Genomic DNA, 113,288 nt, shown 5'->3' on the forward strand with positions numbered 1-113,288 from the left:
CAGTGGTCTTTCGAGGCGGCGTCGTCTTGGCCGCGATCATGCTCTGGCTGGCATGACTTCAGAGACACGCCCTAGCTCCGGCCCCACCGTCGTACGTCTCCTCGAGCGGTGGCCCAGCCACCTTCCCGCGCCAAGGAACGTGGCTCCGCCACCGCTCGTACGCCAGCCTCCGCGAGCGGTGCGTGAGGCGGACTCCATACGCCGGAAAGCCGCTTCGGCCACCGCCGGACGCGACGACACGACCGGCGCGTCGGCCGGGCGGTGCGTGAGGCGGAATGCGGACGGCCGGAAGCCGCCTCACGCACCGCTCTGCGGAACTACTGCGTGAGCAGCCCGAGGTAGGTCTCGATGTCCTCGACGGGTGCCGAGCCGTAGACCAGCACCGCCTCGTCGCCGACCTCGGTCGAGAAGCCGTGGTCTCCGCCGTCGTCCGACCAGGTCTGCCAGGTGTCGGTGATCTCGGACGGCACGGTCGCGTCGTCGCCGGCCTCGGCCTTCTCGTCGACGTACAGCTCGACGAGCGCGTCGACCGAGGTGTCCTGCTGGCGGATCCCGACGAAGTCGCCCTCGTCGGTGAGGACGCCGAGCCCCCACCGCGGGTCGTCGCCTGCCTTGAGCTCGACGCTCGTCGCCGTCCACCCGGCCGGCAGCTCGCGCGGGCGTACGACCTCCAGGCCGGCCTGGTCGGCGAGCTCGACGCTCTCCTGCCACTCGACGGGCTGCGGGGTGTCGTCGGTGTCGGTGCGGAACAGGCCGCGCCAGGCGACGAACGCGATGACGAACAGCACCGTGACGATGAGCGCCCCGGTCATCCCGCCGAAGGAGCGGGTGTACCTGCTCGGTCGTCCTTGCCCACTCACGCGGTCCATCCTCCCAGCCGCCCCCAGCCGCTGTAACGCCGGGTTAGTTGCTGTACCCACCCCCGAGGAACCTGGTGGGTACAAGCACTAACCCGGCGTTACAGCGGGACAGGCCAACACGCGGCGAACCCGCAGGAGCGGACGCTGCAGCGCGATCTTTCCGCACATGCGGCATACTTCCCGCGTGATCACCTATCGAATCGCGGAAGCGGCCGAGATCCTGGCCGTCAGCGACGACACCGTCCGCCGCTGGGTGGAGACGGGACGGATCCCGTCCCAGCGCACCGAGGGCCGCGCGACGGTCACCGGCGCGGACCTTGCGGAGCTGGCCGAGCACCTCGCCGAGTCGGGCGAGGTCGCCGACCGCGACCGTACGCGCGCCAGCTCGGTGAGCGCGCGCAACCGGATGAGCGGGATCGTCACCCGGGTCAAGCGCGACACCGTGATGGCCCAGGTGGAGATGATCTGCGGTCCCTACCGCGTCGTGTCGCTGATGAGCAGCGACGCCGCGGACGAGCTCGGCCTCGAGCCGGGCGTACGCGCCATCGCCAGCGTCAAGTCCACCAACGTGGTCGTGGAGGTCCAGAAGTGAGGCGCACCCTGTCCACCCTGTCCCTTCTCCTGCTCATCCCCCTCGCCGCCTGCGGGGCCGGCGACGAGGGGGATGACGCCACCGCCACCGACGGCGACCAGGCCGAGCTCACCGTCCTCGCCGCCGCGTCCCTGACCGACGTCTTCGAGGAGCTGGCCACCGGCTTCGAGGACGAGCACGACGCGACGGTGACCTTCTCCTTCGGGTCCAGCACCGACCTGGCCGAGCAGGTCGCCGACGGCGCACCGGGCGACGTCCTCGCCACGGCAGACTCCACGTCGATGGGGATCGCGGAGGACGCGGGGGTGACCGGCGAGGTCGAGACCTTCGCAACCAACGTCCTCACGATCGCGGTCCCGAAGGGCAACCCCGCGGGCATCACGTCGCTGGACGACCTCGAGGGCACGACGTGGGTGCGGTGCGCCGACGAGGTGCCGTGCGGCAAGGTCGCCGTGGCGGTCCTCGGTGACGCAGGCATCACCGCCGAGCCGGCCAGCCTCGAGGAGGACGTACGCGCCACGCTGGACAAGGTCGTCTCGGGCGAGGCCGATGCGGGCCTGGTGTACGCGACCGATGCCGTGGCGGCCGGCGACGACGTCGAGGCCGTCGAGATCCCGGATGCCGAGGCGAACCTCACGTCCTACTACGCCACGGCGCTGGAGCAGTCCGAGAACGCCGACCTTGCAGCAGACTGGCTCGCGTGGGTGACGTCGGAGGAGGGCCAGGCGATCCTGGAGGACGCCGGCTTCGGCAACCCGTGAGAGACCGGCCCGGACGCGATCGGCTGGGGCGGCCACCCGCCCTGCTGATGGTGCCCGCGGCCCTCGCCGCGCTGCTCCTGCTCGTCCCGCTCGTCGCGATGGTCGCCAGCACCAGCTGGACGGACCTGCCCGGCCACCTCACGTCGCGGGTCGCGCTCGACGCGCTCCGGCTCTCGCTGGTCACCTCGACGATCGCGATCGTCTTCTGCCTCCTCCTGGGCCTGCCGCTGGCCTGGCTGCTCGCGCGGGTGGACTTCCGCGGGCGGGGTGCGTTGCGGGCGCTGGTGACGGTGCCGCTGGTGCTTCCGCCGGTCGTGGCGGGCGTGGCCCTGCGCAGCGCCTTCGGCCGCACCGGCGTCATCGGCGAACCGCTGCTCGACTGGACCGGCTTCGCGTTCCCCTTCACGACGTACGGCGTGGTGCTGGCGCACGTCTTCGTCTCGATGCCCTTCGTCGTGATCGCCATCGAGGGCGCGCTGCGCTCGGCCGACCCGAGGTACGACGAGGCCGCCGCGACGCTCGGCGCGACCCGCTGGACGACCTTCCGGCGGGTCACCGTGCCGCTGGCGATGCCCGGCGTGATCGCCGGGACCGTGCTGGGCTGGGCCCGTTCGCTGGGCGAGTTGGGCGCGACGATCACCTTCAACGGCAACTACCCCGGCACCACCCAGACGATGCCGACGCTCATCTACGTCGCGCGCCAGTCCGACCAGGATGCGGCGCTGTCACTGTCGCTGGTGATGCTGGTCGTCTCGATCGGCGTCCTCGCCGCCCTGCGCGACCACTGGCTCGGTACGCCGTGAACGCGACCGGGACCAAGAAGCTCGTCGCCGACCTCCGGGTCGCCGACCGGGTGCACGCGGCCTTCACCGCCGAGCCCGGCGAGGTGCTGGCCGTCATCGGCCCCAACGGCGCCGGGAAGAGCAGCCTGCTGCACGCCCTGGCCGGGTTGGTGGACGTCGACGGCTCCGCCGTGCTCGGCGGCATCGACATGCTCCGCACCCCGGTCCGCGAGCGACGGGTCGGGCTGGTCTTCCAGGGCCAGCTGCTCTTCCCGCACCTCAGTGCGCTGGACAACGTCGCCTTCGGCCGGCGCGCGCGTGGCGAGGGCAGGCAGGCCGCGGAGGCGGTGGCGCGCGACTGGTTGGAGCGGTTCGGGATCGCCGAGCTGGCCGGTCGCAAGCCGCGCGAGCTCTCCGGCGGGCAAGCGCAACGCGTCGCGATCGCGCGCGCGCTCGCCACGGACCCCGACGTGCTGCTGCTCGACGAGCCCTTCACGGGTCTCGACGTGTCCGTGCAGATGGCATTGCGCCTCGAGCTCGGCCGGCACCTGCGCGACTTCCCGGGCATCGCGCTGCTCGTCACGCACGACGCGATCGACGCGCTCACCCTGTCCGACCGGGTGCTGGTCCTCGACGACGGACGGGTGGCGCAGGTCGGCCCGCCGGCGGAGGTCGCCGCGGAGCCCCGTACGCGCCACGTCGCCCGGCTCGTCGGTCTCAACCTCGTGCCCGACGGTGACGACCTGATCGCCTTCACGCCGGACGCCGTGACCGTGTCGCTCCACGAGCCGGAGGGCTCGTCGCGGCTGCGCTGGCAGGGGCCGATCGCGACCGTGGCCCCGCACGGAGACGCCGTACGCCTGATGGTGCACGCCTCGCCCGACCTGCTCGCCGACCTCACCCCGGCCGCCGCCGCCGAGCTCGGCCTGGTGCCCGGCAAGGAGGTCTGGCTCTCGGCCAAGGCGACCGCCGTGAGCCGCTACGGAGCACGCGAAGGGGCCGCGCCGACCGGTCGCTAGCGGTGGTTAACCTGTGCGCCATGAGCACCAGCGACCTCAAGCCCGACCGCAACCTCGCCCTCGAGCTGGTGCGGGTCACCGAGGCCGCGGCCATGGCCGCGGGCCGCTGGGTGGGCCGTGGTGACAAGAACGACGCGGACGGCGTCGCGGTCCACGCGATGCGCGTGATGATCTCCTCGGTCGCCATGCGCGGCACGGTCGTCATCGGCGAGGGCGAGAAGGACAACGCCCCGATGCTGTTCAACGGCGAGGAGGTCGGCGACGGCTCCGGTCCGGAGTGCGACGTCGCGGTCGACCCCATCGACGGCACCACCCTGACCGCCAAGGGCATGAACAACGCGATCGCCGTGCTGGCCGTCTCGCCGCGCGGCACGATGTACGACCCCAGTGCGGTGTTCTACATGGACAAGCTGGTCACCGGGCCCGAGGCGGCCGACCACGTCGACATCCGCCTGCCGGTGAAGGAGAACATCGCCAGAGTCGCCAAGGCCAAGGGCCTCTCGATCCACGACGTCACGGTCGTGCTGCTCGACCGGCCGCGCCACGCGCGACTGGTGGAGGAGATCCGGGCGACCGGCGCGCGGATCAAGTACATCACCGACGGCGACGTCGCCGGCGCGATCATGGCGGCCCGTCCGGACACCGGCATCGACCTGATGCTCGGCGTCGGCGGCACCCCCGAGGGCATCATCGCCGCGTGCGCGATGAAGTGCATCGGCGGCAAGATCCAGGGTCGGCTCTGGCCCCAGGACGACGACGAGCGCCAGCGCGCTCTCGACGCCGGCCACAACCTGGACGCCGACTTCGTGCTCGGCACCGACGACCTGGTCACCGGCGACGACGCGTTCTTCGTGGCCACCGGCATCACCGACGGCGAGCTCATGCGGGGCGTGCGCTACCGCGGCGACGGCGCGACGACGCACTCGCTGGTGATGCGCTCGCGCAGCGGGACGGTCCGCTCGATCACCGCGGAGCACCGGCTCTCGAAGCTAAGCGATGTCTCCACGCTCGACTTCGACCACTGACGCGACGACGACCGGCCGCAGAGCGGCCGACACGGCGGCGATGACGGTGGGGTCGAACGCCATGCCCACGTGGGACGAGCGCACCTCCACCGCACGGGCCACCGGGTCGATGCACGCCCGCCAGTCGACGATGCCGTCGCGCCGGGAGTAGATCGCGGTGAAGTCGACGCCGGGAGGCAGCTCGGCCCGGGCCTGGGCAAAGCTCTCCTGGGCGCAGTGCCCGGCCACGCAGTCCTCCGCCATCAGGTTGCGCATGCCCGCGCGGTTGAGGCGTACGAGCAGGTCCACGCTGCGGGTCAGCGACCTGTGGTGGGCACCCGGCGCGAGCATCGGACTGCCCATCGTCACGATCCCGGCGACGAGGTCGGGACGCCGCGCGGCGACGCCACGGGCGAGCATCCCGCCGAGGCTGTGCCCGACGATGCGCACCCGCGAGCCGCGGCGCTGGGTGATCTCCTCGAGCCGCTCCTCGAGCTGGGCGGCGGCGGCCAGGGTGCACCCGACGTTGGCGCGGATGTCGGCGCGATAGGTGCGGAAGCCCTCGTGGCGCAGCGACCTGCTCATCGGTCCCAACGACGAGTCGCCCGCAAGGAACCCGGGCACGAGCAGGACCGGCTCGGTCATCCGCGCGGGTCGCGAGCCATAGGGCGTACGCCGTCGCGCACCGCGCGAGCCGAAGGCCTGCACGGCGTAGCGACCGGCCTCCGTGACGACCGATCCCTCGCGCAGCACGGCCGACACCGAGGGCTGGGAAAAGCCCTCAGGGGTGAGGAAATCGGCCACTGTGCGCTGGGTCACAGTCATCGAACCTAGCCCAGACCCCCCATGGAAAGGGGGACATCCCTCACTTTGCGTTCTCCTCGGGCCACTCGTCGTGTTCACTGGAGGCATGCCTACCCCTCGTCGCGACACCACCGAGGCGCCCGTCGTCTCCGACGAGCTGGTCGCGCCCATCGGCAACGCGGTCGAGCTCTGCTACCAGACGTTCGGCGATCCCGGCGGCCAGCCGCTCCTGCTCGTCATGGGCCTCGGCGGCCCGATGACGTGGTGGGACAACGAGTTCTGCGAGCTGCTCGCCGCCGAGGGCTTCTACGTCGTCCGCTACGACAACCGCGACACCGGTCGCTCCAGCCGGATCCGGGCCCGCGTCAAGCGGAACCAGCTCGTGCGCGCCTTCGGCGGCCGCAAGGTGAAGGCGCCGTACTCGATGTCCGACCTCGCCGGTGACGCCGTGGCGCTCATGGACCACCTCGGGATCGAGTCCGCGCACGTCGCTGGCATCTCGATGGGCGGAATGATCGCCCAGACCGTGGCCGTCGAGCACCCCAAGCGGGTCCGGTCGCTGACGAGCATCATGTCGACGACCGGCCGGCGCACCGTCGGGTGGCAGGACCCGCGCCTGATCCCGGCCCTCATCGCCCCGCGCAAGCCGGGCCGCGAGTCGTACATCACCACCAGCGTGGCCTTCTGGGACGTCATCGGCTCACCCGGCTATCCCGCCGACCGCGACCGGCTCACCGAGCGCGCCGGCGAGACCTTCGACCGCGGCTACAGCGCGAGCGGCGTGATGCGCCAGATGATGGCGATCCTGCAGCAGCCCGACCGCACCCACCGGCTGCGCAGCCTCCGCGTCCCGGCGCTGGTCGTGCACGGGATGGCGGACAAGATGGTCCACGTCAGCGGTGGCCGGTCCACCGCCGCCGCGATCCCCGGCGCCGAGCTGGTGCTGGTCGACGGAATGGGCCACGACCTGCCCCCCGCCCTCTTCGAGACGTTCGTCGAGGCGATCGCGCGCACGGCCGACCGGGCCGGCTGAGGGTGTCGCGATCCCCGGTTAACCGGGGAAACTGGAGCTTCCAGTGCGAAGTTTCGGGGGTGAGGCTTCAGTTTCCCCGGGTACCCGGGGAAACTGACCGGACCCGGCTGAGGTCCCTACGCGGGGTGCGCGCCGGCTGACGGCTCGGCGGTGAAGAGCGACGGCTGCGCGAAACCCGCGTCGGCGAAGGCACGGCGTACGGCGTCGCCGGCGGCCTCGACGTCGCGCGCGGGCATCAGCCCGATCACGCAGCCGCCGAACCCCCCGCCGGTCATCCGCGCCCCGAGGGCGCCGGCCGAGTGCAGCGCGTCGACGGCGGTGTCGACCTCGGGCACGGTGATGCGGAAGTCGTCGCGCATCGAGGCGTGGGAGGCGCTCAGCGCGGGTCCGATGTCGAAGAGCCGGCCCTCGTCGAGCAGCCGCGCCACCTCGAGGACCCGTTCGTCCTCGGTCACCACGTGCCGGACGTAGCGCTGCAGCTCGTCGTCGTCGAGCCGGTCGAGGGCATCGGCGAGGTCGTCGGCCGTCACGTCGCGGAGGGCCGGGACGCCGAGGCGACGGGCGGCCTCCTCGCAGCCGCGGCGGCGGGCGCCGTACTCGCCGTCGCTGTGGCGGTGCGGCGCCTTCGTGTCGGCCACGAGCACGGTCAGCTCGCTGCCGGCGAGGTCGAGCGGCACCGCTCGGGTGTCGTGGCTGCGCATGTCGCAGAGCAGGACGTGGCCCACCTGGCCGCGCAAGCTCACCAGCTGGTCCATCCCGCCGGTCGGCGCACCCACGGCGTCGTTCTCGACGTCGCGGGTCAGGGCGAAGATCGCGTCGTCGTCGAGGTCGAGCCCGAGGTGGTCGTCCACCGCGCGAACGACGGAGCAGACGAGCGCGGCCGACGACGAGAGGCCGGCCCCCGTCGGCACGTCGGAGTCCACCGTGATCGCGAGCGGGGGCACGTCGATCCCCCGGTCGGTGAGCAGCCAGAGCGCTCCCAGCACGTAGCGCGTCCACTCCGGCGCATCGTCGGCACCGGCCAGCCCCGACCGGCGTACGACGACGGGCTCGGACTCCTGCGCCGACTGCACTGTCCAGCCGTCGGAGGCCGGCAGCACCGTCGCCGTGCAGCCCACGGAGAGCGCGAACGGCAGCACGAAACCGTCGTTGTAGTCGGTGTGCTCACCGATGAGGTTGATGCGTCCGGGGGCGAACCACTGCGTCACGTCGTGAGGCCTGTCTTCTCGGGAGCGGATTCGTGGAGCCACACCGCGGCGTAGGGATCGAGCCGGATCGCGCCCTCGTGCATCGAGGGCGCACTGCCGCTGATCGCGTCGCGCAGGCCGTCGGTGTGCAGCCCGAGCCAGTGCAGGACGTCGGCCTCGACCCACGCCTCCTCGCCGGTGACGTTGTAGGCCGCGAGCAGCGGCCCGGTCGGGTGGCGGCGTACGACGAGCAGCACGCGCGGGTCGCGCGGGTCCCACACCTCGGTGGGTGATGCGGCGTGCAGGTGCGGCAGCGAGCGGCGTACGTCGAGCAGGTGCTGCAGGCCCGACGTGATCCCGCGCGGGTCCTGTGTGCCGTCGACGACGTCCCACGGCATCCGCGGCCGGTGCACCCAGCGGTTGTCGTCGGCGTGCGCCGGGTCGTCGGCCCAGCCGGGGTCGTTGAGCAGCCCGAGCTCGTCGCCCATCCAGATGACCGGCAACCCGCCGAAGCCGAGCACGATCGCGTGGGCCAGCAGGATGCGTGCGGTCGCCTGCGGGTCGCCCGCCTCGAGCCCGGCGAGCGAGGCCAGTGACCCGGAGATGCGCCGGTCGCCGGTCGCCTCGTTGCGCTGGAAGACCAGCCCGCGCGCCCACGAACCGGGATAGGCGCCGGAGTACCAGTCGGACAGGAAGCGTCGGTGGGCCCACGGGTCCATGCCGACGGCGTGGGCGTCCTCGTCCGCGATGGCCCACCCGATGTCGTCGTGGCACCGCACGTACGTCGTCCACGCGGTGGTCGACGGCGGTTGCGGCACCTGCTGCAGCGCGCGGGCGGTGAGGCGCGTGTCGCCGGAGGCGAGCATCGACCAGACCTGCACCATCAGCCCGTTGTGGTAGGCGAGGTCGCTCACCCGACCCGCGTGCTCGCCGACGCCCAGGTAGGCCGGCAGGTCCGACGGGCCGACGATCGCCTCGGCCTTGAACAGCACGGCCGGCGCGGCGATGCGGGCGACCGTACGCAACGCGCGGGTCAGCTCGTGCACTTCGGGCTCGTTCTGGCAGACCGTGCCGAGCCGCTTCCAGATGAAGGCGATGGCGTCGAGCCGGAAGACCTCGACCCCGACGTTGGCCAGCGCGAGGATGATCTCGGCGTACTCGCACAGCACGGCGGGGTTCGACCAGTTGACGTCCCACTGGTAGTCGTTGAACGTCGTCCAGACCCAGCCCGCGAGCTCGTCGTCCCAGGTGAAGCTGCCCGGCGCGAAGTCGGGGAAGACCTCCGGAAGTGTCGCCTCGTAGGCGTCGGGCAGCTCGCGGTCGTCGAAGACGTGGAAGTAGCCGCGAAGCTCGGCGTCGCCTGCGCGCGCCGCGGCAGCCCACCCGTGCTCGCGCGCCACGTGGTTGAGCACCAGGTCCAGGCACAGGCTGATGCCCTCGCCGCGCAACGTCGTGGCGAGCGCCCGCAGGTCGTCGACGTCGCCGAGGTCGGGACGCACCGACCGGTAGTCCTGGACCGCGTAGCCGCCGTCGTTGGGACCCGAACGGGGCGTCAGCAACGGCATCAGGTGCAGGTAGGTGACGCCGAGGTCGCGCAGGTAGGGAACGCGCTCCTCGACCCCGCGCAGGGTGCCGGCGAACCGGTCGGCGTACGCCGCGTAGCCGAGCATCGACGACCGCTGGAACCAGTCGGGCTCCCGCAGCCGCCGCTCGTCGAGCTCGCGCAACCCGCCTGCGCGCTCGGCGTGGGCGGCGCGCGCGATCTCTGCCAGCCGGTCGGCCACGGCGGGCGCGGCGTCGGCACCGTAGACCCGTACGAGGGTGCCGAGCAGGTCGGGGGTCCACTCCTCGAGCCTGGTCTCGAAGCCGGCGTCGGAAGGGATCACGCCAGCCAGTATGTCGGGCGCGGGGACCCCCGTCACCGACATCTGGCCCTACGCTGGCGCGTCGTGAGCACTGATCGGCACGACCGCCCCCGCGACCACTTCACGCCGCGGCGCGGCTGGCTCAACGATCCCAACGGCCTGATCCACCACGCCGGCGAGTGGCACCTGTTCTTCCAGCACTGGCCGGATGCGCTCGTGCACGGCCCGATGTCCTGGGGGCACGCCGTGAGCACCGACCTGCTCGACTGGACGGAGCTCCCGGTGGCGCTGCCGGCGACGGAGGCCGAGCACATGTGGTCGGGCAGCGTCGTCCACGACGGCGCCAACACCTCCGGCCTCGGCACCGACGATGAGGGTCCGCTGGTCGCCCTCTACACCAGCTTCGACCCGGTCGGGCTCGGCCAGGCCCAGTCCCTCGTCTGGAGCACGGACGACGGCAGCACCTGGACGCCGTACGCGGACAACCCGGTCCTCGACATCGGCGCCACCGCCTTCCGCGACCCCAAGGTCCTGCGCCACGGTGACGGGTGGCTGATGGTCCTCGTGCTCGCGGACGAGCGCACCGTCGAGCTCTACCGGTCGCCCGACCTGCTCCGCTGGGAGCACGCCTCGAGCTTCGGCCCTGCAGGGTCGGTCGAGGGCGTGTGGGAGTGCCCGGACCTGCTCCGGGTTCCGGTCGAGGGGACGCACGAGTCGGCAGTGGTGCTGCTCGTGAGCGTGCTCGGCGGCGCCCCGGCGGGCGGATCGGGCATGCAGTACTTCGTCGGTGAGCTGCACGACGCCGAGTTCCGGCCGACGCAGGACGCGCAGTGGTTGGACCACGGCGCCGACTTCTACGCCGCCGTCTCCTACTTCGCAGCGCCCGGCCCCGGACCCGTCGTGCAGGGCTGGATGAGCAACTGGCTGTACGCCAACGACGTGCCTGCCACCGACTTCCGCGGCTCGATGACGTTGGCGCGACGCCTGTCCCTGAGGCAGCGCGACGGCCGCCTCGTGCTCGTCCAGCGCCCGGTCGTCCGCCCCGGAGAGGTCGTACACGCAGTGGCCGACGAGGAGCTCGCCGGCACCGTGATGCTTCCCGTCGCTGCGCGGTCGTGCCGCGTCGTCGCAGAGGTGGACCCCGGGACGGCCGACCGGGTCGGGCTGCACGTCAGGGTCGGAGCCGCAGAGCGCACCACAATCGTGGTGGACGTCCGCGCCGGAACGGTCGCGATCGACCGGACCCGGTCGGGCGCGGTCGACTTCCACGCCGACTTCCCGGCCCTGCACACCGCTCCCCTGTCGGGTGACGGCGTGGTGCGGCTCGAGGTCGTCGTGGACGAGTCGTCGGTGGAGGTGTTCGTCGGTGACGGCGAGGTCGTCCTCACCGACCAGGTCTTTCCCGGTGCCGGGAGCGACGGTCTGGCGGTCTTCGCCGAGGGCGGCACCGCGGTGCTGCGCCGCCTCACCATCCACGCCTGACGACATGACGAGGCCCCGGGAGCGTTGCGCTCCCGGGGCCTCGACGGTCGTCGATCAGTCCGAGAGGCGCTCCCCGGTCTCGGTGTCGAACACGTGCACGTGCTGCGGGTCGGTCGTGACGTAGAGCGTCTCGCCCTTCTGCGGGTGGTGCCGACCGGCGATGCGGACGATCACGTTGGAGGGCGCGCCCTCCACGTCGCAGGTGCCGTAGACGAAGCTGTCGGCGCCGAGCTCCTCCACCACGGTCACGCGGACGGGGAGGCCGCCCTCCTCCGCGGTGACGAGGCGCCAGTTCTCCGGGCGCACGCCGACGGTGACCCTGCCCTTCATCTTCTTCTCGGCAGTCGGGTCGACCGGCACGGTGAACTTGTCGAGCCGGACGTCGCCGTGCTCGTCGGCCACGCCCTCGAGCAGGTTCATCTGCGGCGAGCCGATGAAGCCGGCGACGAAGAGGTTGGCAGGCTTGTCGTAGAGCTTAAGCGGGGTGTCGACCTGCTGGAGGATGCCCAGCTTCATGACCGCCACGCGGTCACCCATCGTCATGGCCTCGACCTGGTCGTGCGTGACGTAGACCGTGGTGACGCCGAGGTCCTGCTGGAGCTTGGCGATGTCCGTGCGGGTCGCCACACGCATCTTGGCATCGAGGTTGGACAGCGGCTCGTCCATGCAGAACACCTGCGGGTTGCGGACGATGGCGCGGCCCATGGCCACGCGCTGGCGCTGGCCGCCGGAGAGGGCCTTCGGCTTGCGCTGCAGGAACTCGGTGAGCTGGAGGATCTCGGCGGCCTTGGCCACTCGCTCCTTCTGCTCGGCCTTCGGCACCTTGGCCATCTTGAGCGAGAACGCCATGTTCTCCTCGACGGACATGTGCGGGTACAGCGCGTAGTTCTGGAACACCATCGCGATGTCGCGGTCCTTGGGCGGGACGTTGGTGACGTCACGGTCCCCGATGAAGATCTTGCCGTCGTTGACCTCCTCCAGCCCTGCGAGCATCCGCAGGGTGGTGGACTTGCCGCAACCGGACGGTCCGACGAGGACCATGAATTCGCCGTCCTTGATGTCCAGGCTGATGCCCGGTACTGCTGGCTCGTCGGCCCCGGGATACCACCGCTGGGCCTTCTCGAACGTGACTGTTGCCATGACTTTTCTCCTTCACCGGCAGGTACGTGCCGGACGATCCGTAGTGAAGTGACTCGGGTCACACTAGGGCCGGGTGGAGTGCGCGGCAATGCATCGCCCGCGGCGTCTCACCTCGGGCGCACCGATCCTCCGTGCCGGACGGTCATCGGCACGGACACGGTGCCGCCCGGGTCCTCGGGGTCGAGCAGGCGGCGTACGGCGAGCGCGCCGAGGTCCGCGAACGGCAGCTCGACAGTGGTGGCCGCCGGCCGCAGCCAATCGGCCAGCGACGACCCGTCGAACGACACCAGGCTCACGTCCTCGGGAACCCGTAGCCCGGCCTCGGCGAGGGCCTGGTAGACGCCCATGGCGAGGCGGTCGTTCATGCAGATCAGGCCGGCAGCACGACCACCGCCCGCCAGCCACTGACTGGCGGCCTCGAAACCGTCAGGCACCGACCAGTCGCACGCGACGTGGTCGGCGACCTCGATCCCTCGAGTGGCGAGCTCGGCGCGGATGCCGGCCATCCGCCGCGGCCCGGCCGTCGCGTCCAGGGCCGGGTCCTCGCCGACCACCACGACGTCCTCGATGCCGGCAGCGAGCAGGACCGCGGCGGCTGCCCGGCCACCGCCCTCGTCGTCCGGCACGACCGAGGCAAGCTGCTCGCGCGGGTCCTCGCAGTTGAGCAGGACCGAGCGCACGCCGCGCAGGCCGCGCGGAAGCTGGATGGCGCGTGCGGTGCGGGTGGCATAGACCACCCCGTCGACGTCGCGCTCGAGCATCTCCTCGATCAGCAGCCGCTCCAGGTCGGGGTCGCCGCCGCTCTCGCCCATCACCACGAGGTGGTCGAGCTCGCGCGCCGCGACGCTCGCGCCGGTCAGCATGCTGCTGCCGTACTGCTCGCCGGCGATCTGGTCGGAGATCAGCCCCACCGTCGCGGTCCGCTGGGTGCGCAGGCTGCGCGCGCTGCGGTTGGGGCGGTAGCCGAGGTCGGCCACCGCCGCCTGGACCTTGGCCACCGTGGCAGAGGCGATCCGCATCTCGTCCGCGCGACCGTTGAGGATGTAGGACGCCGTCGTGCGTGACACCCCCGCACTCGTGGCGACGTCACGCAGCGTGGCGCTCCTGCGTCGCGTCATGCCGCCTCCACGGGGGTGAGTGGTGCCATCGATCGTGGCGCCGTTCCGCTGCGTTACCGAACTGGGTCTTGACACTTTTTCGCGTAGCAAGCATATTGCTGACACGATTCAGCATGTGGTGTCTATCACATCGCGCGGTCGTAGAACCAGTACCGGATCCCGGCACCCGGTGCACCCAACTGAAGGGAACAACCCCATGCTCCAGCGTGGAACGCGGCGCAAGATGGCGGCCACCGCGGCCGCCGCAACGCTCGCCCTCACGGCTGCCGCTTGCGGCGGCGACGACAGCTCCGGAAGCGATGACGGCGGCGCCGTCACGATCTGGATGAGCCTCGACGCGACAGTCGTCGAAGGCCTCCAGAAGCAGATCGACATCGCGGCCAAGGAAGCCGGGATCGAGGTCAAGATCGAACGCGTCGACGGCATCGACAAGCTCATCAAGACCAAGATCCAGGCCGGCGACACCCCCGACATCGCCCTGCTCCCGCAGCCCGGCGTCGTCGCTTCCGTGGTGGAGCTCGGCGCAGCGTTCCCCCTCGACGACGTGCTCGACACCGCGTCCCTCGAGGAGACCATGGTGGCCGGTGCCCTCGACGCGGGCAAGGTCGACGACGAGCTCTACGGCCTGCTGGTCTCGATGAACGTCAAGTCGCTCATCTTCTACCCCAAGAAGGCCTTCGAGGAGGCGGGCTACGCCCCGCCCGAGTCCCTTGACGAGCTGACCGAGCTGGCCGACCAGATCAAGTCCGACGGCGGCACACCGTGGTGCCTGACCATGGAGTCCGGCGACGCGACCGGCTGGGTCGCCACCGACTGGATGGAGGACCTCGTCATGCGCTACGGCGGGGTCGACGCCTACAACGACTGGGTCACCCACGACCTGCCGTTCACCGACCCCGTGGTGAAGGAGGCGGCCGCGTACTTCGAGGACGTCGCCCTGACCGAGGGCAACGTCCTGGGTGGGCAGCGTTCCATCACCGCGACGCCGTTCACCGAAGCCGCCAAGCCGATGTTCGACGAGGGCAAGCCGGGGTGCTGGCTGCTCAAGCAGGGCTCGTTCTTCACCGGCCCGGACTTCCTTCCCGAGGACGTCTACGCCAACCTCGACGACGAGCTCGGCGTCACGGCCTTCCCGCCCGTCGAGGCCGGTGGCGAGAACCCCGTCATGGGCGGCGGCGACCTCGCCGTGCTCATGAACGACTCCGAGGACGCCAAGACCGCGATGAACCTGTTGGCCACCGCCGACATCGGCAACGACGCGGCCCCGGTCTCCTCGTTCCTCTCCCCGCACACCGATTTCGACACCTCGCTCTACCCGAACGAGACGTCCAAGTCGATCGCCCAGGTGGCCTACGACTCCACCGCGTTCCTCTTCGACGGTTCCGACTCGATGCCCGCCGAGGTGGGCGCCGGGTCGTTCTGGAAGGAGATGACCGCGTGGCTCAACGGTGACGAGGACATCGACACCGCCCTGCAGAACATCGACGACAGCTGGCCGTCGAGCTGATCCTTGTCCGACCCCCGCCTGCGGGGCCCGCGTGACGCGAGCCCCGCAGGCTTCCCGGCTTCCTGCAGGAAGGTCCCCGCATGCTCGAGAAGACACTGACGGCCCTCATCACCGTCCTGGCCGGCATCGGCGCCGCGCTGCTCCTCTACTGGGTGCTCAACAAGATCTCCGAGCTCTTGCCCGAGAAGTACGAGGAACGGCTCAAGCCGTGGTTCTACATCCTGCCGGCCTACCTGGCGATCGCGATCTTCGTGATCTACCCGGCCGTGCAGACGTTCATCTACAGCTTCAAGACGAAGGTCGGCTTCCCGGCCGAGACCTGGACAGGGCTCGACAACTACTCCAACCTCCTCTCCAGCGACGCGTTCCGGCAGACGCTGCTCAACACGCTTCTGTGGATCCTCTTCGTCCCCGTGACCGTCGTCATCCTCGGCCTCCTGGTGGCGCTGCTCGCCGACCGGCTCGCTACCCGCGGTGAGAACGCGGTCAAGACGCTCATCTTCATGCCGATGGCCATCTCCATGGTCGGCGCCGCCACGGTCTGGGGGCTGGTCTACGACTACCGCCCGCCGGGGCGCCCTCAGGTCGGCATCCTCAACGGCATCGTCGACGCCCTCGGTGGCGACCCGATCGCCTGGTTGCAGGAGAACACGCTCCACTTCAACAGCTTCCTGCTGATGGTGATGCTGCTCTGGATGAACGTCGGCTTCGCGATGGTGCTGCTGTCCGCGGCCGTCAAGGGCGTGCCGACCGAGACGCTGGAGGCGGCCCGGATCGACGGCGCCGGCGAGCGCCAGGTCTACTTCCGCGTGGTGCTGCCGCAGATCAAGGGCACGATCGTGACGGTCTTCATCACCGTCCTGATCGGCGTGATGAAGGTCTTCGACATCGTGTTCGTGATGACCAACGGAAACTTCAACACCAACATCATCGGCAACGAGTTCTACCTGCAGTTCTTCAACAACAACAACCAGGGCGCTGCTGCCGCCATCGCGGTCATGCTGATGCTCGCGGTGATCCCGATCATGATCTACCAGGTCCGCACCTTCCGGGCCGAGGAGGCAGGACGATGACGACCAGCGCAACGCCGCCGGTGGCCGAGGCCGCTCCGGAGCCGCCTCGCGTTCAGAAGCGCAAGGAGAGCAAGGAGGGCGGCGCGACCGGCGGTGCTGGGTGGTTCACCTACGCCGCTCTCGGGTTCATCGTGCTCCTGTGGGTCCTGCCCACCATCGGCATCCTGCTCACGTCGTTCCGGTCTCGCGATGACGCGGCGTCAGGCGGGTGGTGGGAGTTGTTCCTGAAACCGTCCGGCTTCGCCGACATGACCTTCGAGAACTACCAGAAGGCGATCCAGGGCACCAACCTCGGCGAGGGCTTCGTCAACAGCCTCGCGATCGCCCTGCCGGCGACGTTCATCCCGATCCTGGTTGCCGCGTTCGCCGCCTATGCGTTCGCGTTCATGAAGTTCCCGGGTCGCGACGTGCTGTTCGTGGTGATCGTCGGCATGCTGGTGGTGCCCAGCTTCGTCTCGTTCGTCCCGATGCTCAAGATCTACCGCGACCTCGGGATTGGCGGCACCTTTCCGGCCGTGTGGCTGTTCCACCTCGGGTTCGGCATGTCCCTGGCCATCTTCATGATCCGCAACTACATGGCGACCCTGCCCATGACCATCATCGAGTCGGCCAAGATCGACGGGGCGAGCCACTTCCAGACGTTCTTCCGGCTGGTCCTGCCGATGTCTGTGCCGGTGCTGGCGTCGTTCGCGATCTTCCAGTTCCTCTGGGTCTGGAACGACCTGCTCGTGGCGCTGGTGTTCCTCGGGCCGGGCGACAAGGCGCCGATGACGGTCTCCATCTCGCAACTGCTGGGTCAGCAGGGGCAGAACCAGGAGCTCGTCACCGCATCCGGCATGTTCTCGATGCTCCTTCCGCTCATCGTGTTCCTGTCCCTGCAGCGGTTCTTCGTCCGCGGCCTGACGGCAGGAGCGGTCAAGGGCTGACGACACGTACGCCGCCCGGCGCGTGTCGCCGGGCGGCGTACGTGCGTCCTGACGCGCAACCGACATGACCAGCCGAGACGAGCAGGAAGCGATCAATGCTCTTCCCTTCCCGAAGCCTCGACGGGTCACCGCAGCTGACCCTTGAGCTCGACCCCAGGGCCAGCGGTGACCTCCTCCCGCGGATCCTGTGGGCGGGCGTCACGACGTCCGCGACGGCCGCACCGGGTGGCTACCCCTCGACGTTCCGCGGGCCGGGAGTGCCGCTGCTCGGCGAGCACGCCCACGAGCTGTTCACCCGGCCGCACCTCATCGGGCACCGGGTGGACGCCCCGGGCTCCGACGCGGCCTGGTCGACCCGCTTCACGGTCGACGAGGTGAGTGAGTCCGACGAACGACTGGTGGTGCGCGCCACTGACGCCGCGGCCGGGCTCGAGCTGACCGCCGAGCTCGAGGCACTGCCCGGTGGGCTGCTGCGGGCCCGCCACACCCTCACCAGCACCGGGACCGGCAGCTATCACCTGGCCGCGCTCGACGTCGTCCTCCCGGCAGCCGACGACCTGGTCGAGCTGCTCGACTTCACCGGGCGCCACGAGGGCGAGCGCACCCCGCAGCGGCACGCGATCACCGACGGGCTCTGGGTGCGCGAGGGCCGCGAGGGGCGCCCGGGCCTCGGCGGCGCCACCCTCGCCGTGCTCGGCACGGCCGGCTTCGGCACCCGCACCGGCACGGTCCTCGGCGCGCACGTCGCGTGGAGCGGCAACAGCTCCTTCCGGGTCGAGCGGTCCCCCGACCTCGGCACGACCCTCGGCGGCGGCGAGCTGCTGCAGCCCGGCGAGGTGGTGCTCGAGCAGGGCGACGACTACGCGACGCCGTGGGTCGTCTTCGGCGCCTCGGAGGAGGGACTCGACGGGTTGGCGTCGGCGTTCCACACGTACGAGCGCTCGTGGCCCGCGCACCCGCAGCACCAGCCAGTGGTGCTCAACGTGTGGGAGGCCGTGTGGTTCGACCACGACCTGCCGCGACTGCGCGAGATCGCCGACCGCGCGGCCCGCGTCGGCATCGAGCGGTTCGTGCTGGACGACGGCTGGTTCCACGGCCGCCGCGACGACACCGCCGGGCTGGGCGACTGGTGGGTCGACCACGAGGTGTGGCCCGAGGGCCTGACGCCGATCGCCGAGCACGTGCGCTCCCTCGGCATGCAGTTCGGGCTGTGGTTCGAGCCCGAGATGGTCAACCCCGACTCCGAGCTCTACCGCGCCCACCCCGACTGGATCCTGGCGACGGGCGCGCGGGTGCCGCAGCTGCATCGCAGCCAGCTCGTCCTCGACCTGTCGCGGCCGGAGGTGTGGCAGCACGTCCACGACCACGTCCACCAGGTGCTCGAGTCGGCACCGGTCGACTACGTCAAGTGGGACCACAACCGTGAGCTGCTCGACGCCGGGAGTGCCGTCCGCGGCGGGGCGTCCGCGGCGCGTGACCAGACCCACGCGTTCTACCGGATGCTCGACTCGTTGCGCGAGCTACACCCCGACATCGACTGGGAGTCCTGCGCGTCCGGCGGCGGCCGGATCGACCTGGGCGTGCTCGAGCGCACCCAGCGGGTGTGGACCTCCGACATGACCGACGCGCTCGCCCGCCAGCACATCCAGCGGTGGACCGCCCAGCTCGTCGCGCCGGAGTACCTCGGCGCCCACGTGAGCTCGCCGGTCGCCCACCAGACCGGTCGCACGCTGCCGCTCGACTTCCGGGCGGCGACCGCGATGTTCGGTGCCTTCGGCGTCGAGTGGGACCTCAGCACGGCCTCGGAGGACGAGCTGTCGGCGCTGGCCGCGTGGGTCGAGCTGCACAAGCAGTTCCGCCCCCTGCTGCACTCCGGACGGCTCGTACGCCCGGAGTCGTCGGACCCCGCGGTGCTGCTCCACGGCGTCGTGTCGGCCGACGGCGACCAGGCCCTCCTCGCCCACGTGCAGATGGACGAGTCGGCGAGCAACCGCGGCACGACGGTGCGCGTGCCCGGCCTCGTGCCCGACGCGTCGTACGCGCTGCGGTGGGTCGGCCCCGTCGACCGCAGGGCGACGAGCCGGTCCGTCGAGCTGTCGCGCGGCGGCCCGACCGAGGAGGTCGAGGTGCTGGGCGCGGTGCTCGGCACCCGCGGCTACTGGATCCCGCGCCGGCGCCCGGAGACGGTCACCCTCGTGCACGTCGAGCAGCTCGGCTGACAAGGTAGGACGATGGCTCTCACGATGGACGGCAACGACGACTGGTGGCGCACCGCGGTGGTCTACCAGGTCTACCCGCGCAGCTTCGCCGACTCCGACGGCGACGGCATCGGGGACCTGCGCGGACTGATCGACTGCCTCGACCACCTCGAGCTGCTCGGCGTGGACGTCGTGTGGCTGTCGCCGGTCTACCGGTCGCCGCAGGACGACGCCGGCTACGACATCAGCGACTACCAGGACATCGGCCCGACCTTCGGCACGCTGGCTGACATCGACGACCTGGTGGCGGCGCTGCACGCGCGCGGCATGCGGCTGATGATGGACCTCGTCGTCAACCACACCAGCGACGAGCACGCGTGGTTCGAGGAGTCCCGGTCCTCGCCCGACAACCCGAAGCGGGACTGGTACTGGTGGCTGCCGCCGCGCGAGGGCATGGCCGGCGGTACGCCCGGCGCCGAGCCGAACGACTGGGCGAGCGTCTTCTCGGGATCCGCCTGGGAGTACGACGAGGCGAGCGGCGAGTACTACCTGCACGTGTTCTCCCGGAAGCAGCCCGACCTCAACTGGGAGAACCCCGTTGTCCGCGAGGCGATCTACTCGATGATGCGCTGGTGGCTCGACCGCGGGGTCGACGGGTTCCGGATGGACGTCATCAACCTGATCTCCAAGGACCCGGCGCTGCCCGACGGGATCGTCAACGGACCCCGCGTCCACGAGTTCCTCGCCGAGATGCACCGCGAGGTGCTGGCCGGACGCGACCGCAAGATCCTCACCGTCGGCGAGATGCCGGGCACGACTGTCGAGCAGGCGCGGCTCTTCACCGACCCCGACCGGGCCGAGGTGGACATGGTCTTCACCTTCGAGCACGTCGGCATCGACCACGCGGAGACCAAGTGGGACCTGATCCCGTTCCGGCTGCCCGCCCTCAAGGCCGTGCTCGGCCGCTGGCAGGCAGGCCTCGCGGACGTCGGCTGGAACTCGCTCTACTGGAACAACCACGACCAGCCCCGCGCAGTCTCCCGCTTCGGTGACGACGGCCCCTGGCGCGTCCGCTCGGCGAAGCTGCTCGGCACCGTGCTGCACCTGCACCGCGGGACGCCGTACGTCTACCAGGGCGAGGAGCTCGGGATGACGAACCACCCGTTCGGCGGCATCGACGAGTTCCGCGACATCGAGTCGTTGAACCACTACGCCCAGGCTGTCGGTCTCGGCGCCGACCCCGAGCACGTGCTCGCGTCACTGCGCTCGCGCGGCCGCGACAACGCCCGTACGCCTGTGCAGTGGGACGACTCCCCGCACGCCGGCTTCACCACCGGCGACCCGTGGCTGCCCGTGGACCCGCACCACCCGGAGGTCAACGCCGCGGCCGCGATCGCCGACGAGCACTCGGTGTTCCACCACTACCGGCGACTGATCGAGCTCCGGCACACCGTGCCGGTCGTGGCGCACGGCGACTTCACGATGCTGCTGCCCGACGACGAGGTGGTCTACGCGTTCACGCGCTCCCTCGACGACGTCGAGCTCCTGGTCCTCGCCAACTTCTCCGGGGAGCCGGTGCAGCCCGACCTCGATCTCGCAGACTGGGCCGACGCGGAGGTCCTCCTGGACAACGTCGAGCCCACGAACGACGACGGGTGGTCGGGCCGGCTCGAGCCGTGGCAGGCGCTGGTCCTGCGGCGCTGACCGGCCTGCGTCAGTAGGTGCCGATGAACTTCTTCGGCGTGCCCGGCGCGGGCTGGCGCTGCACCGTCACCGAGCCCATCATCGCCATGCCACGCACGCGGATCGTCGGTGAGTCCGGGCCGATCTCGGCGGGCACCTTGTCCTTGCCGTGGCCGAACTCGCCCATGATCGGAGTTCCGTCGATCACCACGTTGAGGTGGGCGGGCACGATGATCTTGACCTCGCCCATGATCGTGCTGGCGTTGATCTGCGTGTCGTGCGACGACAGCTGGGCCTGACGGAGGTCGATCACGACCGACCCCATCAGGGCGAACGCGCTGTGGTGCTCGGGCACCGCCCAGACGCCCTGCCGCTTGCACTCGCCCATGATCGCGGTCGACGAGGCGTGGGCAGAGGTCGGCAACCCGGTCGGCGTACGCCGGGCGGGCGCGGCCGCCGGCAGCGGGTGCGCGGGCAGGTGGAGGTCGGCGGTGATGGGCACCAGGTCGGCGTACGTCTTCGCGCCCCACGCCAGCTCGAGGCGCTCGTCGAGCTCCTCCAGGTCGATGCGGCCCTCGCCGGCGGCCTCGCGGAGCACCTCGGCCACCTTCTGGCGGTCGTTGTCCGAGATCCGCAGCAGCGACGGGTCAGGTGGCCGGTTCTCGATCTCCCCCATGCGGCTCAGGATAGCGAGGACCGACCCCCGGCATCCGTGACGCCCGTCAGCACGCCCGCTCGACCTCCGCCGACGCCAGCACCCGCGACACGGCCAGCGCCGCCTGGCGGCCGGCCCGCGAGGCACCGATCGTGCTCGCCGACGGGCCGTAGCCCACCAGCTGCACGCGCGGGTCGACGACCGACGTCGTCGCCCCCTGCACGTTGCCGCGGACGCCCTCGAGCGCGATCCCGCCCTCGGTGGTGCGCAGCCCGAGCGGGGCGAGGTGGTCGACCGCGGGTCGGAAGCCGGTGGCCTGAGAGCGGCGACCTGTCCGCGAGCGCCAGCGAGCCGACAGGGCGCCGAATCGAGCGCTTGAACGGCAGCCGGGCCGCTTCCTGCTCCTGGGGGCGCAGCGCGAGCCCCGTCACGCTGACCACGGACGCCGGCGGGAGCCCGCGGCGTACGCGCTCCTCGACCGCGGTCACGGCGGCCAGACCGGCGGAGGCGTCGAACTCCTCGCGCCAGACCGGCGGCCGACGGGTGACCCACAGGGTGTCGGTCACGGGCGCGAGCTCGCCGAGGAACTGCACGGCCGAGGCGCCACCGCCCACGACGAGGACCCGCAGGCCGCGGAAGTGCGCGGCACCGGGGTAGTGCGCGGTGTGCACCTGCTCCCCCTCGAACGATGCGATGCCGGGGTAGAACGGCACGAACGGACGCGTCCACGTGCCCGTCGCGTTGACGAGCGTGCGCGTGTGCCATGTGCGTTCGCCGGTCCGGACGACCAGGAGGTCGCCGTCGTTCTCGACCCGGTCGACCCGCACCGGTCGTACGACGGGCAGGTCGTGGCATCGCTCGTAGTCGTCGAAGTAGTCGGGGACGACGACATTCGCGGCGAGCGCCGAACGCTCGGGCGCGGTCGACCCCGGCAGGTCGGCGACACCGTGCACGTCGGCCATGCCCAGCGACGCCCATCGGTGCTGCCAGGCGCCGCCGGGGCGCGGGTTGGCGCCGAGCACGACGTGGTCGATCCCGCGCTGGCGCAGGAAGTACGACGCGGCGAGTCCGGCCTGAGAGCGGGGACCTGTCCGCGAGCGCCAGCGGGCCGACAGGGCCCCGAATCGAGCGCTTGAACACCAACCCAGTGCGTCCATGCTGTGTCGGTGCGTCTATGCCCGTGACCACAGACGTGGCAGCCTCGACCACATGGACATCGCCACTCGCGCCACCACCCTGCTCGAGCTCCACCACACCGGGACCACGCTGGTCCTGCCCAACGTCTGGGACGCTTGGTCCGCCCGCGCCGTCGCGGACGCCGGATTCGCCGCCCTCAGCATCGGCAGCCACCCCCTGGCCGACTCACGCGGCCAGGGCGATAACGAGGACATGACGCTCGACGACGCCCTCGACGGCGTACGCCGCATCTGCTCCGCCGTGCCCGACGTGCCGGTGACCGCCGACATGGAGGCCGGCTACGGCGCGGATCCTGCCGAGCTGGTCGAGCGCCTGCTCGAGGCCGGAGCCGTCGGGCTCAACATCGAGGACACCGTGCACTCCGAGGGCGGTCGGCTGCGCTCGGTGGCCGAGCACGCCGAGTACATCGGCGGGTTGCGTCAGGCGTCGGACGCTGCCGGCGTCGACCTCGTGGTGAACGCCCGCACGGACGCGTTCATCAAGAAGGACCTGTTCGAGGACCCGGTCGCCGAGGCGATCACCCGGCTGCTCGCATGCGAGGAAGCAGGTGCGCGCTGCACCTATCCCGTCGGCGCCCCCGACGCTGAGTCGCTCCAGCGCCTGCTCGACGCCCTCTCCGGACCGGTCAACGTGATCGCCAACCCGCGCAAGGGCTCGGCCGCCGGCTCGCTGGAGGACCTGCAGTCCATGGGCGTGCACCGGGTGACGTTCGGCCCGCTGCTCCAGAAGGAGCTCGCGCCGGACCTGGCCGCGCTGGTCGCGCCCTGGAAGTAGGTCTTCGTCACGCCACCTGTCGAGCGGTGGTCCAGCCACAGTCCGCGCGCCAGGAGCGTGGCTCCATCACCGCCGACCGGCGTGTCGCCGTACGGCGCGCACCGGGCGGTGGTCCAGCCACAGTCTGCAGCCGCGAAAGGTGGCTCCATCACCGCTCGTGGCCGACGATGGCGGGGCTCAGCCGGCGACGACGAGCACGGCGGTCGGCGCCACCTCGAGGCGTACGGCGTCTCCGGGCTGGAGCCGCAGCGCGTCCGAGCTGGCGAGCTGGGCGATCACGTCCGTCCCGTCGGCGAGGGTGCAGGTGACCCGCGACAGCGGTCCCAGGAACTGGACGGTCGTGACCCGGGCCTGACCGGCCTCGTCGGCGACGACCGACACGCACTCGGGGCGGACGAGGGCGGTGCCCGACCCCGTGGCCGACCCGGGCAGCACCGGGACGTTCTGGCCCAGGACCGAGGCCACATCGCCCTGGACCTCGGCCGGCAACCGGTTGCTCAGTCCGACGAACTCGCCGACGAACCGGCTGGCGGGGGCGGAGTAGAGGTCAGCGGGCGGCGCCAGCTGCTCGAGGTGGCCGGCGTTCATGACGCCAACCCGGTCGGCGACGGCGAGCGCCTCCTCTTGGTCGTGCGTGACGAACAGCGTCGTGGTGCCGACCTCGATCTGGACTCGCCGGATCTCGTCACGCAGCTGGACGCGCACCTTGGCGTCGAGCGCCGACAGCGGCTCGTCGAGGAGCAGGACCGACGGCTCGATCGCGAGCGCCCTGGCGAGCGCGACCCGCTGCTGCTGGCCGCCGGAGAGCTGGTGGGCGTAGCGGTCGGCGTGCTCGCCGAGCCCGACGAGGTCGAGCATGTCCCCCGCGCGCGTACGGCGGGCGGCACCGTCCTTGCGCCGGAGCTTGAGGCCGAAGGCGACGTTGTCGATGACGGTCATGTGCGGGAACAGGCTGTAGGCCTGGAACACCATCCCCATGTCGCGCTTGTTGGCCGACACCCTGGTCAGGTCCTTGCCGCCGACCTCGACGCGGCCGGACGTGGGCTGGTCGAGCCCCGCGAGGATGCGCAGCGCCGTGGTCTTGCCGCAGCCGGAAGGGCCCAGCAACGCCACCAGCTCGCCCGGTGCGAGGTGCAGGGTGAGGCCGTCGAGGGCGCGCACCTGGCCGTAGACGCGGGTCAGGTCGGTGAGCTCGACGGCGAGCCCGGCCTCGGGTCGTGCCTGGGTGTGGGTCATTCCTTCTGTCCTCCGACGTCGGGCGCCTGGTTGCGGTTGAAGAACGAGAGCCCGAGGAGCAGCAGCGAGATGACCACGATCGAGGCGAAGCCGCCCGCGATCGCCGTCGAGGTCTCGGACTTGTAGATGGCGGCGAGGGCGACCGGCATCGTGTCGTAGTGCAGGAGCGAGGCGAACACGTACTCGCCGAGCACCAGGGCGATCGTGATGAAGGCCGCACCGAGTACGCCGCTGACGATGTTGGGCAGCACGATCCGGGTGATCACGGTCAGCCAGTTGGCCCCCAGCGAGCGGGCCGCCTCCGCGAGCGTCGCCACATCGATGGCCGAGAGCGCCGAGTCGATGGACCGGTAGGAGTAGGGCAGCACCAGCACGACGTACGCGAAGGCGAGCACCTGCGGGGAGTCGCCCAGCAGGTAGTTGACCCAGGTGTAGACGTTGGAGATGCCGACCACGATCACCAGCGGCGGCACGGTCAGCGGGAGCAGGCACAGGAACTCCACGAGCCGGCTCAGCCCGGGCGTGCGGAGCCGGACCCAGATCATCGTCGGCACCAGCAGCACGACCATCAGGACGACGGTGAGCACCGCGAGCAGGAGCGAGGAGATGATCGCGCTCCGCAGGTCCTCGTTGCGGACGAGCTCGGCGTAGTAGTGGAACGTGATGGTGCCCTTGAGCGGACCCTTGCCCTGCACGCTGAAGTTGGCCATCGAGATCAGCGGCAGGAAGAAGTAGAGCGCGAACAGGCCGAGCAGCACGGCCCGGACGATGCGGAACCCGCCCCCGGCCTTCATCGCAGCCACTTCGACGTACGACGGAGCAGGAGGGCGTAGAGGGCCATGACGATCGCGACGACGACGATCATCTCGAGGGCGAGCGCGAAGCCGAGGTTCTGCTGACCGAGCAGGACCTCACTGGTGAGCGCCGAGCGGATGAGCAGGGGCACGATCGGGTTGCCCTGACTGACCAGCACGGCCGCGGTGGCGTACGCCGCGAACGCGTTGGCGAACAGCAGCAGCACCGAGCCCAGGAAGGCAGGCGTCAGGAGCGGGATCCCGACCATCCGCCAGTACTGGAGGTTGGTGGCGCCGAGGTTGACGGCCGCCTCCTTGAGCTGCGGCCGGAGCCCCTCGAGCGCCGGGGTGAACACGATCACCATGAGGGGCACCTGGAAGTAGGTGTAGACGACGATCAGGCCCTTGAGCCCGTAGAGCCAGCCGGCGCCGTAGATGTCGATCCCCGGTCCGGAGCGCAGGACCTCGGTGAGGAGCCCGGAGAAGCCGAGCAGCGAGATCCAGGCGAACGCGAGCGTCACTCCGCCGAACTGCGCGAGCACGCCCGCGATCGACAGCGTCGTACGCCGGACGATGCTGCGCGGCCCGAGCGAGACGATCAGGTAGGCCAGCACGGCGCCGAGGACGCCGCCCAGCAGTGCGGTGGTCGCTGACAGCAGGATGCTCTTGCGGAGCGTGTCGATCGCCGCCGACGACGTCAGGGCCTCGATGTTGCCCATCGTGAAGGCGCCGGTGTCGCCGTCCTGGAACGCCCCGATGATCACCGTGATCGTCGGGACGAGGAGGAAGACGGTGAGAAATCCGAAGAACGGCAGCAGGGCGAGGTACCGGCCGACGGAGATCCGCCGGCCGGTGCCTGCCTCTGCAGGAGCGGTGGTGCTCAGCTGATGACCTTCGACCAGTTGTCGGCGAGGTACTCGCCCGCAGTGACCGTCTGGTCGTCGGTCGGGATGACGGGCTCGCCGCCCACCTCGGGCAGGGCGCCCCACAGGTCGGCGTCGATGGTGCCGGCCTCGGCCATCGCGTCACCGCGGACCGGACGAGCACCACCCTTCAGCCAGAGGTTCTGGCCCTCGTCGCTGTAGAGGAACTCCTGCCACAGGCGAGCGGCGGCCGGGTGCGGGGCGTCGGCGTTGATGGCCTGGAAGTAGTAGCCCGCGACCACCGCCTCCTCGGGGACGACCGTCTTCCACGTGTCGACGTTGGCCGCGGCAGCCGCGCCCAGGTAGTCCCAGTCGATGACGACAGGGGTCGCGCCGGACTCGATCGTGCCGGAGTCGGGGTCGACAGGCAGGAAGTTGCCGGCCTTCTTCAGGTCGCTGAAGAAGTCCACGCCCGGTGCGATGTCGTCGGCGGAGCCGCCGTTGGCGATCGCGGCCATCATCACGCCGCTGAACGCGGCGCCGGCCTGGGTCGGGTCACCGTTGAGCGCCACAGCGCCCTTGAACTCCGGTCCGAGCAGGTCCTGGAGAGAGGTCACGTCGGGCACCTTGGCCGAGTCGTAGCCGATGGACATGTAGCCGCCGTAGTCGTTGACCCAGGCGCCGTCGGCGTCCTTGAACTCGGTGGGGATGTCGTCCCACGTCTCCACCTGGTAGGGCGCGAACATGTCGGTGTTGGCCAGGGCGACCGACTGGCCGAGGTCGAAGACGTCGGGAGCCTTGTCAGTGCCGGCGAGGTCGTTGGCGGCGTTGATCTCGTCCTGCGACGCACCGTCCGGCTGGTCGGAGTTGACCTTGATGTCGTACTTCTCCTCGAAGGTGGAGATCATCTCGCCGTAGTTGGCCCAGTCCGGCGGGAGGGCGATGACGTTCAGCTCCCCTTCGTCCTGGGCGGCCTTGATCAGGTCGTCCATGCTGCCGAAGTCCTCGGCCGACGTCGCGGTCGCCGCGTCGACACCGCTCTCCGTCGTGGTGTCGGCCTCCTTCTCGGGCGCGGCACAACCGGCCGCCGCTGCGAGGGTCGCCAGGACGGCGAGGGACGCGAGTGTCTTGCGGGTTTTCACTGGACCTCCACTAGGTGCACTTGTCCGAGATCGGCAAGGTGTGCCGGGCGGAGCCTCCTCGGTCCCGTCGGATCGGAGGCTACTCCCGAATGGCCGTTGAGCGGCAGACCCGTGAACGGCCGGTACAGCAACGTGATGCGTCGTTGCGTATCGCGCTACTGGAGCGTGGCCGAATCGCTACCCCGGAATCCCTTCCTCGGCCGCGCACCCCGCGTTACGCTGCCGCCGCGCCCGAGGTTCGCCGGCGCCCGAAGGCCCCGGACGGGCCGACCTGCGGGGGTCTTGTCGATGCGGCTGCTGCTCTTCCTCATCCCATTCGTGCTCGGCGTCTACTGCCTGGTCGAGGCCATCTCCAGCCGTGACGGCGAGGTGCGCAACCTCTCGAAGGTCTGGTGGATCCTGCTGATCCTCTTCTTCCCGTTCGTGGGCTCGGTCGCCTGGCTGGCCGCCGGTCGACCCGTACGCACCCCGCGTCGCAACGGCCCGCACGAGCGGAGCGCCGGCGAGTTCCCGGAGTACGACCGTCCCGGCCGCTTCGCGGCTGCCGACCCGGCGGCGGACGAGGCGTTCCTCAAGAAGGTGCGCGAGCGTGCGGAGGAACAGCGGCGCAAGGCACGGGAGCAGAAGCAGCGCGAGCTCGAGGGTGATTCAGGCGAGGAAGCGGACCCCGCGTAACATCAGCAGCCGTGAGCGCCGCTGAGTTCCACTACTCCGACATCCTCCCGACCGCCGGTTCCAACGGCGCCGAGGAGACCCCCTACCGGCTGATCACCACCGAGGGTGTCTCGACCGTCGACGTCGGTGGGCGGACCTTCCTCCAGGTGGAGCCCGAGGCGATCCGACGGCTCACCGAGGAGGCGATGCACGACATCAGCCACTACCTCCGGCCCGGCCACCTCGCCCAGCTCCGCAAGATCATCGACGACCCCGAGGCCTCCGGCAACGACCGCTTCGTCGCGCTCGACCTGCTCAAGAACGTCAACATCTCCGCCGGCGGCGTGCTCCCGATGTGCCAGGACACCGGCACCGCGATCGTGATGGGCAAGAAGTCGGAGGGCGTGCTCACCGGCGCCGACGACGGTGAGGCGATCAGCCGCGGCGTGTACGACGCGTACACCCGGCTCAACCTCCGCTACTCCCAGCTCGCGCCGCTGACGACGTTCGAGGAGAAGAACACCGGCACCAACCTGCCGGCCCAGATCGAGCTCTACTCCACGCCCGCGAAGGACGTCCCGGAGTACAAGTTCCTCTTCATGGCCAAGGGCGGCGGCTCGGCCAACAAGTCGTTCCTCTTCCAGGAGACCAAGGCGGTGCTCAACCCGACGCGGCTGATGGAGTTCCTCGACGAGAAGATCCGCTCCCTCGGCACCGCCGCGTGCCCGCCGTACCACCTCGCCGTCGTCATCGGCGGCACGAGTGCGGAGTTCGCGCTCAAGACCGCCAAGTACGCGTCCGCGCACTACCTCGACGACCTGCCGACCGAGGGCTCGATGGCCGCGCACGGCATCCGCGACGTCGAGCTGGAGGAGAAGGTCTTCGAGCTCACGCAGTCCTTCGGGATCGGCGCACAGTTCGGCGGCAAGTACTTCTGCCACGACGTACGCGTCGTCCGGCTCCCCCGACACGGCGCGTCGTGCCCGGTGGCGATCGCCGTGTCGTGCTCGGCCGACCGCCAGGCGCTGGGCAAGATCACGACGGAGGGTGTCTTCCTCGAGCAGCTCGAGACCGACCCGGCGCACTACATGCCCACCGACGGCGTCTCCGACGACATCTCCGGCGGCGAGGTCGTGCAGGTCGACCTCAACCAGCCGATGGCCGACATCCTCGCGGAGCTCTCGAAGCACCCCGTGAAGACCCGGCTCTCGCTGACCGGCCCGCTCGTCGTGGCGCGCGACATCGCGCACGCCAAGATCAAGGAGCGGCTCGACGCGGGCGAGGAGATGCCGGCGTACCTCAAGGACCACCCCGTCTACTACGCCGGCCCGGCCAAGACGCCGACCGGCATGGCGTCCGGCTCCTTCGGCCCGACGACCGCGGGCCGGATGGACTCGTACGTCGAGCAGTTCCAGGCCGCCGGCGGCTCGATGGTGATGCTCGCCAAGGGCAACCGCTCCAAGGTCGTCACCGAGGCATGCAACGCCCACGGCGGCTTCTACCTCGGCTCCATCGGCGGCCCCGCCGCCCGCCTCGCGCAGGACTGCATCCGGTCCGTGTCCGTGCTCGAGTACGAGGAGCTCGGCATGGAGGCGGTCTGGAAGATCGAGGTCGAGGACTTCCCCGCCTTCATCGTCGTCGACGACAAGGGCAACGACTTCTTCACCGACCCGTCGGGCGCCGTGACCGTCCCGCTGAGTTCTCTCCTGGGGGCCGGCATCCGGGTCCGCTCCGCGGAGTAGCCCTCGTCGGGACGTGCTACGAAGCGGCGGTCCCGTCCGCCGCATCGTCACACGTCCTGCCCAAGGGGCAACCCCGATCGCGGAGCGCTCGCTCGATCTGGGCGAAGAAGTCGTCGGCCGCCACCCTCAGCCCGAGCAGCGGGAGGCGGAGGACCACGCTGTTGTCGAGGGTCACGTCGTTGTGACGCAGGGCGTCCTGGACGACGTTCGTCGCCCACGAGTGCTGGATGCCGTCGATCTCGACGACCACTCCCCACTCCTCCCAGCAGACGTCGAGGTAGTACGTCCCGTCCTTGCCCCGGCGTACGACCTGGCGTGAGGGCTTCGGCAGCCCGCGCTTGCGGCACTCTGCGGCGAACTCCGCCTCGCTGATGGACCGCACCCCGTCGAGGAGGTCTAGGACCGCGGCGTGCAACAGCCTGCGGCGCTTGTCACGGTGGACCGAGAGGAGCGACTGGCCGATCCGTTCGGCCGTCGTGAGCCGTTGCTGGACCGCCATCGTGATGAGCAGAACAGCCTGCTTGTCCGATTTCGCCCACAGGGCTGCGTGCACCGCGGCGACGTCGGGCCTGGCTCGCGGCACACCGGAGGGCACGACGACGCGCGGGTCGTACCTCCTGGTCCGTACGACCAGCAGGCCCGGTGCCGACCTGGCGCGCGACGCCATCGGGACGCTCACTCGCACCGCGTCCCAGGTGAAGCCGGTCAGGCCCTCGGCGATGAGGGCGGAAGCACCATCGAGATAGGCCTGCGGCCCGCCTTCCAGCACCGCCGCCCACTGCGCTCCGATGTCACTGAGCGGGCCGGTGTGCACCGCGACGACCTGGCTGTGGACTCGTCGCCACCGTCGCGCGGACACCTGCGCGCGCACCTGGTGACGGGTGACTCCGTGGTCGCGCAGCTGCATCAGGCTGATGACTCCGCCCTGCTCAGCGGCCTTGGCACCTGCCCGGTCGATGCGGCGGGCCCGGAGCGCACGTGGCTCGAGGGAGTCGTCCATCCACCGATGGTCCGCACCACGGGCCGTGGCCACCAGAGCGTCGTACGCACCTGTGGAGAGCCGGTTCGCCGGACGTGCTGCGAAGCGGCGGCCTGGACCGCCGGATCGTCACACGTCCGGGGCCGCAGGTCAGGTCAGGTCGCGGAGCGTGGCGAGCACGTCGGGCCAGTGGGCGACGAGGGTGGCGAGGTGGGTGGTGCGGGGGCGTACGACGACCTCGACGTCGGCGAACCCGGCGAGCAGGTCGGCGGCAGCTCCGGCTCCGGTCCGGTCGTCGTCCTCGCCGAACCACGCCCGTACGGCGCACCGCACCTCGGCAGGCGCGTGCTGCCACGGGCGGTGGAAGAGGGCGGCGTCGCGGAGGTAGCCATCGGGTACGGCGAGGGCCTCGCGCACCGACGCAGCGACCGCCGCCGGGCCGAGGGCCGCGACGAGGGCGGCATCGGCCGGAGGGAGCATCGGCAGCCAGCGCGCGGTCAAGGCGTCGTCGTCCGGGTCGGAGGGGTCGACGCCGGCGCGCCAGGCGAGGAACTCCGGCGCCATCTCGGCCACCAGCTCGTCCACCGGCTCGGTGCGCGAGCCCGGCGGTTGGGTCGCGACCAGCCCGAGCACGGCCACCCGGTCGGGGTGCCGGGCAGCGCACGCGACGGCGTACGCCCCGCCCACCGACATGCCGAGCACCGCGAACCGCTCGTGACCGAGCCCGGTCGCGACCTCCGCGAGGTCGTCGGCGACGGTGCCGTGGGTGCTGGCATGGGCGGTGGAGCGGCCGTAGCCCGGGCGGTTCACGCAGAGCAGTCGTACGCCGGCCGCGCGGGCGGCGTCGTGCCCGGTCATCGCGACGTGGCGGGTGTCCGGGCAGCCGTGGAGCACGGCCACCAGCGGTCCGTCGGGATCGCCGCCGGTCCAGCCCTGCAGCACCCGCCCGTCGGCCGACGGCCAGTGCACGGTCAGGAGGCCGTCGCGAGACGGTCGGCCAGCGCCGACGCTGCGGCGCCCGCCAGGTGGCCGAGGTGCTCCGCGCCGTCGACCAGGTCCTGGTGTGCGCCACCGAGCAGCACGGTCGTGAACGGCGTCAGCGCCTCGACCGCCTCGCGCACAGCGGGAAGGTCCTCGACGAGCGGTGCAGCGAGCACGACGGCCGCGGGTGCGATGAGGCGTACGGCGCCGACCCACGCCTCGAGCGGCAGGTCGCCGCCGAGATAGGTGACGGACACGCCCCGCGAGCGGAGCACGCTGGAGAAGGCAAGGACGCCGAGCTCGTGCCGGGCACCGCGCGGGAGTCCGGCGACCACCCGCGTTCCGCCATGCGACGTGGGCGCCAGGGACTGGAACGCCGTTGCGAGCCTGCGGTGCACGGCGGCGGACACGAAGTGCTCCCCGGCCACCGACACCTCGCCTCGCTGCCACGCCGTGCCGAGGTGCGCCAGCGACGGCAGCAGCCACTCGTCGACCGTGGTCGCGAGGTCGTCGGCGTCGAAGGCCTCCGCGATCAGCCACTCCAGACGCGGGACGTCGAAGTCCACCGCGCAGGCAACGAGCTCGCGCATGCGCGCGTCGGCGTCCGGCGGCTCGGGCCGGGCGATCTCCGCCTCCGCGGCCGACGTGTCGTCCACCACGTGCTGCGCCGCCTCGTGCGCGGACCAGCCCGCGTCGACGAGGGTGCGCATCACGCTGAGCCGGCGTACGGCCTCGTCGTCGTAGAGCCGGTAGTTGCCCGACGAGCGCTGCGGCACGACCACGCCGTAGCGCTGCTCCCACTTGCGCAACGTGGTGCTGGGCACGCCGGTCAGCTCTGCGGCGCGACCGACGGTGTACATCCACTCACGGTAGGACCTGGCGACCCGCATGGGCAGGGTTTGGACAACACTTCCGAGCCCGTCGAACTGGGGAAGGGTTCGACACCACCGGGGTGGGCCCGTGGCGCCAGATGCCGTGCAGGATGGGCGCGTGACCACCGACATCGCGGAGATCGCCCGCGCCGAGACCGCGCGCGGTGAGCTCGTGCTGCGGCGTCGGGTCTCCGAGACCGCCGCCGACGTGCTCGAGCTGCGCGTCAACGGGGTCTTCGTGATGGACACCCTCGAGACCACGAGCGAGATCGAGCTGGCCACGCAGGCCCTCGGGCTCGTCGACGAGCCGACCGCGGTGCTGATCGGCGGGCTCGGCCTCGGCTTCACCCTGCAGCGGGTGCTGGCCGATGCGCGGGTCGAGCGTGCCGTCGTGGTGGAGATCGAGGAGCCGCTGATCGAGTGGATGCGCGACGGCACCGTGCCCCACGGGCCGGCGATCCTCGCCGACGCGCGCGCGTCGGTGGTCAACGCGGACATCGCGATGGCCATCGCCGAGGCGCGGTCGACGTACGACCTGGTGCTGCTCGACGTCGACAACGGTCCGGGCTACCTCGTCCACGACGGCAACGAGGCGGTCTACGGGTCGGCGTTCCTCGAGCGCTGCCGCGACCTGCTGCGCCCGGGCGGGGTGCTCGTCGTCTGGTCGGCCGCCGTGGCGCCGGCCCTCCTCGCCGCGATGCGCACCGCCTTCGGGGACGCCGAGGAGCAGGCCCACGACGTGCTGCTGCAGGACCGGCCGGAGGAGTACTTCCTCTACCTCGCGCGACGCTGACCGACCCGCGGAGCCGGGGCAACCCGTCAGCGCAGGAACGCCTCGAGCACCGGACCTGCGGTCTGCGAGCCGGAGACGCCGGTCTCGACGAACACCGCCACGGCCAGGTCGCCGCGGGTGGCGATCATCCAGGCGTGGGTCGGGAGGCCGCCGGTCGCGTCGGGCTCGCCGTACTCGGCCGTGCCTGTCTTGGCCCCGATCTCGCCGGGTACGTCGAGCAGGAACCGCCCCGACCCCGTCGTCACCACCGCGCGCATCAGGCCGCGGAGGGTGCCGGCCTCCTGCGGGGTCAGCGGCACGTCGGGCTCTACCTGCTGCACCTCGTGCTCGGGCAGCAGCACCGGCAGCACGGTGCGTCCGGCGGCGACGGACGCGGCGACGGTGGCCATCGCGAACGGGCTGGCCAGAACGGTGCCCTGGCCGATCATGTCGGCGGCGGCTCCGGTCTCGGTCTCCGGCGGCGGCACCTGGCCGAAGTAGACCGGGAAGCCGAGGTCGTGGTCCGTGCCGAGCCCGAGCGCCTGCGCGGCGGCGGTCAGGTCGCCGGGGGCGAGGCGGTCGGCGTTGCCGATCAGGGCGGTGTTGCACGACTGCGCGATGGCCTGCACGAAGGGGATGTCGCCGAGCGCCGAGGACGGGTAGTCGTCGTAGTTCTTGAACGAGCGGCCGTCCACGACGGTCGTCGCGGGGCAGGAGACCACGTCGTCGACCGCCAGGCCGTTGCGCAGCAGCGCCAGTGACGAGACGACCTTGAACGTCGAGCCCGGGGCGTAGTGACCGGTGTCGGCCAGGTCGGCTCCGGCGGCCCCGGTGCCGTTCGCGGTCGCGAGGATGGCGCCGTCCGACGGCCGGATCGCCACCAGGGCACTGGCCGGACCCTCCTCGCCCAGGGTGGCCAGCGCCTGCTCGGCCTTCTGCTGGAGGTCGGTGTCGAGGGTGGTGACCAGGTCCGCGCCGTCGGTGGCCGGGGCCTCGTGGAGCGTGCGCAGCACGTCCTCGTCGTCGCGCGCGACGACCGCTGTGCCCGGCACACCGCGCAGCTGCTCGTCGTAGCGCGCCTGCAGGCCGGAGAGTCCGACCTCGTCGCTGGCGCCGATCGTTCCGCCCGACTCCTTCACGATGTCGGCCGTCGCCGGGCCAACCCGCCCGAGCAGGGCTGCCGCGAACTCCCGCGTCGGGGCGAGGGCGAGCGTGTCGCGCACCGCGAGTGCCCCCGGCACCTTCCGGAAGGACGGCAGCACCTCGAGGGCGTCGTCCTCGCGCAGCACCAGCGCCTCGACGAACGCCTCCGCGCCCATCTCCTCCGCGCGCTCGACGTACGACGCGGCGTCCACCTCGAGGATGCGGGCGATGCGACGCGCGCTGCGGGCCACCTGCGGGCCCCCGACCTTGGTCTTGTCGAGGCCGTAGCGCAGGACCGGACGCTCGGTCACCAGCTTCACGCCATCGGCACCGACGATGTCGCCCCGCACCGGGGTCACCGTCCTCAGTCCGAGCGTGTCTCCCTCGACCACATCGGGGGCGAGCGACTCCGGCGTCCAGTCGACCTCCCACCCCGAATCGGTCGAGGTGAGCTCCACGGTCGTCTCGTACGCCCACTGCCCGGTGCCCGTCACGTCCCAGCGCCACGCCAGGGAGGCGGTGGCCGACATGTCGTCCTCGGCCTGCTCGACACCCGCGACCTCGACCGCGACGGGCACGTCGACCAGAGGGGAGACCAGCTCGGCGAAGGCGTGCCGATCGGCGTCGTCGGTGAGCGGCACCTCGCCGAGCGAGTGCTGGCCGAGCGCGGCCGCGAGGTCGTCGGCGACGTCCGCGGCGGGAGGACCGGAGTCGTCGCCGAGCACCGAGCAGGCGCTGCCGGTCCCGATGAGCACGGCGGACATGGTCAGACCGATCCCGAGTCGGAGTGCACGCATAGGTCCATCGAACCAGCCCGTGAGCTCGGGAACCACGCGGGTACGGTCACCGCATGAGCGACACACGCACCGAGCACGACTCCATGGGCGACGTCGAGGTGCCCCGCGAGGCCCTCTGGCGGGCGCAGACCCAGCGCGCCGTCGAGAACTTCCCGATCAGCGGGCAGACGATCGCGCCCGCGCTGGTCGTCGCGCTGGCCCGGGTGAAGCGGGCGGCGGCACTGGCCAACGCCGGCCTCGGGGTCGTCACCGGCGCGCAGGCCGAGGCGATCGTGGCTGGCGCCGACGCCCTCATTGCAGGCTCGCACCACGACGCGTTCCCGATTGACGTCTTCCAGACCGGCTCGGGCACCAGCTCCAACATGAACACCAACGAGGTCCTCGCCAGCCTGGCGAAGCGGGACGGCGTCGACCTGCACCCCAACGACGTCGTCAACGCCAGCCAGTCCAGCAACGACACCTTCCCCACCGCGATCCACGTCGCCGCCGCCGAGTCCGTCACCGGCTTACTCGTCCCGTCGCTCGAGCACCTCGCCCAGGCGCTCGAGCGCAAGGCCGACGAGTTCGCCGACCTGGTGAAGTCCGGACGTACGCACCTGATGGACGCGACGCCGGTGACGCTCGGGCAGGAGATGGGCGGCTACGCCGCGGTCGTACGCCTGGGCGTCGAGCGGCTGCGGACGACGCTCCCCCGGGTCACCGAGCTGCCGATCGGTGGCACCGCTGTCGGGACCGGCATCAACACGCCCGACGGGTTCGCCGCCGCCGTGGTCGAGCATCTGAACGCCGACCTCGACCTCGGCCCCGACCTCGGCTTCACCGAGGCGCGCAACCACTTCGAGGCCCAGGGCGGCCAGGACTCGCTCGTCGAGCTGTCCGGCGTGCTGCGCACCATCGCCGTCGGGCTGACCAAGATCTGCAACGACCTGCGCTGGATGTCGTCAGGCCCGACCACCGGGCTCGCCGAGATCCACCTCCCCGACCTCCAGCCGGGGTCGAGCATCATGCCCGGCAAGGTCAACCCGGTGCTGCCCGAGGCCACGCTCATGGTGTGCGCCCGGGTCGTCGGCAACGACGCGACCATCGCCTGGGCCGGCGCGTCCGGGAGCTTCGAGCTCAACGTGATGATGCCGGTCATGGCCCACGCCCTGCTCGAGTCGGTCACCCTGCTGTCCACCTCGACCGTGCTGCTCGCCGACCGGTGCGTCGACGGCATCACCGCCGACGCCGAGCGGATGCGGCGCTACGCCGAGTCGTCGCCGTCGGTCGTCACGCCCCTCAACGCGTACATCGGCTACGAGGCGGCCGCCAAGGTCGCCAAGCAGGCGCTCGCCGAGGGCGCCACGATCCGCGAGACCGTCATCGCCATGGGCTTCGTCGAGCGCGGCGACCTCACCGAGGAACAGCTCGACGCCGGGCTCGACGTCGACTCGATGACGGGGCGCTGATGGACGCGACACGTGAGGCCTTCAAGGCGATCGACCGGGCCATGACCGGGGACTCGCGCGTGCTCGAGGTGGGCTGCGGCGCGGGCGAGATGGCGGAGCGGATCGATGCGCTCCCCGGAGTCTCCCTCGTGGCGACGGACTACTCGGACGACTGCGTGGAGGAGACCGCTGCACGCGGTGTAGACGCACGCCAGGCGGACATCTGCTACCTGCCCTTCGACCCCGAGAGCTTCGACGTGGTGTACGCCGGCTGGATGCTCGACCACGTCCGCGACATCGACCGGGCCCTCGCCGAGGTGCGCCGGGTGCTGCGGCCGGGCGGCACGTTCGTCGCCGTGACCGGTGGCGACGTGGGCGCGCCCGAGGGGCGTCGCCACCGCTTCTCCGGCGAGACCGGTGAGCGGATGCTGTCGCGCCGGTTCAGCGACGTACGCCGCCAGGACCTCGAGACCGCGACGGGCGACGTCACCGTCTTCGAGGCACGCTGACACGTACGAAAAAACGAGGCGCGACCCGTCCGTCCCCGTGGAACGGCCGAGTCGCGCCTCTCCGACCCCCCTGGCCGAATCAGTGGGAGCCCCGTGGGCTCGTCAGCTGGGGACCGTGGCGACCTCCGAGCCGCAGTCGAGGTCGTCGCCGTTCCCCATCACCGAACCATGACGCGTCACCGGGGCCTGCGAGGCCGGTTCCGGCTGTGACTAGGCCGACCGGTTAGACCACTGGTCCTGCCCCTGCGGGTGGAGCGCCCACCCCTGAGCGGTCGCTCAGTACCAGCCGTGGCCGGACTTGAAGCTCCAGGCACTGCACGGCGAGCCGTAGGTGCCCTGGATGTACTCCAGGCCCCACCGGATCTGCGCCTCGGCGGAGGTCATGTAGTCCGCCGGCAGGTCGTGGAGCTGCGTCAGGGCCTGCGGGATGCCGTACGCCGACGAGCTGGGGTTGTCCGCATCGACCCGCCACCCGGACTCGCTCTCGTAGAGCGAGTCAAGGCAGGAGAACTGGTCGGACGAGAAGCCGTAGAGCGGGAGGAGGGCGCGGGCGATGTCGCGCGGGTCGCCCTGGGAGAGGGTCTGCGACCTCGTGACGACGGGGCCGGCCGACATCGTCAGGGCCGTGGCCTTGGCCTTGGCCGCGTCGCGACGCGAGGAGCGCGAGACGACCTGGCGCTGCGCGCGCTGCGCGAGCGCCGCGCTGGTGTCTGCGCTGGTCGACGCGGCGGGGGTCTCGCCCGAGGTGGCCGGCGCGGACGCGGTGGTCGGGGCGACGTCGGCCGCGGCCGGCGTGAGGCCGGGGTCGCTGGAGAACATCCCGCCGGTGACGCTGACGCCGGTCGCGGCGGCCGCGAGGCCGGTCAGCGCGATCCCGGTGCGGAGCGCGCGGCGCGGACCGTGGGCGGCCTTGTGCTTGCCGGGGGCGCGGTGCGTGGGGACGTACTTCTGGGGCTGGGGCACAGCGAAGTCTCACGGGTGGACGACAGGGGGTGTGCGGCTCGAGAGGCACCACGGGACCGCCTCGTACGGACCTCGGGACGCGGTTCTCGGGGGGTGTCCTTGGCCCGACCCTCCGGGGAAGGTCACGAAACGATCACGCCCACCATGCACGAGGTGTCGGGGGCGCGCAAACCGAACTCCACAATTGATGAGGTCCCTTGCATCACACGTGGCTCATGGGTCCCGTGAGTCACTCTCCGCCCCACCTGCGTCGGCCCAGCGCCGCTGTAACGCCGGGTTACTGCTTGTACCCACCCCCGTGCTCGGGGGTGGGTACAGCAACTAACCCGGCGTTACAGCCGTTACAGCGGGGACGACGCGCGCGCCGTCAGAGGGTGACGTCCTCCAGCATCTCGGTCACCAGCGCCGCGATGGGCGAGCGCTCCGAGCGGGTGAGGGTGACGTGGGCGAAGAGCGGGTGGCCCTTGAGCTTCTCCACCACCGCGACGATGCCGTCGTGGCGCCCGACGCGGAGGTTGTCGCGCTGGGCGACGTCGTGGGTGAGGACGACCTTGGAGTTGGCGCCGATGCGCGAGAGGACCGTCAGCAGCACGTTGCGCTCCAGCGACTGTGCCTCGTCGACGATCACGAAGGCGTCGTGCAGCGAGCGGCCGCGGATGTGGGTCAGCGGCATCACCTCGAGCATGCCGCGGTCCATCACCTCGTCGATCACGTCCTTGCCGGTGAGGGCGCCGAGCGTGTCGAAGACGGCCTGCGCCCAGGGCGACATCTTCTCGTTCTCCGAGCCCGGGAGGTAGCCGAGCTCCTGGCCGCCCACCGCGAAGAGCGGGCGGAAGACGACGACCTTCTTGTGCTGGCGCCGCTCCATCACGGCCTCGAGCCCGGCGCACAGCGCCATCGCCGACTTGCCGGTGCCGGCGCGACCGCCGAGGGAGACGATGCCGACCTCGGGGTCGAGGAGCATCTCGAGGGCGATCCGCTGCTCGGCCGACCTGCCGTGGACCCCGAAGGCGTCGCGGTCGCCGCGGACGAGGTGGACCCGCTTGTCCGCCCCCACCCGGGCCAGCGCCGTTCCGCGGTCGGACAGCAGGACCAGGCCGTTGTGGCACGGCAGGTCGCGTGCCTCGGCGAGGTCGATGACACCGTCCTCGTAGAGCTCGTCGAGGTCGGCGGCGGCCACCTCGAGCTCGGACATGCCGGTGTAGCCGGAGTCGCTGATCCCCTCGGCGCGGTACTCCTGGGCGTTCAGCCCGACCGCCGAGGCCTTGATCCGCAGCGGCAGGTCCTTGGAGACGAGCGTGACGCGGTGGCCCTCCTGCGAGAGGTTGTGCGCGACCGCGAGGATCCGGGTGTCGTTGTCACCCAGCCGGAAGCCGGACGGCAGCGACTGCGGGTCGGTGTGGTTGAGCTCCACCCGGAGGCTGCCGCCCTCGGTGCCGATCGAGACCGGCTCGTCGAGGCGCCCGTGGACGACCCGCAGGTCGTCGAGCGAGCGCAGCGCCGCGCGGGCGAAGTAGCCGAGCTCGGGGTGGTTGCGCTTGCCCTCCAGCTCGGTGATCACCACCACCGGCAGCACGACCTCGTGCTCGGCGAAGCGGACGAGAGCCCCCGGGTCGGCGAGCAGGACGCTCGTGTCGAGGACGTACGTCCGACGGTTGGAGCTGGAGCTGGGCGATGAGGTGTTGCTGGCCACGACTAACCCCTTGCTGCGGGTCGGCGCGCACACTCCTCGCCCGGCCCGATGTCATTCAACGGACCGGAGAGCTCCCATTCGAGTGCTCAAGGTTGCCTCCCGGTTCAGCAAGCTTCCCCACCTGCCGATGACGCGAAAGTACGCCCGCCGAACACCCGATCGAGGACGACACGCCCGAACGCGAGGTGACGAGCAGATGACCGCTGATGCCGGGTCTGGTCAGCCGCCGAAGCGGCGCTCGCGGGCGGCGTACGCGCGGATCGCGCGCAGGAAGTCGACGCGGCGGAAGTCGGGCCACAGCGCCTCGCAGAAGTAGAACTCCGAGTTGGCCGACTGCCAGAGGAGGAAGCCCCCGAGCCGCTGCTCGCCCGACGTACGGATCACCAGGTCGGGGTCGGGCTGGCCCTTGGTGTAGAGGTGCTCGGCGATGTGCTCGACGTCGATGAGGTCGGCGAGCTCCTCCAGCGACGTGCCGCGGGCCGCGTGGTCGGCCAGCAGGGCGCGTACGGCATCGGCGATCTCCCGGCGACCGCCGTAGCCGATGGCCACGTTGACGAGGATCCCGTCGATGTCGCGCGTCGCCTCCTCGGCCGCCTTGAGCCGCGCAGAGGTCTCGGGCGGGAGCAGGTCGAGCGCACCGACGGGGTGGATCCGCCAGCGACCGGCCTCGGCGAGGGACTCGACGGCGCCCTCGATGATCGTCAGCAGGGGCGTCAGCTGGTCGGACGGCCGGTTCGTGAGGTTGTCGCTGGAGAGGAGCCACAGCGTGACGACCTCGACCCCGACCTCCTCGCACCAGCCGAGCAGGGGGCGGATGTTGTCGGCGCCGGCCTGGTAGCCCTCGGCGGTGTTGAGGCCGACCGCCTTGGCCCAGCGCCGGTTGCCGTCGAGCATGACGCCGATGTGCTGCGGGATCTGGTCGGGCGGGAGCGCCTTCACCACTCGGGACTCGTAGGCCGGGTAGAGCACCCGTCGTACGCCGTCCCTGAAGTTGACCATCCGCCGATCGTAACGCCGTGTGACCGACCGCTCGCCTCTGAAGGTGTGCGCGTCCCACCCCGCGACGGGTACTTTGGTAGGTATGGAGCCCTCGCCGACCCCTCGCGATCGCGTCGACCACGCCGTCGACCGCGTCGAGCAGGCCGTCGAGCTGATGGCCGACAAGCTGGCCGAGGTCAAGCCCCACCTCCGCGGCTGGCTGCACGCCGGCACCGCGCCGGTGGCCCTCGTCGCCGGCATCGTCCTGGTCGCCCTGTCGCCCACCGCCTCGACGCGCATAGGCTCGGCCGCGTTCGCGTTCTCGGCGCTGCTGGTCTTCACCGTGTCGGCGATCTACCACCGCGGCACCTGGTCGCCGCGCACGTGGGCGTTCCTGCGCCGCTTCGACCACGCCAACATCTTCGTGCTCATCGCCGGCACCTACACGCCGTACGCCCTGCTCTTCCTCGAGGGCTCGGCGCGTACGACGCTCCTGCTGGTGGTCTGGGGCGCCGCCATCGCGGGCATGCTCTTCCGGGTCTTCTGGATCGACGCGCCGCGCTGGCTCTACACACCGATGTACCTCGGCCTCGGCTGGGCGGCGGTCTTCTTCATCCCCCAGTTCGTCGACGGCGCCGACCGGTTCAGCTCGGGTGTCGCGATCGCGACGCTGGTCCTCGTCGCTGCCGGCGGCATCCTCTACACCCTCGGTGGCGTGGTCTACGGCCTCAAGCGGCCCAACCCGTCGCCCCAGTGGTTCGGCTTCCACGAGGTCTTCCACTCGTTCACGGTGCTGGCCTTCGCTGCTCACTACGTCGGCATCTCGCTGGCGACGTACTCGCTGCGCTGACCCCACACGTGACCGGGCACGTCGTGCCCGTCCAGCAGGTCGACCGGGCACTTCGTGCCCGTGTTGCGCCACAAAGTGCCCGGTCGATGGTCAGGACGGGCACGAAGTGCCCGGTGAGCCTGCTCACGTGCGCACCGTGCCGAGCCGGTTCCCGCGCAACCTGCAGGGGATGCTGGTGACGGCCGTGGCGCTCGGCCTGGTGCTTGTGGCGTTCCGCACCGGCGTCGACCTCGTCACCGACGACCTCCCCACCACCGGCCTCGCGGGACGGTGGCTCGCCGAGATCAGAGGGTGACGACCGCAAAGGTGACCAGGGAGCCCACCACGACGACGGCCGCGAGCGCCCACCCGAGCAGCGCCGAGCGGCGCGCGAGCCACTCCAGCGCGAGGTAGGTCGTGCCGATCACGGCGAGCCCGACCGTCACGTGGAGCAGGACCGCGAGCAGCACCCCGGCGATGGCGCCGGCCATCCGCAGCCGACCCCACAGCAGGCTGAGCGCCAGCGGCAGCACGATCGCGCCGGACAGCCCGCCGACGACCTCCGTCCACCACGGCCGTTGCCCCATCCACGGCACGTCGACGGCGCCGATCCAGGAGCGGTCGAACAGGTCGCTGGTCGAGGAGTAGCCGAGGTAGAGGATCGTCACGATCGTGACGGCCGCCGCGACCCGGTAGGACCAGTGCTTGAGGGGCGTCCACGGCACCTCGCGGCCCACGAAGATCGTCGCGACGGTCACCGCCGTCCAGACGATCCACCGGCGCACGACGCCCGTGCCGGTGTCGGCCATGGCGTCGCGGAAGATCCGGTCGGCCTCGAACCGGTCGACCTCGTGCCCGTCCGTGGAGACGTACGACGCCGGGTCGGCGCGCCCCGCCACGAGCGCGTCGTGGAGCAGCGCCGCCGGCAGGTGGGCGCCGGTCTTCGGGACCAGCCACGTGAAGAGCGCCGGCACCGAGGTCAGGTCGGTGCGGAAGCCGGCGTCTGCGGGGACGAGCAGCTCGCTGAGGTGGCGGTCGCGGTAGGCCAGGCGGCGCTCGAGCTCGAAGGTCTCGACGCCCTCCTCGGCATGGCGCTCGAGCACGATCCGCGGATCGGCACCCGGGTCGGGCGGCTCCCCCGGCACACCGTCGCGCGCCAGCGTGCCGCCGTCGTAGAACCGACGGGGTTCCTGCACCACCTGTCCGGCCATCGCCGCCACGCGCTCCCGAGCTCGCATGACCCCAGTGTGGCCTGCCGGACCGACAACCAGCCGCCCGTACTCTGGGCCGACCATGCGGATCCTCTGCACCTTCGTCGGTGGCCTCGGCCACCTCACGCCGCTCCTGCCGCTGGCCCGGGCGGCACGGGCCGCCGGTCACGAGGTGGCGATCGCCGGCTCGGGCGGGCTGGTCCCCAGGATCGAGGAGGCGGGGTTCCGGGCGTACGCGACGAGCCCTGCGCCGCACCACTCCGGCACACCTGCCGGACGCGACCTGACGCCTCTCCCTGCCACCGACGCGCGCGCCGCCGAGCAGGAGTTCGCCGACAACTTCGCCGATCGGGGCGCGCGGCGGATGGCAGGTGCCGTGCCGGGCGTGCTCGAGGACTTCCGGCCCGACGTCGTGCTGCGTGACGAGACCGACCTCGGCACGACGATCGCAGTGGAGCCGCTCGGCATCCCCGTCGTCACCCACCTCGTGCTCGCCTCGGGGCTGCTGGTGCGTCCCGACCTGGTCGGCCCGCGCCTCGACGTCGTACGCGCCGAGCACGGACTGGCGCCCGACCCCGACCTGGCCCTGCTGACGTCCGGTCCGGTGCTCTCGGAATTCCCGCCGTCCTTCCGCAGCCCCCACGCGCCGTTGCGGATGACACCGAGCCACTACCGGTCGACCACCGTGACGCGCGCACCACGACAGCCGGGCAGGCCGCGCGTGTACGTCACGCTGGGCACGATCTTCAACAAGACGTCCGGCGACCTCTTCGAGCGACTCCTCGCCGGGGTCGCCGACCTCGACGCCGAGGTCGTCGTCACGGTCGGTCGCGACCTCGAACCGGCGGCGTTCGGCGCCACTCCGCGCCACGTCCGCGTCGAGCGGTTCGTGCCGCAGGACGAGGTGCTGGCCGCGACGGACCTGGTCGTCTCGCACGGCGGCTCGGGCAGCCTGATGGCCGCCCTGGCCCACGGACTGCCGTCCGTCCTGCTTCCGCTGGGCGCCGACCAGCCGCACAACGCGCTGCGCGCCCGGGAGCTCGGCGTCGCCACGACGATCGACGCCGCCACCGCCACTGCCGCCGACATCACCCGAGGCGTGGCCTCGGCCCTTGCCGACGCCGCGATGGCCGCGCGGTGCCGCGAGGTGGCCGCCGAGATCGGCTCGCTGCCGTCCGTCGACTCCGCGGTGGCGCTGCTCGAGCGCGCCGCCTCTAGGGTGCGGCCATGACGACCGCGCGCACCGTCCCCGTCACCACCGAGATGGACGGTGACGAGCTCGACGCCCTCGACGCGTGGCACCTCGCCCGCCGCCACGGGCTGCGGACGATCGCGGCGGAGTCGTTCGTCCGGTTCCGCTACGGCGACGGGTTCACCAACTCGCGCGCGCTCGCCCTGCAGGCCTGCCTGGCGGTCGTGCCCTTCCTCCTCGCCCTGACCGGGCTGGCCGCCGACCTCGACGAGGAGCGGCCGGCCGCGGTCGTCGCGCACGTCGTGGACTCGCTGTCGCCCGGCGCCGGAAGCAGCGACGCCCTGGCGTCGGCGGTTGAGAAGTCCGACGAGTCCGAGAAGGCCGGTGAGGTGGCGCTCGTCCTCGGCCTTGGCTTCGCACTCCTGTCGATGACCACCGCGATGGCGCAGGTCGAGCGCGGCGCCAACCGGATCTACGGCATCCGGCGCGACCGCAAGGCCGTCGCCAAGTACGGCCGCGCCGCGGTGCTGACGGCCGTGCTCGCGGTGCCCGTCGGCATCGGCTTCGTGATGATCGTCGGCGGCGGCGCCCTCGGCGAGGCGATGGTCGACAACTACGGCTGGTCCGACCGCACCGAGGGCTGGTGGAACGTCCTGCGCTGGCCCGTCGGGCTCGGCCTGCTCGTCCTCACCATCGCGGTCCTCCTCGACCACGCCCCCCGGCGCCGGCAGCCGGCCCTCTCCTGGCTGGCGCTGGGCTCGGGCATCGCCGTCCTGCTGAGCGCGTTCGCGACGGTCGGGCTCGCGGCGTACGTCTCGCTGAGCGGGTCGTTCGGCAACGTCTACGGGCCGCTGGCCGGCATCTTCGCGCTGCTGCTGTGGGCGCTGCTCTCGTCGATCGCCTTCTTCTACGGCACCGCTGTCTGCGCCCAGCTCGAGGCGCTGCGCGCGAGCGAGCCGTCGCCCGCCCTCGACGATCCCGGCCGACCGCACGCCCGGACCGTCGGCGACCGTCCGGCCGAGGACGCGTAACCCGCGCTCCCGGGTAGTCCTTCTGGGTGGTTGTGCGGCCCGTTCGAGCACCGCGCCGGCATTCGTCTGCGCCGCGGGCGGCTCGTCCCTAGCGTTCCCCTGTCACCCCCGAGGGAGCGTTCCCATGCGCCGTTTCGCCGGCAGCCGTCTCGGCGCCACGTCCACCCTGTCCGTCGTGCTCGCCCTGGGCATCACGGCCGGGACCGCTGCGGCCGTGCCGCCCGCGGCACAGCCGACCGCCACCACCGCGACCAGCGCCCCGTCGGAGGTCGAACTCCCGCGCCCGGTGCGCGGTGCGAACGCCGTGCGCCTCCTCGCCGACCGGCTCGACGAGGCTGCCGCCCGCAACGAGATGTCCGCGACCGAGCTCACCGAGCTGCTGACGACGGACCCGACCGCCTGGATCGACACGGCGGGTGCGGTGTTCTACAAGGAGGGGGTCGCGACCGCGCCGACCGACGACCCGGTCAGCGCCCGGGCACCGCTGTCGGAGACCTTCGCGCTGCACAGCAGGCCCGGGTCGACCAAGACGATCTTCCTCGACTTCGACGGAGCCGCGGCGAGCGCGACCGGGTGGCACGCGAGCTATCCCGCGACGCCGACCAGCCAGCCCGCCTGGGACACCGGCGGCAACGCCGCCGTCTTCGACGATGCCGAGCGCACGGCGATCCAATCGATCTGGCAGGCCGTGGCCGAGGACTACGCGCCCTTCGACGTCGACGTGACCACGGCCGACCCCGGGCCCGACGGGATCAACCGGTCGAGCCTCCTGGACACCACGTACGGCTCCCACGCGCTGATCACCCCGAGCGTCGGTGCGCACGACGCCATCTGCAACCCGCTCAACAACGGGAGCGCGTGCGGGGGCGTGGCCTACATCAACGTCTTCGACAAGGTCCTCAGCGGCGGTGGGGACGGCTACGGCTACCGGCAGCCGGCCTGGGTCTTCCCGCAGAAGCTCGGCAACTCCGCGAAGAACATCGCCGAGGCGGTGAGCCACGAGGTCGGCCACAACTTCGGCCTGCAGCACGACGGCAACGCGACGCAGGGCTACGACCGCGGCCACGGCGCCTGGGCGCCCATCATGGGCGTGGGCTACGACCGCCCGATCAGCCAGTGGAGCAAGGGCGACTACGCCGGTGCCACCAACCAGCAGGACGACGTCGCGATCATCCGCGGCATCGTCGGATCGCGCGCCGACGAGGCCCCGAGCCTCGTCCTCGGCGCGCCGTCGGTCCCGGCCGGGACGGCGTACGTCGACAGCCGCACCGACGTCGACACCTACGTGCTCGGGACCTGCTCCGGCAGCGTCTCGGTCGTCGCGAACCCGCTGGCCTCCCTGTCCGACCTCGACGTCCAGCTGACCCTCCTCGACGGCCTCGGCCAGGTCGTCGCCACTGACGCCCCCACGTCCGCGCAGACCTCCACCAGCACCGCGTCGGGGATGGGCGCGTCGCTGACGCGGACCCTGTCCACCGGCATCTACTACGCGCAGGTGGACGGGGTCGGCAACGGGCCCTGGAGCACCGGCTACGACGACTACGGCTCCCTCGGCGCGTACACCCTCGCCGCGACCGGCTGCGACAACCCGACGCCGACCACGACGTCGCTGGTCGCCACCGCCATCGGTCGCACCGTCACCCTGACCGCAACCCCGTCGACGCTCCTCGGGATCCTCACCGGCGAGGTGGTGTTCCGCGAGGGCACCACGGTCGTGGGCACGACGGTGCTCGGCATCGGCTCGCCCGTCGCGGTCCTCACGTCGGTGTCCCCGGGCGCGCACACCTACACGGCGACCTTCGTGCCGCTGGGCGCCACGCACCTCGGCTCGGCCTCGCCGGCCACGTCGGTCACGGTCCGGACGACGTCGACGACCGCGCTGACCACCTCGGTCACCGGGCGCGACGTCACGCTCGACGCCCAGGTCGCGACCGACGGCGGTGCGCCCGTGGGCACGGTCGAGGTCCGCGACGGCGACACCCTCGTCGGCACCGCGGCCCTCGCCGCCGGCACCGCGTCGCTCACCCTCCCGTCAGTCGCGCCGGGCGCCCACTCCTACCGGGCCACGTTCGTGCCCAGCGACACGGCGGCGTACGCCGGCTCGACGTCGTCGACCAAGGCCGTCACGATCGCGCGCGTCGCGACGACGACCGACCTCACGACCTCGGCCACCGGCCGCACCGTGACGCTGGCGGCGGCCGTGGCGACCGGCTCCGGCGTTCCTGCAGGCGTGGTCGAGCTGCGCGATGGCACCATCCTCCTCGGGACGGTGCCGCTGTCGGCGGGCGCCGCGTCACTCACCGTGTCCGACGTCGCGCTGGGCAACCACACGTACACCGCGACGTACGTCCCCTCCGGCACCTTCCACGCGGGCTCGACCTCGCCGGCGCGCACCCAGCAGGTCGTCGACGCTCCCGTCGTGCCGCCCACTGTCCAGATGCCGGCGCCGACGCCGACGGCCGACCCCCTCCCGACCCTCCCGACGGTCCCTCCGGTCTCGGCGAGCACCACGACCATCAGGGCGCCGAAGAAGGCGAAGGCCGGCACGCGTCCCCGGGTGACGATCACCGTCGTGCGGGGTGCGTCCGCGGCGAGCGGCACCGTCGTCGTCACCGTCGGCAAGAGGTCGCGGACGCTGACCCTGAAGGCAGGGTCGGTCCGGATGCGGCTGGCCAGGCTCAAGGTCGGGAAGGTGCGGATCACCGTGCGCTACGCCGGCGACGCGACCACCACCGCCTCCACCGCGAAGCAGACGATCAGGGTCAGGACCTGAGGCCGCCTCAGCCCTTGGTCGAGCCCAGCGTCAGGCCCGAGACGAACTGCTTCTGCAGCGCGAAGAACACCACGAGCACCGGAAGGGCCACGATGATCGAGCCCGCCGCCACCAGGTTGGTGTCGGTGAAGAACTGCCCGCGCAGGTTGTTGAGTGCCGACGTCACGGGCAGCTTGTCGCCCTGCTGGATCAGCACGGTGGCCCAGAAGAACTCGTTGTAGACCCACGTGACCTGCAACGTGGCGAGAGCGGCGAGAGCGGGGCGTACGAGCGGCATGGTCAGCTGCCAGTACTGGCGCCACACGCTGGCACCGTCGAGCTCGGCCGACTCATAGATCTCGTAGGGCAGCGTCTTCATGTAGTTGCTCAGCACGAAGGTGCAGAACCCCATCTGGAACGCGGTGTTGACCAGGATGAGGGCCCAGAAGCTGTTGAGCATCGAGCCCGAGTCGCTCATGAAGTAGGGCAGCGGGATCTCGCGGAACATCCGGAAGACCGGGATCAGCAGAGCCTGCGGGGGCAGCAGGTTGGCGGCAAGGAACACGCCTAGCAGGGCGAGGTTGAAGCGATAGCTGAAGCGGGCGAGCACGAAGGCGACCATCGAGGACAGCCAGAGCGTCAGGACCACCGCCGGGACGGTGATAAGCAGCGAGTTCTTCATGTGCAGCCCGAAGTTGCCCTGCGTCCAGGCCTGCTCGTAGTTGCTGGTGGTCCACCCGCCGAAGGAGAGATAGCCGTTGGCCTGCGTGTACTCGTACTCGCGGAAGGAGTTGATCAGCGCCCACAACAGCGGGAAGAGCCAGGCGAGCGCCAGCAGGGCGATGATCACTGTGACCAGCGCCCCACGGCGCTTGCTCAGGACCCCGCCCTCCTTGCGCTTCGGCGGGGCCTGTTTGTCACCCAGCGGCGGCACCGTCGCCACCAGGACCGAATCGATTCCGCTCATCGGTTGCGCTCCTCACGAAAGACGGTCCGCAGGTAGATGGTGATGAAGATCGACGAGATCAGCATCATGATCACGGCCAGTGCCGAGCCGAACCCGTAGCGCGTCGCCTCGCCGATGACGTTCTGGGCCACGAGGGCCCCGATGACCTCCAAGCCGTTGCGGCCCTTGTTGATCACCCACACCAGGTCGAAGGCACGCAGCGACTCGATGACGACGATGACGATCACGACCATGTTGATCGGCCGCATGACCGGGAAGATCACGTGGAAGAAGGTCTTCACCTCGCTCGCGCCGTCGACCGCCGCTGCCTCGCGCAGGCTCGCGTCGACGCCCTTCAGGCCCGCCAGGTAGATGAGCATGATGTAGCCGGTGTGGCGCCAGGCCGTGGCGACCAACACCGCCCAGAGGTTGATGTCGGGGTCGCCGTACCAGTCCACCTCGGAATTGAAGACCTGGTTGATCAGGCCCTGGTCGCGGGAGTAGAAGAGCTGCCAGATGAAGCCGATGAGCGCCAGGGAGAGCACGACCGGCATGTAGAAGGCCGTCTGGTACAGCCGACTGCCCTTCATCTCGCGGTCGAGCACGACCGCGAGCAGCATGCCGAGGATGGTTGGCAGGAGGAAGAGGAACGTCAACCAGATCAGGTTGTGCTTCACCGCCGGCCAGAAGGCCGGATAGATGGTGAAGATGTCCTTGTAGTTCTGGACGCCGACCCACTCGATGGTGCCGAGGTCGCCGAAACCGTTCCACTTGCCGAAGGACAGCACCACCGACAACATCGCCGGCAGCCACACCAGCAGGAGCACCAGCACCAGAGGGATGGCCACCATTGTGATGACCGTCGCCCGGTCTCGGGTGGGCAGCTTCTTCGCCCGGCCCTGGTTCGGCGCCACAGCCTTCTCCGGCTCGGTGGACTGTGGCGCCTCGTCGATGTGGGTCATGGCTCAGCCGAAGATCGAGGCGGCCTGCTCCTGGATGCTGGCCGTGACCCCGTCGATGTCATCGGGGTCCTTCAGGAAGGCTTGGATCGACGGGATCATCACCGTGTTGGCGAAGTCGGCGTTGGTGTCACGGTCCATGAACTGGGCGATGTTGGCAGCCGCCCCCACCACCTCCGCCGACTTCTTCTGCAGGTCGTTGTACGACGAGGTGCTGGCGCCCTCGTTCGCCGCGATGAACGGCGCATCGGCACCGGCATTGCCCGCGTCGGCCGCGGCCGCACTGCCGAGCCACTTGGCCATTGCCTTGCCCGCTTCCTGGTTCTTGCCCGCCGAGGCCACGCAGAAGCCGTCGATCGGGGCGTCGAGCGCGTCGGCCCCGATGGCCGAGTCGAGCTCGGGGAAGGTGAAGAAGTCGATGTCGTCGGCCTGATCGGCGATGGCGTCGACGACGAAGGTGCCGAGGAGGTACATGCCACTCTCACCCTTGCCCATCGAGGTTGCGGCTTCCTGCCACGTGCGACCCAGGGGATCGGCCTGGTGGTAGGGCAACAACGTGCGCCAGGTCTCGAAGACACCCTTGACCTCGTCGCTGTCCCACTTCTCCTCGCCGGCCATCAGGCTCATGTGGTAGTCGAAGCCGTTGAGCCGCATGTTGAGGATGTCGAAGGTGCCCATGGCGGGCCAGCCGTCCTTGTCGCCGAACGCGATGGGCGTGATGCCCTTGCCCTGCATGTCCTTCATGAGCTCCATGAAGTCGTTGTTGCTCTCCGGCGGCGCCCAGCCGTTCTTCTCGAAGATCGACTTGCGGTAGAAGAGTGCCCACGGGTAGTAGCTGACCGGTACGAAGTACTGCTTGCCGTCTGGGGCGGTGGCGGCCTGCTTGAACGAGTCGTTGAGGCCGTCGATCGGCCACTGGTCGCTCACGTCGCTGATCAGCCCTGCCTCGGCGAACTGGGCCATCCGGAAGCCGGCGAACCAGGTGAAGACGTCGTCCGGCGTGCCCTGGAGGTAGGTGTTGATGCTCTCCTGGAACGTGTTGTGGTCGACCGCGTTGAGCTTGACCTCGGTGTCACTCTCCTTGCCGTAGGCGGCGGCGATCGCCTTGAGGCGGTCGTAGGCCGGGCCGGAGCCCTCGGCCTCGTTGATGCCGAACTTCACGGTGGCTCCCGAGCCGGTGGCGGGGCCGGAGTCACCACCGCAGGCGGCCAGCAGGCTGGCCCCGCCTACGGCGAGACCGCTGAGCCCGATGCCCCGGAGGACGTTGCGGCGGGTCGCCGCCATGGTGGCGACGGTGGAGCGGGGAATGGCAGTGGATGTGGTGCGGGACACGAAAGCCTCCTGGAGACAAAACCCAACAAGGATGCACAGCATGTGACGACTGACACAGCCCCGTCAAGCCTTTCGAGGTCACATTTCGGACCACTTCAAACATTTCCCAACGGTTTTCTTCGTTGAAGCGTTGACTTTCACGTGTGAGGGTCGCCACAGTTGCGCCATGCCGAGATCCCTGCCCGCTCTGGCCTTCGGTGGTGACTACAACCCCGAGCAGTGGCCGCCCGTCGCCCATGTCGAGGACCGCGCCCTGATGCGCGAGTCCGGCGTCGACCTGGTCACCCTCGGCGTCTTCTCGTGGGCGTGGCTGCAGCCCACGCCCGACACCTGGGACTTCACGTGGCTCGACCAGCAGATGGACGACCTGCACGCGGCGGGGATCGGCGTCGACCTCGCGACCGCGACCGCCTCGCCGCCGCCGTGGCTGACCCACCGGCACCCGGAGATGCTCCCGGTCACCGAGGACGGCCGCACGCTCTCCCCGGGCGGCCGGCAGGCCTTCTGCCCCAGCTCGCCGGTCTACCGCGAGCACGCGCTGGCCCTGTGCACGGCCCTCGCCGAGCGCTACCGGGACCACCCGGCGCTGGCGCTGTGGCACGTGTCCAACGAGCTCGGCTGCCACAACGCCCGCTGCTACTGCGACGTCAGCGCCGCGGCCTTCCGCACCTGGCTGCGCCGCAGGTACTACGACGACGTGGCCCGTCTCAACCACGCGTGGGGGACGGCCTTCTGGTCGCAGCGCTACGACGACTTCGAGCAGGTGCTACCCCCGCGCGTCGCGCCGACCCACGCCAACCCGACGCAGCAGCTGGACTTCCGGCGGTTCTCCTCCGACCAGCTGCTCGACAACTTCGTCGTCGAGCGCGACGCGCTGCACCGGATCTCCCCCGGCGTGCCGGTGACCACCAACTTCATGGTGATGCGCCAGACCATCGAGATGGACTACCTGCGCTGGGGTCGCGAGCTCGACCTCGTCTCCAACGACCACTACCTGATCTCCGCGGAGGACGGCGGCCACCGCGAGCTGGCGTTCAGTGCCGACCTCACCCGCGGCACCGCCGACGGGAAGCCGTGGCTGCTGATGGAGCACTCCACCAGCGCGGTCAACTGGCAGCCGCGCAACCGCGCGAAGGTCCCCGGCGAGATGATCCGCAACAGCCTGGCCCACGTCGCCCGCGGAGCCGACGCCGTGCTGTTCTTCCAGTGGCGGGCCTCCCGCGCCGGCGCCGAGAAGTTCCACTCGGGCCTGCTCCCCCACGCCGGCACCGACACCCGTCAGTGGCGCGAGGTGGTCGAGCTCTCGCAGCTGCTCGACGCCGTCGAGGAGGTCGCCGGGAGCGCTCCGCGCAACGAGGCCGCGATCCTGTTCGACTACGAGGCGTGGTGGGCCTGCGAGCTCGACTCCCACCCCAGCGTCGACGTCCGCTACCGCGACCGGGCCGAGGACCTCCACCGTGCGCTCACCGCGCAGGGCATCGGCGTGGACGTCGTCCACCCGAGCGCCGACCTGTCGGCGTACCGCCTCGTCGTGGTGCCGACCCTCTACCTCGTCAGCGACGCCACCGTGGCCGCCCTCACGGCCGCGGCGGACGCCGGGGCGACCGTGGTGGTCACCTACTTCAGCGGGATCGTCGACGAGCACGACCACATCCGCCTCGGCGGCTATCCCGGAGCGTTCCGCGACCTCCTCGGCGTACGCACGACCGAGTTCCTGCCGCTGCTCGAGGGCCAGGACGTGCAGGTCGAGGGGCTGGGCAGCACGGCCGTCGGCGCCGACACCTGGGCCGAGGACCTCGAGCTGGCCGGAGCCGAGGCGGTCGCGACGTACGTCGACGGGCCGGCCGAGGGTCTCCCTGCCGTCACCCGCCGGAAGGTCGGGTCCGGCGCGGCGTGGTACGTCGCGACCCGGCTCCACGCCGCCGGCACCGACCTGCTCGTCGAACGGCTCGTCGCAGACACAGGACTGGTCCAGCTGCCCGGGGCGTCACCGCTGGTCGAGGTCACCCGCCGGGTGGGCGACGACGCGAGCTGGCTCTTCGTGATCAACCACGGCGACGACGATGCCGCCGTCGCCACCCACGGGGTGGACCTGGCGAGCGGCCGCGAGGTCGCCGGCGACCTGCGGGTGCCGGCCGGAGGGGTCGCCGTGGTCCGCGAGGCAGCCGGCTCCGCGGCGCGGGACGCCTGATGCTCGCCGCCCAGCGTCGGGGACGGATCCTCTCCGAGCTCAGCCGCGACGGCACCGTGCGCGTCACCGACCTCGTCGAGCTGTTGGGTGTCTCGGACATGACGGTCCGGCGTGACCTGGTGGCGCTGCACCGCGACGGCCTGCTGGAGAAGGTGCACGGCGGTGCGCTGGCCGTCGCCGAGCCCTCGTCGTCCGAGCCCGGCTTCGAGGCGAAGTCCGTGCAGCGACGCCGCGAGAAGGAGGCCATCGCGAGGGCGGCCGCCGAGCTGGTGCACCCCGGCATGGCCATCGCCGTGTCGGCCGGGACCACCACCCACGCCCTGACCGAGCACCTGGCCCACATCTCCAACCTCACCGTCGTGACCAACTCGGTGTGGGTCGCCGACGTCCTGCACCGCACCGGCGACAGCACGACCTCGGTGCTGCTCACCGGGGGCCTGCGCACCCCGTCCGACGCCCTGGTCGGGCCGGTCGCGGTCTCCTCGCTGCGCAGCCTGCACGTCGACGCCTTCTTCATGGGGGTGCACGGCATGGACGTCCGGGCCGGCTTCAGCACGCCCAACCTCCTGGAGTCCGAGACCAACCGCGCCATGATCGAGCGCTCCCGTCGCCTCATTGTGTGCGCCGACTCCAGCAAGTGGGGGGTCGTCGGGCTCAGCAGCATGGCCGGGCTCTCCGAGGCCGCCGTGCTGGTCACCGACTCGGGCCTTCCTGCCCAGGCCAGCGGCGCACTCGCCGACCACGTCGGGGAGCTGGTGGTCGTCGACCCGATCGACGACGAGGACGACGACCTCGACGACGTCGAGGACGCATGACGGTCACGCACCTCAGCCGCGCCGGCGTGAGCCTGGTGCTGGGTCGCGACGACGCCGGGATCCCCTCGGTCCTGCACTGGGGAGCGGCACTCGGCGACCTCGACGACGACGCGCTCGCCGCGTTGCTCGCGGCGCGGCGCCCCGGAGTCTCGCGCTCGTCGTACGACCTCCCGCGCACCACCGGGCTCGTCCCCGACGGCACCCGCGGCTTCGCCGGCACCCCCGCCCTCGAGGGCCACCGGGTCGGCGGCAGCGCCACGGCGGCGACGCCGAGCCTGGTCGACTGGGAGGTCGTCGCCGGCGACAGCGCCCTCACCTGCACCGCGAGCGACACGGAGGCCGGCTGGGACGTCACCGTCCAGATCGCCCTCGACGACGTCGGTCTGCTCCACGCGCGTACGTCGGTCACCAACGCGGCGGACGGCGACCTCCACCTCGCCACCGTCCTCACCGCGCTGCCGGTCGCGGCGCACGCGACCGAGCTGCTCGACCTCACCGGGCGCTGGTGCAAGGAGCGCTCGCCCCAGCGGCACCCGTGGGTGCAGGGCACGCACCGCCGCGACGCCCGCCACGGCCGGACGGGCCACGACGCCACCCTCCTCATGGTCTCCGGCACGCCCGGTTTCACCTTCGGCACCGGCGAGGTGTGGGCCGTGCACACCGCCTGGAGCGGCAACCACACGACGTACGCCGAGCGCAGCCCCGAGGGCGACTGCCTGCTCGGCGGCGGCGAGCTGCTCGCCCCCGGCGAGGTGGTGCTCGCTCCCGGTGAGACCTACCGTTCCCCGTGGCTGCTCGGGTCGTGGTCGCCTGCCGGGCTCGACCCCCTGAGCCACCGCTTCCACGCCCACCTGCGGGCGGTGACGCCGCGCGCGCGTACGGAGCGGCCTGTCATCGCCAACACGTGGGAGGCGGTCTACTTCGACCAGTCGCTCGACCGGCTGACCGAGCTCGCCGACGTGGCCGCCTCTGTCGGGGTGGAGCGGTTCGTCCTCGACGACGGGTGGTTCCTCGGCCGGCGCGACGACACGGCGGGACTGGGCGACTGGAGCGTCGACGCCTCTGTCTGGCCCGACGGGCTCGGGCCGCTGGTCGAGCACGTGACGGGTCGCGGGATGGAGTTCGGGCTGTGGGTCGAGCCCGAGATGGTCAACCTCGACTCCGAGGTGGCGCGCACCCGTCCCGAGCGGGTCCTGCGCGGACGCACCGCGGTGCCGCCCGAGTGGCGCCAGCAGCAGGTGCTCGACCTCCAGGACGACGGGGCGTACGCCGACCTGCGCGACGCACTGCTGGCGCTCCTCGACGAGCTCGACATCGCGTACCTCAAGTGGGACCACAACCGCGACCTCACCGACGTCACCCACGCGGGCCGACCGGCCGTGCACGGGCAGACGCTGGCGGCCTACCGGCTCCTCGACGAGCTGCGCGACGCGCACCCGACGCTCGAGATCGAGTCCTGCTCGTCCGGCGGCGGCCGGGTGGACGCCGAGGTGCTGACCCGCACCGACCGGATCTGGCCCAGCGACACCAACGACCCGCTCGAGCGGCAGCACCTGCAGCGGTGGACGTCGCTGCTCGTGCCGCCGGAGCTGATGGGATCGCACGTGGGGCCGGCCACCTCGCACACGACCGGGCGTACGCACTCACTGCGCTACCGCGCGGCCACCGCCCTGCTCCACTCGTTCGGCATCGAGTGGGACATGACCCGCCTCGACGAGCAGGGACTGGCCGAGCTGCGGTCGTGGATCGACCTGCACAAGCGGGTCCGTCCGCTCATCGGCACCGGCGCGCTGGTCCACCCCGACCACCCGGACCCGGCCGTCGCGGTCACCGGCATCGTCGCGGCGGACCGCTCGGAGGCGTGGTACGTCGTCGCCACCGTGGCGATGACCGCCACCCAGCACCCCGCTCCCCTCCGCCTCACCGGGCTCGACCCCGACCGCTCCTACCGGCTCTCCGAGGAGCTGCCACCCACCGGGGGCGCGGACCTGTCCGGTCGGTGGTCGGCCTCGGGCGCCGTGCTCGGCGGGCGGGTGCTGGCCACGGCCGGGGTGGCGCTGCCGGTGCTCGACCCGGAAGAGGCCCGGGTGCTGCGCGTCGTCGAGGCCTAGGCTCGTCGCATGGACGCACGCGCATGGGACGAGCGGTACGCCGCGAGCGACCTCGTCTGGTCGCGCGAGCCCAACCAGTTCGTGGCCGCCGAGCTCGCCGACCTCACGCCCGGGACGGCGGTCGACCTCGCTGCCGGCGAGGGTCGCAACGCGATCTGGCTCGCCTCCCGGGGCTGGTCGGCGACTGCGGTCGACTTCTCCCAGGTCGCGCTCGACAAGGGTGCCCGGCTGGCCGAGGACCTCGACGTGACGTGGGTCTGCGCCGACGCCACGCGGTGGCAGCCCCCGGCGCCGGTGGACCTGGTGGTGATGGCCTACTTCCAGGTGCCGGCCGAGGACCGGCGGCGGGCCGTCCGCGGCGCCTTCATGATGCTGCGGCCCGGCGGCACGCTGCTGCTCGTCGCGCACGACTCGACCAACATCGCCGAGGGCACCGGCGGACCGCAGGACCCCACCGTGCTGATGACCGCCGAGGACGTGCTCGCTGATCTCGACGGGCTCGAGGTCGAGGTGGTGCGCGCGGAGCGCGTCGCGCGGGAGGTCAGGTCAGCAGACCCCTCCCGCCACGAGCACGGCGGCGACGAACGGCGTACGGCCTGGGACTGCCTGGTGCGAGTCGTCCGCCGCTGATCCCGCTGCAGGCGGTGGTGGAGCTACATTCCTGCGATCAGGAATGTGGCTGGATCACCGCTCGTCGGGGACCGAGGCTTCTTCGGAGTCGCGGTTGACCGGCTCGTCGCCGTAGACCCCGGCGTCCTTGGCCGCCTGCGCCTTGCGCAGCTGCTTGACCAGGCTGAAGCCGATCACGACGACCGCGAGGATCATGAAGATCCAGACCGCGAAGCCGAGTGGACCCGCCTTGACCTCGGTGGGGTCGGGAGTCGGGTCCTCGATCAGGATCAGCAGCAGCTCGAGCATGGCTCCAGTGTCCCACCCAACCGTCAGGGAGCGGGCGTCGGGATGCCGGCGAACAGGTCGTCCTCCGGCAGCGCGCTCTCCACGGTCGAGGAGACGAGCTCGTAGTCCTCGGTGGGCCAGGTCTTCACCTGGATCTCGCGCGGGATCGCGAACCAGAAGCCGTCGGGGTCGATCTGCGTCGCGTGGGCGAGCAGCGCCTGGTCACGGACCCCGAAGTACTCGCCGCACGGCACCCGCGTGGTGATGCGGTCGTCCCAGTCGGGCTCGCGCTCCCACTTCTCGAGGCGCTCGGCGTACGGCGACTCGAGCCCGTGGTCGAGCATCGCCTGGTGGAGGGCGTTGGTCTTCTCCCAGCTCCAGCCGTGGTGGTAGTAGAGCTTCATCGGCTGCCAGGGCTCCCCCGCGTCGGGGAACCGCTCCGGGTCGCCCGCCGCGTGGAAGGCGGCGACGGAGACCTCGTGGCAGCGGATGTGGTCGGGGTGCGGGTAGCCCCCGCGCTCGTCGTACGTCGTGACGACGTGCGGGCGGAAGTCGCGGATCAGCCGCACCAGGCGCTCGGTCGCCTCCTCCAGGGGGACGAGCGCGAAGCAGCCCTCCGGCAGCGGCGGCTTGGGGTCGCCCTCGGGCCAGCCGGAGTCGACGAAGCCGAGCCAGTCCTGCCGGATGCCCAGGATGTCGCGGGCGCGGTGCATCTCCTCGCGGCGGATCTCGGAGATGTTCTCCTGCACGTCGGGGCGGTCCATCTTGGGGTTGAGCACCGAGCCGCGCTCACCGCCCGTACAGGTCGCGACGTGGACGTCGACGCCCTCGGCGACGTACTTCGCGGTGGACGCGGCGCCCTTGCTCGACTCGTCGTCGGGGTGGGCGTGGACGTGCATGAGTCGGAGGCCGGTGCGGAGCGTGCCTGCTCCGGGCCGGTCTGCGGGGGGTCGGGCCATGGCCTGAGTCTAGGAGCAGCCGCTTACCCTTCTGACCGTGACCACCGACCTCACCGACCGCTACGGCGCCCCCTCGCGCTGGGGCCGGCCCGCGACCGTCACGCTGGCCGTCGTCCTCGCCGTGGTCGGCCTGGGCTGGCTCGGCTGGACGGTGTGGTTCCACACCACGCCCGCCGTCACCTCCGACCTCGTGTCCTTCGAGGTGACGAGCGACCACGAGATGCAGGCGCGGCTCGACGTACGCCTCGGGGACGACGACGTGGAGGCGTCGTGTCGCCTGCGGGCGTTCGCCGAGGACCACACCCCCGTCGGCGAGAAGGTGTTCACCCCGGTCGGCGGCACCAACGAGGTGGTGATCCGCACCGAGCGGCGGGCCACGACGGTCGAGAAGCTGGGATGCACCGCCGACGGCCAGCCGCGCCCTCGCTGACCCCGGTCCGGGGCGCACGAACTGCGCTTTCGGTCCCGGCTTGCTAATCTAGACGTTCTGCCCGTCCGGGTGCACTGGTCCACGTCTGAGACCGCGCCGACGCCGACCGGACGGAACACACGATTCATCGACCCGATGCGGGTGCGCTGGGGCACATCCCGAGCACCCGAGGCATCCAGCACCACAGCGAAGCAGGAGCGACGACATGACCGACCAGGGCACCATCTGGCTGACCCAGGAGGCCTACGACAAGCTGCAGGCCGAGCTCGACGACCTCCGGGGCCCCAGGCGTCAGGAGATCATCGAGAAGATCGCCGCGGCTCGTGACGAGGGCGACCTTAAGGAGAACAGCGGCTACCACGCGGCCAAGGACGACCAGGGCAAGCAGGAGGCCCGCGTCCGCCAGCTCGAGGACATGCTGCGCCGCGCCGAGGTGGGCGAGACGCCCGCCAACGACGGCGTCGTCGAGCCCGGCATGGTCGTCACGGTCGACTTCGGCGGCGGCGACACCGAGAAGTTCCTCCTCGGCGCCCGCGAGAACCTCATGGACGGCGACGACCTCGACGTCTACTCCCCCCAGTCCGCGATGGGCGCCGCCATCAACGGCAACTCGAAGGGCGACAAGGTGTCGTACACCGCGCCCAACGGCAAGGAGCTCACCGTCACGATCGTCGACGCGGAGCCCTACCGGGCCTGAGCCCCGTCACGACTGATCACCGTCTGGGCGGTGGTCCAGCCACCTTCCGACACCACGGAACGTGGCTGGACCACCGCCCTTCGGCGTGTCGAGCCGCGTGTCACGGCCAAGCGGTGGTCGAGCCACATTTCCCGACGCGCGCATGTGGGTGGACCACCGCTCCAGACGGGGCGTACGCCGCGCTCAGTCGGCGACGCGGTAGCCCCGCTCGCGGAGCCGCTCCATCAGGTGCTCGGCGTGCGCCTCGCCGCGGGTCTCGAGCTGGATGCGCACCTCGACCTCGTTGAGGGTGAGCGAGGGCGAGATCCGTTCGTGGGCGACCTCGAGCACGTTGGCGCCCTCGGCGCTGATCTCGACGAGCAACGACGAGAGCCCGCCGGGGAGGTCGGGGATGCAGACCCGGAGGTAGAGGTAGCGCCCGGCGGCGGCGAGGCCGTGCCGGATCACCTTGCTCAGCAGGAGCGGGTCGATGTTGCCGCCGGAGAGCACGGCCACGGCCGGGGTCTCGAAGATGCCCGGGTTGTCGATCATCGCGGCGACGGCGGCCGCGCCGGCGGGCTCGACGACCTGCTTGGCCCGCTCGACCAGCGCCAGGAGGGCACGCGAGAGCGACTCTTCGGAGACGGTGATGATCTCGTCGACGTGGTCGCGCACCGCGGCAAAGGTGATGTCGCCCGGTCGGCCGACCGCGATGCCGTCGGCCATCGTGCTCATCGACGCCAGCGGCACCGGCTTCCCGGCCGCGAGCGATCCGGGGTAGGCGGCGGCGCCCTCGGCCTGCACGCCCACGACTCGTACGTCGGGTCGCAGCGCCTTGATCGCGATCGCCACACCGGCCAGCAGCCCGCCACCGCCGGTGGGCACCAGCACGGTGCGTACGTCGGGTGACTGCTCGAGCACCTCGAGGCCGAGCGTGCCCTGGCCGGCGACGATGTCGACGTGGTCGAACGGGTGGATCAGGACCGCGCCGGTCTCCTCGGCGAAGGCGCGGGCCGCGACGAGCGAGTCCTCGAGGTAGCGACCGTGGAAGACCACGTCGGCGCCGTAGCCCCGCGTCGCCTTCTCCTTGGGGATCGGTGCCCCCTCCGGCATGAAGACGGTCGAGTGGATGCCCAGCGTGCTGGCGGCGAGCGCCACGCCCTGCGCGTGGTTGCCGGCCGAGGCGGCCACGACACCGTGGGCGCGCTCCTCGGCGGAGAGCCGGGAGATCCGGACGTACGCACCGCGGGCCTTGAACGACCCGGTGCGCTGGAGGTTCTCGCACTTCAGCGACACAGGGCCGCCGACGAGCGCGGAGAGCCAGCGCGACTCCTCCATCGGCGTGGTCACCGTGAGGCCGTCCAGCAGCTCACGGGCGGCCACGATGTCGGCCAGGGTCACCTGCTCGGTCATGACCGCTCCTTCTCGTGCTCGGTGTCGTGCTCGTCCGGGGCATCCGGGCCGGCCAGCGGGCCGTCGTCCTCGGGCGTGCTGGAGGGTGGCGACCCGTCGGGCGCCAGGTCCTCGTCCAGCGCGTTGTCGGGCTCGTCCTCGCCGATGTCGGTGTACGTGGCCAGGTGCTGCGCGACCGCGTTGCCGGCCGCCGCCAGGGGTACGGCGATGAGCGCGCCCGCGACGCCCGCCACGAGCACGCCGCAGCCGATCGCGACGATCACGCCGAGCGGGTGGAGGGACACGAAGCGGCCCATCAGGAACGGCTGCAGCACGTGACCCTCGAACTGCTGGACGACGATGACGCCGGCGAGCGTCAGCAACGCCGTCACCGGCCCCTGGTCGACGAGGGCGACCAGGATCGCGACCATTCCGGCGATGGTGGCACCGATCATGGGCACGAAGGCGCCGAGGAACACGAGGACGCCGATCGCGACGACGAAGGGCACGCCGAGGAACCAGGCGACGAGCATGATCCCGATCGCGTCGGCCAGGGCCACCAGCACGGTGGCCCGGACGAACTGGGTGAGCGAGACCCAGGCGACCCGGCCCGACGCGTCGACCCGCTCGCGCGCGGCACGGGGGGCGATCCGGACGAGCCACGCCCAGATCCGGTCGCCGTCGGCCATGAAGAAGTAGGTGGAGAAGAGGACGATGAAGAACCCGGCGACCACGTGGCCGACCGCGGTGCCGACCTCGGTCAGCCGGGTGACGATGCCGTTGGCCCCGGTGCTGTCGGTCACCGCGCTCTGGACGCCCTCGATGTAGGCGTCGAGCTGGGAGTCCGAGACGTGGAAGGGTCCGGTGCGCAGCCACTCGCGCACCTGGTCGAGGCCCGCCACCACGGAGTCGGCGAGGTCGCTCGCGCCCTGGGCGACCTGCTGGCCGACAAAGGTGAGCAGCAGCGCCACGGTGCCGATGCCCAGCACCATCACGATGCCGGCGGCGGGACCGCGCGGCATCCCGATCCGGCGCAGCAGGTTGACCAACGGCACGGCGAGCGCCGCGATCAGCAGCGAGATGGCGAGCGGCAGCGTGATCACGGCGAAGAAGCGCAACGTCCACAGCAGGCCGAGCATCGCGACGACGATGACGATCAGGCGCCACGACCACGCTGCGGCGAGGTCGAGGCCCCACGGCACCTGCGCCCGGCTGAAGTTCGACGGCCCGGTCGTGAAGGCCGGCTCGACCCGACGCTCGGCACGCATCTGCGACCACTGGCCGACGATGCGCTCGGTGAGCCGGTCCTCGTCGCGCGCGAGGGCCGCGAAGATGCGCCGCGGCCCCGACTCGTCGGTGTCGTCCTCGTCGGGCTGGTCGGGCGGGTACTGCTCGCTCACGTCGGTCACGCTACTCAGTACCCACCTTCTGCAGGCGCGCGACCAGCCGGTGCGCCGCGAGCGGGTGCTCCTCGGCCAGGAGCCCGGCCGCGGCCAGGACGTAGTCGCGGTCCACGACCACCACCGGGTCGCGCGGCAGCTGCCACCCGCCCTCGAAGGCGTCGCCGGTCGACGGCAGCAGCACACGGCGTACGGCGTCGGGGCCGCCGTGGCGCAGCACGCCACCCGAGCCCACGAGCAGGTCGACCTCCCGGAGGTCCTTGCCGCTGCGCTCGACGACGCGACCCTCGGGGCTGACCACCACCTTGCTGCGGCCGGCGTGCCGCTCCAGCGCGATCCGTACGGCGGCGGCGGCGATGTCGAGGTCGGCCTCCCGCTCGGCATCGCTGTCGGGCAGGAAGTCCGGATGCTCGCGGCGGCGTACGGCGCCCGCGGCCAGGTCGTCGCGACCGGCCGCCTCCACCGTCGAGACCGCCGACCACCGCATGCCGAGGTCGCCCTCGACGGTCCGCGTCACCGGGGTGGTGGCGACCACCTCGCGGGCCAGGCCGCTGTCCTCGGGGTCGAGCTCGACGACGGAGTGCACGTCGGTGGTCGCACCACCCACGTCCACCACGACGACATCGCCGGCACCGGGGTGCTGGTCGTCGAGGCCGCGGGCCAGCAGCTCGACGCCGGTCAGCACCACGTCGGGCGTCGCGCCGCGTACGAGGTCGGTGAAGCCGCGGCCGTGGGCGTCGACGCGGCTGCTGAGGTGCTTGCCGCCGATCACGTGCGACAGGAACATCTCGCGGATCGCCGCCCGCGCGCTGCCGGGCGCGAGCACGCCGATGCGCGGCACGACGTTGTCGGCCACGACGTGCGGGGTGCCGGCGCGCGTCAGGGCCGCGGCGACCTCGGGCCGGGCGTCGGTGTTGCAGGCGACGACCACCGGCCGGTCCCACTGCAGCGCCGCCAGCGCCTCAGCGGCAGTGACGGCCGCCTCGGCGTTGCCGCCGTCGGTGCCACCGGTCAGCAGCACGATGTCGGCCTCGGCCTCGCGCAGGGCCTCGCCGTCGAGGCCGCCGTCCGACATCGGGAGCACGGCCACGACCTTGCCGCCGCTCGACAGCGCGACCCGGCGGCCGGCCTCCGCGGTGACGAGCTCCTCGTTGCCGACGACGGCGATCCGCAGGCCGCCGCCGGCGCTGGAGCAGGCGAGCACGTCGGCGTCCCTGGCGGCCGGGTCCTGCTCGGCCAGCGCGGTCAGGCAGGCGTCGTACCCGTCGAGGACGTCGCCCTCACCGTCCGGCCCGGGCAGCGTCGTCGCATGGCTGGCCGTGGCGAGGAGGTCGCCGGAGTCGAGGTCGACCAGCGCCGCCTTGGTGAAGGTGGAGCCGAAGTCGACGCAGACGACCGACCTCGTGCTCACCCCAGGGCTCGGTCGAGGTCCGCGACCAGGTCCTCGACTGTCTCGATGCCGACGCTGAGCCGGATCAGGTCGTCCGGGACCTCGAGGTCGGTGCCGGCGACGCTGGCGTGGGTCATCTTCCCGGGGTGCTCGATGAGCGACTCGACGCCGCCGAGCGACTCGCCCAGGGTGAAGACGTCCGCGCGCTCGCAGACCGCGAGCGCCTGCTCGAGTCCGCCGGCGACGCGGAACGAGATCATCCCGCCGAACCGCTTCATCTGGCGCGCGGCGACCTCGTGGCCGGGGTGCGCGGCGAGACCGGGGTAGATCACCTCGGCGACCCGCGGGTCGCCGTCGAGGAACTCCACGATCTTCTCCGCGTTGTCGCAGTGGCGGTCCATGCGTACGCCGAGGGTCTTGAGGCCGCGGTGCGTGAGGAAGGCGTCGAACGGTCCGGCCACGGCGCCCATCGCGTTCTGGTGGAAGCCGATCTTCTCGGCCAGGTCGAGGTCGCGCACGACCACTGCGCCGCCGACCACGTCGCTGTGCCCGCCGACGTACTTGGTGGTCGAGTGCACGACCACGTCGGCGCCGAGGGTGAGCGGCTGCTGCAGGTAGGGCGAGGCGAAGGTGTTGTCGACGACCAGCAGGGCACCGGCGTCGTGGGCGACGGTGGCGAGCGCCTCGATGTCGCCGATGGTGAGCATCGGGTTCGTGGGCGTCTCGACCCAGACCAGCTTCGTACGACCGGGCTCGATCGCCGCGGCCACCGCGTCGGTGTCCGCGACGGGAGCGGGGGTGTAGGCCGTGCCCCAGAGCTTGGCGACCTTGTCGAAGAGGCGGAACGTGCCGCCGTACGCGTCGTCGGGGATGACGACGTGGTCACCGGGGGCGGTCAGCGCGCGGATGATGGCGTCCTCGGCGGCCAGGCCGGAGGCGAACGCGAAGCCCTTCTCGCCGTCCTCGACGGCCGCGAGCGCGCCCTCGAGGGCCGTACGCGTGGGGTTGGCGGAGCGGCTGTACTCGTACCCGCCGCGCAGGCCGCCGACGCCGTCCTGCTTGTAGGTGCTGCTCGCGTAGATGGGCGGGTTGACCGCCCCTGTCATCGCGTCGGGCTCGTAGCCGGCGTGGATCGCACGCGTCTCGAAACCGACCTTGTTGGCACGTTCCTGGGTCACGTGGCGAGCGTAGACCCAGCCCTCCGCGCACCCCACGGCAGAGGACAGCGGAACGGCCGCCACACCCACGCGTGGCGGCCGTTCTTGTTCGGTGTCCGTGCTGAGCGGATCCGTTCAGCTGGGGGCAAAGATCGCGATCATCGAGCTGTCCCGCAGGTCGGCGGTCGCAGAGAACTGCTCGCAGACCAGATTGACAGTGAGCAGCACGCCCTTTGTGGCCGCGAACCCCCGGGTGCCGGCGATGACCTCCGTGGCTCCGGGGTCGGCGATGACGGCGTACTGCAGGAAGTTGAAGTCGATGCCCGTTCCGGTCGTGAGGTTGCAGCGCGAGGTCGCCGAACCAGCCGACGTGTTGATGACGTAGGCGTTGTTGGACACCAGAACCGTGCCGTTGGACGGCGGCATGATGCTGACGGACCTGACGACCTGAGGAACTCCCAGAGCAACGCTCTGGTCGCCTCCGGCGGAGGCCGCGACCGAGTTCACGAGCGGTGCAAACTTCGCGTCGATCTCGGCCTTGCTGTACGACGACCCCGCGGCGGCGTACTTGGCGTCGGTCTCTGCCTTCTTGTAGTAGCCGCTGAGCTTGGCGTCGGTCGCGGCGTTGGACGCAGCTTGCGACGCAGCGTCCCCGGCGGCCGACTCGGCCTTCGTCGCGTACTTCGTGTCGGACTGCGCCTTGGTGTAGTAGCGCTTGTCGGCGAGCGGCTTGAGGTTCTTCTTCCAGATCTTCTTCCAGTTGGTGGCCACGGCGCTGCTGACCTCCGCACCGGCGGGCGTGACGGCCATCAGGCCTCCACCGACCAGGACCCCGAGGAGGACGGCAACGAGCAGCTGCCGCACGGATCGACGTGAAGACATGAGGTAGTTCCTTTCGAGCGAGGTTGTTGGTGTCCCTCACGGTCCTCCCGACCCGCCGCGAGCACATCGGTGGCAGCACGACGTCTAGACCACGTAATTCCACGTAGGCCCGCTCTACGGACGCCGCCGGCCGGGCTTGTCCGCCCGGGGATGATGGAGGCATGTTCGGATTCGGCAAGCCCTCCACCCTCCCCACCCTCGACCAGGCCCTCCCCGGCCGCACTGAGTCGATGTGGGGCCTCGGCGACCACGTCGTCCTCCACACGCCCGTCGTCACCGACGAGGCCCCCGCCGGCCACGAGGTCGCAGTGCTCGGGCTCGGCTGCTTCTGGGGCGCGGAGGAGATCTACTGGCAGGTGCCCGGCGTCTGGTCGACGTCGGTCGGCTACGCCGGTGGCAGCACGCCGCACCCGACGTACGAGGAGGTGTGCAGCGGTCGCACCGGCCACACCGAGGCGATCCGCGTCGTCTTCGACCCGTCGGTGGTGTCGTACGCCGACCTCGTCAAGAAGTTCTTCGAGATCCACGACCCGACCCAGGGCATGCGTCAGGGCAACGACGTCGGCACCCAGTACCGCTCCGCGATCTACTTCACGACCCCGGAGCAGGAGCAGACCGCTCGCGAGCTGACCCAGGCGTACGGCGACGAGCTGGCCCGCCGCGGCCTCGGCGAGATCACCACCGAGATCCGCCTCGCCAGCGAGACGCAGTACTTCTACGCCGAGGACGCCCACCAGCAGTACCTCGCCAAGAACCCCTACGGCTACCGCTGCCACGCGAACACGGGCGTGAAGTTCCCTGAAACGTCTTGACGGGCACTCGCGGCGAACGGACCGGGGGGCAGCGGCGGTCTCCTCGTAGCAGCCGGGCACCCATCAGCGACCCAGCGCAGCATTTCTAGTTGACGAGAGTTGACCGACCGAGGCACGCGCGCACCATACGGCGCTCCATCGGGGTACGCCGGCTGCTAGGCAGGACGCCGACTGTCGACGTGCCCTATTTCTCTCCGGTCTTTCGCCGCCGTATGACGAGGCTCGGCGCAGAGCCCATGAGGCATGCGAGGAGGACCGCGGCGGCGCTAAGTAGTGGCGTGCGCGGCGACCCGCTGTCGGAGCCGAGGTCGAGGGCGTCGGTGGGGTAGTCGATCATCTTTGCTGCCGCGCGTGCGTCAGCTTCCCCGGTGGTGTTCGCCAGGTGCTCGAGGGCTCCGTCGAAGCCGGCCCGCCCGCTCGTGCCGTGCACGCCGGGTCGCAGTCGGGTGTCGAAGACGGCGGTGTTCGCCTCGGTGAGGGTGAGAAGCGTCAGCCCGTGCGCGGTGTGAACCACGCCGGTTGCGCTCAGAGCAACGGTTCGCGCGGCGGCGGAGTTGCTGTAGACCTCGAACAGGCTCGCGGTATCGATCTCGCCATCGCCGTCGTGGAGGGTGATGGCGACGGTGGGGCGTCCCCATGGCAGCAGGGTGTTCAGGGCGACGGGCCAGTCTGAGGGCGCCCAGGTCTGGCTGGGGATGGCGGTGGACGCGTCGGGTGACCATCCGGGATAGCCCACCTGTGCGCCGATCTTGCGGGCCTCCTCGGTTCCCGCCAGGTCTTGCATGACGGAGAGGGCGCCCGGGATGCCGGATGTGATGCCGGCGGTGGTGGTGATGTTGCCGTCGCGGACGAACCGCTCGCCGGCGACCCAGCGGGTTTCGGGGTGGGCGGCTCGGAGGGCGGAGAGTCGCGACCAGTGGCTGGTGGCGGTGCGACCGTCGAGGAGTCCGGTTTCGGCCATGAGCATCGCTCCGGCGCAGACGCTGAGGACGCGGGCACCGCGTGCATGCTGCTGCACGACCCAGTCGCGGGTGTTTTTCTCAACGGCGCCTTCCGGGTCTTCGACGGCCGGGACGACGACGACGTCGGGTGCTAGCTCGGGGCGGGTGTCGACGTCGCCGAACGTGTGGTCGGGCACGATCGATGGTGCTCCCTGGACGGAAGCAGGCCCGGCGTCCCGAGCGACCGTGTAGACGGAGAACCGCGACGAGCGGGCGAACACCTCGTACGGCCCCATCGCGTCCGTCGCGACCGTGGCGGAGGTCCCAAGGACGACTGCGACCACGAGTGTCCCCGGCGCCGGGGGCCGGCTCGCTGTACTGGTCGCGTCCGCGGCAGGGCCGGCGTCTGGCGGGGTGTAAGCGAGTTCTCCTTGGGAGGCGGTGACTCGAGCTCCGGCGAGGCTCAGGCCGCCCAGAGTGGCGGCCGCAAGTCCTGCGAACACGGCTGCGCGGAGCGTCGCGGCACCGATCGTCCGGGCCCGCATCACAGCTCGCCCTTCGCGCGGCTGGTGGTGGCGCGCCAGCCGAGGACGGCGGTGGCGAGTGCAACTACTGCGGCTGCGGTGAACGCTGCGGTGAACCCTGAACCGTCGAGGACGCCTGTTGCCTGTCGGCTGCCGGACGCTCCGATGATGATGAACGCGGCTGTGCCGAGGGCGCCGCCGACCTGCATGGACGCCGAGGCGAGGCCCGAGGCCAGACCGGTGTGGGAGGCGGGAACCGCGGAGGCCATCACCATGGTGGTCGGGGTGAAGCTGAGAGCCACTCCCGTCGCGACCAGCAGCAGGCCGGGCAGGACCGCAAGCACGTAGGTGACATCCTCGGGCGAGTAGGCGAGCCACAGCTGTCCGCCGGCGAGGAGCACGAGACCGAACACGAGAGTGCGTAGCGGCCCGAATGTCTTCAACGCTCGCGGGAGGACGCCGAGGGAGACGGCGAACCCGGCGAGCGAGGTGGGAACCATGGCGATGCCTGCCTGCTGGGGCGACATGGCGAGGGCCTGCTGGAAGTACAGGGCGACGAGGACGAAGGTAGATCCCCGAGTAGACCCGCCAAGTACCGCCAGGAGCACGCCGCGGCGAGCCATGGCGGACCCGAACACCTCAAGCGGGACGAGGGGGTCACTGACCTTGCGCTCGACGACGACGAACGTCACGGCGAGTACCACGGCTGCGGCCAGCAAACCCAAGACGCGTGGTGACGTCCAGGCGTGGTCGCCGGCGTCCACAGCACCGTGCACGAACGTGATGACGGCTCCGGTGGCGAGGGCCGCGCCGACCCAGTCGAGGGAGCGTCCTGCCGTGGTCGTGTCCGGTGCGAGCACGCGTCGCGCGAACGCGACGGCAGCCACCGAGACGGGGACGGTCACGAGGAACACCGAGCGCCAGCCGACGCTGCCGGCGAGGAGGCCGCCGCTGACCACGCCGGTCGCACCGCCGAGGGTGGACGCGGCGCCCCAGGCGCCCATCGCTCGTGCACGTTTTCCGGCGGGGAACGTGGCCAGCAGGAGGGACATGGCGGCGGGGCTGAGGGCGGCTGCGCCGACGCCTTGCACGACGCGACCCCCGATCAGCATGGCTGGCCCGGTCGCAAGAGCTGCGAGAAGGGTGCCGAGGGTGAAGAGACCGGCGCCGCTGGTGAAGAGGCGACGGCGCCCGAAGAGGTCGGACGCGCGCCCGGAGAGGAGGAGCAGGCCCGCGAAGGAGAGCACGTAGGCGTTCACCACCCACGTCACCGCGGCCGAAGAGAACCCGAGCTCGGACTGGATGGACGGCAGCGCGACGTTGACGATCGAGGTGTCGAGCATGACCAAGAACTGGGCCGAGACGAGCAGCGCCAACGCCAGCGGCTGTCGCTGACGGTCCAGGAACCGGTCGCCAGGCTCGGCGCGGGCGGCAGGCGGCTGGGTGTGGAGGTTTGTGGCGTTCATGCGTGTCACCACCTCATGCCGCGAGGCGGGGCAGGACCGCGTCGGCCCGCGCCACGCGCATCGTGCCGCACCGGGGGCAGTGGTTGCCGCGGAAGACGTCCATGTCCTGTCCGCACCAGCACAGGTCGTGCCGTGCGTCGGCGGTCGGTCGCCCAGCCGTCATCGACGGCCTCGAGATGCTGCGGATGGTTTCGGTGGTCGCAGTCATCGTGGTGGTCCTGGCCGTGGTGGCTGTCGCGGTCCTCTCGGTCCGGAAGCTACTGTCCATGGTTCTCACCGCCTGGTCCTGATGTGTCGTGGTGGGTGGGTTGATGCCCTCACGGTGTCGCGGACCCGGCTTCCTCGAACCGGTCGAATGGCCGGGTTCTGATGGGTTTAGCCGGGTCCGCGACACGTTCAGTGGTGCATGTGGCCGATGCCGCCGGTGACGCGCTGTGCGGGCATCCGCCACAGGGCGTACGCAGCGACAACCATCGCGATGACGGCGGCGCCGGTGAAGCCGCGGCTGAACGCGGCGGTGGCTCCGTCGAGTGTCATGAGCGACCCGGCCGTACTGGCCACGGCGGAGAGGACGGCCACGCCGAGCGCGGCCCCCACTTCGTGTCCGGTCATCAGAAAGCCTGACGCCACACCGGCATGCGAGGAGGGGATGCCGGCCATGGACGTCACGGACACCGGGACGAAGACCATGCCAACACCGACGCCCATGATGATCAGCCCGGGGAGCAGATCGGCGGCGTAGTCCGCGTCGGTGCCCGCGTAGGAGAGCAGGACGGCTGCGGCACCTGTCATGACGAGGCCAGTGGCGGCGACGACGCGCGGCGCCAGGTGCGCGAGCAGGTGACGGGCGACGACGGTGCCGGCGGTGATCGCGAACGCGAAGGGCAGGAACGCGACGCCGGTCTCCATGGCTGAGTAGCCGAGCACGGTCTGGACGAAGATCGACGTCAGGAACACGGCGCCGACGAGGAGCCCCGTGATGCCGAGCATCACGGCTGTACCCGACACGAGCGCGTCGAGCTTCCACACGTGCGGCGGGAACAGCGGCTTCGCGGCGCGGCGCTCGATGGCCAGGAACGCCATCAGCAGGACGGCTGAGACGGCCATCGCGACGACCGTGTGGGCCGACCACCAACCGTGCGTGGCGGTCGCGCCAAGGGCGTAGGTCAGGGCTACGAGCCCGCCGATGACGGCGGCCGCGCCGGGGAGGTCGAGGTCGGCGAGCCGGGGGCGCGCGACCTTCTCCTTGGCGATGGTGCGGCTGCCGACGAGCAGGGCGAGGGCACCGATGGGTCCGTTGATCCAGAAGATGAACTGCCAGCTCGTCCACGTCGTGACGGCCCCGCCGAGCAGAACGCCCGCGGCGACACCGAGGCTGCCGACGGCCCCCCACATGGCGAGCGCACTCCTACGCTGCGCGCCGGCATACGTCGTGGTGATGAGGGACAGCGCGGCCGGGGTGAGGAGCGCCGCGCTGAGACCTTGGACGGCCCGCGCGGCGACGAGCTCACCGGTCGACCCGGCGAAACCGCTGACGAGGGACGCGGCCGTGAAGAGGGCGAGGCCGGTGAGGAACGCGCCGCGGCGCGACAGCAGGTCAGCGATGCGGCCTCCGAGGAGCAGGCCGCCGCCGGACATCATCACGTATGCCGTGACGAGCCACTGGAGGTTGCCTCCCTCGATGTTGAGGTCGCGCCCGATGGTGGGGAGTGCGGTGTTGACCACTGAGATGTCGAGCACCACGAGGATCTGGGCGGCCAGTGCGACGGCGAGCACCGTCCATGGCCGGCGCGGGCCGTCCTCGTCGTCAGCGCCGTGCGTGACGGCGTGCGGCGCGGGCTGGTGGGGGTCGTGGGGCGCTGCCTGGGCTGCGCCGTGGCGTGCGGGTGTCTTGGACATGTGCTGCTCCTGCGGGGATGGGTGATGGGCGGGTGGGCGGTGCGTGACGGGCGTGGATGCTGTCCTGGTGGGCCTTGGCGCGCAGGGTGCAAGTTCAGGGGGCTGCCAGCGGGGTGTTGTTGCGGACTCCTCGGACGACTGAGGTGATGGCCTCGATGGAGGCAGCGGCGCCGGCGGGGTCCTCGACCATGCCTTGGTGGCTGGCGTCGACGACGTTGTGAACGACGTCGCTAGACAATGCCGCGAGCTGGGTCTGGGCTGCCGTCCAGCCGCCCGTGTCGTGTGCCGTTGCGTTGCTGGTCAGCACGACGAGCGGACGGTCTCCGAGAGTGGTGAGCCGTTGAGCCTGGCGGAACACCCCGGGCAGCGTTTCCAGCTCGTCGCGGCCGTTCCGGCCGGCTCGCGGGGAGGTGTTCATGTCGTCGACCGGGCGGGCCTCTTCGGCGGGCAGGTGGGACCCTTCTAGCAGCGCCCCAAGGCCGAGTCGCGCCAGGGTGGGCATGACGCCGTAGGTGCGACGCATCATGGAGTAGGTGCGCGGATAGCTCGCGATGGCGTCGAACTGGTGGGGGCTAGTGCTGTCGAGGAGCACCATCCCGGCCACCTCGTCGGGGTACCGGTGAGCGTAGGTCAGGGCGTACGGGCCGCCGATGGAGTGACCGACGAGCACGAACGAGCCGGTCTCTCCGGCGACCCCGAGCAGGGCGTGGAGGTCCTCGGTGGCAGCAGCTGCGTCCTGCGGTTCGGCGAGGTCGTCGCTCCAGCCCTGGCCTGGCCGGTCGTAGGCGCAGACGCGAGTGGTGAGGGCTGCGCCGTCGACGATGCGGGCCCACGAGGCCGAGAACTCCCCGAGTCCGTTGAACAAGATGACCGTGGGGCTGCCTTGGCCTCGGCAGTCGATGTGGAGGTCGTGACCGTGCACCGAGAAGGTCGTGCCCGGGGCGGGGTTTGCTTCGGCGAACGGTTCGGTGCTGACTTGGCGCGCTCCAGCGCCGATAGCGGCGGCTGCGAACACGAGCAACGTCGCGGACACCAGCCATCGGCCGGCGCCCACCATGTTGCGGCGCATCCGGAGGTACGTCCAGCCGGTGAGTGCGAGCGCGAGCGGCGGCCACCCCCACGTAAGGACGCCGAGGGTGTCATCCGAGGGGTCGAACGCGATGAGGGCTAGGCCCGTGGCCGCCATCGCGACCGCCGGGACTGCAGCCCACGGCTGGGGCCGGGTCGTCCTCCCCGACGTGGCGTACAGCGCTGACCACCCGATGCCGAAGCCGAGCAGGGCCGCGCCTGTGCTGACTCCTTCGGTGGCGCCCGGGAAGATCACCATCGTGAGGACGGCAGATGCGACCATTCCGACGACCAGGGAGATGACCACGGCGGATGTCGAGGACCGCTTGGTTGGTGACGTGTCGGTGGTGCTCATGAGGTGCTCGCTCTCGCAGCAGGGGGTGGGTACTGCTGAGAGTGGGCGCGGGTAGGACCGATCGCCCCGGTCAGATGGCCGGGATGACGTGCCTGGTCGTCCCCCTGGAGCTGGAGCAGCGTCAGGAGAGGTCGAGCTGGGCCAGCTCTCCCCGGGAGGTGACACCGGCCTTGGTGAAGACGTTGCGCAGGTGGAACGCCACGGTGCGCGGGGAAATCCAGCACTGCGCCGCCACGTCCTTGTTCGACATCCCGGAGCTGACGAGCTGGGCGACCTTGCGCTCCATCGGGGTGAGCTGCAGCTGCGTTGACGGGTCGCGCTTGCGGGCCGTCTCGCCGGAGGCACGGAGCTCCTGCTCGGCACGTGACGACCACGCGCTGGCGCGCACGTCGGTGAAGGTGTCCAGTGCGTGCCGCAGGTGCTGTCGGGCATCGACACGGCGCTGCTGGCGGCGCAGCCACTCTCCGTAGGCCAGCTCGATGCGCGCCACGTCAAGGGGGTGTTCGCGCCCGCGGCCCTCGGCCAGCGCAAGCTGGAAGAACTTCTCCACGTCGCCGTCCTTGGTGACCGAGCGACCGAATGCCACGGCGGACCGCGCCCACGGCTGCGCCGCTTCGTTTGCGAACTCCTCGAGCTCGTCAGTCCACACCCGGGCCTGCGTAGCGTCCCCGGCGCGGGCCGCTGCCTCGAGCCGTTGGGTCGCGACCATCCGGGCGACGAAGGAGAGCCGTATCCGGGAGAAGTGATGGAGCGCGCCCGCGGTGTCTCCTCGTCCGGTGCCTCGTACGGCCGCCGCCCACCGTGTCAGGTCGTGCACGGGGTCGGCGGTGATGCCGAGCGGGTGAGCAGCGACCAGGGTCTCCAGCCGGCACGCGAGGTCGTCGTACTCGTCGCTGCCCTGGTGGGCGGCCAGGAGCGCCAGCCACGCGACAGGGAGGGCCGTCATGGCGGGTTGGCCGATACCCTCACCGAGCGCTAGCGCCTCCTCGGCACTGACGCGCACCGCGAGGTGGTCACCAGTGACGAAGTGGACAAAACACAGGCGTTGCAGGCAGTAGATGACTGCGGTGACGGCTCCGCTCTCGCGGGCCCGTGAGAGGGCGTGCGAGTAGAAGCGCCGCTGCCCTTCGTCGTCACCGAGCTGCAGGGCGGCGTTCCCCAGGTTCCACAGCACGTCGCGGTCGTCGACGTCCCCACCGAGGTCGAAGGCGAGCGCCAACGCGTCGACCGCCGCAGCCCACCGGTTGTCGGCGACCTCGGTCATCGACACCAGCATCGCCCTCAGGCACCGCGTGCGAACCGTGTCGTCGCCTGCGGTCGCGGTGAGCAGGTCCTCGAACCTCAGCGGCGTGCCGCTGTCGGCACCGAAGGTGCGCATCACGGCCGCGAGCACCCCCATCTGCAGCGCCCGTACAGCGTCGACATCGCACACCGCGTGCGCGGCCTCGACGAAGATCCGGTGACCCTCCGGCGCGGAGCCGATGTTGACCTCAATGTGCCCCCGCAAGCTCGCGATGTCGCACACCAGAACCGGGTCCTCGGTCACCTCACGAGCGGCGGTCAGCAGAGCACGTGCCCGTTCAGCCTGCCCGCACGCCCACGCGCTGCGTGCGGCTGCGAACATGAGCCCCGCCCGGCGCGCCGGGTCGGTCGAGAGGCTTGCGGCGCGCTCGTACGCCGCCAGCGCGGCGACGTACCCGCCACGCCTGCCGGACCGCGCGCCAACGTCGGCCAGCGCGTCGACGAGGTCGTCGTCGTGGTCGTGGTCGTGGTCGTCGCCACGGTCGTTCGCGGCGAAGGCGCGGTGCCATACCGCACGGTCGGCCTCCCCGGAGCTGCTGAGCGAATCGGCCAGGGCTCGGTGTGCCTGCCTCCGGTCGTCGTCTGCAGCAGCTTGGTAGATCGCCGATCGGACGAGCGGGTGCCTCAACGCGACCACGTCGTCGGTCTGCAGAATCAGTCCGGACTCCACGGCGGCTCGTAGCGCGTGCTCGTCGAGACCGAGGCGACGGGCGGCGTCGCGGACCACATCGAGTCGGCCTGAGTCGTCCGCAGCCGCGAGGAGGACCATCCGCTGCACCGGTACTGGCAGCCGTCGGCTCCGGTCGAGAAACGCCTGCTCGACCCGCTCAGTGAGATGCAGCTGGGCAGGCAGCGGCGCAGCACCGGTGAGTTGAGCAGTGTCCAGCTCGCGCGGGAGCTCGAGGAGAGCCAACGGGTTGCCGCGCGACTCCTCCACCAGCCGAGCGACGACACCCGCCGCCGCCGACCCACCCAGCTGGCGGGCGAGAAGGGCCCGGCTCGCGTCCTCGTCGAGCCCATCCAGCACGACCTCATCCACCCCGGGGGCCTCAAACCGAGCAGCAGTGCCCTCCCGGGCCGAGAAAACCATGGCCACCCGGTCCGCACCCAGACGTCGCGCACAGAACAGCAGGGCGCCTGCCGAGGCCGGGTCGAGCCAGTGGGCGTCGTCGACGATGCACAGCACCGGGCCCTCCTCACCGGCCGACGTCAACAGAGACAAGGTGGCGACCCCCACCAGGAACGGCTCCACCGACGGACCGTCGTCCTCCCCGAACGCCACCCCGAGGGCGCGAGCTTGCGGCGGCGGGAGCTGGTCCCGCAGCCGCGTCAGCGGAAGGAGCAGACGATGCAACGCTGCGAACGGCAGCGGTGCCTCGACCTCGAGCCCCTGCGTGCGAAGCAACCTGACATCCGTGGCCTCTGTGGCGAGTGCGTCGAGGAGGGCCGACTTCCCGACCCCCGGATCGCCTCGGACCACCACCGCTCCGGCCGTGCCGTCGCGTGCGTCGTCGACGAGCGCTCCCAGGAGTGCCCGCTCAGGCTCTCGGCCGACCAGCACGGCACGAACGTACAACCGCTGCGGCACGCCCGCAGGCGTGGACCGGACCAATCCCGGCGCTTTTGCCGGGGCGACCCGGCGGCCGTCGCTTCAGGCTCGTCGTATCGCTCCGGAGGCACTCGGCCCCGGAACGCCCGCAGCCAGGAGCTCCACATGCCCGAACACCCAGTTCCCAGCACACCGCCCACGGAAGGGCCGAGCACGTCGGTCACCGCGCAGGCCGGCACGCAGGCGTCTCACGCCTCCGAGACAGCCCCGACCAGGCGTCGGCAGATCGGGCTGCTGGTCTTCGACGGGGTCGAGGAGCTCGATGCCGTCGGCCCGTGGGAAGTGCTGTCCAACTGGACGCGCCAGCACCCCGAGGACGGCTGGGATGTGTTCTGCATGTCCGTTCACGGGGGGCCGGTTGTCGGCGCGAAGTCACTCATGCTCGGAGCCCACCACTCGACGCAGAGCACCCCCCAGCTCGACGTGCTCATCCACCCCGGAGGACCCGGCACCAGGCCGATGCTGAACGACCCCGAACATCTGCAATGGGTACGCGACGCACGTCGCGACGTACCGCTGATGGCGTCGGTGTGCACCGGCAGCCTTGTCTACGCCGCCGCCGGCCTGCTCACCGGCAGGCGAGCCACGACCCACTGGGCCTCGCTCAACCACCTGGCCGAACTCGACCCGACCGTCATCACCGACGTCCGCTCACGCTTCGTTGACGACGGCGACCTCATCACCAGCGCGGGCGTCAGCGCCGGCATCGACATGGCGCTGCACCTCGTCGCCCGCCTCGCGAGCACCGACCGCGCGCAAGAAGTCAGACGCGACATCCAGTACGACCCCATGCCCACGGTCTGACGAGCCAGAGCCAGAGCCAGAGCCACAACACACCGACATCGAGACTGGGACGACGACATGAGCACCGACACCTCCACCGACGCCCGCACCCGCGCAGCACGGCCCGGCACGATGCGTGCCATCACCCAGTACCGCTATGGCAACGCAGACGTGCTGCGCACCGCCCGCGTGCCGATGCCGGCCGTCGGCGATGACCAGGTCCTCGTCCGCGTTCGCGCCGCCGGCCTCGACCGCGGCACCGAGCACCTCCTCACCGGCAAGCCCTACGCCGTGCGCCTCGCAACGGGAGTGCGTCGACCCAGGAACCCTGTGCCCGGCAGAGACGTCGCCGGCATCGTCGCCGAAGTAGGCGCCGACGTGGTCGGCTTCGCGCCCGGCGACGCGGTCTACGGCGTCGCCCCTGGTTCGTTCGCCGAGTACGCCGTCACCACCTCCGACAAGCTCTCGCGCAAACCAGACGACATCACCTTCGCCCAAGCCGCCGTCATGCCCATCTCAGCCGGCACCGCCCTCCAAGCGCTCACCTTGGGCGGGCTCCAGGCCGGACAATCGGTCCTCATCACGGGCGCGTCCGGCGGCGTCGGCAGCTACGCGGTCCAGATTGCCGACGCACTTGGAGCCGAAGTCACCGGCGTCTGCAGCCCCGCCAAGGCCGACTACGTCCGCGCCATGGGCGCCCACCACGTCCTCACCTACCCCCACGACAGCTGGACCGACGGAACCCACCGCTGGGACCTAGTCATCGACATCGCCGGCAACCCCACCATCCGCGAGCTCCGACGCGCGCTCACCCCACACGGCACCGCCGTCTTCGTCGGCGGTGAAAACGCCGGCGCCGTACTCGGGATGGCCCGCCAGATCCGCGGGGCCCTCCTGTCGCCGTTCGTCGGGCAACGGTTCATCCCACTGCTGGCCCGCGAACGCGCCGAGCACTTCGAGCGGCTCACCCAGCTCATCGAGGCCGGGCAGCTGGGGCCAGCACTCGACCGGACCTACCCGCTTGAACAGGCCGCAAACGCCATGAGGCAACTGGAACGCGGCACCATCCGCGGCAAGGTCGCCATCACCGTGTTCGAACCCACACCTATCGCTGCGGGGTGACGCTGCTCGATCGCGCCAGCAGTACCTCGCCAAGAACCCGTACGGCTATCGCTGCCACGCGAACACGGGCGTGAAGTTCCCCGAGGCGGTCTGAGGGTCGTACGGCACGCTGGGTCGAAGTTGACTCGTGACATTCGCGAGCGAACTGCGTCCTTGACGGCGGCGGGCTACTCGGGTCGCTCGTCGAGCCAAGCCCCGGGGGCCGCGTCGGCTTCGTCCGCCGGGGCGGGTCCTGCAACGCGCTCGAAGAGGCCGTGCCCCTTGGCCGCGCCACGCGCCAGAGGCGGTCTGGCGTGCAGAGGCGGCGGAGTCGTTCTAGGCGATCTTCAGCCGCTTCCAGCGCGACACGTTGCCCGCGCCGTCCCGTACCCGGACGAAGATCTTGCTGCTCGAGCTCTTGAAGGACGACCGCTTCTTGTAGGTGCGCCAGGCGCCCGGCCTGGCCTTCTTCGAGGTGACCTGCATCGTGGCGACGCCTGAGGTCTTGTCGACCGCCCTCACGGTCACGACGTACCTCCGCTTCGCCAGCCGCGGCGCGAGGTCCGTCAGGCGGGGAGAAGCGACAGGTGCCTTCGCCCCAGCCTCGAGCACGGCCGGCGCGGTCTCGTCGAGGATGATGTCGTCCTGGTAGGTCTCCGGGCCGGATCGTCCGCCCAGGAATCGGGCGTAGATGGTCTTGGGCAGGCGCTCCGGACCGCTGGAGTCAAGGGTCCATGCCATGGTCGCACCGACCGGTCGCTGCGACGCGGGGAAGAAGCCGCCGTCGTTGGAGATCACGACGTCCTTCGCGTACGTCGGCCACCTCATGAAGACGGTCACCTGGGGATCGTTGGTGTATCTGGCGCCGTTGTTGATCGAGACGCCGATCGGTCCGACGGGCGACGCGCTGCTCACGTCGACCGCAGTGCTGGCGGTCGCCGTCGCGCCCGCGGGCGCAGTGACCCGAACGGTGACCGTACGGATCCCCGGGGTGTCGTACGCGTGCGAGATCCGACCGGTGGCGCCGGAGTCGGTCTCGAACGAGCCGTCGCCGTCGAGGTCCCACTCGAAGCGAGACGGCGAGGCGAACGGGACGAACGATCCCGTCGCGTCGAGGGCGACCGGTGCGCCGGTGAACGCCTGCGCCTCAGATGCCGTGAGCTTCGCGTCGGGGGTGGTGGGGTCGAGGTGGACCCGGACGTTGCTGCTGAGCGCCCATGTCTCGCCGCTCGGAGTGACCGAGAGGTCCGCAATGCTCGCGCTCGTGCCCCGGTCGACGCCGAGGGTCGAGCTGCCGTCCGCCGCGAACTTCCGGATCGAGGCACCCGACTGGGTCGAGACGGCTGCGATCACCTCACCCGAAGCCGTGGTGTCGAGCGCGCCGGTCGAACCGGGAATGGTGCGCCGAGCCACGCCGGCCGGGTCGTACTCCGTGATGCCGGTGGTGCTCGAGCTGGCCAGGACGTTGCCGTTGGCCAGTGCCTCGACGTACGCCCCCGAGGCGGGAATGCTGCCGAGGAACTCCCCTGTCAGGGGCGAGAACTTCAGGATCGTCGTGCCCTGATCGGTCGCGAGCCAGATGGCAGCACTTCCTGCGGATACGTCACGTGCTGAGGTTCCAGCAGCCAGAGCGGTTTCCCATTCGGTCGATCCCGAGGGGCTGACCTTGCGCAGCAAGGTGTCGTTGCTGCTCGTGTCACGGAACGCGAGGTAGAGATTTCCCGCGGCGTCCACCTCGAACGCTTTGATCAGCGGAACTGTGCCGATGCTCACGGGTCGCAGGTAGTCGCCACTGGACGTGCTCTCGGTGACCTGCGTGGTTCCATTCGAGAGGAAGGCCGTGAAGAGGTGGTTCTGCGGACCTCCGACGGCCATGCGCCACGGCATGGGCAGGGATGGGTACGGCGTTAGCGTGACGCCAGCACTCACCTGGGGAGCCGCGAGCAGCACGAACGACAGGGCAACAACGACCGAGAGTCCACCGCGTCGAGCGGCGGAGGCGACTGGCATCTTCACCGTCGAACCCTAGACGCGGAGACCGAGATCTCGCGCTGCAAGCGCGTCCATTGCACCCCTTTGAGGCGAACTCGCCACACGCGCCCGACGATGCGGACCGCTGATGCTGTCGATTTCGCGTCGACCCGTCCGTCAGAGTGGTGGAGGCGGCCGCAGGGGCCGCCCGGACGGAGGAGTCTCCATGACGATGTACGCCATCTACTTCATGCAGCAGTGGGTCGGGGACCACCCCGCGGAGTGGTACCAGACCCGCGTGGAGCCCTCCACGGCCGTCGTCGCCGACATGGAGACGGCAGGGGTGCTGGTGTTCGCCGGCGGTCTCGTGGAGGACATGGAGCTCGCCTTCAGCGCCGACGGCACCAGCGGGGAGATGGTGGTCACCGACGGCCCCTACACCGAGGTGACCGAGTACCTCGGCGGCATCACGATCATCAGCGTGCCGACCATCGAGGAGGCGCGGGAATGGGCCGCGAGGGTCGCCGAGGGCTGCGGGTGGCCGCAGGAGGTCCGCGAGATCAAGTAGCCGGTCTCGATACGCCCACCGAGGTCACTGGGCCACCCAGTCGGTGAAGCTGCGCGGGTCGCCGAGCCAGTCCCGGGCGGTGTCCTTGCCGTTGGGGCGGGTGCCGGCGACACGTACGGCGACGCGGACCTCGGCCGGGGAGCCGAGGGCGTCGCGCGAGATCCGCATCCGGACCTGCTCCGCGTCGTAGTCCACCTTCATCCGGTACGACCCCTCGACCGGCTCGCCCCACTTCGAGGTGGCGAAGCCGTCGGTGGTGAGCAGGATGTAGTCAGTGCCGACGAAGTAGCCGCCCGAGAGGACGTACTCCGGGCCGGTGTCCGCCGGGTCGGTGTCGAGGAAGACCGCGCCCGACGAGCCGGTGAGGTAGGACTCCTGCAGGTCGGTGTGCGTCGTGGTCACGACCACGTTGCGCGCTCCGTGCTCGACGACCACGGAGCGGAGGTCGACGCCGTGGCCGAGGTCCTGCGGGTCCTCTACGCCGATGCCGTCGGCGTTCGCCGGGAGCTGGGTCAGGGCGAGGGCGGCGATCGACAGGGTCGCGGCGCTCAGGATGGTCGTACGCATGGAAGTCATCACGATCTGAAGACGCAAGACCGTTGCCGTTGGTTGCATCTCCTGCGCCCGCGTCTGACATGATCCCTCTCTCGATGCAACACCCGACGACCGAGGAGGGACGTGGCCTCCTCGCGGAGCACCTTCCTGACGATCGCTTCCTGGCTCGTGCACGCCTACACGGCCTCGGGCTTCGTGCTGGCGTTCCTCGCCGTCGTGGCGGTGATGGAGGGCGACACCACCCGGTGCCTCTGGCTCTTCCTGGCCACCATGGTCGTCGACGGCACCGACGGCATGCTCGCGCGCTGGGTCGGGGTGAAGGAGCACGTCCCCTGGTTCGACGGGGCCCTGCTGGACAACATCGTCGACTACCTGACGTACGCCTTCATCCCGATGGTGCTGCTGTGGAGCACGGGATACCTGGGCGAGGGTGCCTCGGCGACCGTGCTGGCCGTCGTGCCGCTGCTCGCGTCGGCGTACCAGTTCTGCCGGGTCGACGCGAAGACCGACGACCACCTGTTCCTCGGCTTCCCGAGCTACTGGAACATCGCCGCGTTCTACATCTACGTGCTGGACCTGTCGCCGGCGGCCGCCGCGGCCGTGCTGCTGGTGTGCGCGGTGCTCGTCTTCGTGCCGATCGGGTACGTCTACCCCTCACGCACCACCACCCTGCAGGCGCCCACCCTCGTGCTGACCTGCCTCTGGCTGGTCAGCTACGCCGTGATCCTCTGGCAGGCGCCCGACCCGAGCGCGGTCTGGCTCGCACTCTCGGTGGCCTACATCGGCTACTACGTCGCCCTGAGCCTCTACCTGACGGCACGGCGCGGTCGCGCCACCGCGTCAGTCGCCTGACGACTGCCCGACCCGGAGGCGTACGCCGACCACCTCGCCGAGCTCGATCCCCTCGGCCCGGCGCACCGCGGCCTTCACGGGCAGGAACCAGGTCTCCTCGCGCGGGAACATCGACGTCGTGAAGTCGGTCCCGCCGATCCGGGCGCGCACCGGGACGACGCCCCAGTAGGCGACCTCGGCCTTCACCTCGTCGACCAGGTCGGCCTCGTCGGGCGGGAGCGGGACGAAGTAGTAGGGCGCGGGACCGCGCCACTCCACCAGCTCGCCGCTGAACTCGATCTCCAGGCCGGTCTCCATGCCCCTCAAGATCGCACAACCAGGAGAGCGGGCGGGAGCTCTCGCTCCCGCCCGCTCCTTCCACCGCGCCCCTGTTGCGCGGTGGCTCCCCCCTGGAGGGTCTATGTCAGCCTCGGGTCAGTGCCTCACCCGAGGGCCGCCACGGCGGCCACGACGTCGACCAGGCCGTAGCCCTTGTCGTACGACGTGGTGCCGAGGGGGCCGGCCGTGTAGGCGGCCCCGTTCGTGTACTTGTAGGCCGAGACCTTCAGCGCCCGCTCGATGTCGGCCGGGGTCGCCGAGGGCTTGGCCTGGAAGAGCTGCGCGACGATGCCCGCGATGTGCGGGGCAGCCATCGACGTGCCGCTGATCGTGTTGAACGTACCGATGTCGAGCGGGCCGGGGCCGTTGCGCGGGTCGAGTCCGGTCGAGCAGATCGCGAGGTAGAGCCGGCAGGACGAGGTGATGTTCTCCCCCGGCGCCGAGATGTCGGGCCAGGTGGAGGCGTCGGACGTCAGGCCGCGCGAGCTGTAGTCGGACACGGTGCCGTCGCGGGTGCCGGTGTCCTGGTCGAAGAACGACGCCACCGAGAGGATGCCGCCGGTCGGGTCCTGGCCGGGCGGGTTGGTCAGGCTCTCCGAGCCGTCTCCGCCGTCGTTGCCGGCGGCCCACACGGTGACCACGCCGGCCGCGGCGAGCGCGCGCTGGAGCTTGACGGTGGCCGACTCGGGGTCGAACGACCCGCCGCCGGTGGGGCCGTAGGAGTTGTTGGTGACCTTGATCGGCGGGCAGGTCGAGGCCGGGATGCCGGCACCGCACGGGGCGGCGTGGTTCTCCAGCACCCAGTTGAGCGCCGAGTCGGCACCGAGGATGACGATGCCGGCGCCGGTCGAGATCGAGACCAGCTTGGCGCCGGGCGCTGCGCCCTGGAGCTTGCCGCCGTCGGTCAGCGTGGTGGGCCGGCCGGCGACGATGCCGTTGACGTGGGTGCCGTGGCCGCCGAGCGACAGGGTGTCGGTGTCGACGAAGTTGGGCAGCCGCTGGACCGAGCAGGTCTCGGTCAGCGGCTCGCACAGCGCCTTGAGGTTGGCCACGACGGCAGACGAGCCGTCGGCCTCCTTGAAGTAGGGGTGGGTCGGGTCGACGCCGGAGTCGATGACCGCGACGCTGACGCCCTTGCCCGTGAGCGGGCTGCCGTCGGCGCCGGTGAGCGTCGAGGCCGCCTCGGCACCGCGGGTGGCGGTGTTCGACGTCTCCTGGAAGAACTCGATCGGCTGCGCGCCGCCCTCGACGTACGTCACGCCGCTCTGGGTGCGGACCGCGGCGATCTGCGCCGTCGTGGCGTTGGCGACGACCACGCCGATCGAGCGGTACTCGCCCTTCTTGGCCATGCCCGTGGCGGTGACGGCCTGGCGGGCGGCGGTGATGGAGGTGCCGTGCACCAGCACGGTCGTCTTCCCGGTCAGGGTGGTCAGCTGGCCGGCCAGGAAGTCGGAGACGTTGGCCTGCGGGGTGCTCTGGACTGCCGCCGTGGCGGTGCCGCCGACGCCGAAGGTCGCCGTGGCGGCGAGGATGCTCGCCGTGCAGGCGAGAAGGGGCTTGAGTCGCACGTGGGTCCTCCCGAGGTGTGGAGTGGGTTGACCGGTCAACGACGCAACGTGCGTCAGGTCACGCAGGTGGCCAGCCCCTGTTCGGAGCCCGTACACGTCCGGATTGGGTGGCATGGGGATGATGGGTGCATGACCGAGCTCCCGCGCAAGGCCGCCGCCCGTACGGCACGCCTCGCGGCGCTGCCACTGGGGTACGCCGGCCGGCAGGCGATGGGCCTCGGCAAGCGCCTCGGCGGCCGTCCCGCCGACGCGGTGCTGAGCGAGGTGCAGCAGCGCACGGCCGAGCAGCTCTTCCGCACGCTGGGCGAGCTCAAGGGCGGCGCGATGAAGTTCGGCCAGGCCCTGAGCGTGCTCGAGTCCGCGCTCCCCGAGGAGCTCGCCGCGCCCTACCGCGAGCACCTCACCGCGCTCCAGGACTCCGCCCCGCCGATGCCCACGGCGACCGTACGCCAGCAGCTGACCACGCACCTCGGTGCCGACTGGCGCACGCGGCTGGTGTGGCTCGACGGCGCACCCACCGCAGCCGCGTCGATCGGTCAGGTCCACCGCGGCCGGTGGCTCGACCACACGGACGGCGGCGGCGAGCGCGACGTCGCGGTCAAGGTGCAGTACCCCGGCGCCGGCGAGGCCCTGATGAGCGACCTGCGCCAGATCGCCCGGGTCGCGCGGGGCGTGGCGCCGGTCTTCCCCGGCATCGACATCAAGCCGCTCGTCGCCGAGCTCCAGGCGCGCGCCGCCGACGAGCTCGACTACACCCTCGAGGCCGAGGCCCAGTCGGCGTACGCCGAAGCCTTCGCCGACCACCCCGACATCGTCGTTCCGGGCGTCGTGGCCGTCGGCGGTGAGGTGCTGGTGACCGAGTGGATGGACTCCGCCCACTCCTTGGCTCACGTCATCCGCGAGGGCACGCAGGAGGAGCGCGACCACTACGGCGAGCTGTTCGTACGCTTCCTGTTCGAGGGACCGCGCCGGACCGGCATGCTGCACGCCGACCCGCACCCCGGGAACTTCCGGGTGATCCCGGCCCCCGACGGCGGTCTCGGCCGGCTGGGCGTGCTCGACTTCGGGGCCGTCGCCCGGCTCCCCCACGGACAGCTCCCCGAGGCGATGGGCCGGCTGATCCGCATCGCGCTGGACTCCGACCAGGACTCGCTCGTCGCCGGGCTGCGCGCCGAGGGCTTCATCAAGGAGCGCATCGAGGTCGACCCGGCGATGCTGCTCACCTACCTCGCCCCCTTCGTCGAGCCGGCCGCGGTCGAGCGCTTCGCCTTCACCCGCGAGTGGATGCGCGAGCAGTTCGAGCGGATCAACGACCCCCGCGCCGAGACGTTCACGCTGGCCACCAAGCTCAACCTGCCGACGTCGTACCTCCTCATCCACCGCACCTGGATCGGCTCCCTCGGCCTGCTCAGCCAGCTCGGGTCGACGGTCCCGTTCCGGGAGATCCTCGAGGAGTCCCTGCCGGGGTTCGGCGACGCCTGAGGTTCTCCCCCGCCCGGGGTAGTCCAGTGAGTTCTGGCTATCCCGCCCGGGTAGTCCAGTGAGATATGGCTGCCGGATGGGCTCCCGGACGACCGAAGGTCACTGGACTACGCCGGCCTCCACCTGACGCGCAAGCAGCACGAACGCCGCCGCGGCGAGGGCCACCGCCGCCATGAGCGGCCAGAGCAGGTCGGGCGCGGCGGCGTACACGGCGGTGCCGATGGGCGCGGCGAGAAGCGTGCCGCTGGTGGCGGCGCCGGTGTAGAGGCCCTGGTACTGGCCGACGAGGTGGTCGGGCGCTTGGTCGAGCACGTGGGCGGTCGCCGTCGTCTTGTAGAGGATCTCCCCGGCGGTGAGCACGACCATCGCCGCGCACACCGTCGCCACCGAGACCGGCAGCGCGAACATCGCCGTGCCGACACCCACGAGCGCATAGCCGAGGGCGATGACGCCGTACGCCCCTCGGCCGTGCAGCCACTGGGTCACGGGGATCTCGAGGGCCAGGATCACGGCGGAGCCGAGGGCGATGACCAGGGCGTAGAGCCAGATCGGCTGGCCCGCGTCACGGAGGTACAGCGGGAGGGTCGAGTAGAGCTGGCGGTAGACGAGGTCGACGAGCACGACGCCGACGAGCAGCACGAGGAGCCCGCGGTCGGCCCGGACCGAGCGCCACAGGCCGTGGCCCGGCGCACGTGTCGTCACCGCCTCCGCGTCTGCGGGCAGCACCCGGCTCAGCACGAGCCGGACGAGCACGACCGAGAGCCCGTCGACGACGAAGAGCGCGTCATAGCTCCACGCCACCAGAAGGGCCCCCAGCGGCGGCCCGATCACGAACCCCGCGTTGGACGCGGCGCGATGGACCGCGACCGCCGTACGCCGCTGGCCGCGCGGCACCGCAAGCGCGGACAGCGCGCCGGCGGAGAGGGAGCCGGTGGCCAGCAGGTACGCCGCAACGGGGAGAAGACCGGCCAGGGCCCACGTCGGCACCAGCGGCACGACGGCGAGCAGGGAGCCACCGATCGTGGAGGCCGCGAGGAGGACCCGTCGGTGGCCGAACCGGTCACCCCAGCGGCCTCCGGTGAAGTTGCCGGCCAGGGCGCCGACGCCCACCGCGCCGGCCAGGAGGCCCGCCGTCGCCGTCGCGACGTCGCGCGGTCCGGTGAGGTAGAGCGTGAGGAAGAGCATCGTGAACGACGCCGCCGACGAGACGAACCTCGCCGCCGCCAGCGCCCACACGACGCGGGGCAGGTCTCGCAGGTCCACGGGCGAGACCCTGCCAGATCAGCGCGCGCGGGTGCGACGATGGCGCGCATGGACGCAGCCACCCCAGCCGAGCGGGCACTGGCCCGCTGGCACGCCGTCGTCGAGAGCCGCGACCCGGCGGGCCTCCCTGCGCTGATCGCCGAGGAAGCGGTCTTCCGCAGCCCGGCCGTGCACACGCCGCAGGTCGGCCGCGACACCGTCGTGGGCTACCTGACCGCCGCGTTCACGGTGCTCGGTCCCGCGCTGACGTACGAGCGCGAGTGGCTCGGCGACGACTCGGCGGTGCTGCAGTTCCGCACGGAGGTCGGCGGTCTCGACGTCTCGGGCGTCGACATGATCACGTGGGACGCGGGCGGGCAGATCGTCGACTTCACCGTGATGGTCCGCCCGGCCAAGGCGCTCCAGGTCGTCATCGAGCACATGGGCGCCGAGCTGCTGCGGATGCTCGAGGCCGCCGGGCCGTAGGCTCTCAGACCCAGAAGCCCCGACCGCCGCCGTAGACGTCGCCGAAGTGTTCGCGGTACGACGTGCCGGGGCCGCGGGAGCCGAGGTAGGACCCGACCACCGCGGCGCCGAGGTCGTCGAGCTCGGGGCTCACCATCCGGCCGTCGACGCGCCGCGCCATCGAGTCGATGAAGCGGGCCAGTCCGGGGTCCTCGCCGAGGCGGAAGAACGTCACCTGAGCGCCCAGGCGCGCCGCCGCGTCGAGCTCGCGCACCGAGTGGGCGATCGTCAGCGGGTGCGGCGGGTAGGAGAACCAGACCTCACCGTCCGGCTCGAGGTGCGCGGTCGGCTCGCCGTCGGTGACGATGAGCAGCACCGGCTGCGCGTTGGGGTGCTTGCGGAAGAACCGGTTCGCGAGGAGCAGGCCGTGGTGGAGGTTGGTGCCCTTGTCCCAGCGCGCATCCAGCCCGGTGAGCTCCTCGACCTCCATCACCTGGGCATGCCGGCCGAAGGCGATGAGCTGCAGGTCGTCGCCGCGGAAGCGGGAGCGCACCAGCTGGTGGAGGGCGAGTGCAGTGCGCTTCATCGGCACCCAGCGCCCGTCCATCGCCATCGAGAACGACGTGTCAACGAGCAGCGCGACGGCCGCCTGGGTGCGCGCCTCGGTCTCGACGACCTCGATGTCGTCGACCTGGATCCGCACCGGTGAGGCGCCCCCGCGCAGCACCGCGTTCGTGATCGTGCGCGACACGTCCCAGGGCTCGGTGTCGCCGAACGCCCACCGCCGGCTCGCGCCCGACGGTTCGCCGGCCAGCCCGGTCGTACGCGTCTCGCGGGCGCCGGAGCGGCCGCTCATCCGGTCCGCCACGTCGCGCAGCAGCGCCTTGCCGAGCTGGCGCATGGCCTTGGGCGAGAGCCGGAGCTCGCCGTCGGACCCGCGCTTGAGGTAGCCGCTGTCGCGCAGCGCGCGCTCGAGCTCCTGGAGGGTCTTGGCGGCGACCGCAGCCTCCGGGCCGAGCTGGCCGGCGAGCGCGTCGAGGTCGACGTCGTCGAGCCGCGCCCCCTGGTAGGACTGGGAGATCTGGTCGGAGAGCTGGTCGAGCTGCGCGAGATCCGCGAGTGCGCCGGTTCCGTCACCCAGGCCCATGCCCTGCTCCCCCTCGAAGCTCTCGGACCCCGACCAGTCTTCGCCGGGACGCAGCGCCTGGAGGTTGGCGTCCATCCGCGCGAGCTGCTCCATCAGCTGCGGCGACCCGAAGGCCTGCTGGGAGAGCTCCATCAGCTCGCGGCGCTGCTCCTCGGTCATCGAGTTGAGCATCCGCTGGGCCGCGGCGGCGCGCTGCGCGAGCGAGTCGAGCAGCTCGTCCATGTCCTGGGGGTTGTCGGGGAAGAAGTCGCCGTGCTTGTCCATGAACGCGGCGAAGGCCTCGTCGGTGTCCTCCCCCGCCGCGTGCTTCTCGAGGAGGTCGTTGAGGTCGGCGAGCATCTCCGCGACGGCGGCCCGGTCCTCCTCGGTCGCGCCCTCGAGCGCCTGCTTCATCCCGGCGAGGCGCTGGTCGAGCAGCTCGCGCCCGAGCAGGTCCTTGATCTCCTCATAGGCCTCGCGGGCCTCCGAGGACTGCCAGTCGTACGACGCCAGCTCGCTGACCGCGGCGGCGGTCGATGGCGACCCCCCTTGCGGCCACGCAGAGTCCAGTACCATCTCGCGGAAGTCACGGTCCTCGTCGGACATCGTGATGTCGCGGGCGAGCTGGCCGCGCTCGGCGAGCACGGCCTTGTCGAGCAGCTCGCGGACCTCCTGCATCGTGCCGTCGAGGTTGTTGCGCTGCAGGATGTCGCGCCGGCGCTGGGCGAGCTGGCGCTGCAGCTCGTCGAGCCCGGCCTGGTCGTTGCTCCCTCGCCGCAGGAACTCGCGCATCGCGTGCTCGGGCGAGTAGCCGGCCATCACGTCCTGCCCGATGGCGTCGAGCGCACCGGCGAGGTCGACCGGCGGCGCGAGCGGGTCGCCGCCGTCGTACCGCTGGAAGCGGCTCATCGTCCGACCAGCTGCTTCCGCATCCAGACGTCGTCCGGCCACGGGTCGCGGTCCGGAGTCCGCTCGACCTCCTCGAAGCCGTGCGAGCGGTAGAAGGCGAAGGCCTGCTCGTTGCCGTCGACCACCTCGAGCCACAGCTCGTCGCCCTCGACGAGCGCCTCGACCTCGCCGAGCAGCCGGCGCCCGATGCCGAGGCCCTGGTGGTCGGGGTGGACGTAGAGCTTCCACATCACCTCGCGGTCGCCGGTGACGTGCGGGAAGTCGCGGTAGGACCGCGCGAGGCGCCCGAAGTTGGCGAGCGCCACGACCTGCCCGTCGTGCTCGGCGACGAGGTGGGCGTTGCGCTCCAGCGACGTCGCGAACACCTCGGGCGTCCACCACTCGTCGAGCATCTTCTGGGCGTACGCCGCATCGATCGGGCCGTACGTCGGCGGCACAACGGCGTGCCCGATCGCGACGAAGGCCGGGATGTCGTCCGCAGTGCCCAGCCGCACGAGGACATCAGCCATAGACGGTCTCACCGGCGTCGGTGTCCTTGCCGATCTTGCGGGCCAGGTAGAGCCCCTCGAGGGCGAGCTCGAGGGCGGCGGCGCGCTCGCCGTCGTTGGTCGCGCCGAGCCGGTCGCACACCGCGTCGTAGAGGTCGGACTCCCCCAGCACCGGCAGGCCGGCGAGGAAGTCGCGCGCGCCGACGCGGGCACCGGTGCTCACCATGGCGCCGGCCTCGATGGCGTCCACGAGCAGGCGCAGGTCGATGCCGGCGAGGTGGGCGCGCACGGTCTCGGCGACGGCGGTGCGGAGCAGGTGGGTGAGCACCTCGGCCTCGCGGCCCTCCTCGCCCGTCTCGAACTCGATCTTGCCGCCGAGCACGTCGACGGCGGTCTCGAGGTCGACGACTCGCGCCACGGCCTCGTCCTCGCCCTGGGTGGTGGCCCGGTGCAGCGCGGCGGCGGCGATGGTCTCGGCACCGGCGATGGCGAAGCGGGCGCTGACGCCCGAGCGCTGGTCGACGGCCTGAGACTCACGCAGGTTGCGGGTGAAGCGGGCGAGCACCTCGAGGAGGTACGCCGGCACCGCGGCGACGAGGTCGGCCTCCTGCTCGATGACCGCGATCTCCTCCTCCACCTCGCGCGGGTAGTGGGTGCGGATCTCGGCGCCGAAGCGGTCCTTGAGCGGGGTGATGATCCGGCCGCGGTTGGTGTAGTCCTCGGGGTTGGCGCTGGCAACCACGAGCACGTCGAGCGGCAGCCGGAGGAGGTAGCCGCGGATCTGGATGTCGCGCTCCTCCATCACGTTGAGCATCGCGACCTGGATCCGCTCGGCGAGGTCGGGGAGCTCGTTGATCGCGACGATGCCGCGGTGGCTGCGCGGGATCAGCCCGAAGTGGATGGTCTCCGGATCGCCGAGGTGGCGGCCCTCCGCCACCTTCATCGGGTCGACGTCGCCGATCAGGTCGGCGACCGACGTGTCCGGAGTCGCCAGCTTCTCGGCGTACCTCTCGTCGCGGTGCTTCCACGAGATGCGCAGGTCGTCGCCGTACGTCGCCGCCGCATGCTGGGACGTGACGGTGACCGGGTCGTACGGGTGCTCGCCGATCTCGGAGCCGGAGATCACCGGCGTCCACTCGTCGAGGAGTCCGACCAGCGACCGGAGCAACCGGGTCTTGCCCTGGCCGCGCTCGCCGAGCAGCACGATGTCGTGGCCGGCGAGCAGCGCGCGCTCGACCTGCGGGATGACGGTCTCGGAGAAGCCGTGCAGCCCCGGCCACGGGTCCTCGCCGGCGCGGAGCTTGGCGAGCAGGTTGTCGCGCAGCTCCTGGCGGAGCGTACGGAGCTCGTGGCCGCTGTCGCGGAGCTGGCCGAGGGTGCTGGCTGCGGGGTGCTCGTTCACGCCTTCCACGCTAGACCGGTGCGTCAACGTCGAGTGCGCTCGAAGCCGCCAAATGGCGGTTCAACGGGTCTCCGGCAGGGCAGGATGGCGGCATGGCCTCCATCTGGCTCCTGATGTTCGTCGTCCTGATCGGCGTGGCCTTCTGGGCCGGCCGCCTGTCCGCCGGCGCCGGGGCCGCCCCGCCCGTCGTCGCCCCCGCTGCGCCGCGCGCCCTGGCCGAGCGGGACACCTTCATCGAACAGCTGCGTGAGCTGGCCTGGCAGCACCGCGACGTCTCGCCCGAGCTCTCGACGATCATCATCGACGAGATCACGACCCATCACCGCCGCCTGTCCAGCGGCCCCGACGCCTGAGGATCCCGATGTCGACCACCGCGAACAAGATCGCCAACCGCGCCGGCGCTGTGAAGAAGGCCACCGGCGGGTTCCTCCTGCTGGTCGTCCTCGCGGTCGCCGTGCTCATCTTCGTCCGCCCGACCACCGTCTCGACCGGTCCCGACCAGGTCGCGCTGCACTACAGCGACGGCGCCTTCACGCCGCGCCGGTTCAAGGACTGCGTGTCGAGCTCGACGCGTGCCTGGGACGGCCCCGGCGACAAGCACTACTCGTACCCCAAGAGCCAGCGCAACTACGTGTTCGGCGAGGGCGGCGACCGGCCGATGGTGACGTTCGTCAGCAAGGACGGCATCGAGATGAGCGTCGACGGCGTCGCGGCATTCCTGCTCAACACCGACTGCAAGACGCTCCAGAAGTTCCACGACCTCATCGGCAACCGCTACGCCGCCTACATGGACTCCACCGACGGGAACGGCTCGGCCGGATGGCTGCAGATGCTGAGCGTCTACATCAGCCGGCCGCTGGAGACCGCGATCGACCGGGCCAGCCAGAACTACACCTACACCGAGCTCTACACCGACCCAGGCGTCAAGGCGCAGTGGGAGCAGGAGGTGCTGGCGCAGATGCCCGAGCTCGTGGGTCGGCAGATTGACGGCGACGAGGAGTTCTTCACCGACTTCGCGATCACCCTGCAGAAGCCGGTGCCGCCGGAGCAGGTCAAGGCCGCGCTGGTCGCCCAGCAGGAGGCCGTGGCCCGCGCCAAGGCCAAGGAGGCCGAGGCTGCCGCCCAGGTGAAGGCAGCGCAGGCGCAGATCGAGGTCGAGAAGGCCGAGGCCGCCAAGATCGCCGAGCGGATCAAGGTGCTGGGCCAGGAGGGCTACCTCAAGCAGTACGCCATCGACCACGGCCTCAACCCCTACCAGCCGACGACCGGCGGGCTGATCACCGACTCCACGCCCTAGGGCACAGCCCGTTCGGGACCTTCGACCCTGCCCGCGCGTTCCGCAGACGGGGAGGCTGGGAGTCCAGCCGAAGGAGGCCCCCATGCCCATGACCCACGACCTGTCCCGCGAGGACTGCTCGCGCCTGCTCACCGCGGGCGTCGCCGGCCGCGTGGCAATCGGCACGCCCACCGGCCCGCACATCATCCCGGTCAACTACGCGGTCGACGGCGAGCCCGGGCATGAGTCGGTCCTGCTCCGGACCACGGCGTACAGCCTGCTCGGGACATACGGCCGCGATGCCCAGGCCTGCTTCGAGGTCGACCAGTTCGACTACGAGCGCAAGCGCGGCTGGAGCGTGGTGGTCCGGGGGCGCGCGACCTTCGTCGACGACCACGAGGAGCTGCGCGAGATCGCCCGCACCTGGCAGCCCCGCCCGTGGGCTGAGGGCCAGCGCAACCTCGTCGTACGCATCCCGTGGACCGAGGTCACCGGTCGACAGCTGGGCGGCGGCTGGGACCCGTGGGAGCACCTGCCCGTGCGCCGCACGGCCTAGGGACACACTGTGGGGGTGACGCCCACCTCAACCGCCCTCGGAGCCGAGGCACGCTCGCTGCTCGAGGCGGTGACCGCGATCTCCAGCGACCTCGACCTCGCCAGCGTGCTGACCCGCATCGTGGAGGCGGCGACGGAGCTGACCGGTGCCCGCTACGGCGCGCTGGGGGTGCTCGGCGTCGACGGCGACGAGCTCGTCGAGTTCGTCACCACCGGCCTCGACGACCGGACGCGGGCCCTGATCGGCGACCTGCCGCGCGGGCACGGAATCCTCGGCGTGATCATCGACGACCCCTCCGGCCTCCGGCTCGCCGACCTGTCGGCACATCCGTCCTCGGTGGGGTTCCCGCCGAACCACCCTCCGATGACCTCGTTCCTCGGGATGCCGGTGCGGATCCGGGGCACGGTCTTCGGCAACCTCTACCTCACCGAGAAGGCCGGGGGCGGTCCGTTCACGGAGGCCGACGAGGGCCTCGTCGAGGAGCTGGCCCGCACGGCCGGGTACGTCATCAGCAACGCCCGGTCATTCGCGCTCAGCGAGCGGCGGCGGCAGTGGCTCGAGGCGTCGGCCGAGCTCGCCGAGGCCCTGCAGCCGCCCGTCCAGCTGTCCACCGCGTTGGACCGGATCGTCTCCACGGCGCGTCAGGTGTCCCGCGCCAGCGCGGTGGCCCTCTGGTCGTCGCTGGGACCGGACCACGACACGGTCAGCCTGGCGCCCGACGCCGACGACGAGCACGTCCTCGCCTGCCTGGCACAGGCGCGTCGTACGGAGCACGGGCCGGGCGGCGCCGTGACCACGCAGCTCGTCGACGGCGGGACCGTCGTCGTCGTCCCGCTGCGCTCCCACCTCGCTCCGGTCACCGCGCTCGTCGCCGTGGTGCCGACCGGGTCCGGACTGCTGGACGTCCAGGACCGCGACCTCTTCGCCGGCTTCGGCGACCAGGTCGCGCTGTCGCTCGACCGCACCCAGGCGCTCGCCGACCGCCAGGAGCTCGCCCTGATCTCTGACCGCGAGCGGATCGCCCGCGACCTCCACGACATCGTCATCCAGCGGCTCTTCGCCACGGGACTCCAGCTCCAGGGAGTGGCGGCGATGGCCGGCGACGGGGCCGTGACCGACCGGCTCGACCGTTCGGTGGCCGACCTGGACGACACCATCAAGGCCATCCGGGGCACGATCTTCGAGCTCCAGGACCGTCGCGGCGACACGCTGCGCGCCGGCGTCCGCAACCTCGTCAAGGAGTACGTCCCGGTGCTGGGGTTCACCCCGGTGGTCCGGACCTCCGGACCGCTCGACACCGTCGTGCCGGCGGCCCTGGGGGCGCAGCTGCTGGCGGTGCTCCGCGAGGCGATCTCCAACGTCGCCCGGCACGCCCTCGCCGACGGCGCGGAGGTCGACGTGGTCGTGAGCTCCGACCTGCTGGAGCTGCGCGTCGCGGACGACGGCATCGGCCTGCCCGCGTCGGTCAGCGAGAGCGGGCTGCGCAACGCCCGACGTCGCGCCGACGACCTCGGCGGCACCCTGGAGGTCTCGCCTGTCGGCGAGCGCGGCACCGTCCTGGTCTGGCGCGTGCCGCTGCGCTGACTGGCCGCCCCGCGCGCAGGAAAGCCCGACGCCGTGGAGGCGTCGGGCTTCCGGGGTCTGCTGGTCACCGCAGGACGGGGTGTTGCTCCACCACGTCCATGCGGTTCCACCAGTGACCCAGCCCCCACGTGCTGCCGGCCGCGCCCAGGGCGAGGACCGTCATCACGATGATGCCGACGAGGTGAGCGTCGACGAGCGGGTTGTTCTCCAGCGGGAGCGACGCGGCGTACATGAACGCGTACATCAGCGCGCCTGCCGCAGTGCCGAACCGCATGGCCACCCCGAGGAGCAGGGTCACGCCGATGCCGAGCAGGCCGAGCATGAACAGCCAGTCGATCGCGGCGCTTCCGACTAGGGCGTTGAAGAAGCCCTTGAACGGGTTGTCGGCAGGAACGGCGAAGGACAGGAAGCCCTCGGTCGGGCTGGCGCCGTTGATCCACGCCGCCGGGCCGAAGCGGTCCAGGGCACCCTCCTGGTCGTAGCCGGTGTGGAAGCCGAGGGCGAGGGTCTTGTCGAGGAAGGCCCACAAGAAGGTGATTCCGAAGGCGATCCGCAGGGTGGCCAGGGCCCGGGCGAACCAGGTGCCTCGGTCGTGGTCGGCCGAAGCCTGCACTGCGTGGGTCTCGTCGCTGTGACGGTGGATGACGCTCATCGTCATCCCCTCCTTCTGTGGTGTGTGTGTTCTTGCTGGGTCACCACCAGAGTCGCGCGGATCGAGAGCGGCCGTCAGGGCCGCCGGTCACCGATCAAGCGGGACTTAGGTCCCCCCGGGTCCCAGCAGCTTCGAGGCGAGGACGGCCGCCTGCGTACGTCGCTCGAGGCCGAGCTTGGCCAGGATGCTCGAGACGTAGTTCTTGACGGTCTTCTCGGCGAGGAACATCTTCTCGGCGATCTGCCGGTTCGTGAGCCCCTCGGCGATGTGGCCGAGCAGGACCCGTTCCCGATCGGTCAGCGACGACAGCTCGTCCGGCGTGCCGGGGCCGTTCCGGATCCGGTCGAGCACGGTCGCCGTCATGGTCGGATCGATCAGCGACTTGCCGGCCGCGACGTGCCGCACGGCGGTGACCAGGTCGGAGCTGCGGATCTCCTTGAGGACGTAGCCCGACGCACCGGCCATGATCGCCGCGAACAGCGCCTCGTCGTCGTCGTACGACGTCAGGATCAACGCGTTGATCGAGGAGTCCACCGACCGCACCGCGCGGCACACCTCGATGCCCGAGCCGTCGGGCAGGCGCGCGTCGAGGACGGCGACGTCCGGGCGCAGCGCGGGGATCCGGGCCGTCGCCTCGACCGCACTGGCGGACTCGCCCACCACCTCGATGTCGTCCTGCTGCTCGAGCAGGAACCGCAGGCCCTCCCGTACGACGTCGTGGTCATCGAGCAGGTACACGCGGATCGGGTCGGCCATGGGCCCATTCCACCAGACCCGGACCCGAGCGACCGGTCTGGACCGTGGTTCCCGCGACCCGGATCGGGAGCACACTGGAGGGAATCGACGGGGGCCACCACTCAACCCCCTGGAGGCGCGTCATGCCCCTCGCCAAGCGCACGGTCGCGATGATGCTCCCGGTCCCCGACGTCGACCGAGCCCGCAGCTTCTATGCCGAGTCCCTCGGGCTCGACTACACCGGCACCAACGACGAGGGCAGCGCGATGTTCGCGCTGGACGGCGGCGCGACGCTCATGCTGCTGCCCCGCCCCGGCAGCACTCCCTCCGAGAGCACTGCGATGAGCTTCGAGGTCGACGACATCGATGCGGAGATCCAGGAGCTCGAGCACCACGGAGTGGTCTTCGAGGACTACGACCTGCCCGACCTCACGACCGTCGACCACGTCGCCGTGATGGGCGGCGAGAAGGCCGCCTGGTTCAAGGACCCGGCCGGCAACGTGCTCTGCCTGCACCAGCAGGCCTGACCCGGCACGAGCTCAGACGTCGGTCGCGCCGTCGATCGACTGGCGGATCAGGTCGGCGTGCCCGGCGTGACGGGCGTACTCCTCGACCATGTGCACCAGCACCCAGCGCACGGTCGCGGTGTCGCCCTTCGCCGGGTCGCGCGGGCGCGCGACCGGCCGGTCGAGCTCGGGGTCGGCGGTGAGCGCCTCGTCGAGGCACGCGTCCGAACGGACGATGGCGTCGGCCAGCAGCGCGTCGAGCTCGGCGTGCGGCGCCCCGGCGGCGGAGTGCCAGTCCCAGTCGGCGTCGTCGTCCCAGGGGGCGGTGTCCCACGGCGGGGATGGCTCGCGGGCCAGGAGGTTGTAGGAGAACCAGTAGTCCTCGACGAAGGCGAGGTGCTTGAGCATCCCGCCGAGCGTGAGGTCGCTGGGGCCGAGCGTCTGGTCGAGCTGCTCGTCGGTGAGGCCGGAGGCCTGCAACCGGATCGTGCCCCGGAAGTGGTCGAGGTAGGACCGCAGCATCCCGACCTCGGTGTTGCGGAAGGACGGCTCGGGCCGCTCGATCGTCATGGCCGCGAACCTAGCGCCGCCGCGACCGACCCCACCACCGCATTGACCAGCCGACCGACGGACCGAACGCACTCCGCCCCCACCGCGGCGAGCGCGACAAGGGCGGCGTTGCGACCTGTTCGGTCCGTCGGTCGGCGTGCGTCAGAGGGTCGGGCCCTCGCCGCGCAGCTTGTCGACCTCGGCCATCGCGTCGCGCAGCTGGCCGAGCCACTCGTCGGCGTGCTCGCCGACCAGCCGGACCGACCAGGCGAGCGCATCGGACCGCGACCGCGCGACGCCGGCGTCGACGAGGGTGTCGAGCACCTGCCGCTCGGGCTGGCGCAGCCGCGTCATCACCGGCGCGGCGACGTGGGTGAAGAGTGCCTCGACCTCGCCGAGCCGTACGCCCCACGACACCTTGCGCTGGTAGCGCGCCTGCGCCTCGAGGGCGATCTCGATGCGCTCGGCCTTCGTCTCGGCGCGGAACCGGCCGATCCGGCCCTCCGCCGCGGCGCCGTCGGCACCGTCTGCCTGGCTCTCGCTCAGCGTGCCGAGGACAGTGATCTCCTCGCGGTCCGTACGGACCTCGATCTCGCTGAACCAGCCGTCGGGCAGCCGCCCGCGGAACCAGTCCGTCGCATCGTCGGCGGGCGGGAGGTCGGCGACCTGCCAGCCCCCGCGACGGCCGCGACCCTCGGGTCCGCCGCGCTCGCCGCCACGGTCTCCGCGGCGCTCGCCACGGCCTCGGCCGCGTCCTTCGCCGCGTCCGCTGCGGCCTTCTTCGTTGTCTTCTCGGGTCATCATGTTCCTTCTCCTTCGTGCTGTGCTTACATGATTACACCCTTACAACGCTGCATTCAAGGAGGATGTTCCCCGCCCTAGGCTGTGGCCCGTGCCTCCCCTCCAGTCGAGCTGTCCGTGCGGATCCGGGGCGACGTACGACGCGTGCTGCGGGCCGCTGCTGGCGAACACCGCGCAGGCGACCTCGCCGGAGCAGCTGATGCGCTCGCGCTACACCGCGCACGCGACCGGCGACGCCGACCACCTGTTCCGCACCTGGCACCCGCGCACCCGCCCCGACGACATCGACCTCGACCCGGCCACCCGGTGGACGGGGCTCCGGATCGTCTCCGCCGAGGGAGACACGGTCGAGTTCGTGGCAACCTCGGAGACCGGGCGGATGCACGAGGTGAGCCGCTTCGAGCAGCGGGCCGGCCGCTGGGTCTACGTCGACGGCGTCCGACGCCCGACCTGACCGACCTGACCGATCTGACCGATCTGACCGATCTGGTCGACCCTGTCGCTCGGCGGCCACGTCCCCCACACTGGGCGGGTGACCGACCTCCTCTCGTTCGCCGACGACCAAGGTGTCGAGACCGTCCCCGGTGGTGCCGTGCTGATCGAGGAGGGAGCGCACCCCGGGCGGATGCTGGTGCTCGCCGCCGGCGAGGTCGTCGTGGAGCACGACGGCGTCGCCTTCGCGAGGATCGACACCCCTGGCGCCGTCTTCGGTGAGATGTCCGCGGTCCTCGCCATCCCCGCCACGGCCACCGTGCGTGCCGTCGGCGACGTACGGGTGCACGTCGTGGACGACCCGCTGGCCTTCCTCTCCGACCGGCCGGGTGCGGCCCTCGCGGTGCTGCGGACGACAGCAACGCGACTGGACGGCCTGACGCACTACCTCGTCGACGTCAAGCGGCAGTACGCCGACGCCGGCGACCACCTCGGCATGGTCGACCAGATCCTCGACACGCTCGTGCACCACCAGGCCCCGCGCGCACGGACGGGGTCGTCACGCGACCCCGAGGGAGACCACCACTCCCACTGAGCGGCATGCCGAGCGCTGGTCGCTCAGGCCAGGCTGATCGTCTCGGACTCGAAGACCCCGAACCACGCGGCGGTCATCGCGTCGGTGTCCAGGGTGATGTGCGCCGGCACCTTGCCGATCTGCTTGCCGGCATTGAAGACCCGGGTCCTGCCCAACCGGGCGTGCCAGGTCCCGCCGGCGATCCACGGCGCCTGGTGGATGTGGCCGCAGAGCACGATGTCGGGCTGGTGCTCGGCGATCCACGAGGCGAGCTCCTCGTCGGGGAAGGTCCGTCGCCCGTCGTCGCACAACGGTGTGCCCGCCGGAGGGGCGTGGTAGAGCCACACCCAGCGCGCGGGCCGGTCCACCGCTGCTGCGGCGAGCTGGGCGGAGACCTCCTCGCGGGTGACCGGCCCGTCCCACCACGGGCACACGGTGAACCTCGTGTCCCCGATGTCGACGCTTGCTCCGTCGACGTGCAGCGACCCGTGCACCGGCCTCCGCAGCCAGCCGGCCACCTGCTCGCCGTGGCTTCCCGGACCGTCGAGGTCGTGGTTGCCCGAGGCCGCGAGCACGGTGGTCCGGTCCGCGAGCAGACCGAGGTACTTCGCGAGCACGACGGTCTGCATCTCGTGCGGCACCGCGCTGACGACGTCGGCGAGGTCGCCGACGATCGCCACGGCGTCGACCTGTTCGGAGGCGGTGACGAGCCAGTCGTAGTGAGGGAGCCGGTAGTGCAGGTCCGAGACGACAAGGATCCGCATGCGGCACATCCTCGCGCACCCTCGGCGTCGAGGGCAGGTCCTACGACTCCTCGGTCTTCTCCTCCGACGCGTCGATCTCGGCCGGTCCGGGTTCCCAGACCACCGACACCTTCTCGAAACCCTTGTGCCGCTGCATCCGGGCGTACGACGCGTACGCCCGACGGTCGGCGTCGGTGAGCTGGACGTTGTCGGTGAACGGCGTGAGCAGGGCGCGCGGCCAGAGCCGCCGGGACAGGACGACGTTGACCTCCATCGCCAGCACGGCCATCACGGCGCCGATCCAGAGGAAGCCGATCAGGCCGAGGACGAGCCCGAACGTCTTGGTCATCGAGGTGGTGTCGACCAGCACCCGGTCGACGTACGCGGCTCCGGCGTACTGCAGTCCCTGCCACATCAGCGCGAGGGTGAAACCGCCCGGCGCGGCGCGGCGGAACGAGTGCTGACCGGTCGCGGCGTAGCGGAAGAGGAGCGTGAGGAACGTGCCGACGACCGCGATGGTCAGCACCGGGAGCAGCACCTTGATGCCCGGGCCGAGCACCTCGGTGAACGCGTCCGTCGTGCTCGCGACGGTGGACACGATCGACACGGCGAGCAGCGAGAAGCCCGCAGTGACCAGCAGCACGAGCGTCTTGACCCGGGCGTAGACCGGGTTGGGCCGGCTGTTGCGCGGCACCGACCAGGCGACGTGCTGGGTGTTCTGGAGGGCCTGGCCGAGCCCCATCGCGCCGTAGAGCGCGGCGACACCACCGACCGCGACGCCGGCGAACGAGCCCTGGAGGCCCTCGGGGCGGCCGAGCTCGTCGCCGATGATCGGGAACTGGGCCAGCGCGGAGTCGAGGATCGCCTGCTGCCAGTTCGGCTCGCCGCGCAGGATGATCCCGAGGATCGAGGTGCCGAGCAGCATCAGCGGGAAGATCGCGATGAAGGCGTAGTAGGTCAGCGCCGAGGCGAGGTAGGGGCCCTGGTCGTCGAAGTACTTGTAGACCACGGCCAGCGGGAAGCCGATGACGGGATGGCGGCGCTGGAACTCGTCGACTGAACTGACGGCTCCCACGAGGGGGAGGTTACCGGTCGCTCCCCCATGCGGCCGTCACCACCAGCCGAGCACGTCCCCGCCGAGCCGGACCACGAAGCCGGAGACCACCACGAGGAAGAACGCGCGGACGAACCTCGCGCCCTTCGCCATCGCGACCCGCGCACCGAGGTAGCCACCGACGATGTTCGCCGCGGCCATCGGCAGCGCCAGCTCCCAGATGACCGCGCCCTGGGGGACGAAGACGATCAGTGCCGCGAGGTTGGTCGCCCAGTTGGCCAGCTTGGCCTTGGCGGAGGCCTCGAGGAAGTTGTAGCCGAGCAGCCCGACGAGCGCGAAGACGAGGAACGAACCGGTGCCGGGTCCGATCGACCCGTCGTAGAAGCCGATCGTGAGCCCGGTCATCAGCACGGCGGTGAGGTGCTGGCCGCCCTGGAAGCGCAGGCTGGTCAGCTCACCGACACTCGGCCTGAACCAGACGTAGCAACCGACGAGCACGAGGACGACCAGGATGATCGGGTCGAAGGCGCTGCGCGGCAGCAGCGAGGCCACGAGCGCGCCACCCGTCGACCCGACGAAGGCGGCGAGCATCAGCGGCAGGAACGTCCGCGGGTCCGGGCGGATGCGCCGGACGTACGTCGTCGCGCTGATCGACGTGCCGCAGAACGACGCCAGCTTGTTGGTGGCCGCGATCTGCACCACCGAAGCGCCCGGCAGGCCGACGAGCAGGGCGGGGAGCTGGACGAGCCCGCCACCACCGACGACGGCGTCGACGAACCCTGCGACCAGCGCCGCGAGGACGAGGAAGAGGGTGACCTCGAGGGTCAGGTCTCCCATGCCGCCGACTGCCTGTCAGCTCGAGCTGGTGTCTCGGGTGAACTCCTGCACGACGACGGCGTCGTAGTCCTCGGGCATCTCGGCACTCAGCCCGGGGCAGACCAGCGACTGCGACTGGTCCTTGGCCATCTTGCCGGCCGTGCAGTTGACGGTGGCGAGGGCATCGCCGTCGGCCGAGAAGACCATCTGGAAGATCGCGGCGCGTTCCTCGTCGTCGGTGTTCGTGATCGTGCCCTTGACCTCCGGCGTGGTCACTTCCTCGGCACCGGCGGGGCGCTTGATCGCGTTGAGCTCCCACCCGTCGTCGACGACGAAGCCGTTCCAGCTGAAGCCCTTGCCGACCTCCACCTCGACCGGGTCGGTGCCGGTGTTGACGTCATCGCCACCGCCGCACGCAGCGAGGGACGCGACGCAGGCGAGCACGAGCGCGGCACCGCGCAGGCGGGCGCTCACTGCAGCGCCACGAAGGTGAGCAGGTCCTGGCGGGTCAGGACGCCGATGGGCTTCCCGTCCTCCTGCACCAGCACGGCGTCGGCCTTCTCCAGCAGCGACACGGCGTCGCTGGCGGCCTCGGTGGAACCGATGGTCGGCAGCGCGGCGGACATGTGGTCCTCGACGCGGTCGGTCATCTTGGCCTTGCCGGTGAACAGCGCGTCGAGGAGCGTGCGCTCCGAGACCGAGCCCGCGACCTCCGCGGCCACGATCGGCGGCTCGGCGCGGACGACGGGCATCTGGCTGACGCTGTACTCCTGCAGGATGTGCACGGCCTCGGCGATGGTCTCGCCAGGGTGGGTGTGGACCAGGTCGGGCAGCTTGCCGGACTTGCCGCGCAGCACCTCGCCAACCGTACGGTGGTCGGCCTCGGCGCCGGTCGCGAAACCGTACTGGCCGAGCCAGTCGTCGTTGAAGACCTTGGTGAGGTAGCCGCGGCCGGAGTCGGGCAGCAGCACCACGATGACGGCGTCCGTACGCCCCTCGGCGGCAAGCTCGTGGGCGAGCTGGCGGGCCGCGAAGGCCGCCATCCCGGCCGAGCCGCCGACGAGCATGGCCTCCTCGCGGGCCAGGCGACGGGTGAAGGAGAAGGAGTCGGCGTCGGAGACCTCGATGACCCGGTCGGCGACGGTCTTGTCGTACGTCTCGGGCCAGAAGTCCTCACCCACGCCCTCGACGAGGTAGGGGCGACCGGTGCCACCGGAGTAGACCGAGCCGGCCGGGTCGGCACCGATCACCTGGACCTCAGTCCCAGCAAGGGCGGCCTGCTCCTTGAGGAAGCGCCCGACGCCACTGATCGTGCCGCCGGTGCCCATGCCGGTGACGAAGTGGGTGATCTTCCCGTCGGTCTGCTCCCAGATCTCCGGACCGGTGGTCTCGTAGTGGGAGCGCGGGTTGTGCGGGTTGGAGTACTGGTCGGGCTTCCAGGCGCCGGGCTGCTGCGAGAGCCGGTCGCTGACGTTGTAGTAGGAGTCCGGGTGCTCCGGCGCGACGGCGGTCGGGCAGACCACGACCTCGGCGCCGTACGCCTTGAGCACGTTGCGCTTGTCCTCGCTGACCTTGTCGGGGCACACGAAGACGCACTTGTAGCCCTTCTGCTGGGCCACCATCGCCAGTCCGACACCGGTGTTGCCGGAGGTCGGCTCGACGATCGTGCCGCCCGGCTGCAGGGCGCCCGAGGCCTCCGCGGCCTCGATCATCCGGCTGGCGATGCGGTCCTTCACGGACCCGCCGGGGTTGAGGTACTCCACCTTGGCGAGGACCAGCGGGCCGTCCTCGAGGTCCAGGGTCCGGCCGAGCCGGACGAGCGGAGTGTTGCCGATGAGGTCGAGGAGCGAGTTCACGTACTGCACCCGGTCAATGTATCGACCTACCGCTCCATAACAGGCAATGGCGTTGTCCCTCGCCCCTCCCGGAACCGGCTCGATCGAGTGCGTAGGCTCCGGACTGTGGGGGCGACAGGAGCAGCACGCAAGCTGGCATCGGCCGCCGCCCTGGGCGGCGGCGGACTCTCCGTGCTCGGCGCGGGGCTCTACGGCGTCCTGGTGGCCGAGGCGAAGATCGCGCGCAAGGTGATCGGCAACGCCACGGGCACGGCGCCGGACTCGACCGGGTGGTACGGCCGCGGCCGGCCGGGCCCGGCGATCCGGATCGCGCTGCTGGGCGACTCCAGCGCCGCCGGCTACGGCGTGGACCGCGTCGAGGACACGACCGGCGCCCACCTGGCCAGCGGCGTCGCCGCGCAGGCCGACCGACGCGTGCACCTGCGCTCCTTCGCGAAGGTCGGCGCGATGTCCAGCGCGCTCGCCGACCAGGCCGAGGCCGCCATCGGCACCCACCCCGACCTCGCCGTCGTCCTCGTCGGCGCCAACGACGTCACCCACACGGTGCTGCCGTCGGCGTCCGTACGCCACCTCGCCGAGGGCGTACGTCGACTGCGCGAGGCGGACATCGCGGTCGTCGTCGGCACGTGTCCCGACCTCGGCACCATCCGGCCGATCCCGCCGCCGCTGAAGCAGGTGGCGCGCGAGTGGTCGCGCCGGCTCGCTGCCGCCCAGACCATCACGGTCGTGGAGAACGGCGGACGCTCGGTCTCCCTCGGCGACATCCTCGGACCGGAGTTCGAGGCGGCCCCGGCGCTGCTCTTCGGCCCGGACCGGTTCCACCCGTCGTCCGACGGCTACCGCCAGCTGGCGTCGGTCCTCATCCCGTCCTGCCTGGCTGCCCTCGACCTGCTCCCCGACGACGAGTCGCTCCCGGAGCCGCGGCGTCGCGAGGGGATCCTGCCCGTGGCCGCCGCGGCGGTCCGCGCGGCGCGTACGCCCGGCACCGAGGTCGACGGCACGGAGGTCGGCGGCAACCAGCGCGGCCTCCGCGGCCGCTGGGTCGAGCTCCGGCACCGCCGCCGTCGCCCCGCCACCGACGCGGAGTCCCCCGGCGAGCACGAGGACCACGACCCCGCAGCCGCTTCGTCGAGCGGTGACTGACTCACGTTTTCTCCGCTCGGAACGTGGCTCCACCACCGCTCTCCGGAGGCAACACGTGTCGTACGTCGTGAGCGGTGGTCCAGCTACGTTTCCACAGCTCGAAATGTGGGTGGACCACCGCTCGGCAGCACGGCCTGAAATGACGCCGGCCCGCCCGGGTGAGACTCGGACGGGCCAGCGGAGTTGAGCGGGTTGATCAGTCGCCGCGGATGATCGCGAGGATCCGCAGCAGGTTGGTGTAGATCCACACGAGGCTGACGGTCAGGCCGAAGGCCGCGCGCCACGACTCGCGCTCCGGGAGACCGGCGGCGACGCCGTTCTCGACGAAGTCGAAGTCGAGGATGAGCATGAAGACACCGAGGACCAGGCCGGCGAGGGCGAACAGGAAGCCGATCGGGCCGTTGCCGTAGAGGGGCGACTGGACGCCGAAGAGGCTGAGCACCAGGGACAGCAGGCCGAGGCCCACCATGCCGAACATGCCGGCCACGACGCCGCGGCGGAACTTGTCGCCGACCTTGATGTTGAGGAACTTGTAGGCCGCAAGCGTTCCGGCGAACGCGCCGAAGGTGCCGAGCACGGCGCTCATCACGATGCCGGGGTACTGCGCCTCGAAGAAGGCGCTGATCGCACCGAGGGCCACACCCTCGGCGAGCGCGAACGCCATCACCAGGGCCGGGCTGATCACCTTCTTGAAGGAGTTGACCAGCGACAGCAAGAAGGCGCCACCGGCGCCGAGCATCGCGAGCAGGCCGATCCGGCCGAGGTCGGCGGTCTCGTCGACGTCACCGATCCACCACCAGGTCGCGAACGCGGCAGCGAAGACCAGCGCGATCGAGATGGCGGTCTTCTGCACCACCGAGTCGACCGTCATCCGGCCCTGGTCGGCCTGGCCGGGGGTGCCGGGCGCGCCGGTGCCCCACTGGGACGGGTCGGTGCTCGTGTCGCCGTAGCCGGGGTAGGACTGACCCCCGCCGGCGTAGGTCTGGTTCGACGAGGCGCGGTTGAACTCCTCGGAACGGTTGAACACGGGGTTGTTGCTTCTCATGGTCTCTCCTTGGAGGCCGCCCTCGCAGCAGCGGGGGCTTTCGACGTCGTCGCGGTGACGGCGCCTGTCACGTCACACCACTCTAGCCGGGGTGACACTTGTTCAAACGCGCACGGCGGGTCGGCTGTTCCCGTCACAGCAACTTCTCAGGTTGCTCATCGGACTTCCTCGCAGCCCACCATGTCCTCGCCGCGGCACCGGTCGTCGCCGCGACCGCCCACGACGCGGTCGCGTCCTGGACCGCCGAGCAGCACGTCGTCGGCGTACGACCCGATGAGGACGTCGTCGCCGTCCCTGCCCCTCGCGGTGTACGCCGCCCCGCCGACAACGCGGTCGTCCCCCGGCGTGCCGAGGTAGGTCCAGCGGCCGGGGCCGTCGGGCATGCGCACCCGCTCGACGTCGAGGACGCGGGCGCGGATCGGGGACCGCTGCGCGAGGCGTACGAGGAAGCGCTGGCGGGCGTGGTCCATCACCCCGCGTGCCCGGGCCCCGCTGTCGAGCACGTCGAGGAACACCTCGTCTCGACCCCGGCCGCCCGTCAGGCTCTGCCGGCCGGAGCCGAGGTAGACCTCCAGCTCGTCACGGCCGGCGCCGCCGTCCAGCGTGCCCGGGCCGCCCTCCTTGCGGAGGTGGTCGGCGCCGTCGCCGCCCAGCAGCACGTCGGTGCCACCGGTCGAGTCGAGGAAGTCGTCGCCGGCACCTCCGTCGAAGTGGTCGTCGAGGCTCTCGCCGGGCGCGGCGTCGTACTCGTAGGCGTCCCAGGCGTTCATCAGGAGATCGTCGCCCCCGCGGCCCTCGATCCGGTCGCCGGCACCGTTGCCGACGAGCTGGTCGGGTCCCTCGGTGCCGAGCAGGTGGTCGGGGTGGCCGGAGCCGAGCAGCTCGACGACCGCTCCGTACGCCGGCTCGGGCTGGGCGACGACGACGATGTCGTTGCCCTCGCCGGTCGCGACGCCGCTGACGAGGTCGACCACGACGCCGCTTGCCGAGGCGGAGTAGTCGACCGTGTCGGGGCTGTTCCAGCCGTCGTCGCGCAGCACGGTGTTGACGCCCACGTCGACGAGGTCGTCGCCGGGCCCCGGGACGAGGGTGTCGCCGCGCGACTCCGGCTCGCTCTCGAAGAGCGGCACCAGTCCGTTGGTGCCGCCGTACAGCCGGTCGTTGCCGTCTCCCCCGACGAGGGCGTCGGCGCCCGCGTCGCCGCAGACGAGGTCGTTTCCGGCGCCCGCGTCGATCGTGTCCTGGCCGTCGAGCGCAGCGATCACGTCGTCGCCCGCGGTGCCGACGAGCTCGTCGCCGCCCGCGGTGCCGACGATGGTGGCCGGCACCCCGGCGCACGTCGCCGCCGCGGAGTGGGCGGGCGCACTGAGGAACGTGACGCCGAGCGCCAGCGCGCCGACGATGGTGTCGAGCGTGGTCCGAGATGACATGGGAACCCCCTTGCCGGTCGAGGGTATGCGAGGTCCCGCCGTGGCAATCTGGGGCGATGAGCACCGACCTGCCCCGCCCCGTGCGGGTCTTCACTCCGGCCGACCTCGAGTCGGCCGACCCGACGCTCGGCATGCAGCGCGCGCGGGCCTTCGAGCTGCCGCTCCTGTGGGCCGGCCAGGTCGAGACCGAGCCGGGAGCGGTGTCCGGCTGGCACCACCACGAACGCAACGAGTCGAGCCTGTACGTCGTGCGCGGCGTGCTGCGGCTCGAGTTCGAGGGCCACGAGGGCTACCTCGACGCCGGGCCGGGCGACTTCGTGCACGTCCCGGCGTGGACCGTGCACCGTGAGTCGAACCCGACCGGCGAGCCGTCCTTGGCAGTCATCGCGCGGGTGGGTGGCGGCGTCCCCACCGTCAACGTGGACGGCCCGCGCGGTTAACCCGTTGCGGGTGGATCCCCGCCCTGCCTACCGTGCAGGGAGCCGGAGAGGCCGGCCAGCACCACGTCCCAGGAGAGAAGGCACCGAGATGCGAGCAACGCACGCTCCCGTCCGCATCCACCTCCTCGAAGGGACCCCGCGTGCCGTCACGCTCTCTCAACCTGGGCATCCTCGCCCACGTCGACGCCGGTAAGACCACCCTCACCGAACGCCTCCTGCATCTCGCCGGGGTGATCGACGAGCCCGGCTCGGTCGACGCCGGCACCACCCGCACCGACAGCCTCGCGCTCGAGCGCCGGCGCGGCATCACGATCAAGGCCGCGGTCGTCGGCTTCCCGCTCGGCGACCTCGACGTCAACGTCGTCGACACCCCGGGCCACCCCGACTTCATCGCCGAGGTCGAGCGGGTCCTCGGCGTGCTGGACGGTGCCGTGCTGGTCCTGTCCGCCGTCGAGGGGGTGCAGCCGCAGTCCCGGATCCTCATGCGGGCGCTGCAGCGCCTCGGCGTGCCGACCCTCATCTTCGTCAACAAGATCGACCGCGCGGGTGCGGACGTCGACGCCGTGCTCGACGCGGTCCGCCGCCGACTGACGCCCGACCTGCTGCCGATGGGGACGGCTGCCGGGCTCGGCTCGCGGACCGCGACGTACACGGCCCACTCCCCCGGCGACCACGCCTTCCACGAGCGCGAGACGGTCGCGCTCGCCGAGCACGACGACGCGCTGCTGGCGTCGTACGTCGACGGGCGGGGCCGCACCCCCGAGCAGCTGATGGCCCTGGTGGCCGCGCAGACCCGCGCGGGCACGCTGCACCCGGTGTTCGCCGGGTCGGCCGCGACCGGGGCCGGCGTCCCCGACCTGATGGACGCCATCGCCACACTGCTGCCCGACGCAGACCCGGCAACGGATCCCGACACGGGAGATGTTGCCTCGGGCCGGGTGTTCAAGGTCGACCGGGGCGAGTCCGGTGACAAGGTCGCGTACGTCCGGATGTTCTCCGGGGAGGTCCGCGCGCGGCAGCGCCTCGAGCTGCCCGACGGCCGGACCGGGAAGGTGACGGGCGTCCAGGTGCTCCGCGACGGGCGGTGGGAACGTACGGCGGCCGCGGGCACGGGCCAGGTCGCGCGACTGCTCGGCCTGGGCGCCGTACGGGTCGGCGACGGCTTCGGCACGTCGAGCCGGGCCGAGGACCACCACTTCCCGCCGCCGACGCTGGAGTCGTCGGTGCGGGCGTGCGACCCGGCGCAGGAGCCAGCGCTCCGCACGGCGCTGGGCCAGCTCGCCGACCAGGACCCCCTCATCGCGGCGCGCACCGACGAGGACGGCCACGCGACCGTCTCCCTCTACGGCCGCGTCCAGCAGGAGGTCATCGCCTCGACCCTGGCCGACGAGCACGGCATCGAGGTCGAGTTCTCCGAGGCGAGCGTGCTGCACGTCGAGCGGCTGCGTCGCGTCGGCACTGCTGTGGAGCGGTTCAACACACCGACCAACCCCTACTGGGCGACGATCGGGCTCCGGCTGTCGCCAGCAGCGCAGGGCACGGGGGTGGTGTTCGACCTCGACGTCCCGCTCCGCGACCTGCCGCTGTTCCTCTTCAAGTCCGTGGAGCACTTCACGTCCGTCATGGCCGAGCACGTCGCCCGCACGCTGGCCCGCGGCCCCGCCGGCTGGGAGGTGACCGACTGCCGGGTGACGCTCACCGAGGTCGGCTACGCCTCGTACGACGGCCCACCGTCGAAGCGCGGTCCGCTGCCCACGGCCCTGGACTTCCGCAAGCTGACCCCCCTCGTCGTACGCCAGGCGCTGGCGCGGGCCACGACGCAGGTGTGCGAGCCGGTGCTGCGGGTGGCCCTCGAGGTGCCCACCCAGGACGGTCCGCAGCTGCTCCGCCTGCTCGGTCGGTGGGGTACGGAGGTCACCGGCCAGACCGCGACCGCCGACCTCACCCGGCTCGACGCCCGCCTCGTGGCGGCCCGGCTGCACGACCTCCAGCACCAGCTGCCGGACCTCACCGGCGGCGAGGGCGTGCTCGAGGCGACGTTCGACGGCTACCAACCGGTGCGCGGGCAGGCCCCGACGCGACGCGTCTGAGCAGCATGGCTCGACGTCAGGACTACACTGGCAGCACCCGCTTGGCTCACTCCTTTCGAGTCCACGGCTGGTCTGCAGCGTCTCGTGCTGAGCGCCTCTCTGTGTGCCTCGCTTCCAGTGCCCTGAGAGAGCCACGATGCTCGCACCCACGGAGTACGCCCTGTCCATCGCCGAGGCGGCCCGCACCCTCTACCGACCCCGCAGCCTCGACGACACCCTGCAGACGATCGTCGAGGTCGCCTGCAACTCCGTGCCGGGGTTCGACCACGTGGGCATCTCGACGTTGGAGAAGAAGGGGGACGTCGAGACGCGCGCCTTCACGGGCGACCTCGTGCTGCCACTCGACAAGCTGCAGTACAGCCTGGGCGAGGGCCCCTGCTCGGCGACCCTGCAGGGCGACGAGGCCGTCTCCGTGTCAAGCCTGCGCCACGAGCAGCGGTGGCCGCGCTTCGTGCCGCAGGCGCTGGCGCTGGGAGTGCGGTCCCAGCTGGCGGTCAAGCTCCACCTCGACGGCGACACCCTGGGCGGGATCAACTTCTACTCCACGTTCTCGGACGAGGTCAGCGAGGACGCCCGGGCGCTCGCTCCGCTCTTCGCCACCCACGCGGCCATCGCCCTCGGGCACGCCCAGGAACGCGAGGAGCTGACGGCGGGCCTGCAGAGCCGACGCGTCATCGGCCAGGCCATCGGTCTGTTGATGGAGCGCTACCAGATGAGCGACGACCGCTCCTTCGCGTTCCTCGTACGGGCCTCCTCGCACCGCAACATCAAGCTCCGCGCGGTCGCGGAGGAGCTCGTGGCCGACGCCAACCTGCGCTAGCCCGACGCGTGGTGTAGGGGTGCCCCGGCTGGGGTTCGAACCCAGACTGTGCGGTTTTTAAGACCGCTTCCTCTACCGGTTGGGATACCGGGGCCTCGTGCTGGATCAGTCTGTCAGCGCGCGGGCGCGCTCGAAGACCGCGTCGGTCATCTCCCGGGTCAACCGGCCGGTGTACGTGTTGTGCGGCGACGGGTGGTAGCAACCGAGCAGCGTGACGTCGTCGAGCCGTACCTCGGCACCGTGGCCGAACTTCGGCCGCTTCGCGGGCGCCGGCGCGCCCGCCGCCGCCAACGAGCGGACCGCGCCATCCCAGCCGAAGGCGCCGAGGGCGACGACCGCGCGCACCGTCGGGAGGCGCACCAGCTCGGCCGCGATCCACGGCGCGCAGGTGTCGCGCTCCACCGAGGTCGGCTTGTTGTCGGGCGGCGCACACCGGACGGTGGCGACCATCCGGGCGTCGATCAGGCGCTGCCCGTCACCCGAGTGCTCGCTGGTCGCCTGGGCCGCCCAACCGGTGCGGTGCAGGCTGGCGAAAAGCCAGTCGGCACTCGGGTCGCCGGTGAAGATCCGCCCGGTGCGGTTGCCGCCGTTGGCGGCGGGCGCCAGTCCCACCACGAGCAGCGACGGCTCGGGAGCGCCCCACCCGGGGATCGGCCGGCCCCAGTAGGGCTGGTCCGCGAACGACGCGCGCTTCTCGATCGCGACGTCCTCGCGCCAGGTCACCAGCCGCGGGCACGCCGAGCAGACGCTCACCCGGGCGTCGAGCTCGGCAAGGGTGTCGGCCTGCGCGAGACGGCGTACGTCGTCCGCGTCGCGAGCCACTGGGGTGTCCCGCGCGGCCGGGTCGTCGGGCCAGCCGGTGCCGGGGCCGACAGGGCTGGAGAAGTCGCCGCCGACGACGGGGTGCGGCAGCCCCCTCACGCTGGCCACGTCAGATCGCGGCGGCGATGCCGTGGAGGATGTCGGCCTCGGAGACGATGTGGTCGGGCACCGGCACACGCGCCAGGATGCGCGTCCAGATGAGCGCTCCGGCGCCGATGACGTCGGCGCGGCCCGGGTGCATGTAGGGCAGCCCGCGCCGCTCGTCGACCGTCATCGCGACGAGTTCGCCCACGAAGGCGGCGGTGTCCGCGTTGGCCAGCACGGCGCGGTCGAAGGCCTCACGGTCGTACGCACCCAGGTCCAGGACCCCGCAGGCGAGCGTCTTGATCGTGCCCGAGGTGCCGATCACGCTCCGCGCCCGGTCGAGCGGGATGCCGCAGGCGTCGAGGTGCTGGTCGATGTCCGCCACGCAGGCGGCGATCTCGGCCGCCGTCGGCGGGTCGCTGCGGAGGTGGCGCTCGTGCAGGCGCACCGACCCGATGTCCATCGAGACGGCCTGCCGGTCGTCGCCCTCGCCCAGCACCAGCTCGGTCGAGCCGCCGCCGATGTCGACCACGAGGACGGGCTCCGGCGGCACCGGGCTCTGGGCGGCGATGGCCCCGGCGAAGACCAGCGCGGCCTCCTCGTCGCCGGACAGCACCTCCGGCTCGACGCCGAGTCGTCGGCGTACGCCCTCGGCGAAGACCGCGGCGTTGTCGGCGTCGCGGGTGGCCGAGGTCGCGCAGAACCGGACCCGCTCGGGAGGCACGTCGTGGGCGCGGATGGTCGCCGCGAGCTCGTCGAGCGCGCCGAACGTGCGCTCCAGCGCCTCGTCGGCCAACGTCCCGGTCTGGTCGACCCCCTGGCCGAGCCGGACCACCTGCGACGCCCTCAGCGCGACGTCGAGCGTGCTGTCGGGTCGGCGCCTGCCGATGAGCAGCTTGATCGAGTTGGTCCCGCAGTCGATCGCGGCCACGAGGTGCTGGTCTCCGGGCATGGGCTCATTGTGCCGACCGGGCGATTCCTCGCGCTGAGCGGTGCCGACCTCCCCCCTTCCTCGCGCTGAGAGGCGCCGACCGGGCGATTCCTCGCGGTGGGTGAACGTCTCCAGCGCGAGGAAGGGGGGAGGTCACTGGCCTCCAGCGCGAGGAACTGCCCGGTCAGGGGTCGACGGTGACGCAGGGACCGGAGGACCACCAGTCGCCGAGGGCGTCGAGGACCTCGTCGCCGAGCGGGTTCACGCCGCGGCCCATCGCCAGCGACTGGCCCGCGAGGACGTGGAGGCACTTGACCCGGTCGGGCATGCCGCCGGCGGAGATGCCGTCGATCTCGGGTACGTCGAGCCCGGCTCGCGCGCCGACCTCGGCACGGGCCTCGAGGTAGCGCTCGTGCGCGGCGCGGTAGGCGGCGGCGAGCTCCTCGTCGGTGCCGAGGCGCTCCTCCATCTCCTTCATCACGTGCGAGCCCTCGAGCGTGCCGATGCGCGACGCCGCGCGCGGGCAGGTGAGGTAGAAGGTCGTCGGGAAGGGCGAGCCGTCGGGCAGCCGCGGCTCCGTCGTGACGACGTCGGGGTTGCCGCACGGGCACCGGTGGCCGACCGAGTCGATGCCCCGCGGCTTGCGCTCGAGCTGGGCCCGGATCACGGCGACGTCAGCAGGATCGATGGGGCTCACTGCGTCCCACCGCTGACGGAGCCGTCGACCAGGTCGGCCGGCTCGTCTCCGGGCGGGGGCGGGTTGCCGGCCAGCTCCATCGACTCCCAGGCCGCGGTCCACCACGCCTTGGGCACGGTCTTGATCACGTCGGACGGGTCGTTGAGCGAGGCCTGCGCCTCGAGCGGCTTGCCGTCGACACCGATGACCTCGAAGCCGGCCTCGCCGGGCATCAGGTAGCCGAAGCGGGCGCGCGCCTGCGCCTTGACGTACGCCGGGTCGTCCCACCGCTGCTTCTCACGCTCGAGGTCGACGATGTTGGCCTCGCGCTCGACGATCTGCGACTTGAGGTCGCCGATGTGCTCGCGCTGCTGGAGGTAGGCACGCAGGGACGAGGCGTACGAGACGGTCAGCACGGCGAGCACCAGCACGAGGACTGCAGCGCGACCCGTGAAGCGGGGCCGGCGTGCGGCAGGTCGCGCCGCGACCGTGCGCACTGCTCCGGTGGTCGGCTCGGGACCGCGGGCGACCGGCGTACGGGCTCCTGCCGCGCGCGGACGCGCACCGCGGGCACCCGGGTGTGTCGAGCTGCTCTGCCTCGGTCCACGAGAGCCGTTGCCGCCGCGGGGAGTACGGCGCTGGGAAGGCATGCCGGCAAGTCTGCCTCGTCCATCCGCCGAATCCCGGTAGCCGGCAGCGCGCGGCACCAATTGGGCTGCCTCGTTCAGCCGCCGAATCGCGGGAAGGCACCCCGACCGGCATAGCGAGCCGCGTCACCGAGCTCGTCCTCGATGCGGAGCAGCTGGTTGTACTTCGCCACGCGGTCGGAGCGGGCCGGCGCGCCGGTCTTGATCTGGCCGCAGTTGGTGGCGACGGCGAGGTCGGCGATGGTCGTGTCCTCGGTCTCGCCGGAGCGGTGGCTCATCATGTTGCGGAAGCCGGCACGGTGGGCGAGCTCGACCGCGTCGAGGGTCTCGGTGAGCGAGCCGATCTGGTTGACCTTCACCAGCATCGCGTTGGCCTGGCCGCCGTCGATGCCGCGCTGGAGGCGCTCGACGTTGGTGACGAAGAGGTCGTCGCCGACGATCTGGATCTTGTCGCCGAGGCTGT

General features: G+C 71.2%; 107 protein-coding genes and 1 tRNA gene (1 of these 108 running past the window's edge). 47 read left to right on the top strand and 61 right to left on the bottom strand.

Going from position 1 to position 113,288, the window contains the following annotated elements; genetic code table 11:
* Positions 1–317: 317 nt before the first annotated feature.
* Positions 318–860: a DUF4245 domain-containing protein gene (locus EUA94_RS13350; protein WP_165356886.1), complete on the bottom strand. Its 543-nt coding sequence runs from the start codon at positions 858–860 to the stop codon at positions 318–320.
* A gap of 184 nt (positions 861–1,044) precedes the next feature.
* Between EUA94_RS13350 and EUA94_RS13355 the strand changes: the two genes are divergently transcribed.
* The 5 genes from EUA94_RS13355 to glpX are packed head-to-tail and all read left to right on the top strand — an operon-like array spanning position 1,045 to position 5,039.
* Positions 1,045–1,452, top strand: a complete 408-nt coding sequence (locus EUA94_RS13355; RefSeq protein ID WP_207210544.1) for a TOBE domain-containing protein — start codon at positions 1,045–1,047, stop codon at positions 1,450–1,452.
* Positions 1,449–2,213 (top strand): molybdate ABC transporter substrate-binding protein, encoded by a 765-nt coding sequence (gene modA / locus EUA94_RS13360; RefSeq protein ID WP_129427386.1) that lies wholly within the window; start codon positions 1,449–1,451, stop codon positions 2,211–2,213. The genes EUA94_RS13355 and modA overlap by 4 nt, the downstream gene beginning before the upstream one ends.
* 47 nt (positions 2,214–2,260) lie before the next feature.
* The gene (gene modB, locus EUA94_RS13365) at positions 2,261–3,016 is read left to right on the top strand and encodes a molybdate ABC transporter permease subunit (protein WP_129427481.1); all 756 of its coding nucleotides are present in this window, start codon (positions 2,261–2,263) and stop codon (positions 3,014–3,016) included.
* Complete coding sequence (locus EUA94_RS13370; RefSeq protein WP_207210545.1) at positions 3,013–4,014, top strand: sulfate/molybdate ABC transporter ATP-binding protein; 1,002 nt, start codon at positions 3,013–3,015, stop codon at positions 4,012–4,014. The genes modB and EUA94_RS13370 overlap by 4 nt, the downstream gene beginning before the upstream one ends.
* Before the next feature lie 20 nt (positions 4,015–4,034).
* Positions 4,035–5,039 (top strand): class II fructose-bisphosphatase, encoded by a 1,005-nt coding sequence (gene glpX / locus EUA94_RS13375; RefSeq protein ID WP_129427388.1) that lies wholly within the window; start codon positions 4,035–4,037, stop codon positions 5,037–5,039.
* Here the strand turns inward: glpX and EUA94_RS13380 are convergent.
* On the bottom strand, positions 5,004–5,837 hold the full coding sequence (locus EUA94_RS13380) for an esterase/lipase family protein (RefSeq protein WP_165356887.1): 834 nt from the start codon (positions 5,835–5,837) through the stop codon (positions 5,004–5,006). The genes glpX and EUA94_RS13380 overlap by 36 nt on opposite strands.
* A 91-nt stretch (positions 5,838–5,928) precedes the next feature.
* On the opposite strand from EUA94_RS13380, the gene EUA94_RS13385 reads away from it, so the two are divergent.
* Positions 5,929–6,855, top strand: a complete 927-nt coding sequence (locus tag EUA94_RS13385; protein ID WP_129427390.1) for an alpha/beta fold hydrolase — start codon at positions 5,929–5,931, stop codon at positions 6,853–6,855.
* Between the two features lie 116 nt (positions 6,856–6,971).
* On the opposite strand, the gene galK is transcribed toward EUA94_RS13385, so the two are convergent.
* Together galK and EUA94_RS13395 are read right to left on the bottom strand one after the other, a co-directional pair.
* Complete coding sequence (gene galK, locus EUA94_RS13390; RefSeq protein WP_242494860.1) at positions 6,972–8,063, bottom strand: galactokinase; 1,092 nt, start codon at positions 8,061–8,063, stop codon at positions 6,972–6,974.
* Positions 8,060–9,970 carry an alpha-amylase family protein gene (locus EUA94_RS13395; RefSeq protein WP_129427392.1) on the bottom strand — a complete coding sequence of 637 codons (1,911 nt, stop codon included), beginning with the start codon at positions 9,968–9,970 and terminating at the stop codon, positions 8,060–8,062. Before EUA94_RS13395 ends, galK begins: the two co-directional genes overlap by 4 nt.
* Positions 9,971–9,991: 21 nt before the next feature.
* Here EUA94_RS13395 and EUA94_RS13400 point away from each other — a divergent pair, with 21 nt between their 5' ends.
* Positions 9,992–11,389 (top strand): glycoside hydrolase family 32 protein, encoded by a 1,398-nt coding sequence (locus EUA94_RS13400; protein WP_207210546.1) that lies wholly within the window; start codon positions 9,992–9,994, stop codon positions 11,387–11,389.
* 54 nt (positions 11,390–11,443) lie between these two features.
* Here EUA94_RS13400 and EUA94_RS13405 read toward each other — a convergent pair whose 3' ends face one another.
* Together EUA94_RS13405 and EUA94_RS13410 are read right to left on the bottom strand one after the other, a co-directional pair.
* A complete protein-coding gene (locus EUA94_RS13405) occupies positions 11,444–12,529 on the bottom strand; it encodes an ABC transporter ATP-binding protein (RefSeq protein WP_129427393.1) in 1,086 nt (361 codons plus the stop codon).
* A 107-nt stretch (positions 12,530–12,636) separates the two neighbouring features.
* Complete coding sequence (locus EUA94_RS13410) at positions 12,637–13,647, bottom strand: LacI family DNA-binding transcriptional regulator (protein WP_129427394.1); 1,011 nt, start codon at positions 13,645–13,647, stop codon at positions 12,637–12,639.
* A 196-nt stretch (positions 13,648–13,843) separates the two neighbouring features.
* Here EUA94_RS13410 and EUA94_RS13415 point away from each other — a divergent pair, with 196 nt between their 5' ends.
* The 5 genes from EUA94_RS13415 (at position 13,844) to EUA94_RS13435 (ending at position 21,055) form a co-directional block, all read left to right on the top strand.
* Entirely contained in the window at positions 13,844–15,154 is a 1,311-nt protein-coding gene (locus EUA94_RS13415) for an ABC transporter substrate-binding protein (protein WP_129427395.1), read from the top strand.
* A gap of 80 nt (positions 15,155–15,234) precedes the next feature.
* Positions 15,235–16,227: a carbohydrate ABC transporter permease gene (locus tag EUA94_RS13420; protein ID WP_129427396.1), complete on the top strand. Its 993-nt coding sequence runs from the start codon at positions 15,235–15,237 to the stop codon at positions 16,225–16,227.
* A complete protein-coding gene (locus EUA94_RS13425; RefSeq protein WP_129427397.1) occupies positions 16,224–17,153 on the top strand; it encodes a carbohydrate ABC transporter permease in 930 nt (309 codons plus the stop codon). Before EUA94_RS13420 ends, EUA94_RS13425 begins: the two co-directional genes overlap by 4 nt.
* A 95-nt stretch (positions 17,154–17,248) precedes the next feature.
* Positions 17,249–19,372, top strand: coding sequence for an alpha-galactosidase (locus EUA94_RS13430; RefSeq protein WP_129427398.1), 2,124 nt, complete (start codon positions 17,249–17,251; stop codon positions 19,370–19,372).
* Positions 19,373–19,384: 12 nt separating this feature from the next.
* A complete protein-coding gene (locus EUA94_RS13435; RefSeq protein WP_129427399.1) occupies positions 19,385–21,055 on the top strand; it encodes a glycoside hydrolase family 13 protein in 1,671 nt (556 codons plus the stop codon).
* A gap of 10 nt (positions 21,056–21,065) precedes the next feature.
* Here EUA94_RS13435 and EUA94_RS13440 read toward each other — a convergent pair whose 3' ends face one another.
* Both EUA94_RS13440 and EUA94_RS13445 read right to left on the bottom strand, forming a co-directional pair.
* Positions 21,066–21,710 carry a DUF1707 SHOCT-like domain-containing protein gene (locus EUA94_RS13440; RefSeq protein ID WP_129427400.1) on the bottom strand — a complete coding sequence of 215 codons (645 nt, stop codon included), beginning with the start codon at positions 21,708–21,710 and terminating at the stop codon, positions 21,066–21,068.
* Positions 21,711–21,715: 5 nt separating this feature from the next.
* Complete coding sequence (locus EUA94_RS13445; protein WP_242494861.1) at positions 21,716–22,846, bottom strand: NAD(P)-binding domain-containing protein; 1,131 nt, start codon at positions 22,844–22,846, stop codon at positions 21,716–21,718.
* Positions 22,847–22,898: 52 nt separating this feature from the next.
* On the opposite strand from EUA94_RS13445, the gene EUA94_RS13450 reads away from it, so the two are divergent.
* The gene (locus EUA94_RS13450; protein ID WP_129427401.1) at positions 22,899–23,660 is read left to right on the top strand and encodes an isocitrate lyase/PEP mutase family protein; all 762 of its coding nucleotides are present in this window, start codon (positions 22,899–22,901) and stop codon (positions 23,658–23,660) included.
* A 177-nt stretch (positions 23,661–23,837) separates the two neighbouring features.
* Here EUA94_RS13450 and EUA94_RS13455 read toward each other — a convergent pair whose 3' ends face one another.
* The 4 genes from EUA94_RS13455 to EUA94_RS13470 all read right to left on the bottom strand — a co-directional run bounded on the left by EUA94_RS13455 (position 23,838) and on the right by EUA94_RS13470 (position 27,695).
* The gene (locus tag EUA94_RS13455; RefSeq protein ID WP_129427402.1) at positions 23,838–24,896 is read right to left on the bottom strand and encodes an ABC transporter ATP-binding protein; all 1,059 of its coding nucleotides are present in this window, start codon (positions 24,894–24,896) and stop codon (positions 23,838–23,840) included.
* Positions 24,893–25,690: an ABC transporter permease gene (locus tag EUA94_RS13460; RefSeq protein ID WP_129427403.1), complete on the bottom strand. Its 798-nt coding sequence runs from the start codon at positions 25,688–25,690 to the stop codon at positions 24,893–24,895. Before EUA94_RS13460 ends, EUA94_RS13455 begins: the two co-directional genes overlap by 4 nt.
* Positions 25,687–26,454 carry an ABC transporter permease gene (locus tag EUA94_RS13465; protein WP_242494862.1) on the bottom strand — a complete coding sequence of 256 codons (768 nt, stop codon included), beginning with the start codon at positions 26,452–26,454 and terminating at the stop codon, positions 25,687–25,689. Before EUA94_RS13465 ends, EUA94_RS13460 begins: the two co-directional genes overlap by 4 nt.
* 116 nt (positions 26,455–26,570) lie before the next feature.
* Positions 26,571–27,695 (bottom strand): ABC transporter substrate-binding protein, encoded by a 1,125-nt coding sequence (locus EUA94_RS13470; RefSeq protein WP_129427404.1) that lies wholly within the window; start codon positions 27,693–27,695, stop codon positions 26,571–26,573.
* A 288-nt stretch (positions 27,696–27,983) separates the two neighbouring features.
* Between EUA94_RS13470 and EUA94_RS13475 the strand changes: the two genes are divergently transcribed.
* Together EUA94_RS13475 and EUA94_RS13480 are read left to right on the top strand one after the other, a co-directional pair.
* A complete protein-coding gene (locus EUA94_RS13475) occupies positions 27,984–28,370 on the top strand; it encodes a PLD nuclease N-terminal domain-containing protein (RefSeq protein ID WP_129427405.1) in 387 nt (128 codons plus the stop codon).
* Between the two features lie 11 nt (positions 28,371–28,381).
* The gene (locus EUA94_RS13480) at positions 28,382–30,091 is read left to right on the top strand and encodes a fumarate hydratase (RefSeq protein ID WP_129427406.1); all 1,710 of its coding nucleotides are present in this window, start codon (positions 28,382–28,384) and stop codon (positions 30,089–30,091) included.
* A 16-nt stretch (positions 30,092–30,107) separates the two neighbouring features.
* Here EUA94_RS13480 and EUA94_RS13485 read toward each other — a convergent pair whose 3' ends face one another.
* From EUA94_RS13485 to EUA94_RS13495, 3 genes are all read right to left on the bottom strand, one after another.
* On the bottom strand, positions 30,108–31,091 hold the full coding sequence (locus EUA94_RS13485; protein ID WP_129427407.1) for a hypothetical protein: 984 nt from the start codon (positions 31,089–31,091) through the stop codon (positions 30,108–30,110).
* A gap of 129 nt (positions 31,092–31,220) precedes the next feature.
* Positions 31,221–32,039, bottom strand: a complete 819-nt coding sequence (locus EUA94_RS13490) for an alpha/beta fold hydrolase (protein WP_129427408.1) — start codon at positions 32,037–32,039, stop codon at positions 31,221–31,223.
* Positions 32,040–32,041: 2 nt separating this feature from the next.
* Positions 32,042–32,911 (bottom strand): MerR family transcriptional regulator, encoded by an 870-nt coding sequence (locus EUA94_RS13495; protein ID WP_165356888.1) that lies wholly within the window; start codon positions 32,909–32,911, stop codon positions 32,042–32,044.
* A gap of 130 nt (positions 32,912–33,041) precedes the next feature.
* Between EUA94_RS13495 and EUA94_RS13500 the strand changes: the two genes are divergently transcribed.
* Entirely contained in the window at positions 33,042–33,716 is a 675-nt protein-coding gene (locus tag EUA94_RS13500) for a spermidine synthase (protein WP_242494863.1), read from the top strand.
* Between the two features lie 26 nt (positions 33,717–33,742).
* Here EUA94_RS13500 and EUA94_RS13505 read toward each other — a convergent pair whose 3' ends face one another.
* Complete coding sequence (locus tag EUA94_RS13505; protein WP_207210547.1) at positions 33,743–35,635, bottom strand: penicillin-binding transpeptidase domain-containing protein; 1,893 nt, start codon at positions 35,633–35,635, stop codon at positions 33,743–33,745.
* A 53-nt stretch (positions 35,636–35,688) separates the two neighbouring features.
* Between EUA94_RS13505 and EUA94_RS13510 the strand changes: the two genes are divergently transcribed.
* Entirely contained in the window at positions 35,689–37,083 is a 1,395-nt protein-coding gene (locus EUA94_RS13510; RefSeq protein WP_129427411.1) for a class II fumarate hydratase, read from the top strand.
* A complete protein-coding gene (locus EUA94_RS13515) occupies positions 37,083–37,571 on the top strand; it encodes a class I SAM-dependent methyltransferase (protein WP_129427412.1) in 489 nt (162 codons plus the stop codon). Before EUA94_RS13510 ends, EUA94_RS13515 begins: the two co-directional genes overlap by 1 nt.
* A gap of 276 nt (positions 37,572–37,847) precedes the next feature.
* Here EUA94_RS13515 and EUA94_RS13520 read toward each other — a convergent pair whose 3' ends face one another.
* The 3 genes from EUA94_RS13520 to EUA94_RS13530 all read right to left on the bottom strand — a co-directional run bounded on the left by EUA94_RS13520 (position 37,848) and on the right by EUA94_RS13530 (position 41,226).
* Positions 37,848–38,534, bottom strand: coding sequence for an aggregation-promoting factor C-terminal-like domain-containing protein (locus tag EUA94_RS13520; RefSeq protein WP_129427413.1), 687 nt, complete (start codon positions 38,532–38,534; stop codon positions 37,848–37,850).
* Between the two features lie 367 nt (positions 38,535–38,901).
* Entirely contained in the window at positions 38,902–40,227 is a 1,326-nt protein-coding gene (locus EUA94_RS13525) for an RNA 5'-3' helicase PhoH2 (RefSeq protein WP_129427414.1), read from the bottom strand.
* A gap of 219 nt (positions 40,228–40,446) precedes the next feature.
* Positions 40,447–41,226, bottom strand: a complete 780-nt coding sequence (locus tag EUA94_RS13530; RefSeq protein WP_129427415.1) for an isoprenyl transferase — start codon at positions 41,224–41,226, stop codon at positions 40,447–40,449.
* Positions 41,227–41,308: 82 nt separating this feature from the next.
* Between EUA94_RS13530 and trhA the strand changes: the two genes are divergently transcribed.
* Positions 41,309–42,055, top strand: coding sequence for a PAQR family membrane homeostasis protein TrhA (gene trhA, locus EUA94_RS13535; RefSeq protein ID WP_207210548.1), 747 nt, complete (start codon positions 41,309–41,311; stop codon positions 42,053–42,055).
* Positions 42,056–42,182: 127 nt separating this feature from the next.
* The gene (locus tag EUA94_RS22155; protein ID WP_165356889.1) at positions 42,183–42,350 is read left to right on the top strand and encodes a hypothetical protein; all 168 of its coding nucleotides are present in this window, start codon (positions 42,183–42,185) and stop codon (positions 42,348–42,350) included.
* On the opposite strand, the gene EUA94_RS13540 is transcribed toward EUA94_RS22155, so the two are convergent.
* On the bottom strand, positions 42,340–43,272 hold the full coding sequence (locus EUA94_RS13540; RefSeq protein ID WP_165356890.1) for a DUF1353 domain-containing protein: 933 nt from the start codon (positions 43,270–43,272) through the stop codon (positions 42,340–42,342). The genes EUA94_RS22155 and EUA94_RS13540 overlap by 11 nt on opposite strands.
* Positions 43,273–43,327: 55 nt before the next feature.
* Between EUA94_RS13540 and EUA94_RS13545 the strand changes: the two genes are divergently transcribed.
* The 3 genes from EUA94_RS13545 (at position 43,328) to EUA94_RS13555 (ending at position 48,241) form a co-directional block, all read left to right on the top strand.
* Positions 43,328–44,476, top strand: a complete 1,149-nt coding sequence (locus EUA94_RS13545; RefSeq protein WP_129427417.1) for a glycosyltransferase — start codon at positions 43,328–43,330, stop codon at positions 44,474–44,476.
* Positions 44,473–45,468 carry a YihY/virulence factor BrkB family protein gene (locus tag EUA94_RS13550; protein WP_129427418.1) on the top strand — a complete coding sequence of 332 codons (996 nt, stop codon included), beginning with the start codon at positions 44,473–44,475 and terminating at the stop codon, positions 45,466–45,468. Before EUA94_RS13545 ends, EUA94_RS13550 begins: the two co-directional genes overlap by 4 nt.
* A gap of 124 nt (positions 45,469–45,592) precedes the next feature.
* Positions 45,593–48,241: an Ig-like domain repeat protein gene (locus tag EUA94_RS13555; protein WP_129427419.1), complete on the top strand. Its 2,649-nt coding sequence runs from the start codon at positions 45,593–45,595 to the stop codon at positions 48,239–48,241.
* A gap of 7 nt (positions 48,242–48,248) precedes the next feature.
* On the opposite strand, the gene EUA94_RS13560 is transcribed toward EUA94_RS13555, so the two are convergent.
* From EUA94_RS13560 to EUA94_RS13570, 3 genes are read right to left on the bottom strand one after another with little or no spacing between them, the layout of a single operon-like run.
* A complete protein-coding gene (locus EUA94_RS13560) occupies positions 48,249–49,187 on the bottom strand; it encodes a carbohydrate ABC transporter permease (protein ID WP_129427420.1) in 939 nt (312 codons plus the stop codon).
* Positions 49,184–50,128, bottom strand: coding sequence for a carbohydrate ABC transporter permease (locus EUA94_RS13565; RefSeq protein WP_129427421.1), 945 nt, complete (start codon positions 50,126–50,128; stop codon positions 49,184–49,186). Before EUA94_RS13565 ends, EUA94_RS13560 begins: the two co-directional genes overlap by 4 nt.
* A gap of 3 nt (positions 50,129–50,131) precedes the next feature.
* Positions 50,132–51,457, bottom strand: coding sequence for an ABC transporter substrate-binding protein (locus tag EUA94_RS13570; protein WP_207210549.1), 1,326 nt, complete (start codon positions 51,455–51,457; stop codon positions 50,132–50,134).
* A gap of 166 nt (positions 51,458–51,623) precedes the next feature.
* Between EUA94_RS13570 and EUA94_RS13575 the strand changes: the two genes are divergently transcribed.
* Genes EUA94_RS13575 through EUA94_RS13590 form a run of 4 tightly spaced genes read left to right on the top strand, consistent with a single transcriptional unit; the run spans position 51,624 to position 57,204 of the window.
* Positions 51,624–53,648, top strand: a complete 2,025-nt coding sequence (locus EUA94_RS13575; protein ID WP_129427422.1) for a beta-galactosidase — start codon at positions 51,624–51,626, stop codon at positions 53,646–53,648.
* Positions 53,648–54,463, top strand: a complete 816-nt coding sequence (locus tag EUA94_RS13580; protein ID WP_207210550.1) for a DeoR/GlpR family DNA-binding transcription regulator — start codon at positions 53,648–53,650, stop codon at positions 54,461–54,463. The genes EUA94_RS13575 and EUA94_RS13580 overlap by 1 nt, the downstream gene beginning before the upstream one ends.
* Positions 54,460–56,574 carry an alpha-galactosidase gene (locus EUA94_RS13585; RefSeq protein ID WP_129427423.1) on the top strand — a complete coding sequence of 705 codons (2,115 nt, stop codon included), beginning with the start codon at positions 54,460–54,462 and terminating at the stop codon, positions 56,572–56,574. The genes EUA94_RS13580 and EUA94_RS13585 overlap by 4 nt, the downstream gene beginning before the upstream one ends.
* 9 nt (positions 56,575–56,583) lie before the next feature.
* Positions 56,584–57,204: a class I SAM-dependent methyltransferase gene (locus EUA94_RS13590; RefSeq protein WP_129427424.1), complete on the top strand. Its 621-nt coding sequence runs from the start codon at positions 56,584–56,586 to the stop codon at positions 57,202–57,204.
* A 54-nt stretch (positions 57,205–57,258) separates the two neighbouring features.
* Here the strand turns inward: EUA94_RS13590 and EUA94_RS13595 are convergent, their stop codons facing one another.
* Positions 57,259–57,492: a hypothetical protein gene (locus EUA94_RS13595; RefSeq protein ID WP_129427425.1), complete on the bottom strand. Its 234-nt coding sequence runs from the start codon at positions 57,490–57,492 to the stop codon at positions 57,259–57,261.
* A gap of 23 nt (positions 57,493–57,515) precedes the next feature.
* Positions 57,516–58,430: a mycothiol conjugate amidase Mca gene (mca, locus tag EUA94_RS13600; protein ID WP_129427426.1), complete on the bottom strand. Its 915-nt coding sequence runs from the start codon at positions 58,428–58,430 to the stop codon at positions 57,516–57,518.
* A 37-nt stretch (positions 58,431–58,467) separates the two neighbouring features.
* Here mca and EUA94_RS13605 point away from each other — a divergent pair, with 37 nt between their 5' ends.
* Both EUA94_RS13605 and greA read left to right on the top strand, forming a co-directional pair.
* Positions 58,468–58,860 (top strand): DUF4307 domain-containing protein, encoded by a 393-nt coding sequence (locus tag EUA94_RS13605; protein ID WP_165356892.1) that lies wholly within the window; start codon positions 58,468–58,470, stop codon positions 58,858–58,860.
* 205 nt (positions 58,861–59,065) lie between these two features.
* Entirely contained in the window at positions 59,066–59,557 is a 492-nt protein-coding gene (gene greA / locus EUA94_RS13610; RefSeq protein ID WP_129427428.1) for a transcription elongation factor GreA, read from the top strand.
* A gap of 183 nt (positions 59,558–59,740) precedes the next feature.
* Here greA and ilvA read toward each other — a convergent pair whose 3' ends face one another.
* The 5 genes from ilvA to EUA94_RS13635 form a co-directional block, all read right to left on the bottom strand.
* Positions 59,741–60,949, bottom strand: coding sequence for a threonine ammonia-lyase (gene ilvA, locus EUA94_RS13615; RefSeq protein ID WP_129427429.1), 1,209 nt, complete (start codon positions 60,947–60,949; stop codon positions 59,741–59,743).
* Positions 60,946–62,328, bottom strand: a complete 1,383-nt coding sequence (locus tag EUA94_RS13620) for an AI-2E family transporter (RefSeq protein WP_242494864.1) — start codon at positions 62,326–62,328, stop codon at positions 60,946–60,948. Before EUA94_RS13620 ends, ilvA begins: the two co-directional genes overlap by 4 nt.
* A 10-nt stretch (positions 62,329–62,338) precedes the next feature.
* Positions 62,339–63,739: a glutamate mutase L gene (locus EUA94_RS13625; RefSeq protein ID WP_129427430.1), complete on the bottom strand. Its 1,401-nt coding sequence runs from the start codon at positions 63,737–63,739 to the stop codon at positions 62,339–62,341.
* On the bottom strand, positions 63,736–64,896 hold the full coding sequence (locus EUA94_RS13630; RefSeq protein ID WP_129427431.1) for a cystathionine gamma-synthase: 1,161 nt from the start codon (positions 64,894–64,896) through the stop codon (positions 63,736–63,738). The genes EUA94_RS13625 and EUA94_RS13630 overlap by 4 nt, the downstream gene beginning before the upstream one ends.
* 114 nt (positions 64,897–65,010) lie before the next feature.
* Positions 65,011–65,757 carry a hypothetical protein gene (locus tag EUA94_RS13635; protein WP_129427432.1) on the bottom strand — a complete coding sequence of 249 codons (747 nt, stop codon included), beginning with the start codon at positions 65,755–65,757 and terminating at the stop codon, positions 65,011–65,013.
* 161 nt (positions 65,758–65,918) lie between these two features.
* On the opposite strand from EUA94_RS13635, the gene msrA reads away from it, so the two are divergent.
* Complete coding sequence (gene msrA / locus EUA94_RS13640) at positions 65,919–66,569, top strand: peptide-methionine (S)-S-oxide reductase MsrA (RefSeq protein WP_129427433.1); 651 nt, start codon at positions 65,919–65,921, stop codon at positions 66,567–66,569.
* A gap of 184 nt (positions 66,570–66,753) precedes the next feature.
* Here the strand turns inward: msrA and EUA94_RS13645 are convergent, their stop codons facing one another.
* From EUA94_RS13645 to EUA94_RS13670, 6 genes are all read right to left on the bottom strand, one after another.
* On the bottom strand, positions 66,754–68,055 hold the full coding sequence (locus tag EUA94_RS13645; protein ID WP_129427434.1) for a DJ-1/PfpI family protein: 1,302 nt from the start codon (positions 68,053–68,055) through the stop codon (positions 66,754–66,756).
* Positions 68,055–69,500, bottom strand: coding sequence for an MFS transporter (locus tag EUA94_RS13650; protein ID WP_129427435.1), 1,446 nt, complete (start codon positions 69,498–69,500; stop codon positions 68,055–68,057). Before EUA94_RS13650 ends, EUA94_RS13645 begins: the two co-directional genes overlap by 1 nt.
* A 13-nt stretch (positions 69,501–69,513) precedes the next feature.
* Complete coding sequence (locus tag EUA94_RS13655; protein ID WP_129427436.1) at positions 69,514–69,708, bottom strand: hypothetical protein; 195 nt, start codon at positions 69,706–69,708, stop codon at positions 69,514–69,516.
* 188 nt (positions 69,709–69,896) lie between these two features.
* Entirely contained in the window at positions 69,897–71,399 is a 1,503-nt protein-coding gene (locus EUA94_RS13660; protein ID WP_129427437.1) for an MFS transporter, read from the bottom strand.
* 94 nt (positions 71,400–71,493) lie between these two features.
* A complete protein-coding gene (locus tag EUA94_RS13665; RefSeq protein ID WP_129427438.1) occupies positions 71,494–72,822 on the bottom strand; it encodes an alpha/beta hydrolase in 1,329 nt (442 codons plus the stop codon).
* A gap of 121 nt (positions 72,823–72,943) precedes the next feature.
* The gene (locus EUA94_RS13670) at positions 72,944–75,685 is read right to left on the bottom strand and encodes a helix-turn-helix transcriptional regulator (protein ID WP_129427439.1); all 2,742 of its coding nucleotides are present in this window, start codon (positions 75,683–75,685) and stop codon (positions 72,944–72,946) included.
* A gap of 153 nt (positions 75,686–75,838) precedes the next feature.
* Between EUA94_RS13670 and EUA94_RS13675 the strand changes: the two genes are divergently transcribed.
* A complete protein-coding gene (locus EUA94_RS13675) occupies positions 75,839–76,537 on the top strand; it encodes a DJ-1/PfpI family protein (RefSeq protein ID WP_129427440.1) in 699 nt (232 codons plus the stop codon).
* Between the two features lie 57 nt (positions 76,538–76,594).
* Positions 76,595–77,638: an NAD(P)-dependent alcohol dehydrogenase gene (locus EUA94_RS13680; RefSeq protein ID WP_242494865.1), complete on the top strand. Its 1,044-nt coding sequence runs from the start codon at positions 76,595–76,597 to the stop codon at positions 77,636–77,638.
* Positions 77,639–77,953: 315 nt separating this feature from the next.
* Here the strand turns inward: EUA94_RS13680 and EUA94_RS13690 are convergent, their stop codons facing one another.
* Positions 77,954–79,627: a PKD domain-containing protein gene (locus EUA94_RS13690; RefSeq protein ID WP_242494870.1), complete on the bottom strand. Its 1,674-nt coding sequence runs from the start codon at positions 79,625–79,627 to the stop codon at positions 77,954–77,956.
* A 187-nt stretch (positions 79,628–79,814) separates the two neighbouring features.
* On the opposite strand from EUA94_RS13690, the gene EUA94_RS13695 reads away from it, so the two are divergent.
* A complete protein-coding gene (locus tag EUA94_RS13695) occupies positions 79,815–80,156 on the top strand; it encodes a YciI family protein (RefSeq protein WP_129427442.1) in 342 nt (113 codons plus the stop codon).
* Positions 80,157–80,180: 24 nt separating this feature from the next.
* Here the strand turns inward: EUA94_RS13695 and EUA94_RS13700 are convergent, their stop codons facing one another.
* Positions 80,181–80,723 carry a hypothetical protein gene (locus tag EUA94_RS13700; protein ID WP_129427443.1) on the bottom strand — a complete coding sequence of 181 codons (543 nt, stop codon included), beginning with the start codon at positions 80,721–80,723 and terminating at the stop codon, positions 80,181–80,183.
* A 111-nt stretch (positions 80,724–80,834) separates the two neighbouring features.
* Here EUA94_RS13700 and EUA94_RS13705 point away from each other — a divergent pair, with 111 nt between their 5' ends.
* Positions 80,835–81,563: a CDP-alcohol phosphatidyltransferase family protein gene (locus EUA94_RS13705; RefSeq protein ID WP_129427444.1), complete on the top strand. Its 729-nt coding sequence runs from the start codon at positions 80,835–80,837 to the stop codon at positions 81,561–81,563.
* Here the strand turns inward: EUA94_RS13705 and EUA94_RS13710 are convergent.
* Both EUA94_RS13710 and EUA94_RS13715 read right to left on the bottom strand, forming a co-directional pair.
* On the bottom strand, positions 81,552–81,860 hold the full coding sequence (locus EUA94_RS13710; protein WP_242494866.1) for a DUF1905 domain-containing protein: 309 nt from the start codon (positions 81,858–81,860) through the stop codon (positions 81,552–81,554). The two genes, EUA94_RS13705 and EUA94_RS13710, sit on opposite strands and share 12 nt — an antisense overlap.
* A gap of 125 nt (positions 81,861–81,985) precedes the next feature.
* The gene (locus EUA94_RS13715) at positions 81,986–83,449 is read right to left on the bottom strand and encodes a S8 family serine peptidase (protein ID WP_242494867.1); all 1,464 of its coding nucleotides are present in this window, start codon (positions 83,447–83,449) and stop codon (positions 81,986–81,988) included.
* A 129-nt stretch (positions 83,450–83,578) separates the two neighbouring features.
* Between EUA94_RS13715 and EUA94_RS13720 the strand changes: the two genes are divergently transcribed.
* Positions 83,579–84,931, top strand: a complete 1,353-nt coding sequence (locus EUA94_RS13720) for an ABC1 kinase family protein (protein ID WP_129427446.1) — start codon at positions 83,579–83,581, stop codon at positions 84,929–84,931.
* A gap of 99 nt (positions 84,932–85,030) precedes the next feature.
* On the opposite strand, the gene EUA94_RS13725 is transcribed toward EUA94_RS13720, so the two are convergent.
* Positions 85,031–86,194 carry an MFS transporter gene (locus EUA94_RS13725; protein WP_207210551.1) on the bottom strand — a complete coding sequence of 388 codons (1,164 nt, stop codon included), beginning with the start codon at positions 86,192–86,194 and terminating at the stop codon, positions 85,031–85,033.
* Between the two features lie 48 nt (positions 86,195–86,242).
* Here EUA94_RS13725 and EUA94_RS13730 point away from each other — a divergent pair, with 48 nt between their 5' ends.
* The gene (locus EUA94_RS13730; RefSeq protein WP_129427447.1) at positions 86,243–86,659 is read left to right on the top strand and encodes a nuclear transport factor 2 family protein; all 417 of its coding nucleotides are present in this window, start codon (positions 86,243–86,245) and stop codon (positions 86,657–86,659) included.
* A gap of 4 nt (positions 86,660–86,663) precedes the next feature.
* Here the strand turns inward: EUA94_RS13730 and EUA94_RS13735 are convergent, their stop codons facing one another.
* From EUA94_RS13735 to EUA94_RS13745, 3 genes are read right to left on the bottom strand one after another with little or no spacing between them, the layout of a single operon-like run.
* A complete protein-coding gene (locus EUA94_RS13735) occupies positions 86,664–88,673 on the bottom strand; it encodes a vWA domain-containing protein (protein ID WP_129427448.1) in 2,010 nt (669 codons plus the stop codon).
* Positions 88,670–89,182, bottom strand: a complete 513-nt coding sequence (locus EUA94_RS13740) for a GNAT family N-acetyltransferase (protein WP_129427449.1) — start codon at positions 89,180–89,182, stop codon at positions 88,670–88,672. The genes EUA94_RS13735 and EUA94_RS13740 overlap by 4 nt, the downstream gene beginning before the upstream one ends.
* Entirely contained in the window at positions 89,175–90,563 is a 1,389-nt protein-coding gene (locus EUA94_RS13745; RefSeq protein ID WP_129427450.1) for a P-loop NTPase family protein, read from the bottom strand. The genes EUA94_RS13740 and EUA94_RS13745 overlap by 8 nt, the downstream gene beginning before the upstream one ends.
* Before the next feature lie 92 nt (positions 90,564–90,655).
* On the opposite strand from EUA94_RS13745, the gene EUA94_RS13750 reads away from it, so the two are divergent.
* From EUA94_RS13750 to EUA94_RS13765, 4 genes are all read left to right on the top strand, one after another.
* On the top strand, positions 90,656–90,916 hold the full coding sequence (locus EUA94_RS13750; protein WP_129427451.1) for a hypothetical protein: 261 nt from the start codon (positions 90,656–90,658) through the stop codon (positions 90,914–90,916).
* Positions 90,917–90,924: 8 nt separating this feature from the next.
* A complete protein-coding gene (locus EUA94_RS13755) occupies positions 90,925–91,860 on the top strand; it encodes an SPFH domain-containing protein (protein ID WP_129427452.1) in 936 nt (311 codons plus the stop codon).
* An 82-nt stretch (positions 91,861–91,942) separates the two neighbouring features.
* Positions 91,943–92,395 (top strand): pyridoxamine 5'-phosphate oxidase family protein, encoded by a 453-nt coding sequence (locus EUA94_RS13760; protein WP_129427453.1) that lies wholly within the window; start codon positions 91,943–91,945, stop codon positions 92,393–92,395.
* Between the two features lie 15 nt (positions 92,396–92,410).
* Positions 92,411–93,979 (top strand): GAF domain-containing sensor histidine kinase, encoded by a 1,569-nt coding sequence (locus EUA94_RS13765; RefSeq protein ID WP_165356894.1) that lies wholly within the window; start codon positions 92,411–92,413, stop codon positions 93,977–93,979.
* Positions 93,980–94,043: 64 nt separating this feature from the next.
* Here the strand turns inward: EUA94_RS13765 and EUA94_RS13770 are convergent, their stop codons facing one another.
* On the bottom strand, positions 94,044–94,631 hold the full coding sequence (locus EUA94_RS13770; protein ID WP_129427455.1) for a hypothetical protein: 588 nt from the start codon (positions 94,629–94,631) through the stop codon (positions 94,044–94,046).
* A gap of 105 nt (positions 94,632–94,736) precedes the next feature.
* The gene (locus EUA94_RS13775; RefSeq protein ID WP_129427456.1) at positions 94,737–95,387 is read right to left on the bottom strand and encodes a response regulator; all 651 of its coding nucleotides are present in this window, start codon (positions 95,385–95,387) and stop codon (positions 94,737–94,739) included.
* A 122-nt stretch (positions 95,388–95,509) separates the two neighbouring features.
* Between EUA94_RS13775 and EUA94_RS13780 the strand changes: the two genes are divergently transcribed.
* Positions 95,510–95,893: a VOC family protein gene (locus EUA94_RS13780; RefSeq protein ID WP_129427457.1), complete on the top strand. Its 384-nt coding sequence runs from the start codon at positions 95,510–95,512 to the stop codon at positions 95,891–95,893.
* A gap of 12 nt (positions 95,894–95,905) precedes the next feature.
* Here the strand turns inward: EUA94_RS13780 and EUA94_RS13785 are convergent, their stop codons facing one another.
* Positions 95,906–96,442: a DinB family protein gene (locus EUA94_RS13785; protein WP_129427458.1), complete on the bottom strand. Its 537-nt coding sequence runs from the start codon at positions 96,440–96,442 to the stop codon at positions 95,906–95,908.
* Between the two features lie 141 nt (positions 96,443–96,583).
* On the bottom strand, positions 96,584–97,225 hold the full coding sequence (locus EUA94_RS13790) for a hypothetical protein (RefSeq protein ID WP_277986115.1): 642 nt from the start codon (positions 97,223–97,225) through the stop codon (positions 96,584–96,586).
* A gap of 88 nt (positions 97,226–97,313) precedes the next feature.
* Between EUA94_RS13790 and EUA94_RS13795 the strand changes: the two genes are divergently transcribed.
* The gene (locus tag EUA94_RS13795; RefSeq protein WP_129427459.1) at positions 97,314–97,676 is read left to right on the top strand and encodes a YchJ family protein; all 363 of its coding nucleotides are present in this window, start codon (positions 97,314–97,316) and stop codon (positions 97,674–97,676) included.
* A gap of 78 nt (positions 97,677–97,754) precedes the next feature.
* Positions 97,755–98,249, top strand: coding sequence for a Crp/Fnr family transcriptional regulator (locus EUA94_RS13800; protein ID WP_165356895.1), 495 nt, complete (start codon positions 97,755–97,757; stop codon positions 98,247–98,249).
* Between the two features lie 23 nt (positions 98,250–98,272).
* Here EUA94_RS13800 and EUA94_RS13805 read toward each other — a convergent pair whose 3' ends face one another.
* From EUA94_RS13805 to EUA94_RS13825, 5 genes are read right to left on the bottom strand one after another with little or no spacing between them, the layout of a single operon-like run.
* Positions 98,273–98,992 (bottom strand): metallophosphoesterase family protein, encoded by a 720-nt coding sequence (locus EUA94_RS13805; protein WP_165356896.1) that lies wholly within the window; start codon positions 98,990–98,992, stop codon positions 98,273–98,275.
* 40 nt (positions 98,993–99,032) lie between these two features.
* Complete coding sequence (locus EUA94_RS13810) at positions 99,033–100,046, bottom strand: YihY/virulence factor BrkB family protein (RefSeq protein WP_129427462.1); 1,014 nt, start codon at positions 100,044–100,046, stop codon at positions 99,033–99,035.
* Positions 100,047–100,082: 36 nt separating this feature from the next.
* The gene (locus tag EUA94_RS13815) at positions 100,083–100,862 is read right to left on the bottom strand and encodes a TSUP family transporter (RefSeq protein ID WP_129427463.1); all 780 of its coding nucleotides are present in this window, start codon (positions 100,860–100,862) and stop codon (positions 100,083–100,085) included.
* Between the two features lie 15 nt (positions 100,863–100,877).
* Positions 100,878–101,315: a hypothetical protein gene (locus EUA94_RS13820; RefSeq protein ID WP_129427464.1), complete on the bottom strand. Its 438-nt coding sequence runs from the start codon at positions 101,313–101,315 to the stop codon at positions 100,878–100,880.
* On the bottom strand, positions 101,312–102,706 hold the full coding sequence (locus EUA94_RS13825; RefSeq protein ID WP_129427465.1) for a cystathionine beta-synthase: 1,395 nt from the start codon (positions 102,704–102,706) through the stop codon (positions 101,312–101,314). Before EUA94_RS13825 ends, EUA94_RS13820 begins: the two co-directional genes overlap by 4 nt.
* 96 nt (positions 102,707–102,802) lie before the next feature.
* Between EUA94_RS13825 and EUA94_RS13830 the strand changes: the two genes are divergently transcribed.
* Positions 102,803–103,840: an SGNH/GDSL hydrolase family protein gene (locus tag EUA94_RS13830; RefSeq protein WP_129427466.1), complete on the top strand. Its 1,038-nt coding sequence runs from the start codon at positions 102,803–102,805 to the stop codon at positions 103,838–103,840.
* 196 nt (positions 103,841–104,036) lie between these two features.
* On the opposite strand, the gene EUA94_RS13835 is transcribed toward EUA94_RS13830, so the two are convergent.
* Together EUA94_RS13835 and EUA94_RS13840 are read right to left on the bottom strand one after the other, a co-directional pair.
* Positions 104,037–104,885 carry a Bax inhibitor-1/YccA family protein gene (locus tag EUA94_RS13835; RefSeq protein WP_129427467.1) on the bottom strand — a complete coding sequence of 283 codons (849 nt, stop codon included), beginning with the start codon at positions 104,883–104,885 and terminating at the stop codon, positions 104,037–104,039.
* 155 nt (positions 104,886–105,040) lie between these two features.
* Positions 105,041–106,315 carry a calcium-binding protein gene (locus tag EUA94_RS13840; protein WP_129427468.1) on the bottom strand — a complete coding sequence of 425 codons (1,275 nt, stop codon included), beginning with the start codon at positions 106,313–106,315 and terminating at the stop codon, positions 105,041–105,043.
* Positions 106,316–106,371: 56 nt separating this feature from the next.
* Between EUA94_RS13840 and EUA94_RS13845 the strand changes: the two genes are divergently transcribed.
* The 3 genes from EUA94_RS13845 to EUA94_RS13855 all read left to right on the top strand — a co-directional run bounded on the left by EUA94_RS13845 (position 106,372) and on the right by EUA94_RS13855 (position 109,665).
* Positions 106,372–106,755 (top strand): cupin domain-containing protein, encoded by a 384-nt coding sequence (locus EUA94_RS13845; RefSeq protein ID WP_129427469.1) that lies wholly within the window; start codon positions 106,372–106,374, stop codon positions 106,753–106,755.
* A gap of 140 nt (positions 106,756–106,895) precedes the next feature.
* Positions 106,896–108,845, top strand: coding sequence for an elongation factor G (locus EUA94_RS13850; RefSeq protein WP_129427470.1), 1,950 nt, complete (start codon positions 106,896–106,898; stop codon positions 108,843–108,845).
* Between the two features lie 136 nt (positions 108,846–108,981).
* The gene (locus tag EUA94_RS13855; RefSeq protein ID WP_129427471.1) at positions 108,982–109,665 is read left to right on the top strand and encodes a GAF and ANTAR domain-containing protein; all 684 of its coding nucleotides are present in this window, start codon (positions 108,982–108,984) and stop codon (positions 109,663–109,665) included.
* Positions 109,666–109,685: 20 nt separating this feature from the next.
* Here the strand turns inward: EUA94_RS13855 and EUA94_RS13860 are convergent.
* The 6 genes from EUA94_RS13860 to eno form a co-directional block, all read right to left on the bottom strand.
* Positions 109,686–109,759: transfer RNA gene (locus tag EUA94_RS13860), tRNA-Leu, on the bottom strand.
* A gap of 11 nt (positions 109,760–109,770) precedes the next feature.
* Positions 109,771–110,586 (bottom strand): uracil-DNA glycosylase, encoded by an 816-nt coding sequence (locus EUA94_RS13865; RefSeq protein ID WP_129427472.1) that lies wholly within the window; start codon positions 110,584–110,586, stop codon positions 109,771–109,773.
* 10 nt (positions 110,587–110,596) lie between these two features.
* Complete coding sequence (locus EUA94_RS13870) at positions 110,597–111,523, bottom strand: Ppx/GppA phosphatase family protein (RefSeq protein WP_129427473.1); 927 nt, start codon at positions 111,521–111,523, stop codon at positions 110,597–110,599.
* Between the two features lie 163 nt (positions 111,524–111,686).
* On the bottom strand, positions 111,687–112,199 hold the full coding sequence (locus EUA94_RS13875; protein WP_129427474.1) for a DUF501 domain-containing protein: 513 nt from the start codon (positions 112,197–112,199) through the stop codon (positions 111,687–111,689).
* Positions 112,196–112,828 carry an FtsB family cell division protein gene (locus EUA94_RS13880; RefSeq protein ID WP_129427475.1) on the bottom strand — a complete coding sequence of 211 codons (633 nt, stop codon included), beginning with the start codon at positions 112,826–112,828 and terminating at the stop codon, positions 112,196–112,198. The genes EUA94_RS13875 and EUA94_RS13880 overlap by 4 nt, the downstream gene beginning before the upstream one ends.
* Before the next feature lie 74 nt (positions 112,829–112,902).
* On the bottom strand, positions 112,903–113,288 hold the final stretch of the coding sequence (eno, locus tag EUA94_RS13885; RefSeq protein WP_129427476.1) for a phosphopyruvate hydratase. It continues 892 nt past the right edge of the window; 386 of the gene's 1,278 nt are visible here — the last part of the coding sequence; its start codon lies beyond the right edge, outside the window; its stop codon occupies positions 112,903–112,905.

It is taken from the genome of Nocardioides zhouii (assembly GCF_004137345.1).
Classification (GTDB): domain Bacteria; phylum Actinomycetota; class Actinomycetes; order Propionibacteriales; family Nocardioidaceae; genus Nocardioides; species Nocardioides zhouii.

Coding starts and splice junctions, on each gene's coding strand:
- EUA94_RS13590 (WP_129427424.1), top strand. CDS start 56,584: ATGGACGCACGCGCATGGGACGAGCGGTACGCCGCGAGCGACCTCGTC.
- EUA94_RS13780 (WP_129427457.1), top strand. CDS start 95,510: ATGCCCCTCGCCAAGCGCACGGTCGCGATGATGCTCCCGGTCCCCGAC.
- EUA94_RS13680 (WP_242494865.1), top strand. CDS start 76,595: ATGAGCACCGACACCTCCACCGACGCCCGCACCCGCGCAGCACGGCCC.
- EUA94_RS13735 (WP_129427448.1), bottom strand. CDS start 88,673: ATGAGCCGCTTCCAGCGGTACGACGGCGGCGACCCGCTCGCGCCGCCG.
- EUA94_RS13730 (WP_129427447.1), top strand. CDS start 86,243: ATGGACGCAGCCACCCCAGCCGAGCGGGCACTGGCCCGCTGGCACGCC.
- EUA94_RS13545 (WP_129427417.1), top strand. CDS start 43,328: ATGCGGATCCTCTGCACCTTCGTCGGTGGCCTCGGCCACCTCACGCCG.
- EUA94_RS13740 (WP_129427449.1), bottom strand. CDS start 89,182: ATGGCTGATGTCCTCGTGCGGCTGGGCACTGCGGACGACATCCCGGCC.
- EUA94_RS13855 (WP_129427471.1), top strand. CDS start 108,982: ATGCTCGCACCCACGGAGTACGCCCTGTCCATCGCCGAGGCGGCCCGC.
- EUA94_RS13450 (WP_129427401.1), top strand. CDS start 22,899: ATGGACATCGCCACTCGCGCCACCACCCTGCTCGAGCTCCACCACACC.
- EUA94_RS13515 (WP_129427412.1), top strand. CDS start 37,083: ATGGACGCGACACGTGAGGCCTTCAAGGCGATCGACCGGGCCATGACC.
- EUA94_RS13415 (WP_129427395.1), top strand. CDS start 13,844: ATGCTCCAGCGTGGAACGCGGCGCAAGATGGCGGCCACCGCGGCCGCC.
- EUA94_RS13575 (WP_129427422.1), top strand. CDS start 51,624: ATGCCGAGATCCCTGCCCGCTCTGGCCTTCGGTGGTGACTACAACCCC.
- EUA94_RS13440 (WP_129427400.1), bottom strand. CDS start 21,710: ATGGGGGAGATCGAGAACCGGCCACCTGACCCGTCGCTGCTGCGGATC.
- EUA94_RS13495 (WP_165356888.1), bottom strand. CDS start 32,911: ATGTACACCGTCGGTCGCGCCGCAGAGCTGACCGGCGTGCCCAGCACC.
- EUA94_RS13770 (WP_129427455.1), bottom strand. CDS start 94,631: ATGAGCGTCATCCACCGTCACAGCGACGAGACCCACGCAGTGCAGGCT.
- EUA94_RS13695 (WP_129427442.1), top strand. CDS start 79,815: ATGACGATGTACGCCATCTACTTCATGCAGCAGTGGGTCGGGGACCAC.
- EUA94_RS13775 (WP_129427456.1), bottom strand. CDS start 95,387: ATGGCCGACCCGATCCGCGTGTACCTGCTCGATGACCACGACGTCGTA.
- EUA94_RS13560 (WP_129427420.1), bottom strand. CDS start 49,187: ATGAGCGGAATCGATTCGGTCCTGGTGGCGACGGTGCCGCCGCTGGGT.
- EUA94_RS13595 (WP_129427425.1), bottom strand. CDS start 57,492: ATGCTCGAGCTGCTGCTGATCCTGATCGAGGACCCGACTCCCGACCCC.
- EUA94_RS13460 (WP_129427403.1), bottom strand. CDS start 25,690: ATGAAGGCCGGGGGCGGGTTCCGCATCGTCCGGGCCGTGCTGCTCGGC.
- EUA94_RS13700 (WP_129427443.1), bottom strand. CDS start 80,723: ATGCGTACGACCATCCTGAGCGCCGCGACCCTGTCGATCGCCGCCCTC.
- EUA94_RS13405 (WP_129427393.1), bottom strand. CDS start 12,529: ATGGCAACAGTCACGTTCGAGAAGGCCCAGCGGTGGTATCCCGGGGCC.
- mca (WP_129427426.1), bottom strand. CDS start 58,430: ATGGCCCGACCCCCCGCAGACCGGCCCGGAGCAGGCACGCTCCGCACC.
- EUA94_RS13650 (WP_129427435.1), bottom strand. CDS start 69,500: ATGAACGCCACAAACCTCCACACCCAGCCGCCTGCCGCCCGCGCCGAG.
- EUA94_RS13550 (WP_129427418.1), top strand. CDS start 44,473: ATGACGACCGCGCGCACCGTCCCCGTCACCACCGAGATGGACGGTGAC.
- EUA94_RS13690 (WP_242494870.1), bottom strand. CDS start 79,627: ATGCCAGTCGCCTCCGCCGCTCGACGCGGTGGACTCTCGGTCGTTGTT.
- EUA94_RS13760 (WP_129427453.1), top strand. CDS start 91,943: ATGCCCATGACCCACGACCTGTCCCGCGAGGACTGCTCGCGCCTGCTC.
- modB (WP_129427481.1), top strand. CDS start 2,261: ATGGTGCCCGCGGCCCTCGCCGCGCTGCTCCTGCTCGTCCCGCTCGTC.
- EUA94_RS13835 (WP_129427467.1), bottom strand. CDS start 104,885: ATGAGAAGCAACAACCCCGTGTTCAACCGTTCCGAGGAGTTCAACCGC.
- EUA94_RS13475 (WP_129427405.1), top strand. CDS start 27,984: ATGCGGCTGCTGCTCTTCCTCATCCCATTCGTGCTCGGCGTCTACTGC.
- EUA94_RS13660 (WP_129427437.1), bottom strand. CDS start 71,399: ATGTCCAAGACACCCGCACGCCACGGCGCAGCCCAGGCAGCGCCCCAC.
- msrA (WP_129427433.1), top strand. CDS start 65,919: ATGTTCGGATTCGGCAAGCCCTCCACCCTCCCCACCCTCGACCAGGCC.
- EUA94_RS13635 (WP_129427432.1), bottom strand. CDS start 65,757: ATGTCTTCACGTCGATCCGTGCGGCAGCTGCTCGTTGCCGTCCTCCTC.
- EUA94_RS13790 (WP_277986115.1), bottom strand. CDS start 97,225: ATGATGACCCGAGAAGACAACGAAGAAGGCCGCAGCGGACGCGGCGAA.
- ilvA (WP_129427429.1), bottom strand. CDS start 60,949: ATGACCGAGCAGGTGACCCTGGCCGACATCGTGGCCGCCCGTGAGCTG.
- EUA94_RS13485 (WP_129427407.1), bottom strand. CDS start 31,091: ATGGACGACTCCCTCGAGCCACGTGCGCTCCGGGCCCGCCGCATCGAC.
- EUA94_RS13435 (WP_129427399.1), top strand. CDS start 19,385: ATGGCTCTCACGATGGACGGCAACGACGACTGGTGGCGCACCGCGGTG.
- EUA94_RS13540 (WP_165356890.1), bottom strand. CDS start 43,272: ATGCGAGCTCGGGAGCGCGTGGCGGCGATGGCCGGACAGGTGGTGCAG.
- EUA94_RS13870 (WP_129427473.1), bottom strand. CDS start 111,523: ATGCCCGGAGACCAGCACCTCGTGGCCGCGATCGACTGCGGGACCAAC.
- EUA94_RS13410 (WP_129427394.1), bottom strand. CDS start 13,647: ATGACGCGACGCAGGAGCGCCACGCTGCGTGACGTCGCCACGAGTGCG.
- EUA94_RS13710 (WP_242494866.1), bottom strand. CDS start 81,860: ATGGAGACCGGCCTGGAGATCGAGTTCAGCGGCGAGCTGGTGGAGTGG.
- EUA94_RS13580 (WP_207210550.1), top strand. CDS start 53,648: ATGCTCGCCGCCCAGCGTCGGGGACGGATCCTCTCCGAGCTCAGCCGC.
- EUA94_RS13655 (WP_129427436.1), bottom strand. CDS start 69,708: ATGACTGCGACCACCGAAACCATCCGCAGCATCTCGAGGCCGTCGATG.
- EUA94_RS13555 (WP_129427419.1), top strand. CDS start 45,593: ATGCGCCGTTTCGCCGGCAGCCGTCTCGGCGCCACGTCCACCCTGTCC.
- EUA94_RS13880 (WP_129427475.1), bottom strand. CDS start 112,828: ATGCCTTCCCAGCGCCGTACTCCCCGCGGCGGCAACGGCTCTCGTGGA.
- EUA94_RS13785 (WP_129427458.1), bottom strand. CDS start 96,442: ATGACGATCGAGCGGCCCGAGCCGTCCTTCCGCAACACCGAGGTCGGG.
- EUA94_RS13805 (WP_165356896.1), bottom strand. CDS start 98,992: ATGCGGATCCTTGTCGTCTCGGACCTGCACTACCGGCTCCCTCACTAC.
- EUA94_RS13665 (WP_129427438.1), bottom strand. CDS start 72,822: ATGAGCACCACCGACACGTCACCAACCAAGCGGTCCTCGACATCCGCC.
- EUA94_RS13430 (WP_129427398.1), top strand. CDS start 17,249: ATGCTCTTCCCTTCCCGAAGCCTCGACGGGTCACCGCAGCTGACCCTT.
- EUA94_RS13530 (WP_129427415.1), bottom strand. CDS start 41,226: ATGGTCAACTTCAGGGACGGCGTACGACGGGTGCTCTACCCGGCCTAC.
- glpX (WP_129427388.1), top strand. CDS start 4,035: ATGAGCACCAGCGACCTCAAGCCCGACCGCAACCTCGCCCTCGAGCTG.
- EUA94_RS13565 (WP_129427421.1), bottom strand. CDS start 50,128: ATGACCCACATCGACGAGGCGCCACAGTCCACCGAGCCGGAGAAGGCT.
- EUA94_RS13720 (WP_129427446.1), top strand. CDS start 83,579: ATGACCGAGCTCCCGCGCAAGGCCGCCGCCCGTACGGCACGCCTCGCG.
- EUA94_RS13645 (WP_129427434.1), bottom strand. CDS start 68,055: ATGCGGGCCCGGACGATCGGTGCCGCGACGCTCCGCGCAGCCGTGTTC.
- EUA94_RS13395 (WP_129427392.1), bottom strand. CDS start 9,970: ATGTCGGTGACGGGGGTCCCCGCGCCCGACATACTGGCTGGCGTGATC.
- EUA94_RS13840 (WP_129427468.1), bottom strand. CDS start 106,315: ATGTCATCTCGGACCACGCTCGACACCATCGTCGGCGCGCTGGCGCTC.
- EUA94_RS13755 (WP_129427452.1), top strand. CDS start 90,925: ATGTCGACCACCGCGAACAAGATCGCCAACCGCGCCGGCGCTGTGAAG.
- EUA94_RS13675 (WP_129427440.1), top strand. CDS start 75,839: ATGCCCGAACACCCAGTTCCCAGCACACCGCCCACGGAAGGGCCGAGC.
- greA (WP_129427428.1), top strand. CDS start 59,066: ATGACCGACCAGGGCACCATCTGGCTGACCCAGGAGGCCTACGACAAG.
- EUA94_RS13385 (WP_129427390.1), top strand. CDS start 5,929: ATGCCTACCCCTCGTCGCGACACCACCGAGGCGCCCGTCGTCTCCGAC.
- EUA94_RS13425 (WP_129427397.1), top strand. CDS start 16,224: ATGACGACCAGCGCAACGCCGCCGGTGGCCGAGGCCGCTCCGGAGCCG.
- EUA94_RS13510 (WP_129427411.1), top strand. CDS start 35,689: ATGAGCGACACACGCACCGAGCACGACTCCATGGGCGACGTCGAGGTG.
- EUA94_RS13750 (WP_129427451.1), top strand. CDS start 90,656: ATGGCCTCCATCTGGCTCCTGATGTTCGTCGTCCTGATCGGCGTGGCC.
- EUA94_RS13505 (WP_207210547.1), bottom strand. CDS start 35,635: ATGCGTGCACTCCGACTCGGGATCGGTCTGACCATGTCCGCCGTGCTC.
- EUA94_RS13455 (WP_129427402.1), bottom strand. CDS start 24,896: ATGACCCACACCCAGGCACGACCCGAGGCCGGGCTCGCCGTCGAGCTC.
- EUA94_RS13445 (WP_242494861.1), bottom strand. CDS start 22,846: ATGGACGCACTGGGTTGGTGTTCAAGCGCTCGATTCGGGGCCCTGTCG.
- EUA94_RS13815 (WP_129427463.1), bottom strand. CDS start 100,862: ATGGGAGACCTGACCCTCGAGGTCACCCTCTTCCTCGTCCTCGCGGCG.
- EUA94_RS13585 (WP_129427423.1), top strand. CDS start 54,460: ATGACGGTCACGCACCTCAGCCGCGCCGGCGTGAGCCTGGTGCTGGGT.
- EUA94_RS13420 (WP_129427396.1), top strand. CDS start 15,235: ATGCTCGAGAAGACACTGACGGCCCTCATCACCGTCCTGGCCGGCATC.
- EUA94_RS13845 (WP_129427469.1), top strand. CDS start 106,372: ATGAGCACCGACCTGCCCCGCCCCGTGCGGGTCTTCACTCCGGCCGAC.
- trhA (WP_207210548.1), top strand. CDS start 41,309: ATGGAGCCCTCGCCGACCCCTCGCGATCGCGTCGACCACGCCGTCGAC.